The organism is Micromonospora sp. NPDC004551 (genome assembly GCF_040609975.1).
Classification (GTDB): domain Bacteria; phylum Actinomycetota; class Actinomycetes; order Mycobacteriales; family Micromonosporaceae; genus Micromonospora.
This window is the reverse complement of the sequence record NZ_JBEXLM010000029.1, coordinates 1-85712: the sequence shown is the minus strand read 5'-3', so window position 1 is coordinate 85712 and position 85712 is coordinate 1. Positions and strand designations below refer to the sequence as shown.

General features: G+C 73.1%; 76 protein-coding genes. 50 read left to right on the top strand and 26 right to left on the bottom strand.

Annotated features, from left to right (window positions below; all coding sequences use genetic code 11):
* Positions 1 to 130 precede the first annotated feature (130 nt).
* A complete protein-coding gene (locus ABZW14_RS27475) occupies positions 131 to 424 on the bottom strand; it encodes a ferredoxin (RefSeq protein WP_355351754.1) in 294 nt (97 codons plus the stop codon).
* A 177-nt stretch (positions 425 to 601) separates the two neighbouring features.
* Here ABZW14_RS27475 and arc point away from each other — a divergent pair, with 177 nt between their 5' ends.
* From arc to prcA, 6 genes are all read left to right on the top strand, one after another.
* Positions 602 to 2383 carry a proteasome ATPase gene (gene arc / locus ABZW14_RS27470; RefSeq protein ID WP_355351752.1) on the top strand — a complete coding sequence of 594 codons (1782 nt, stop codon included), beginning with the start codon at positions 602 to 604 and terminating at the stop codon, positions 2381 to 2383.
* Between the two features lie 180 nt (positions 2384 to 2563).
* Positions 2564 to 4081 carry a depupylase/deamidase Dop gene (dop, locus tag ABZW14_RS27465; protein ID WP_355351750.1) on the top strand — a complete coding sequence of 506 codons (1518 nt, stop codon included), beginning with the start codon at positions 2564 to 2566 and terminating at the stop codon, positions 4079 to 4081.
* A 106-nt stretch (positions 4082 to 4187) separates the two neighbouring features.
* On the top strand, positions 4188 to 4394 hold the full coding sequence (locus tag ABZW14_RS27460; protein ID WP_046562769.1) for a ubiquitin-like protein Pup: 207 nt from the start codon (positions 4188 to 4190) through the stop codon (positions 4392 to 4394).
* Positions 4395 to 4416: 22 nt separating this feature from the next.
* A complete protein-coding gene (locus tag ABZW14_RS27455) occupies positions 4417 to 5103 on the top strand; it encodes an endonuclease domain-containing protein (protein WP_355351748.1) in 687 nt (228 codons plus the stop codon).
* Entirely contained in the window at positions 5022 to 5861 is an 840-nt protein-coding gene (prcB, locus tag ABZW14_RS27450) for a proteasome subunit beta (protein ID WP_355351746.1), read from the top strand. Before ABZW14_RS27455 ends, prcB begins: the two co-directional genes overlap by 82 nt.
* Before the next feature lie 59 nt (positions 5862 to 5920).
* Positions 5921 to 6757 carry a proteasome subunit alpha gene (gene prcA / locus ABZW14_RS27445; RefSeq protein WP_355351744.1) on the top strand — a complete coding sequence of 279 codons (837 nt, stop codon included), beginning with the start codon at positions 5921 to 5923 and terminating at the stop codon, positions 6755 to 6757.
* Positions 6758 to 6821: 64 nt separating this feature from the next.
* On the opposite strand, the gene rfbB is transcribed toward prcA, so the two are convergent.
* Complete coding sequence (gene rfbB, locus ABZW14_RS27440; RefSeq protein ID WP_355351742.1) at positions 6822 to 7799, bottom strand: dTDP-glucose 4,6-dehydratase; 978 nt, start codon at positions 7797 to 7799, stop codon at positions 6822 to 6824.
* Between the two features lie 118 nt (positions 7800 to 7917).
* On the opposite strand from rfbB, the gene pafA reads away from it, so the two are divergent.
* The 3 genes from pafA to ABZW14_RS27425 all read left to right on the top strand — a co-directional run bounded on the left by pafA (position 7918) and on the right by ABZW14_RS27425 (position 10226).
* The gene (gene pafA / locus ABZW14_RS27435; RefSeq protein ID WP_073836760.1) at positions 7918 to 9276 is read left to right on the top strand and encodes a Pup--protein ligase; all 1359 of its coding nucleotides are present in this window, start codon (positions 7918 to 7920) and stop codon (positions 9274 to 9276) included.
* A gap of 64 nt (positions 9277 to 9340) precedes the next feature.
* Positions 9341 to 9562: a hypothetical protein gene (locus ABZW14_RS27430; protein ID WP_355351740.1), complete on the top strand. Its 222-nt coding sequence runs from the start codon at positions 9341 to 9343 to the stop codon at positions 9560 to 9562.
* A 115-nt stretch (positions 9563 to 9677) separates the two neighbouring features.
* Entirely contained in the window at positions 9678 to 10226 is a 549-nt protein-coding gene (locus ABZW14_RS27425; protein ID WP_355351758.1) for a carboxymuconolactone decarboxylase family protein, read from the top strand.
* A gap of 12 nt (positions 10227 to 10238) precedes the next feature.
* On the opposite strand, the gene ABZW14_RS27420 is transcribed toward ABZW14_RS27425, so the two are convergent.
* Both ABZW14_RS27420 and ABZW14_RS27415 read right to left on the bottom strand, forming a co-directional pair.
* Positions 10239 to 11324 (bottom strand): DUF3866 family protein, encoded by a 1086-nt coding sequence (locus ABZW14_RS27420; RefSeq protein WP_355351738.1) that lies wholly within the window; start codon positions 11322 to 11324, stop codon positions 10239 to 10241.
* A 59-nt stretch (positions 11325 to 11383) separates the two neighbouring features.
* The gene (locus tag ABZW14_RS27415) at positions 11384 to 12391 is read right to left on the bottom strand and encodes a cation diffusion facilitator family transporter (RefSeq protein WP_355351736.1); all 1008 of its coding nucleotides are present in this window, start codon (positions 12389 to 12391) and stop codon (positions 11384 to 11386) included.
* A 150-nt stretch (positions 12392 to 12541) separates the two neighbouring features.
* Between ABZW14_RS27415 and ABZW14_RS27410 the strand changes: the two genes are divergently transcribed.
* The 6 genes from ABZW14_RS27410 (at position 12542) to ABZW14_RS27385 (ending at position 16810) form a co-directional block, all read left to right on the top strand.
* Positions 12542 to 13540 carry a WYL domain-containing protein gene (locus ABZW14_RS27410; protein ID WP_355351734.1) on the top strand — a complete coding sequence of 333 codons (999 nt, stop codon included), beginning with the start codon at positions 12542 to 12544 and terminating at the stop codon, positions 13538 to 13540.
* On the top strand, positions 13537 to 14544 hold the full coding sequence (locus ABZW14_RS27405) for a YafY family protein (RefSeq protein ID WP_355351732.1): 1008 nt from the start codon (positions 13537 to 13539) through the stop codon (positions 14542 to 14544). The genes ABZW14_RS27410 and ABZW14_RS27405 overlap by 4 nt, the downstream gene beginning before the upstream one ends.
* A 10-nt stretch (positions 14545 to 14554) precedes the next feature.
* On the top strand, positions 14555 to 14803 hold the full coding sequence (locus ABZW14_RS27400; protein WP_355351730.1) for a hypothetical protein: 249 nt from the start codon (positions 14555 to 14557) through the stop codon (positions 14801 to 14803).
* A 215-nt stretch (positions 14804 to 15018) separates the two neighbouring features.
* Entirely contained in the window at positions 15019 to 15303 is a 285-nt protein-coding gene (gene tatA, locus ABZW14_RS27395) for a Sec-independent protein translocase subunit TatA (protein ID WP_091308730.1), read from the top strand.
* A gap of 20 nt (positions 15304 to 15323) precedes the next feature.
* A complete protein-coding gene (gene tatC, locus ABZW14_RS27390) occupies positions 15324 to 16277 on the top strand; it encodes a twin-arginine translocase subunit TatC (RefSeq protein ID WP_355351729.1) in 954 nt (317 codons plus the stop codon).
* Positions 16278 to 16423: 146 nt separating this feature from the next.
* Positions 16424 to 16810 carry a hypothetical protein gene (locus tag ABZW14_RS27385; RefSeq protein ID WP_355351727.1) on the top strand — a complete coding sequence of 129 codons (387 nt, stop codon included), beginning with the start codon at positions 16424 to 16426 and terminating at the stop codon, positions 16808 to 16810.
* Between the two features lie 63 nt (positions 16811 to 16873).
* Here the strand turns inward: ABZW14_RS27385 and ABZW14_RS27380 are convergent, their stop codons facing one another.
* Positions 16874 to 17758 carry an ABC transporter substrate-binding protein gene (locus ABZW14_RS27380; RefSeq protein ID WP_355351725.1) on the bottom strand — a complete coding sequence of 295 codons (885 nt, stop codon included), beginning with the start codon at positions 17756 to 17758 and terminating at the stop codon, positions 16874 to 16876.
* Between the two features lie 164 nt (positions 17759 to 17922).
* Here ABZW14_RS27380 and ABZW14_RS27375 point away from each other — a divergent pair, with 164 nt between their 5' ends.
* The 5 genes from ABZW14_RS27375 (at position 17923) to ABZW14_RS27355 (ending at position 23395) form a co-directional block, all read left to right on the top strand.
* Positions 17923 to 18300 (top strand): SCP2 sterol-binding domain-containing protein, encoded by a 378-nt coding sequence (locus ABZW14_RS27375; protein WP_355351723.1) that lies wholly within the window; start codon positions 17923 to 17925, stop codon positions 18298 to 18300.
* Entirely contained in the window at positions 18297 to 20348 is a 2052-nt protein-coding gene (locus ABZW14_RS27370; protein WP_355351721.1) for a glycogen debranching N-terminal domain-containing protein, read from the top strand. Before ABZW14_RS27375 ends, ABZW14_RS27370 begins: the two co-directional genes overlap by 4 nt.
* Before the next feature lie 169 nt (positions 20349 to 20517).
* On the top strand, positions 20518 to 21216 hold the full coding sequence (locus ABZW14_RS27365; protein WP_355351719.1) for a hypothetical protein: 699 nt from the start codon (positions 20518 to 20520) through the stop codon (positions 21214 to 21216).
* A gap of 137 nt (positions 21217 to 21353) precedes the next feature.
* The gene (locus tag ABZW14_RS27360) at positions 21354 to 22397 is read left to right on the top strand and encodes a zinc-dependent alcohol dehydrogenase family protein (protein ID WP_355351717.1); all 1044 of its coding nucleotides are present in this window, start codon (positions 21354 to 21356) and stop codon (positions 22395 to 22397) included.
* A 71-nt stretch (positions 22398 to 22468) separates the two neighbouring features.
* Positions 22469 to 23395, top strand: coding sequence for a diacylglycerol kinase (locus tag ABZW14_RS27355; protein WP_355351715.1), 927 nt, complete (start codon positions 22469 to 22471; stop codon positions 23393 to 23395).
* On the opposite strand, the gene ABZW14_RS27350 is transcribed toward ABZW14_RS27355, so the two are convergent.
* Positions 23358 to 24323, bottom strand: a complete 966-nt coding sequence (locus ABZW14_RS27350; protein WP_355351713.1) for an EamA family transporter — start codon at positions 24321 to 24323, stop codon at positions 23358 to 23360. The two genes, ABZW14_RS27355 and ABZW14_RS27350, sit on opposite strands and share 38 nt — an antisense overlap.
* Before the next feature lie 76 nt (positions 24324 to 24399).
* Entirely contained in the window at positions 24400 to 25164 is a 765-nt protein-coding gene (locus ABZW14_RS27345) for an HAD-IA family hydrolase (protein ID WP_355351711.1), read from the bottom strand.
* Positions 25165 to 25250: 86 nt separating this feature from the next.
* Between ABZW14_RS27345 and ABZW14_RS27340 the strand changes: the two genes are divergently transcribed.
* Complete coding sequence (locus tag ABZW14_RS27340; RefSeq protein WP_355351709.1) at positions 25251 to 28052, top strand: DEAD/DEAH box helicase; 2802 nt, start codon at positions 25251 to 25253, stop codon at positions 28050 to 28052.
* Positions 28053 to 28088: 36 nt separating this feature from the next.
* Here the strand turns inward: ABZW14_RS27340 and ABZW14_RS27335 are convergent, their stop codons facing one another.
* On the bottom strand, positions 28089 to 29012 hold the full coding sequence (locus ABZW14_RS27335) for a 5'-3' exonuclease (RefSeq protein WP_355351707.1): 924 nt from the start codon (positions 29010 to 29012) through the stop codon (positions 28089 to 28091).
* An 88-nt stretch (positions 29013 to 29100) separates the two neighbouring features.
* Between ABZW14_RS27335 and ABZW14_RS27330 the strand changes: the two genes are divergently transcribed.
* Genes ABZW14_RS27330 through ABZW14_RS27320 form a run of 3 tightly spaced genes read left to right on the top strand, consistent with a single transcriptional unit; the run spans position 29101 to position 31570 of the window.
* Positions 29101 to 29562 carry a MarR family transcriptional regulator gene (locus ABZW14_RS27330; RefSeq protein WP_355351705.1) on the top strand — a complete coding sequence of 154 codons (462 nt, stop codon included), beginning with the start codon at positions 29101 to 29103 and terminating at the stop codon, positions 29560 to 29562.
* Positions 29563 to 29580: 18 nt separating this feature from the next.
* A complete protein-coding gene (locus ABZW14_RS27325; RefSeq protein WP_355351703.1) occupies positions 29581 to 30438 on the top strand; it encodes a haloalkane dehalogenase in 858 nt (285 codons plus the stop codon).
* A gap of 58 nt (positions 30439 to 30496) precedes the next feature.
* Positions 30497 to 31570 (top strand): DUF4037 domain-containing protein, encoded by a 1074-nt coding sequence (locus ABZW14_RS27320; protein ID WP_355351701.1) that lies wholly within the window; start codon positions 30497 to 30499, stop codon positions 31568 to 31570.
* A 12-nt stretch (positions 31571 to 31582) separates the two neighbouring features.
* Here the strand turns inward: ABZW14_RS27320 and ABZW14_RS27315 are convergent, their stop codons facing one another.
* The gene (locus tag ABZW14_RS27315) at positions 31583 to 32845 is read right to left on the bottom strand and encodes an MFS transporter (protein ID WP_355351699.1); all 1263 of its coding nucleotides are present in this window, start codon (positions 32843 to 32845) and stop codon (positions 31583 to 31585) included.
* Between the two features lie 86 nt (positions 32846 to 32931).
* On the opposite strand from ABZW14_RS27315, the gene ABZW14_RS27310 reads away from it, so the two are divergent.
* Positions 32932 to 33840: a winged helix-turn-helix transcriptional regulator gene (locus tag ABZW14_RS27310; protein ID WP_355351697.1), complete on the top strand. Its 909-nt coding sequence runs from the start codon at positions 32932 to 32934 to the stop codon at positions 33838 to 33840.
* 15 nt (positions 33841 to 33855) lie between these two features.
* Here the strand turns inward: ABZW14_RS27310 and ABZW14_RS27305 are convergent, their stop codons facing one another.
* Positions 33856 to 34572: a TetR/AcrR family transcriptional regulator C-terminal domain-containing protein gene (locus tag ABZW14_RS27305; protein WP_355351695.1), complete on the bottom strand. Its 717-nt coding sequence runs from the start codon at positions 34570 to 34572 to the stop codon at positions 33856 to 33858.
* A 102-nt stretch (positions 34573 to 34674) separates the two neighbouring features.
* Here ABZW14_RS27305 and ABZW14_RS27300 point away from each other — a divergent pair, with 102 nt between their 5' ends.
* A complete protein-coding gene (locus ABZW14_RS27300; RefSeq protein ID WP_355351693.1) occupies positions 34675 to 35658 on the top strand; it encodes an NAD(P)-dependent alcohol dehydrogenase in 984 nt (327 codons plus the stop codon).
* Here the strand turns inward: ABZW14_RS27300 and ABZW14_RS27295 are convergent.
* Complete coding sequence (locus tag ABZW14_RS27295) at positions 35655 to 36218, bottom strand: GNAT family protein (protein ID WP_355351691.1); 564 nt, start codon at positions 36216 to 36218, stop codon at positions 35655 to 35657. The two genes, ABZW14_RS27300 and ABZW14_RS27295, sit on opposite strands and share 4 nt — an antisense overlap.
* A 47-nt stretch (positions 36219 to 36265) precedes the next feature.
* On the opposite strand from ABZW14_RS27295, the gene ABZW14_RS27290 reads away from it, so the two are divergent.
* The 4 genes from ABZW14_RS27290 (at position 36266) to ABZW14_RS27275 (ending at position 40691) form a co-directional block, all read left to right on the top strand.
* Positions 36266 to 36856, top strand: coding sequence for a TetR/AcrR family transcriptional regulator (locus ABZW14_RS27290; protein ID WP_355351690.1), 591 nt, complete (start codon positions 36266 to 36268; stop codon positions 36854 to 36856).
* A gap of 240 nt (positions 36857 to 37096) precedes the next feature.
* Positions 37097 to 39682: a discoidin domain-containing protein gene (locus ABZW14_RS27285; protein WP_355351688.1), complete on the top strand. Its 2586-nt coding sequence runs from the start codon at positions 37097 to 37099 to the stop codon at positions 39680 to 39682.
* Positions 39683 to 39790: 108 nt separating this feature from the next.
* Positions 39791 to 39913, top strand: coding sequence for a 50S ribosomal protein L36 (locus ABZW14_RS27280; protein WP_091265774.1), 123 nt, complete (start codon positions 39791 to 39793; stop codon positions 39911 to 39913).
* A gap of 4 nt (positions 39914 to 39917) precedes the next feature.
* Positions 39918 to 40691: an SDR family oxidoreductase gene (locus ABZW14_RS27275; RefSeq protein ID WP_355351686.1), complete on the top strand. Its 774-nt coding sequence runs from the start codon at positions 39918 to 39920 to the stop codon at positions 40689 to 40691.
* Here ABZW14_RS27275 and ABZW14_RS27270 read toward each other — a convergent pair.
* The 4 genes from ABZW14_RS27270 to ABZW14_RS27255 form a co-directional block, all read right to left on the bottom strand.
* Positions 40651 to 41409, bottom strand: a complete 759-nt coding sequence (locus ABZW14_RS27270; RefSeq protein WP_355351684.1) for a glycosyltransferase family 2 protein — start codon at positions 41407 to 41409, stop codon at positions 40651 to 40653. The genes ABZW14_RS27275 and ABZW14_RS27270 overlap by 41 nt on opposite strands.
* A 62-nt stretch (positions 41410 to 41471) precedes the next feature.
* Complete coding sequence (locus ABZW14_RS27265; protein ID WP_355351682.1) at positions 41472 to 42137, bottom strand: YdcF family protein; 666 nt, start codon at positions 42135 to 42137, stop codon at positions 41472 to 41474.
* A 93-nt stretch (positions 42138 to 42230) separates the two neighbouring features.
* The gene (locus tag ABZW14_RS27260; RefSeq protein ID WP_355351680.1) at positions 42231 to 42506 is read right to left on the bottom strand and encodes a DUF4873 domain-containing protein; all 276 of its coding nucleotides are present in this window, start codon (positions 42504 to 42506) and stop codon (positions 42231 to 42233) included.
* A complete protein-coding gene (locus ABZW14_RS27255; RefSeq protein WP_355351678.1) occupies positions 42503 to 43219 on the bottom strand; it encodes a TetR/AcrR family transcriptional regulator in 717 nt (238 codons plus the stop codon). Before ABZW14_RS27255 ends, ABZW14_RS27260 begins: the two co-directional genes overlap by 4 nt.
* Before the next feature lie 49 nt (positions 43220 to 43268).
* Here ABZW14_RS27255 and ABZW14_RS27250 point away from each other — a divergent pair, with 49 nt between their 5' ends.
* Positions 43269 to 44171: a diiron oxygenase gene (locus ABZW14_RS27250; protein ID WP_355351676.1), complete on the top strand. Its 903-nt coding sequence runs from the start codon at positions 43269 to 43271 to the stop codon at positions 44169 to 44171.
* Positions 44172 to 44215: 44 nt separating this feature from the next.
* Here ABZW14_RS27250 and ABZW14_RS27245 read toward each other — a convergent pair whose 3' ends face one another.
* The 4 genes from ABZW14_RS27245 to ABZW14_RS27230 form a co-directional block, all read right to left on the bottom strand.
* Complete coding sequence (locus ABZW14_RS27245; RefSeq protein ID WP_355351674.1) at positions 44216 to 45661, bottom strand: cellulase family glycosylhydrolase; 1446 nt, start codon at positions 45659 to 45661, stop codon at positions 44216 to 44218.
* Between the two features lie 130 nt (positions 45662 to 45791).
* Entirely contained in the window at positions 45792 to 46076 is a 285-nt protein-coding gene (locus tag ABZW14_RS27240) for a BON domain-containing protein (protein ID WP_355351756.1), read from the bottom strand.
* Positions 46076 to 46669 carry an STAS domain-containing protein gene (locus tag ABZW14_RS27235; protein WP_355351672.1) on the bottom strand — a complete coding sequence of 198 codons (594 nt, stop codon included), beginning with the start codon at positions 46667 to 46669 and terminating at the stop codon, positions 46076 to 46078. The genes ABZW14_RS27240 and ABZW14_RS27235 overlap by 1 nt, the downstream gene beginning before the upstream one ends.
* Positions 46666 to 46980 carry a hypothetical protein gene (locus tag ABZW14_RS27230; RefSeq protein ID WP_355351670.1) on the bottom strand — a complete coding sequence of 105 codons (315 nt, stop codon included), beginning with the start codon at positions 46978 to 46980 and terminating at the stop codon, positions 46666 to 46668. Before ABZW14_RS27230 ends, ABZW14_RS27235 begins: the two co-directional genes overlap by 4 nt.
* Positions 46981 to 47137: 157 nt before the next feature.
* Between ABZW14_RS27230 and ABZW14_RS27225 the strand changes: the two genes are divergently transcribed.
* The 5 genes from ABZW14_RS27225 (at position 47138) to ABZW14_RS27205 (ending at position 55414) form a co-directional block, all read left to right on the top strand.
* Entirely contained in the window at positions 47138 to 47812 is a 675-nt protein-coding gene (locus tag ABZW14_RS27225; protein WP_355351668.1) for a response regulator transcription factor, read from the top strand.
* A complete protein-coding gene (locus ABZW14_RS27220) occupies positions 47809 to 49158 on the top strand; it encodes a HAMP domain-containing sensor histidine kinase (protein WP_355351666.1) in 1350 nt (449 codons plus the stop codon). The genes ABZW14_RS27225 and ABZW14_RS27220 overlap by 4 nt, the downstream gene beginning before the upstream one ends.
* On the top strand, positions 49155 to 49715 hold the full coding sequence (locus ABZW14_RS27215; protein WP_355351664.1) for a GerMN domain-containing protein: 561 nt from the start codon (positions 49155 to 49157) through the stop codon (positions 49713 to 49715). The genes ABZW14_RS27220 and ABZW14_RS27215 overlap by 4 nt, the downstream gene beginning before the upstream one ends.
* A gap of 155 nt (positions 49716 to 49870) precedes the next feature.
* Positions 49871 to 50683: a SigB/SigF/SigG family RNA polymerase sigma factor gene (locus tag ABZW14_RS27210; protein WP_355351662.1), complete on the top strand. Its 813-nt coding sequence runs from the start codon at positions 49871 to 49873 to the stop codon at positions 50681 to 50683.
* A gap of 222 nt (positions 50684 to 50905) precedes the next feature.
* Positions 50906 to 55414, top strand: a complete 4509-nt coding sequence (locus ABZW14_RS27205) for a HAMP domain-containing protein (protein ID WP_355351660.1) — start codon at positions 50906 to 50908, stop codon at positions 55412 to 55414.
* A 361-nt stretch (positions 55415 to 55775) separates the two neighbouring features.
* Here the strand turns inward: ABZW14_RS27205 and ABZW14_RS27200 are convergent, their stop codons facing one another.
* Positions 55776 to 57812, bottom strand: coding sequence for a glycosyl hydrolase family 28-related protein (locus tag ABZW14_RS27200; RefSeq protein ID WP_355351658.1), 2037 nt, complete (start codon positions 57810 to 57812; stop codon positions 55776 to 55778).
* A 251-nt stretch (positions 57813 to 58063) separates the two neighbouring features.
* Here ABZW14_RS27200 and ABZW14_RS27195 point away from each other — a divergent pair, with 251 nt between their 5' ends.
* From ABZW14_RS27195 to ABZW14_RS27165, 7 genes are all read left to right on the top strand, one after another.
* On the top strand, positions 58064 to 59065 hold the full coding sequence (locus ABZW14_RS27195) for a LacI family DNA-binding transcriptional regulator (protein WP_355351656.1): 1002 nt from the start codon (positions 58064 to 58066) through the stop codon (positions 59063 to 59065).
* Positions 59066 to 59411: 346 nt separating this feature from the next.
* Entirely contained in the window at positions 59412 to 60791 is a 1380-nt protein-coding gene (locus ABZW14_RS27190; protein ID WP_355351654.1) for an extracellular solute-binding protein, read from the top strand.
* 79 nt (positions 60792 to 60870) lie between these two features.
* The gene (locus ABZW14_RS27185) at positions 60871 to 61827 is read left to right on the top strand and encodes a sugar ABC transporter permease (RefSeq protein ID WP_355351652.1); all 957 of its coding nucleotides are present in this window, start codon (positions 60871 to 60873) and stop codon (positions 61825 to 61827) included.
* Between the two features lie 12 nt (positions 61828 to 61839).
* Positions 61840 to 62727, top strand: a complete 888-nt coding sequence (locus tag ABZW14_RS27180; protein ID WP_355351650.1) for a carbohydrate ABC transporter permease — start codon at positions 61840 to 61842, stop codon at positions 62725 to 62727.
* A 145-nt stretch (positions 62728 to 62872) separates the two neighbouring features.
* Positions 62873 to 64459 (top strand): glycoside hydrolase family 13 protein, encoded by a 1587-nt coding sequence (locus tag ABZW14_RS27175; RefSeq protein WP_355351648.1) that lies wholly within the window; start codon positions 62873 to 62875, stop codon positions 64457 to 64459.
* Between the two features lie 126 nt (positions 64460 to 64585).
* Positions 64586 to 67453 carry a discoidin domain-containing protein gene (locus ABZW14_RS27170; RefSeq protein ID WP_355351646.1) on the top strand — a complete coding sequence of 956 codons (2868 nt, stop codon included), beginning with the start codon at positions 64586 to 64588 and terminating at the stop codon, positions 67451 to 67453.
* 92 nt (positions 67454 to 67545) lie between these two features.
* A complete protein-coding gene (locus ABZW14_RS27165) occupies positions 67546 to 71826 on the top strand; it encodes a discoidin domain-containing protein (protein ID WP_355351644.1) in 4281 nt (1426 codons plus the stop codon).
* 109 nt (positions 71827 to 71935) lie between these two features.
* Here ABZW14_RS27165 and ABZW14_RS27160 read toward each other — a convergent pair whose 3' ends face one another.
* The 4 genes from ABZW14_RS27160 to ABZW14_RS27145 all read right to left on the bottom strand — a co-directional run bounded on the left by ABZW14_RS27160 (position 71936) and on the right by ABZW14_RS27145 (position 75410).
* Positions 71936 to 73000, bottom strand: coding sequence for an SRPBCC domain-containing protein (locus tag ABZW14_RS27160; protein ID WP_355351642.1), 1065 nt, complete (start codon positions 72998 to 73000; stop codon positions 71936 to 71938).
* Positions 73001 to 73045: 45 nt separating this feature from the next.
* Complete coding sequence (locus ABZW14_RS27155; protein WP_355351640.1) at positions 73046 to 74377, bottom strand: low temperature requirement protein A; 1332 nt, start codon at positions 74375 to 74377, stop codon at positions 73046 to 73048.
* Positions 74378 to 74447: 70 nt separating this feature from the next.
* A complete protein-coding gene (locus ABZW14_RS27150; RefSeq protein WP_355351638.1) occupies positions 74448 to 74789 on the bottom strand; it encodes an MmcQ/YjbR family DNA-binding protein in 342 nt (113 codons plus the stop codon).
* Positions 74790 to 74819: 30 nt separating this feature from the next.
* Positions 74820 to 75410 carry a TetR family transcriptional regulator gene (locus tag ABZW14_RS27145; RefSeq protein ID WP_355351636.1) on the bottom strand — a complete coding sequence of 197 codons (591 nt, stop codon included), beginning with the start codon at positions 75408 to 75410 and terminating at the stop codon, positions 74820 to 74822.
* Between the two features lie 102 nt (positions 75411 to 75512).
* On the opposite strand from ABZW14_RS27145, the gene ABZW14_RS27140 reads away from it, so the two are divergent.
* The 3 genes from ABZW14_RS27140 (at position 75513) to ABZW14_RS27130 (ending at position 78602) form a co-directional block, all read left to right on the top strand.
* Entirely contained in the window at positions 75513 to 75983 is a 471-nt protein-coding gene (locus ABZW14_RS27140) for a MarR family transcriptional regulator (protein WP_355351634.1), read from the top strand.
* Positions 75980 to 77620 carry an MDR family MFS transporter gene (locus ABZW14_RS27135; RefSeq protein WP_355351632.1) on the top strand — a complete coding sequence of 547 codons (1641 nt, stop codon included), beginning with the start codon at positions 75980 to 75982 and terminating at the stop codon, positions 77618 to 77620. Before ABZW14_RS27140 ends, ABZW14_RS27135 begins: the two co-directional genes overlap by 4 nt.
* A 97-nt stretch (positions 77621 to 77717) precedes the next feature.
* Positions 77718 to 78602, top strand: a complete 885-nt coding sequence (locus tag ABZW14_RS27130) for a phosphatase PAP2 family protein (RefSeq protein ID WP_355351630.1) — start codon at positions 77718 to 77720, stop codon at positions 78600 to 78602.
* 12 nt (positions 78603 to 78614) lie between these two features.
* On the opposite strand, the gene ABZW14_RS27125 is transcribed toward ABZW14_RS27130, so the two are convergent.
* Complete coding sequence (locus ABZW14_RS27125; protein WP_355351628.1) at positions 78615 to 80693, bottom strand: cellulose binding domain-containing protein; 2079 nt, start codon at positions 80691 to 80693, stop codon at positions 78615 to 78617.
* A 242-nt stretch (positions 80694 to 80935) separates the two neighbouring features.
* On the opposite strand from ABZW14_RS27125, the gene ABZW14_RS27120 reads away from it, so the two are divergent.
* Together ABZW14_RS27120 and ABZW14_RS27115 are read left to right on the top strand one after the other, a co-directional pair.
* Positions 80936 to 81679 (top strand): lytic polysaccharide monooxygenase, encoded by a 744-nt coding sequence (locus ABZW14_RS27120; RefSeq protein ID WP_355351626.1) that lies wholly within the window; start codon positions 80936 to 80938, stop codon positions 81677 to 81679.
* Between the two features lie 71 nt (positions 81680 to 81750).
* Positions 81751 to 82314 (top strand): DUF305 domain-containing protein, encoded by a 564-nt coding sequence (locus ABZW14_RS27115; protein ID WP_355351624.1) that lies wholly within the window; start codon positions 81751 to 81753, stop codon positions 82312 to 82314.
* A gap of 12 nt (positions 82315 to 82326) precedes the next feature.
* On the opposite strand, the gene ABZW14_RS27110 is transcribed toward ABZW14_RS27115, so the two are convergent.
* A complete protein-coding gene (locus tag ABZW14_RS27110; RefSeq protein WP_355351622.1) occupies positions 82327 to 82827 on the bottom strand; it encodes an anthrone oxygenase family protein in 501 nt (166 codons plus the stop codon).
* A gap of 81 nt (positions 82828 to 82908) precedes the next feature.
* Between ABZW14_RS27110 and ABZW14_RS27105 the strand changes: the two genes are divergently transcribed.
* Together ABZW14_RS27105 and ABZW14_RS27100 are read left to right on the top strand one after the other, a co-directional pair.
* Positions 82909 to 83841, top strand: a complete 933-nt coding sequence (locus ABZW14_RS27105) for an AraC family transcriptional regulator (protein ID WP_355351621.1) — start codon at positions 82909 to 82911, stop codon at positions 83839 to 83841.
* A gap of 163 nt (positions 83842 to 84004) precedes the next feature.
* On the top strand, positions 84005 to 85588 hold the full coding sequence (locus ABZW14_RS27100; protein WP_355351619.1) for a DHA2 family efflux MFS transporter permease subunit: 1584 nt from the start codon (positions 84005 to 84007) through the stop codon (positions 85586 to 85588).
* Positions 85589 to 85712 lie beyond the last annotated feature (124 nt).

Genomic DNA, 85712 nt, shown 5'->3' with positions numbered 1-85712 from the left:
CCTTCCCCCCCTCTTTTCTTTTGTTGGGTGGTCGTGCGGGGGGGGGGGGGCGGGGGGGGGGGGCCATCGAAGAGAAAAAGACCCGCGGGGGGCGGGCCCCCCGGCCCCCCCCCCGCGGCGATCTGTCGGGTCAGTCCTCGGCCTCCGGGCCGGCCACCTCGGCGCCGTCGGAGGCGCGCACCACGTGGATGCACTCGCCCGGGCACTCCTTCGCCGAGTCGATCACCTCGAGGCGCAGGTGCTCCGGCACGTCGACCCGGGCGCCGGCCGCCTGCCGCAGCTCGCCGTCGGGCCCCTTGACGTATGCCAGGCCGTCGACGTCGAACTCGAAGACCTCCGGCGCGTACTGCACGCACAGCCCGTCACCCGTGCACAGGTCCTGATCCACCCAGACCTGCAGCTGGTCCGTCGCGACGTCGGTCACGAAGCACCCCCCATGTTCTCCCGTCCCACGCTCCGACGGTACCCGAACGCCCGTACCCGCCCGTCGACCAGCCCTTGGCGATCAAGCTTCGGTGACGAGCGCGTTGCGGAGGACCGAATCGGGCTCATAGCGGCTAGTGTTAGCTCAGAACGTTCAAGCCCCCCGGGGAGGTGGGACGTGGCACGCAGCGACGACGCGGACTCGCGCGCCGCACGGTGGGAGAAGGAGGCCCACGATCTCTCCACGCAGGTCGCGTTCCTTCAAGAGGAACTCGCTCTGGTGCGGCGCAAGTTGACCGAAAGCCCCCGACACGTCCGGCAGCTCGAGGAGCGGCTGGCGGCCACCCAGGCGCAGTTGGCGCGGCTGACCGAGAACAACGAACGGCTCGTGAGCACCCTCAAGGAGGCTCGCGCGCAGATCGTGACGCTCAAGGAGGAGATCGACCGCCTCGCCCAGCCGCCGAGCGGCTACGGCGTCTTCCTGGCGAAACACGACGACGGCACGGTGGACGTCTTCACCGGCGGGCGCAAGCTCCGGGTGGCCGTCTCGCCCTCGCTCGACGTCGAGGAGCTGCGCCGGGGCCAGGAGGTCCTGCTCAACGACGCGCTCAACATCGTCGACGCGTTCGGCTACGAGCGGGTCGGCGAGGTCGTGATGCTCAAGGAGGTGCTCGCCGGGCCGGAGGGCGCGCCGGGTGACCGGGCGCTGGTGGTCTCGCACTCCGACGAGGAGCGCATCGTGCACCTCGCCGAGACCCTGATCGGCACGCCGATCCGGGCCGGCGACTCGCTCATGATCGAGCCCCGCTCGGCCTACGCCTACGAGCGGATCCCGAAGAGCGAGGTCGAGGAGCTCGTCCTGGAGGAGGTGCCCGACGTCGACTACTCCGACATCGGTGGCCTGCACTCCCAGATCGAGCAGATCCGCGACGCGGTGGAGCTGCCCTTCCTGCACGCTGACCTGTTCCGCGAGCACCAGCTCCGGCCGCCGAAGGGCATCCTGCTCTACGGCCCGCCCGGCTGCGGCAAGACGCTGATCGCCAAGGCGGTGGCCAACTCGCTGGCCAAGAAGATCGCCGAGCGGCGGGGCGAGGAGAAGCACACCAGCTTCTTCCTCAACATCAAGGGCCCCGAGCTGCTCAACAAGTACGTCGGCGAGACCGAGCGGCACATCCGGCTGATCTTCCAGCGGGCGCGGGAGAAGGCCGGTGAGGGCACGCCGGTGATCGTGTTCTTCGACGAGATGGACTCCGTGTTCCGCACCCGCGGCTCGGGCGTCTCCTCGGACGTGGAGAACACCATCGTCCCGCAGCTGCTCAGCGAGATCGACGGCGTGGAGGGCCTGGAGAACGTCATCGTCATCGGCGCCTCCAACCGGGAAGACATGATCGACCCGGCGATCCTGCGCCCCGGCCGGCTCGATGTGAAGATCAAGATCGAGCGGCCGGACGCCGAGGCGGCCAAGGACATCTTCTCCAAGTACATCCTCTCCGGCCTGCCCCTGCACGCCGACGACCTGGCCGAGCACGGCGGCGACCCGCAGGCCACCGTGGCGGCGATGATCGACGCGGTCGTGCTGCGGATGTACTCGGAGACCGAGGAGAACCGCTTCCTCGAGGTCACCTACGCCAACGGCGACAAGGAAGTCCTCTACTTCAAGGACTTCAACTCCGGCGCGATGATCCAGAACATCGTCGACCGGGGCAAGAAGATGGCCATCAAGGAGTTCCTCACCTCCGGGCGCAAGGGGCTCCGGCTCCAGCACCTCCTCGACGCCTGCGTCGACGAGTTCCGCGAGAACGAGGACCTGCCCAACACGACCAACCCCGACGACTGGGCCCGCATCTCCGGCAAGAAGGGCGAACGGATCGTCTACATCCGCACGCTCGTCTCCGGCGGCAAGGGCGCCGAGGCCGGCCGGTCCATCGAGACCGCCAGCAACACCGGCCAGTACCTGTAGTCCGACGGCACGACGGAGGCCCGTGGCGCACCGCGCCGCGGGCCTCCGCGCGTCCGCGCCCAGTGCCACCGCGCGCCGCCACACCCGACGCCCCCGGGCCGCCACGCCCCCATCCCGCGTGACGGCGACTACGCTCGACGTGACGGGGGACCGGGACGGGCGAGCGGAGCGGGCAGGTCGATGAGCGTTAGACGGATCATGGGCACCGAGGTCGAGTACGGCATCTCCGTGCCCGGCCAGGCCGGGGCCAACCCGATGGTCACCTCCTCCCAGGTGGTCAACGCCTACGGGGCACGACCGGAACTCAACCGGGGCGGCCGGGCGCGCTGGGACTACGAGGAGGAGTCGCCGCTGCGCGACGCCCGCGGCTTCACCTACTCCGGGGCGGCCTACGACCCGGCCGAGGCGCTGGCCGACGAGGATCTCGGGCTGGCCAACGTCATACTCACCAACGGCGCCCGCCTCTACGTCGACCACGCGCACCCGGAATACTCCACGCCCGAGGTGACCAACCCCCTCGACGTCGTGCGCTGGGACAAGGCCGGTGAGCGGGTGATGGCCGAGGCGTCCAAGCGGGCCGCCACGATCCCGGGCACCCACCCGATCCACCTCTACAAGAACAACACCGACAACAAGGGCGCCAGCTACGGCGCCCACGAGAACTACCTGATGCGGCGGCAGACCCCGTTCGCCGACATCGTGGCGTACCTGACGCCGTTCTTCGTCACCCGGCAGATCGTCTGCGGCGCCGGCCGCGTCGGCATCGGCCAGGACGGCGGCCAGAGCGGCTTCCAGATCTCCCAGCGCGCCGACTTCTTCGAGGTCGAGGTGGGGCTGGAGACCACGCTCAAGCGGCCCATCATCAACACCCGGGACGAGCCGCACGCCGACGCCGACAAGTACCGCCGGCTGCACGTCATCATCGGCGACGCCAACCTCTCCGAGATCTCGACCTACCTGAAGGTCGGCACCACCGCGCTGATCCTCACCATGATCGAGGAGAAGGCGCTCAGCCCCGACCTGGGCATCGCCGACCCGGTCAGTGAGCTGCGCGCGGTCAGCCACGACCCGGGGCTCAAGCACCTCATGCGGCTGCGCGACGGCCGCAAGCTGACCGCGCTGGACGTGCAGTGGGCGTACCTGGAGCGGGTCCGGTCCTTCGTGGACGACCGCTACGGCAGCGACGCGGACGCGCAGACCACCGACGTGCTCGACCGCTGGGAGAGCGTGCTGGACCGGCTCGGCCGGGACGCCTTCCTCTGCGCCGACGAGCTGGACTGGGTGGCCAAGCTGCGCCTGCTGGAGGGCTACCGGGAGCGGGAGAAGCTCGGCTGGGGCTCGCACAAGCTCCAGCTGGTCGACCTCCAGTATTCCGACGTGCGGCCGGAGAAGGGCCTCTACCACCGGCTGGTGCAGCGGGGCTCGATGAAGACCCTGCTGACCGAGGAGCAGACCCGCTCGGCGATGACGGAGCCGCCGGAGGACACCCGGGCGTACTTCCGCGGTCGCTGCCTGGCCCAGTACGCCTCCGAGGTCGTCGCCGCGAGCTGGGACTCGGTCATCTTCGACGTGGGCCGGGAGTCGCTGGTCCGGGTGCCGATGATGGAGCCGGAGCGGGGCACGCGCGCCCACGTCGGGCAGCTGTTCGACCGCTGCGAGAGCGCCAAGGACCTGCTGGAGATGCTGACCGGCGGCTGAGCCGGATGCCGGAAGGCCCGTCCCGTGCCGGAACCCGGCGCGCGACGGGCTTTTCGTCGTCCGCGCGAGGTAAGTTGATCGCAGGCGATCGTGCAGGAGGCACACCATGGCGACCCAAGAAGGCGGGCAGACCCAGTCCGGCAAGTCCCACGAGGAGGTCGAGGAGGTCACCGCGCAGGCCAACCCCGAGGTTGCCGAGCGGCACGCCGAGATCACCGAGGACGTCGACGACCTGCTCGACGAGATCGACTCCGTCCTGGAGGAGAACGCCGAGGAATTTGTCAGGGGCTACGTGCAAAAAGGGGGCGAATAGGGCCTAACCGGTCGAATCGGACATGCCTCGAGCGCTTGATGATCGGGACGGCTTCCGTCGCTGTCGTGACTGTGACGAGTGGAAGCCCCTCGACGAGTTCTGCACCAACCGTCGTCGGCCCGACGGCCGTGGCAGCTACTGCAAGCCTTGCTTCAATCTTCGTTCGAAGGCCAGTTATGCCAAGCGCCTGAAGGAGAAGCACGGTCGGGAGGTCCGCGAACTGCCGGCGGTGCCGGACGGTCACCGCCGATGTCCCACGTGCGGTGAGACCAAAGAGCTCGACAACTTCCCGCGTAACCGGTCAGGCCGGGGCGGCTACGGCCGATACTGCAAGCCGTGCCACAACGAGAAGGGCAAGGAAACCAGGCTGCGCCTGTACGGCGGTAGCCGTGAGTACCACCTGCGGCGGCGGTACGGGGTCGGGCAGAAGGAGTTCGACGAGCTCCTCGCCGAGCAGGGCGGCGTATGCGCGATCTGCGGGTCCCCGGACCCGCAACATCTGGACCACGATCATCGCACCGGATGGGTGCGCGGGATACTCTGCTTCAACTGCAACGGTGGTCTTGGTCAGTTCAAGGACAGCCCCGAGAGTCTGGCCAGGGCGATCACGTACCTGAGAGGAACCACGTGGCAGCGGGTTTTGATCCATCCGGGCGTCTTCCAGATGTGTTCACCAACGCGGGGACGTCCTCGTTCACAGCGTTCCTGAGCAAGGCGGCCCCCGAGATGCTGCCCGGCCGTCGGCCGCTGCCGCCCGGCATGGCCGCCGACATGGCGCCGCACGCGACGACCATCGTGGCCATCTCGGCCGGCGGTGGCGTGGTGATGGCCGGCGACCGCCGCGCCACGATGGGCAACCTGATCGCCCAGCGGGACATCGAGAAGGTGCACCCGGCCGACGCGTACTCGCTGGTCGGCATCGCGGGCACCGCCGGCATCGGCATCGAGCTGATGCGACTGTTCCAGGTGGAGCTGGAGCACTACGAGAAGATCGAGGGCGCCATGCTCTCGCTCGACGGCAAGGCCAACCGGCTGGCCTCGATGATCCGGGGCAACCTGGGCGCCGCGATGCAGGGCCTCGCCGTGATCCCGTTGTTCGCCGGCTTCGACCTGGCCGCCGCCGATCCGGCCCGGGCCGGGCGCATCTTCAGCTTCGACGTGACCGGCGGCCCCTACGAGGAGACCGGCTACGACGCGATCGGCTCCGGCTCGCTGTTCGCCAAGTCGGCGCTGAAGAAGCGGTTCCGGGCCGGCCTGTCGATCGACGACGCGGTGCGGCTGGCCGTGGAGGCGCTCTACGACGCGGCCGACGACGACACCGCGACGGGTGGCCCCGACCTGACCCGCCGGATCTACCCGGTCGTGATGACGGCGACGGCCGAGGGCACCCGCCGGCTCACCGACGCCGAGACGGCGGCGATCGCCGAGAGCGTCGTGTCCGGCCGGATGGAGAACCCGGGCGGCTGACCCCGCTCCCACCTGAGTCAGCAGTCCCGCAGCACAACGCCCGAAGGAGAACCGCCGCCGTGGCCATGCAGTTCTACGCCTCGCCCGAGCAGATCATGCGCGACCGCTCCGAGCTGGCCCGCAAGGGCATCGCCCGGGGCCGCAGCGCGGTCGTCCTGAGCTACGAGGGCGGGGTGCTCTTCGTCGCGGAGAACCTGTCCAGCACCCTGCACAAGGTCAGTGAGATCTACGACCGGATCGGCTTCGCCGCGGTGGGCCGGTACAACGAGTTCGAGAACCTGCGCCGGGCCGGGGTGCGGATGGCCGACCTGAACGGCCTGAGCTACGACCGCCGGGACGTGACCGGGCTGGGCCTGGCGAACGCGTTCGCGCAGACGCTGGGCGCGATCTTCACGGAGCAGTCCAAGCCGTTCGAGGTGGAGATCTGCGTGGCCGAGGTGGGCGCCACGCCGGACGACGACTCGCTCTACCGGCTGACCTACGACGGCTCGGTCAACGACGAGCCGGGCCGGATGGCGATGGGCGGCCAGGCCGAGGCGATCACCGGGGTGCTGAAGAACGAGCACCGGCCGGAGATGTCGCTGGCGGAGGCGGTCCAGGCCGCGGTGAAGGCGCTGAGCAGCGTCGGCGGCGAGGGCGGCGCGGCCCGCACGATCGCGGCGAATCAGCTGGAGGTGGCGGTCCTGGACCGGCGCCGGGTGGGGCGGACGTTCCGGCGGATCACCGGGGCGGCCCTGACCGCGCTGCTCGACGGCGACGCGGGTGCGGACGCGGCACCGGCGCCGGGGCGTGCGAAGACCCCGACGGTGCCGACCGAGGAGGCGAAGAAGCCGACCACGTCGGCGGGCTCGGCGGACCTGGAGGGTCAGCAGCAGGAGGAGCAGCCGGGCGAGTGACCCGGGCCGGGTCGCCGGGATCGCCGCGGACGCGGTGCCCGGCGGCCGGCGCGTGCGGGGCCCGTCAGCGGTGCGGTTTGAGTGGCGTCCACCAGTCGCGGTTGTCGCGGTACCAGTCGACGGTCGCGGCCAGCCCGGCGTCGAGGCCGACCGTGGGGGCCCAGCCCAGCTCGCGGCGGGTGGTGGCGCAGTCCAGGGCGTACCGGCGGTCGTGGCCCTTGCGGTCGGCGACCGGGCGGACCCGTTCCCAGCCGGCGCCGCAGGCGGCGAGCAGCCGGCCGGTGAGTTCCCGGTTGGTGAGTTCGTCGCCGCTGCCCAGGTGGTAGATGCCGCCGGCCCGGCCGCGGGTCTGGGCGAGCGCGACGCCGTGGCAGTGGTCGTCGACGTGCAGCCAGTCCCGGACGTTGCCGCCGTTGCCGTAGAGGGGCACGTCGTGCCCGTCGAGCAGGTTGGTCACGAAGAGCGGGATGATCTTCTCGGGGTACTGGTAGGGCCCGTAGGTGTTGGCGCCGCGGGTGACCACGACGTCGAGGCCGTGGGTGCGATGGTAGGCCAGCGCGAGCAGGTCCGCGGCGGCCTTGCTGGCGGAGTACGGGGAGCTGGGGTCGAGCGGGGTCTGTTCGGTCCAGGTGCCGGTGGCGATGGAGCCGTACACCTCGTCGGTGGACACCTGGACGAAGCGGCGCACGCCGTGGCGCAGGGCCGCGTCGAGCAGCGTCTGGGTGCCGACCACGTTGGTGGTGACGAAGTCGGCGGCGGCGGCGATGGAGCGGTCCACGTGCGACTCGGCGGCGAAGTGCACGACGGCGTCGTGACCGGCGACGGTGGCGTCGACCAGGGCGGGGTCGCGGATGTCGCCGCGGACGACCCGCAGCCTCGGGTCGGCGCGGACCGGGTCGAGGGCGCCCTCGGTGGCGGCGTAGGTGTAGGCGTCGAGCACGGTGACGGCCGCGGGGGCGAGGTCCGGCTCGGCGCCGGTGAGCAGCCGCCGGACGTACGCCGAGCCGATGAACCCGGCGCCGCCGGTGACGAGGATTCTCACGGCTGGGACCGTACCCGGCGGTGGGATGCGCGAACGCGGGGAATGCCGGGCCCGGTGCGGATGAGACCACTGGGTTGAGCGCTGCCCATCTGGGGCCCCGGGCGGCTAATGTCACATCATGGAGCGGCGAATCTTCGGCCTCGAAACCGAGTACGGCGTCACCTGCACCTATCGCGGGCAACGCCGACTGTCCCCCGACGAGGTCGCGCGGTACCTGTTCCGGCGGGTGGTGTCGTGGGGCCGGTCGAGCAATGTCTTCCTGCGCAACGGAGCCCGCCTCTATCTGGACGTGGGCTCGCACCCGGAATACGCGACGCCGGAGTGCGACTCGGTGACCGACCTGGTGGCCCACGACCGGGCGGGGGAGCGGATCCTGGAGGGGCTGCTCGTCGACGCCGAGAAGCGGCTGCACGACGAGGGCATCGCGGGCGAGATCTACCTGTTCAAGAACAACACCGACTCGGCCGGCAACTCGTATGGCTGCCACGAGAACTACCTGGTGTCCCGGCACGGCGAGTTCGGCCGGCTGGCCGACGTGCTGATCCCGTTCCTGGTCACCCGGCAGTTGATCTGCGGCGCGGGCAAGGTGCTCCAGACGCCGCGCGGCGCGGTCTACTGCCTGTCGCAGCGGGCCGAGCACATCTGGGAGGGCGTCTCCTCGGCGACCACCCGCAGCCGGCCGATCATCAACACCCGGGACGAGCCGCACGCCGACGCCGAGCGCTACCGCCGGCTGCACGTCATCGTCGGCGACTCGAACATGAACGAGGTCACCACGCTGCTGAAGGTCGGCACGGCCGACATCGTGCTGCGGATGATCGAGGCCGGGGTGGTGATGCGGGACCTGACGCTGGAGAACCCGATCCGGGCGATCCGCGAGGTGTCCCATGACATCACCGGCCGGCGCAAGGTGCGGCTGGCCTCCGGCAAGGAGGTCTCGGCGCTGGAGATCCAGCAGGAATACCTGGCGAAGGCGACCGAGTTCGTGGAGCGCCGCGGCGGCGACCAGACCGCGAAGCGGGTGGTGGACCTGTGGGCGCGGGTGCTGCGGGCGGTGGAGACCGGTGACCTGGACCCGGTGGCCCGCGAGATCGACTGGGTGACGAAGCTGCGGCTGATCGAGCGCTACCAGCGCAAGCACGACCTGCCGCTGTCGCACCCGCGGGTGGCGCAGATGGACCTGGCCTACCACGACCTGCGGCGCGGCCGGGGCCTCTACGGGCTGCTGGAGCGGCGCGGGGAGGTCGACCGGGTGGCCACCGACCCGGAGATTTTCGAGGCGAAGGAGACCCCGCCGCAGACGACCCGGGCGCGGCTGCGCGGCGAGTTCATCCGGCACGCCCAGGAGAAGCGGCGGGACTTCACGGTGGACTGGGTGCACCTGAAGCTGAACGACCAGGCGCAGCGCACGGTGCTGTGCAAGGACCCGTTCCGGGCGTACGACGAGCGGGTGGAGCGGCTGATCGCGAGCATGTGACCCGGGGCTGGGCGGCCGGTGCGGGGGCGCCGGCCGCCGGGCCCACGGGTACGCTGGCGTCGCGATGAACACTTCCGAACCCGCCGGCCGCCCCGGCCGCGAGACGCCCACCGGCCGCGACGGCGGCACCGAGAAGCTCAACTGGATCGAGCGGCGCCGGGAGAAGATCCGCGCCGAGGTCGAGCGCAACCGCCGCGGCGAGTTCACGGTGCCGACCTGGGTGCTGGCGGCGGCGCTCGTGGTGATCGTCGGTGCCTGGCTGGCGTTGATCTTCCTGGCCGGCTGACGCGGCGGAACGGCAACGGGGGAGTTGCCCGCGGCCCGGCCGCCCGGGAGAGTTGTCACATCGACCGGATTCGACCTGCCGGCTCCGGCCGGCGCGGACGCGGGAGGGTGACGTCATCGCACACATCGACCTGGGGTTGGACGAGAAGGCGCATCCGGGCATCAACGGGCCCATGCTGTTCCGCCCGGAGACCGCGAAGCCGCTCAACCAGTTGGCGGAGGCGCTGCTGCGCGCCCCGCACCCGACGCTGACGCCCGGCGAGCGGGAGCTGGTCGCGGCGTACGTCTCCGGTCTCAACGACTGCAACTTCTGCTGCTCGTCGCACTCGGCGTTCGCGGCCGCCCAGCTGCCCACCGGGATGCAACTGGTGGACCAGGTGCGCGCGGATGTGGCCACCGCGCCGGTCAGCGCCAAGCTGCGGGCCCTGCTGCGGATCGCCGCGGCCGTGCAGCGCAGCGGCCGGGACGTCACCACCGAACTGGTCGACGGGGCCCGCGCGGCGGGCGCCACCGACCTGGAGATCCACGACACCGTGCTGATCGCCGCCGCGTTCTGCATGTTCAACCGCTACGTCGACGGGCTGGGCACCTGGGCGCCGCAGGATCCCGAGGCGTACGCACGAGCCGCCGACCACATCGTCGCGAACGGCTACGGCGCCAGCTGACCGCGGCGGGGCTCAGCCGAGCAGGCGGGCCGCGTGCCGGCCGGCGGCGGCCGCGGCCAGGAAGTAGGCGTGGTCGCCGTCGAGCCCGCGCCCCATGGTCGACAGGCCGACCGGGCTGGCCCGCAGCGCCGCGTCCAGCCCGTCGGTGGGCACGGTGACGACCCGGTGCCGCGCCGCGAGCGGGGCCAGCGCAGGGGCCACCTCGGCCGCGAGAGCCGGGTCCAGGCCGTCCGGCACCACCAGATCCGCGGAGGCCAGGGCGACCCGGCCGTACGCGGTGAGGCTGTGGTGGGAGACGCCACGGTGCCGGGGGCGGGGGTCGGCGTCGGAGATGCGCAGCGAGCCGACCGGCCGCCCGCCCAGCGTGGCGACCGCGTTGACCGCCTCCCCGACGGCCACGCCCGAGAAGCCCCACCGGGTGCCGGTGCCGAGGTTGCCGGGGCCCTGGGCGACGATCGCGACGTCGGCGCCGAGCACGTGGCGCGCGGCGAGCAGGCCGCTGTGCAGGGTGCTCGCCTCCAGGTCGCCGCCGAACGCCTGGCCCACGCTGACCGTGCCGGCGAGGTGGCCGGCGAGCCCGGCGAGGGTGCGGGAGAACCAGGCCGGCAGGGCCCCGCCGTCGGTGAGCAGGTAGGCGATCCGGGCGGCCGGGGCGTCGGCGTGGACGCCGGCCAGGATCGCCGGCAGGGCGGAGTGCAGGTCGGCGGTGACCACCGGCATTCCGTCGACCGACTCGGCGGCGGCCAGCCGCGCGTGGTGCGGGGAGGCCTCCTCGTCGACGCCGAGCAGGATCGGCTGCAGCGGGGTGTAGCGGGCCTTGACCAGGTGCCCCGCCGCGCGGGTGTCGGCGGCCTGAGGCGGGTCGGCGGGCAGCCGGTCGGGCAGGGCGACGACGAGGGCGTAGCCGCCGGTGCCGAGACCCATCAGCAGGGCGCCGGCGTTGAGCAGGACCCGGTCGCCGGGCTCCGGGTCACCGACCAGCGCCGGGTAGGCCAGGGCGCGCATCCGGCCGCCGTCGGGCAGGTCGACGTCGAGTTCCGTGGCGCCGGCCCACCGTCGCCGTACCGCCGTGACCGTGCCGGACCGCCATCGCACCATGCCGGGCACGGTATCGGCCGGTGCCGGGCCGGGGTGCGGCCGGGTCGGCGGCCCGCCGGTCAGGGCACCCCGCCCGGCTCCTGGTCCACCGCCCGCTCGTCCTCGTCCTGGGTGGTCCGGGCCCGGTGCCCGCCGCCGCGGCGCTTCGACCGGGTCGGGTCGAGGAAGACGTACCCGATCTCCGGGAACTTGTCGGTGAGCCGCCGCTCGGCCTCGTCGGCGGCGGCCTCGATGTCGGCGCCGGTGGCGTCGTCCTCGAAGTCGACCTTGGCGGCGACCAGGATGTCCTCCGGGCCGAGGAACATGGTCATGAGGGTGTCGACCCGGTCCACGGCGGGCAGGCCGGCCAGCTCGTGCTCGATCTGGCGGTGCACCCGGTCGGACACCGCCCGGCCGACCAGCAGCGAGATGTTGCTGCGGGCCAGGATGCCGGCGACCACCAGCAGGAGGACGCCGATGAGGATCGAGGCCACGCCGTCGTAGAGTTCCTCGCCGGTGGCGTGCGACAGCGTGAGGCCGGCGGCGGCGAGCAGCAGGCCGATCAGGGCGGCGCTGTCCTCCAGGAACACCGCCTTGACCGTGGTGTCGGCGGTCAGCCGCAGGTAGCGGTGCGGGCTGGCCCGCCAGCGGCGGCTCTCCCGGCGGACCTGCCGCACCGCCCGGGCCAGCGAGACCGACTCGATCGCGAAGGAGACGGCCAGGACGATGTAGGAGGCCAGGTAGTCGCCGGTGTGCTCGTGCACGAGGATGGTGGTGACGCCGTGGGTGATGGCGAAGCCGGCGCCGACAACGAAGGTGAACAGCGCGGCGAGGAACGCCCAGACGTAGCTCTCCTTGCCGTACCCGAAGGGGTGCCGGGTGTCGGCGGGGCGCGCCCCGCGACGCAACGCCAGGTAGAGCAGCACCTCGGTGGTGGTGTCGGCGACCGAGTGGGCGGCCTCGGAGAGCATCGCCGCGGAGCCGGACAGCAGGCCCGCGACCAGCTTGGCGACCGCGATGGCGAGGTTCGCCGCGCCGGCCACGACGACCGTGCCGACGCTCTCGCTCTTGACCTCCGCCTCCGCCATGCGCTCACCCTATGGCCGGCACCGGCCCGCCGCGCGGCGAGCGGCGCGGGGCCGGGAGGTGTGGTGCGGATCGCCCGTCCGGCGGGACTCCCGCGCGCCGCGCCCGCGCGGGTGCGCGCTGCGGACGCGCGGGCTGCTAGCGTTTCCCACGTGTCCCGGACCCGTACCGAACGCCTGGTCAACCTGGTGATCTGCCTGCTGTCCACGCGACGGTTCCTGACCGCCGCGCAGATCGCCGCGACCGTGCCCGGCTACGAGCACGATCCGGAGGACGCCAAGGACCACGAGGCGTTCCAGCGCAAGTTCGAGCGGGACAAGGCCGAGCTGCGGGAACTCGGGGTGCCGCTGGAGACCGGCACGGCCAGCGTGTTCGACGCCGAGCCGGGCTACCGGATCGCGCCCCGGGAGTACGCGCTGCCCGACATCCCCCTCGAACCGGACGAGGCCGCGGCCGTGGGCATCGCGGCACGGCTGTGGCAGCACGCCGGCCTGGCCGCCGCCGCCTCGTCGGGGCTGGCCAAGCTGCGGGCGGCCGGCATCGACGTGGACCCGCAGGCCACGCTGGGCCTGGAGCCGATGGTCACGGTCGACCCGGCCTTCGCGCCGCTGACCGCCGCCGCGCGCGACCGGCGCGAGGTCAACTTCGACTACCGGGTGCCCGACCGGGACGCCCCGACCCGCCGCCGGCTCCAGCCGTGGGGCGTGGTCTGCTGGCGTGGCCGCTGGTACGTGGTCGGCCACGACCTGGACCGGGCGGCGACCCGCTGCTTCCGGCTCTCCCGGGTGGTGGGCGCGGTCCGGGTCACCGGCGAGCCCGCGGCCTACGAGCCGCCCGCCGGGGTGGACCTGATCAGCCACGTGGCCCGCTGGTCCGGGCCGGTGGAGCGCACCGGCCGGGCCACCGTGCTGGTCGCACCCGGCCGTGCGGCGGGGCTGCGCCGCTGGGCGGTGGAGACCCACGCCGGGCCGGACGGCGACCGGCTGGTCCTGCCCTACGCCGATGCCGACTACCTGGCCGGCCAGGTGGTGGGCTACGGCCCGGAGGTGCGGGTGCTGGAGCCGCCGGAGGTCCGCGAGGCGGTCATCCAGCGGCTGAAGGAGATCGCGGTGCGGCACGACGACCTGGCCGTGGCCGGGGGAGCCCGGTGACCCGCCCGGCGGCCCGCGGTGGCCGCACCTCGGCGGACCGGCTGGCCCGGCTGCTCAACCTGGTGCCCTACCTGCTGGCCCGTCCCGGCATCGAGATCGCCGAGGCGGCGCACGACCTCGGGGTGACCGAGAAGCAGCTCCGCGAGGACCTGGAGCTGCTCTGGGTGTGCGGGCTGCCCGGTTACGGCCCCGGTGACCTGATCGACATGGCGTTCGACGGTGACCGGGTGACCATCACCTACGACGCCGGCATCGACCGCCCGCTGCGGCTCACCCCGGACGAGGCCCTGGCCCTGGTGGTGGCGCTGCGGATGCTCGCCGAGACGCCGGGCGTGGCCAACCGGGAGGCGGTCGAGCGGGCCCTCGCCAAGATCGAGAGCGCCGCCGGTGACCTGGCCGGCGCCCCGGTCGAGGTGCGGCTGCCCGGCGACACGGCCCGGGTACGCGAGCTGCGCGCCGCCGTGGAGCGCGGCCGGGCGCTGCGGATCACCTACTACACCGCGGCCCGGGACGAGACCACCGAACGCACCATCGACCCGCTGCGGATGCTCATGGTCGGCGGCCGGGCCTACGTGGAGGCGTGGTGCCGCCGGGCCGAGGCCGTCCGGCTGTTCCGCGCCGACCGGATCGACGCGGTCACCGAGCTGGCGGAGCAGGCCGTGGTCCCGCCGCAGGCCCGCCCGCACGACCTCAGCGACGGGGTGTTCCGCCCCTCGCCGGACCTGCCGCTGATCACGCTGCGGATCGGGCGGGGCGAGCGGTGGATCACCGAGTACTACCCGTGCGAGCGGGTCGAGGCCGACGGCGAGCAGTGGCTGGTGTCGCTGCGGGTCACCGACCTGGGCTGGGCGCGCCGGTTCGTGCTCGGGCTCGGGCCCGACGTGACGGTGGTCGCGCCGACCGAGCTGGCCGAGCAGGTGCGGGCCCAGGCGGTCGCCGCGCTCGACGCGTACGCCACCCCGGTCGATCGCGCCGACCCGGCGGTGGCCGGCGCCACCCAGTAGGCTGACCGCCGTGGTGACGTGGATCGTGCTCGGGGTCGTGGTGTTCGCGCTGATCGTGCTGGCCCTGGCGGTCCGGCCGGTGCTGGCACGCCTGCCCCGGCTGCGCCGCGCGGCGCTGGCCCTGCAACGGCGCCAGACCGAGGCGGAGTCGCTGCGGTCGGCCGCCGAGGAACTCCAGGCGCGGGCCGAGACGCTCCAGGAACGGGTGGGCGTCGCGCAGGAACGCATCGCGTTGATCAAGGCCAGCCGCGGGAAGTGATCGACGGCGGTCGGTCCGCTGTTCGCTAGCTGCGCGTTCGCGGCCGGATCCGCGCACGATTGCGCCCCCATGGGTGGTTGACGGGACACTCCGGGTTGGCCGAGACTTCACCGACCAGGCCCGCAACCGGGGGCCCGGCAGGGTGGCAACGGCCTTCGACGCACGTACGATGGGCTCCGACCACCCTCACCGACACAGAGCGACTGGAGCTTCCCATGGGTGCCCTCAAGCCGTGGCACATCGCCGTACTCGTGGTCGTGCTGATCCTGCTCTTCGGCGCGAAGCGGCTCCCCGACGCGGCCCGCTCGCTGGGCCGTTCGCTGCGGATCATCAAGGCCGAGACCAAGAGCCTGCACGACGACGACCGTGACCTGGCCGAGAAGGCCGACGCGCAGTCCGGCTACCAGCCGCTCCCGCCGCAGCAGCAGCAGTTCGCGCAGCCGCAGCAGCAGCCGGTCGCCCCGCCGGTCGACCCGGTGCAGCGCGTCCGCGAGAACTGATCCGAGAGGGCCCCACCACCGTGGCCTTCGGGTTGAAGAAGCGCGGCCCGAGCACGTTCGAGCGGGCCGCCGACGGCTCGATGACGCTCATCGAGCACTTCCGCGAGCTGCGCACCAGGCTGTTTCGCGCCTCGCTGGCGATCCTGGTCGGCTTCGGGTTCGGCGTCTGGCTGTCCGGCCGGGTCCTGCACGTGCTGCAGATGCCCTACTGCAACCTGCCGAAGGCGCGGCTCGCCAACGGCGACTGCAACTTCGTGCAGCTCGGCCCGGCCGACCTGTTCCTGTTGCAGATGAAGGTCGCCCTGTGGGTCGGCCTGATCATCGCGGCGCCGGTCTGGCTCTACCAACTCTGGGCGTTCATCGCGCCGGGCCTGCACCGGCACGAGCGGCGGTACGCCTACTTCTTCACCGCCCTGGCCGCGCCGCTGTTCGCAGCCGGCGCGGTGCTGGCGTTCTTCGTCACGTCCAAGGGCCTGGAGTTCCTGCTCAACGTCTCCGGTGGCGGCGACGTCACCACGACGCTGGACATCACCCGCTACATCGGCTTCGTCACGAACCTGATCCTGCTGTTCGGGGTGGCGTTCGAGTTCCCGCTGATCGTGCTGATGCTCAACTTCGTCGGGCTGGCCAGCGCGAAGCGCCTGCTGGGCTGGTGGCGGGTGGCGATCTTCGTGTTCTTCGCGTTCTCCGCGGTGGTCACGCCGACGCCGGACCCGTTCGGCATGACCGCGCTGGCGATCTGCCTTGCCGCGCTCTACTTCGGCGCGGTCGGGGTGGCCTTCATCAACGACCGGCGGAAGGGGCGGGGCCGGGAGCTCTACGCGGACGTCGCCGACGACGAGGTGTCGCCGCTGGACCTGTCCGTCGAGCCGGTCGGGGCCGCCGGCGGGGTCGAGGCGGCCACCCCGGTCGGTGCGCCCGAGCCGATCGCCGCGCCGACGCCGATCGAACGCCGCTACGACGACATGACCTGACCGGTTCCACCCGAGCACCGACGCGAACGCCGTCCCCGCCCCGGGGGCGGCGTTCGCGCATGTCCACGTCGACACTCGGCCCGCCACGGCCGAGGGTGGCGAGTCCGATACACCGGCCGGCCCGGTGGCTCGGCATACTGGCGGCCGTGACCGACAACGACCGGAACGGCCTGCCCTCCGCGCTGCGCTTCCTGACCGAACTGGTCGCCTGGGTCGCCACCCCGTGGGCCCTCGCCCGGCACTCCGTGGTGCTGGCGGTCGCCTCGGTGGTGCTGCTGATCGGCCTGCCCACCCTGTTCGCCACCCCCGGCGACAAGCGGCACGCGATCGTTCCGGTGCCCGGGCCGGTCACCATCGCGCTGGTGCTGCTGCAACTGGTCGCTGCGGCGCTCGGGGCCTGGGCGGCCTGGCCACAGCCGGTCGCGGTCGCGGTGACGCTGCTGGCGGTGGCCACGGTGGTGACCGAGCTGCCCCGCTGGCGCCGGCTCGCCCCGCTGGGCCGCGACGGCCGGCCGGCCCGCCGCGCCGCCTGACCCGCCGAGGCCGGAGGCCGCGAGACGCCGCCGGCGCGCGGAGTGGGCGCGCAGCCGGTCCGGTCAGGCGACCCGGCGGCCGGCGTCCGGCGGTGGGGCCGGCACGGCGCCGGGGTGCAGGATCGCCGCGATCGCCTCGGCGCCGTCGACCAGCCGCGGGCCGGCACGCACGACGAGCCCGTCCGCGTCGAGCGCCCAGACCTCCGCGCCGGGGAAGTGCGCGGCCACCCCGGCGGCCTGCGCGGCGGCCCCGTCCAGGCCGAAGCCGCACGGCGCGACCAGCACCACCTCGGGCCGGGCGGCCCGCACCGCCGCCCAGGTGGTCGGCGTGGAGCGGGCCCCGGGGTGGGTCGCCACCGGCTCGCCGCCGGCGGCCTCGACCAGGTCGGGGATCCAGTGCCCGGCGCCGAACGGCGGGTCCACCCACTCCACCACGGCGACCCGCCGCCGGGGCCGGCCGGCCACCGCCGCGCGAACCGCCGCGAGCCGCGCCCGCAACCCGTCCACCAGGGCCTCCGCCCGGTCCGGCACCCGGGCCGCCGTGCCCACCGCCAGGATCGTGCCCAGCACGTCCGCCAGGGTGTACGGGTCGAGCGACAACACCTCCGCGCGGCAGCCGAGGTGTTCCACGGCGTCCGCCACCCGGCCGGACGGCAGGGCGCAGACCCGGCACAGGTCCTGCGTGAGGATCAGGTCCGGGTCCAGCCCGGCCAGCGCCCCGGCGTGCAGGGTGTAGAGGTCCGCGCCGGCGGCGAGCTGGCCCTTGACGTAGGCGTCGATCTCACCGGGGCCCATGCCGCGGGTGTCCCGGCCACCCACCACGACCGTGGTACCGGCCCGGTACGCGGGCGGGACCGCGCACTCGAACGTGACCCCGACCAGGTCGTCGCCGAGCCCCAGGGCGTAGACGATCTCGGTGGCCGAGGGAAGCAGCGAGACCAGGCGCATCCCGCCATCCTGCCCGCCGCCGCAGTTCCCCCGATCCCCGGGCCCGCGCTGGGGCGCGGCGTTAGTCTGGGGCGGCGCCCGAGGCGGTGTGGACGCGCCCGTCGTGGCGGCCCGCCGAGCATCGGTGCCGGCGGCGCGACGGCCCTCTTCGGGGAGGCGGTGCGGTGTCCGATCCGATCGAGGCGTTCTTCGCGCAGCTCGTCCGGCAGGCACCCGAGCGGCTGCTGCGCCGCACCGCCGGCACGATCCGGTTCGATCTGGAGGGGCCCGACGGGCTCGACGTCTGGCACCTGACCATCGACCACGGCCGGATCGCGGTGGACCGCCAGGCGCGGCACGCCGACACGGTGATCCGGACCCGGCGGGACTTCTTCCTCCGGATGGCCCGTGGGGAGGCCAAGCCGCTCACCGCCTGGCTGCGCAACGACATCACCGCCGAGGGGCACTTCCGGTTCGTGGTGCTGCTGGAGCGGCTCTTCCCGGCGCCGCCCGGGGCGCGGCGGCCGCAGGCCCTCACCGGCGAGCGCGGGGAGCGCGGATGAACCCCAACCTGGTCCGCGTGCTGGACGGTAACGTCTTCGTGCTGAGCGAGGACAACGGCGACATCGAGGCGACCCCGGCCAACCCGGTCGGCTTCTTCGACTTCGACACCCGGTTCCTGTCGGTCTGGCGCCTCACCCTCAACGGCGAGCGGTTGACGGCGCTCTCCACCGTCGAGCGGGATCACCTCAACCTGCGGTTCTTCCTGGTGCCGGGCGCCCCGACCCACTACGTGGACGCCAAGTCGTCGGTGATCCGGGAGCGCATGATCACGGGAGGCGCGTTCGAGGAGCGCCTGACCGTGTTCAACCACCACCACGCGCCGGACGAGTTCACCGTCCGGCTCGACGTGGGCAGCGACTTCGCGCCGATCCTGGGCGTCGCCGGCGACCGCACGCCGCCGGGGCGGCTCTACCAACGGTGCGAGGAGCGCGGGCTGTGCCTCGGCTACCAGCGGGAGAGGTTCCAGCGGGAGACGGTGGTGACCAGCAGCGAACCGGTGGAGGTGGACGAGCACGGTCTCACCTGGACGGTGTGGCTGGCGCCCAAGCAGTCCTGGACGGTGAGCCTGCGGGTGCGATCGCTGGTGCTGCGCCCGGACGGCGTGGACGTCCGGGAGCGGTTGGAACGGCGGCCCCGTGCCCGCGCCGAAGAGCGGCAGCAGGACCTGGCCGGGTGGCTGTCCCGGGCGCCGCAGCTCAGTTGCGACTGGGAGGCGCTGACCGAGACGTACCGGCGCAGCCTCGTCGACCTGGCGGCGCTGCGGTACTCGCCGCTGACCCTGCCCGACCAGGTGATGCCCGCCGCCGGGCTGCCCTGGTCGGCGACCATCACCGGCCGGGACAGCATCCTGACCAGCTTCATGGCGCTGCCCGTCGCGTCCGAGCTGGCGTCGGCGACGGTGCGGATGCTCGGCATCGACCAGGGCGCCGTGCTCGACGACTTCCGCGACGAGGAACCCGGCAAGATCCTCCGCGAGTTCCGCTACGGGGAGATGGTGGCCTTCGAGGAGCGGCCGGATTCCCCGTACTACGGCAGCGCCGACGCCACCCCGCTCTACGTGATCCTGCTGGACGAGTACGAGCAGTGGACCGGCGACGTCGACCTGGTGCGCGAGTTCGAGGACGAGGCCCGGGCGGCGCTGTGCTGGATCGACGAGTACGGTGACCTGCTCGGGGACGGCTACGTCCGGTACCTGCGGCGCAACGAGCGTTCCGGGGTCGCGAACCAGGGCTGGAAGGACTCGCCGGAGGCGATCTGCTTCGCCGACGGACGGCTGCCCGACCCGCCGCTGGCCACGTGCGAACTCCAGGGGTACGCGTACGACGCGAAAATGCGCGGCGCGCGGATGGCCCGGGAGTTCTGGGGTGACCCGGCGTACGCCGACCGGCTGGAACGGGAGGCGGCGGCGCTGCGGGAGCGCTTCGACCGGGACTTCTGGGTCGCCGACCGGGGCTACTACGCGCTGGCCCTGGACCGCGACGGCCGGCAGGTCGACGCGCTGGCGTCCAACATGGGCCACCTGTTGTGGAGTGGCATCGTCCCGGCGGAGCGGGCCGCGCAGGTGGCCGCCCACCTGGTCGGGCCGCGGCTCTTCTCCGGTTGGGGGATCCGCACCCTGGCCACCGGGCAGGAGCGCTACAACCCACTCGGTTACCACGTCGGCGCGGTGTGGCCGTTCGACAACGCGTTGATCACCTGGGGCCTGCGCCGGTACGGCTTCACCGATGAGGCGGGGCGGGTCGCCGAGGCCATCGTGGACGCCTCCACGTACTTCGAGGGCCGGCTGCCCGAGGCGTTCGCCGGCTATCCCCGCGAGCTGACCGAGTATCCGGTGCGCTACCCGACCGCGAACGACCCGCAGGCGATGGCGACGGCCGCCCCGTTCCTGCTGCTGCGCGCCCTGCTCGGCCTGGAGACGGTCGGCGAGCATCTCCTCATGACGCCGCGAGTGCCGGCCCGGTTCGGGCGGGTGGAACTGCTCGACGTGCCGGGCCGGTGGGGCCGGCGGGACGTGATCGGCAGCGGACTGGCCCACGCCGAACACTGACCCACCTCAGCGCCGGAACCCCGAACGCGGCGAGCCGACCACTGCCCTTGCCAGGACGTCCGGCGTGCTTAGACTCTCCTGACTCCGCCGAAGCCCCCCGGGCGGTGTGCCGGGGCGGTTGTCGACGTCCGTCCTGGTCAGCGCGCCTGACCTCCGCCCCGGAGAGCCGATGAAGAGCCGTACCGCCGCCGTCGTGGTCGCGATCTGCGCCACCGCCGCCCTCACCGCCTGCGGTGACGACGACCCCGCCCCCACGGGCGTTGAGGTCCCGGTGACCGCCACCGACACCAGTTGCGAGGTCGCCACCACCCTCTTCAACCCCGGCGCGGTCACCTTCGCCGTGACCAACCGGGGGCAGCAGGCCACCGGGGTGTACCTGTACGGCCGTTCGGGCACCGACTTCACGAAGGTGGTCGCCGAGGCGGCCGACGTCGCGCCGGGGAAGACCGGCGACTTGCGCGCCACCCTCGCCACCGGCCTGTACGAGGTCGCCTGCAAGCCCGGCCGGCAGGGCGACGGCCTGCGGACGCGGATCACCGTCTCCGACGACGGCGCCGTGGCCAGCGCCGCGGCCGAGACGGCGTACGACCGGGAGGTCGCCGTCGAGCTGACGGCGGACGGGATCACCGGCGCCGAAGGGCTGATCGCCGAGCCCGGCGAGAAGATCGCGCTGCGTGTGACGAACAAGGCCACCGGTGCCCGGACGGTGTCCGTGCTCGACCCGAAGGGCAAGCGGGCCGCCGAGGTCAAGGTGGAGCCGAACGCCAAGGCGGAGGCGATCGTGGCGCTCGGCGGCGCGGGTAACTGGAAGCTGAGCGTCAAGGGCGACGGCGCTCCCACGGTGACCAGACGGTTCGTCGTCCGCTGACCGGTGAGCCCCGCCACCCGGTGGGGAAGCGGGTTCGCGGCGTGCCCCGGGCGGTCTAGTGTTCGCCCGGGGCCGTCCGCCCCGCCGCCGGCCGCACGGCCCGGCCGCTCGCCCCGCTCACCGGGAGGACCCCGCTCATGCGCGCCACCGTGATCCACGGCCCGAACGACATCCGGGTCGAGGAGGTGCCCGACGCCACCGTCCAGAACCCCACCGACGCCGTCGTCCGCACCGTGCTCGCCTGCATCTGCGGCAGCGACCTGTGGGCGTACCGCGGGGTGGCGCGGCGGCAGCCGGGTCAGCGCATCGGGCACGAGTTCCTCGGCGTGGTCGAGGCCGTCGGCGCCGAGGTCGGCTCGGTCCGGGTCGGCGACCTGGTGGTGGCGCCGTTCGTCTGGTCCGACGGCACCTGCGACTTCTGCCGCGAAGGGCTGCACACCTCCTGCCCGCACGGCGGTTTCTGGGGTTCCGTCGGCTCCGACGGCGGCCAGGGCGAGGCCGTCCGGGTCCCGTACGCCGACGGCACCCTCGTGAAGCTGCCCGCCGAGGCGGCCGGCGACCAGCGGCTGCTCACCGCGCTGCTGGCGCTGTCCGACGTGCTGGCCACCGGTCACCACGCCGCGCTCGCCGCCCGGGTCCGGCCCGGCGCCACCGTCGCCGTGGTCGGTGACGGCGCGGTCGGGCTCTGCGGGGTGCTCGCCGCCAAGCGGCTCGGCGCGGAGCAGATCATCGCGCTGGGCCGGCACACCGCCCGCACCGACATCGCCCGGTCCTTCGGGGCCACCGACGTGGTCGCCGAGCGCGGCGAGGCGGCGATCGCCGCGGTGCGGGAGCTGACCAAGGGGTACGGCGCGCACGCCGTGCTGGAGGCGGTCGGCACCGAGGAATCGATGCGGACCGCGATCTCCATCGCCCGCGACGGCGGCGCGGTCGGCTACGTCGGCGTCCCGCACGGCGGCAGCGCCGGGGTGGACATCCAGCAGATGTTCGACCGCAACGTGGCCCTGGCCGGCGGTGTCGCGCCGGCCCGGGCGTACATCCCCGAGCTGCTGGCCGACGTGCTGGACGGCACCATCGACCCGTCCCCGGTCTTCGACCGGTCGGTGACCCTCGACGGGGTGCCGGAGGGCTACCGGGCCATGGACGAGCGGACCGCGCTGAAGGTGCGCATCACCTTCTGAGCCGTCACGTGCCGCCGCCGCTCGCCGGTGTGGGTGTCACCCCTGGTGAGCGGCGTGGCTCGTGCCGTACGGTGCTCGCCGTGACCGCGCACGATCTTGTCCCGCCCGGCCCGGTGGCCGTGCTCGCCAACCCGACCGCCGGCCGGGGGCGGCACCGTGGCCTGCTGCCCCGGCTGCTGGAGCGGCTGGGCGGCGCCGGCCGGCCGATCGAGCTGCTGCGGGCGGATACCCCGGAGGAGGCCGAGGCGGCGTGCCACGCCGCGGTCGCCGGCGGTGCCGGCGCGCTGGTCGCCGTGGGCGGCGACGGCACCGTGCACCGGGCGCTGCAGGCGGTCGCCGGCACTTCGGTGCCGTTCGGCCCGGTGCCCGCCGGCACCGGCAACGACTTCGCCACGGACACCGGCTTCCCGGCCGACCCCCTCGCCGCCGTCGAGGTGATCGCCGACGCGCTGCGCGCCGGCCGCACCCACCCGGTCGACCTGGCCCGGCTGAGCACCGACGGCGGCGGTGACCGTTGGTACGGGGCCGTGCTGGCCGCCGGCTTCGACGCGATCGTCAACGAGCGGGCCAACCGGATGCGCTGGCCGCGCGGCCCGCGCCGCTACGACCTGGCCATCCTGGTCGAGCTGGCCCGGCTGCGGCCGCGTCGCTACCGGCTGCGCCTCGACGGCGTGGCGCACGAGGTGGACGCCGTGCTGGTGGCGGTCGGCAACGCGGCCAGCTACGGCGGCGGCATGCGGATCTGCCCCGACGCGGACCCGCACGACGGCCTGCTGGACGTGGTGGTGGGCGGGCGCTTCGACCGGCGCACCCTGATGCGGGTCAAGCCCCGGATCTACCAGGGCACCCACGTCACGCACCCGCTGGTGCGCAGCTACCGGGCCCGGACGGTCGAGCTGGACGCCGAGGGCATCACCACGTACGTCGACGGCGAGCGCGCGTTCGACCTCCCGGTGCGGGTCAGCGCGGTGCCGGCGGCGGTGCGGCTGCTGCGCTGACCAGCGCGCCGCCGTCGGCGTCCGGGCCGGCCGGCGGTGGCGTGGCGGCCGGGGTGCCGGCCCGTACCGCGCCGATGCTCGCGGCGATCACCAGGGCGATGGCGAGCACCTCCACCGGGTGCAGCGCCTGGTCGAGCACCAGCCACCCGGCCAGCGCGGCGATGGCCGGCCCGAGGCTCATGAGCACGGCGAAGGTCGACGTGGGCAGCCGCCGCAGCGCCAGCAGCTCCAGGGTGTACGGCAGCACCGAGGCGAGCAGGGCCAGCCCGGTGCCGAGCCCGAGCACCGCCGGGTGCCACAGCCGGCCGCCCGAACCGACCAGCCCGATCGGCAGGGTGACGAGTGCGGCCACCGCGAGCGCCAGGGCCAGCCCGTCGGCGCGGGGGAAGCGCCCACCCACCCGGGCCGAGCAGACGATGTACGCCGCCCACAACGCGCCCGCGACCAGTGCCAGCGCGGCGCCGACCGGGTCGAGCCGGTCGAAGCCGCCGTGGCCGAGCAGGGCCACCCCGGCCAGCGCCAGCCCGGCCCAGCACCAGGCGGCCAGCCGCCGTGCGGTGATCACGGACAGCGCCAGCGGCCCGAGCACCTCCAGGGTCACGGCCGGTCCGAGCGGGATCCGCCCGATCGCCTGGTAGAAGATCGAGTTCATGCCGGCCAGGGCCAGCCCGAAGGCGACCACGGCCGCCCAGCCACCCCAGCCGTGCCCGCGCAGCCGGGGGCGGCACACGGCCAGCATCAGCAGCGCGCCGATCGTCAACCGCAGGGTGACCGCGCCCGCCACCCCGGTACGCGGGAACAGCAGCGCGGCCACCGCCGAGCCGAACTGCACCGACAGCGCCCCGCCGAGCACCAGCCCGACCGCGCCGAGCCGGCCGCCGGAGAGCCGTCCGGTGACCCGGGGACGAAAGGAGCGGTCGGACGTCATGGCGTTACGCTAGCGCCGCTGGTCAGCCGGGGTGCCGCCGGGCCGCCCGGCGTCCCGGCGCACCGAGCCGGTCCGGTCAGGCCCGCAGCGCCAGGTCGAGCACGGCGCCCAGCCCGTTCGCCCGGCCCGGGTCGGCGCAGGGCAGCACCAGCACGGCGCACCCGGCGGCCACGGCCCCCGCGTCGGCGCGGGTGTCGCCCACCATGAGCGTGCGCTCCGGGTCCACGCCGAGCATGCCGCACGCCCGCAGGAAGATTCCCGGGTCCGGCTTGCAGCGCCCCACCTCGTACGACAGGGCCCAGGCGTCGACCAGCCCGTCCAGCTTCCAGGCGGCGAACAGCGGCCGGAGGTCGAAGCCGATGTTGCTCACCACCGCCACCTTCACCCCGGCCTCCCGGAGGGCGCCCAGCACCGGCTCGGTGTCCGGGTACGGCACCCAGCCCTCGGGGACCAGCACCCGCTCGTAGAGCGCGTCGGCGAACCCGTCGATGCCGGTGTCCACCGTCTCGGCCAGCCCCGTGTACGCGCCCCGGTGGGCGTGCGGGTAGAGATCCCGGTCCGCCCAGAGTTCGGCCAGCCGGGGCGGCACCCGGGCCGGCAGCGGCCCGCCCGCCCGGCCGGCGGTGAGCAGCCGGTCGGCCAGCGCGGTGGCGCGCACCCGGTCCAGCTCGACCCCGCAGGCCGCCGCGGCGGCGAGCACCCAGTCGCGGGGCTCCTCCACCTGCGCGAGCGTGCCGTGGAAGTCGAAGAGCACCGCCTCCACGGGCCGACGGGACGGGCTCGGGCGGACGGCGTCGTCGGCGCCGCGCGAGACTCGGGGCGGTTCGGCATGATCCGGCACGTCGTGCACCCTACCGACCCGCTCCGACCCACCTGCCGGACGGCCTTGACCGGTGGCCGTCGTGCGCACCGATTAATCTTGGGGACATGTCGAGCCCCGCCGAGCGGTACGCCGCGGCGCGCCGCCGCGCCGCGCAGGCCTCCGCCTTCCCGGCCCTGGACGAATTCGCCCGCGACCTGGGGTTCGACCTCGACGACTTCCAGCGGGAGGCGTGCGAGTCCCTGGAACGGGGCAGCGGCGTGCTGGTCTGCGCGCCCACCGGGGCCGGTAAGACCGTGGTGGGCGAGTTCGCCGTACACCTGGCGCTGCGCGGCACGCCCGGGAAGCCGGCGGCAGCCGACGGCGGCGCGGGGCCGACCACCCGGCGCAAGTGCTTCTACACCACGCCGATCAAGGCGCTGTCCAACCAGAAGTACCACGACCTGGTCGACCGCTACGGCGCCGAGCAGGTCGGCCTGCTCACCGGCGACAACGCGATCAACGGCGACGCGCCCGTGGTGGTGATGACCACCGAGGTGCTGCGCAACATGCTCTACGCCGGCTCGGCCACCCTCGAGGGCCTGGCCTACGTGGTGATGGACGAGGTGCACTACCTCGCCGACCGGTTCCGCGGCGGCGTCTGGGAAGAGGTGATCATCCACCTGCCCGCCTCGGTCACGCTCGTCTCGCTCTCCGCCACCGTCTCCAACGCCGAGGAGTTCGCCGACTGGCTGGTCACCGTGCGCGGGGAGACCGCCGTGGTGGTCAGCGAGCACCGCCCGGTGCCGCTCTGGCAGCACATGCTGGTCGGCAAGCGGATGTTCGACCTGTTCCACGACGCCGACGCGGCCCGCAAGCACGACGTCCACCCCGAGCTGCTGCGCTACACCCGGGACACGGTGCGCCGGCTGGAACTGGGAGAGGGGCGCAGCGCCGGACCCGGGGCCGGCCGGCGCGGGCCCCGCTGGCGCGGCCCGATGCGACCCGACATCGTCGAGCGGCTGGACCGGGAGAACCTGCTCCCGGCGATCCTGTTCATCTTCAGCCGGGCCGGCTGCCAGGCGGCCGTGCAGCAGTGCCTCGCCGCCGGGCTGCGCCTCACCTCGCCCGACGAGCGCGCCGAGATCCGCCAGGTGGTCGAGTCGCGGATCACCGCCATCCCCGGCGAGGACCTGACCGTGCTGGGCTACTGGGAGTGGCTCGACGGGCTGGAGCGCGGGCTCGCCTCCCACCACGCCGGCATGCTGCCCGCGTTCAAGGAGGTCGTCGAGGAGCTGTTCGTGCGCGGCCTGGTCAAGGCGGTCTTCGCCACCGAGACGCTCGCCCTGGGCATCAACATGCCGGCCCGCTGCGTGGTGCTGGAGCGCCTGGTCAAGTTCAACGGCGAGGCGCACGTCGACCTCACCCCGGGCGAATACACGCAGCTCACCGGGCGGGCCGGCCGGCGCGGCATCGACATCGAGGGCCACGCCGTGGTGGTCTGGTCGCCGGAGACCGACCCCCGGCACGTCGCCGGCCTCGCCTCCACCCGCACCTACCCGCTGCGGTCCAGCTTCCGGCCCTCCTACAACATGGCCGTCAACCTGGTCGGCACCGTCGGCGCGGAGCCGGCCCGGGCCCTGCTGGAGTCCTCCTTCGCGCAGTTCCAGGCCGACCGGTCGGTGGTCGGCCTGGCCCGGCAGGTGCAGCGCAACACCGAGACCATCGAGGCGTACGGCGCCGAGGCCGCCTGCCACCAGGGCGACTTCGACGAGTACTTCGCCCTGCGGGTGGCCATCGCCGACCGGGAGCGCGCCATCGCCCGGCAGGGCCAGACCCAGCGCAAGGCGGCGGCCGTCGCCTCGCTGGAGCGGCTGCGGGTGGGCGACGTGATCCGGGTGCCGTCGGGCCGGCGGGCCGGTCTGGCGGTGGTGCTCGATCCGGCCACCGGCGGCTTCGGCGAGCCCCGCCCGCTGGTGCTCACCCAGGACCGGTGGGCCGGCCGGGTCAGCCCCGGCGACTTCACCACCCCGGCCGAGGTGCTGGCCCGGATCCGGGTGCCGAAGCACTTCAACCACCGTTCGCCGGCGGCGCGCCGGGACCTGGCCGCCGAGGTCAGCGGCACGGGCCTCGATCGGCACGGCGGCCGGCGGGGCGGGCGCTCCCGGCAGGCGGTCGGCGAGGACCACCGCCTCAGCCAGCTCCGCACCGAGCTGCGCCGGCACCCCTGCCACGCCTGCCCCGACCGGGAGGAACACGCCCGCTGGGCCGAGCGGCGGCGGCGCCTGGAGCGCGACACCGAGGAGCTGCGCCAGCGGGTGGCCGGCCGGACCGGTTCGCTGGCCCGCACCTTCGACCGGATCGTCGCGCTGCTGACCGCGCGCGGCTACCTCTCCGCCGACGGCGAGGTCACCGACGCCGGCCGGATGCTGGGCCGGATCTGGACCGAGGCCGACCTGCTGGTCGCCGAGTGCCTGCGCCGCCGGGTGTGGGACGGGCTGTCCCCGGCGGAGCTGGCCGCCGCCGTCTCGGTGGTGGTCTTCGAAGCCCGCCGGGACGTCGACGAGCGGGCCTCGCTACCGCGCGGCGCGGTCGTCGACGCGGTCGACGAGACGATGAAGTTGTGGGGCGACATCGAGGCGGACGAGGCCGCCCGCGGCCTGGCGGTCACCCGCGAGCCGGACCTCGGCTTCGCCTGGCCGATCTACCGCTGGGCGCGGGGCGAGGCCCTCGCCAAGGTGCTCGCCAGCGGGCACCAGATCGACGGCGAGATGCCGGCCGGCGACTTCGTCCGCTGGGCCCGCCAGGTGGTCGACCTGCTCGGCCAGCTCGCCGACTCCGGCGGCGCCTCCGCCGAGCTGCGCTCCACCGCCCGGCAGGCGATCGCGGCGGTCAACCGGGGCGTGCTGGCCTACCACGCCAGCGCCTGATCCGGCCGGGCACGGCGCGGCCCGGCCGGAACCCGGTCACGACCGGGGCGTCGCGAGCGCGTCCACGAGGCGCCGGCACGAGCCGGCGAGGTTCCACCGCTGCGCCAGATCGAGCAGCCGGTCGGAATCCACCGGCGCCGTGGGCAACGCCGTGGCCAGGTCCGGCAGCGGTACGTCGAGGGCGACCCGGACCACCTTCGGCGCGACGGCCAGGTAGTCCCGGGCCGCGTTGAGCTTGGTGCGCAGCCCGGGGGCGAAGCCGGAGCCCGGGTCGTCGAGCGCGGCGAGGATGCCGGGCAGGCCGTCGTAGCGCTCGATGAGGCGGGCCGCGGTCTTCTCGCCCACCCCGGGCACGCCGGGCAGGCCGTCGCTCGGGTCGCCGCGCAGCGCCGCGAAGTCGGCGTAGCGGTCGGCGGGGACGCCGTAGCGGGCGCGGACCGCGGCGTCGTCGCAGTCGTCGAGCTTGGCCACGCCGCGGCCGACGTAGAGCAGGCGTACCGGCCGGGTGTCGTCGACGAGCTGGAACAGGTCGCGGTCGCCGGAGACCACCTCCACCGGGCCGGGCTGGGTCACCGAGAGGGTGCCGAGCACGTCGTCGGCCTCGTAACCGGTGGCGCCGACGGAGGTGATGCCGAACGCGTCGAGAACCTCCAGGATCATCGGCACCTGCGGGGAGAGGGTGTCCGGGACCACCTCGCCGCCCTGCGGTGCGACCCGGTGCGCCTTGTACGACGGCAGGAGCTCCACCCGCCACGCGGGTCGCCAGTCGTGGTCGAGCGCGCAGACCATCCGGTCGGGCCGCCGGGTGCGCACCAGTTGGGCCAGCATGTCGAGGAAGCCGCGGACGGCGTTGACCGGCTGGCCGTCGGCCGTCTTCGCCGCCGACTCGGGGATGCCGAAGTAGGCGCGGAAGTAGAGGCTCGGGGAGTCGATCAGCAGGATCGGGGGTCGGTGTGCCACGCCGACAGCCTGGCACAGCCGACCGACGAGGTGGGGGACGCGGCGAAAACACTAGCCATGTACATCATGTACATGTACTCTTTCTGGCATGGCGGAAACACCGACCGGGCCCAGCCCCGGCCACCTGGTCTGGCGGCTGGCGATGCGCTGGCGGGTGGCGGTCGACCGGGCGCTCGCCCCACTCGGCCTCACCCACGCCCACTACGTGCTGCTCTCCTCGCTGCACGGGATGCGCCGCGCCGGCCTGCACCCGAGCCAACGCGAGCTGGCCGATCACACCGGCCTGGAATCGCTCTACGTGTCGAAGCTGGCCCGCGCCCTGGAGGCCGACGGGCTGATCCGGCGCGAGCGCGACACGGCTGACACCCGCGCCGTCCGGCTCACCCTCACCGACCGGGGTTCCGAGGTGGTCCGCCCCGCCATCGACACCGTCCAGGCCCTGCTCGGCCGGCTGCTCGCCCCGCTCGGCGGCCGGGACGACCCCCGTACCTCACGGCTCGTCCACGACCTGACCGCGCTGCTGAACACCCCGCTCGACCCACCCGACTGAACGAAGGAGCGCCGGGACATGCCCGAGACGCAGGTACTCGACTCGACCATCCACCACGAGGAGACCGGCGCCGGGCCGGCGATCGTCTTCCTCCACGGCAACCCCGGCTCGTCGCACACCTGGCGCACGGTGCTGCCCGGGATCGGCCCGGGTCGGCTGCTCGCGCCCGACCTGATCGGCATGGGCCGCTCCGGCAAGCCCGACTCGCCGTACCGCTTCGCCGACCACGCCCGCTACCTCGACGCCTGGTTCGACGTCCTCGGCCTGGACCGGGTCGTCCTGGTCGGCCACGACTGGGGCGGGGCGCTCGCCTTTGACTGGGCGGCCCGGCACCCCGAGCGGGTCCGCGGCGTGGCGTTCCTGGAAACCATGGTGAAGCCGATGGCGTGGAGCGACCTCTCGCCGCAGGCCAGGGCCCGCTCTGAGGCGATCCGCACGCCCGGCGTCGGCGAGCAGCTCGTGCTCGACCAGGACCTGCTCGTCCGGCAGGCGTTCACCGGCGGGGTGCTCCAGCCGGTCGGCGAGGAGGATCTGAAGACCTACCTCGCGCCGTACCCGACGCCGGAGAGCCGGCGTCCGCTGCTGGCCTGGGCGCGCCAGATGCCGCTCGGCGGCGAGCCGGCCGAGCTGGTCGCCCGGATCGAGGCGTACGACCGGTGGCTGGCCGCCAGCGACGACGTGCCGAAGCTGCTGCTGACCTTCGAGGGCTCACCGACCCTGCTGATCACCCCAGAGCTGGCCGACTGGTGCGCGCGGAACGTGGCGGCCCTGGAGACGGTCGCCTGCGGGCCGGCCGGGCACCACGCACCGGAGGACCGCCCCGCCGAGATCGCCGCCGCCATCTCCGCCTGGGCGGACCGCCACCGCCTCCGCTGACCGGGGTCGCGGCCGAAACCGGGCGGCGCGGGCGGCGTGCGGTGCGCAGACTGGCGGGGTGACGTTCGTACCCGGGCTGACCCTGGCGCACCGGTTCCACGACGAGGTGGTCGCTCCGCTGCTGGGCCGCCGGCTGCCCGGCCTGCGCTACGCGGCCGGGCTGCTCGACGGCGGCTCGGAGCTGCTCGGCCTGGACACGCCCCGGTCGACCGACCACGACTGGGGCCCGCGCACCCAGCTCTTCGTCGCCACGACGGCCGAGGTGGCGCCGGTGCGGGCGGTCCTCGACGCGGAGCTGCCCACCGAGTTCCTCGGCTGGCCGACCCGGTTCACCGGCGGCCCGACGGTCCGGCTCGGCGTGGCCCGCCCGGACGGCGAGCGGCACGGGGTGAGCGTCGACGAGCTGGGGGAGTGGCTGCGCGACCGGCTGGGCGGGGACCCGCAGGCCGGGATGACGGTGGCGGACTGGCTGGCCGCGCCCACGCAGCGGCTCGCCGAGCTGACCGGCGGGGCGGTGTTCCACGACGGGCTGGACGGGGCGCTCACCGCCGCCCGGGCCCGGCTGGCGTGGTATCCGGACGACGTGTGGCGGCACGTGCTGGCGGCCGGGTGGCAGCGGGTCGGCCAAGCCGAGCACCTGGCCGGCCGCTGCGCCGAGGTCGGCGACGAGCTGGGCAGCCGGGTGGTGGCCGCCGGGCTGGCCCGTGACCTGATGCGCCTCGGCCTGCTGGCGCACCGCCGCTGGCCCCCGTACGCGAAATGGCTCGGCACGGTCTTCGCGGCGCTGCCGGCCGCGGCGCCGGTGGTGGACGCGCTGACCGTCGCCCTCGGCTCCGGCGGGTGGCCCCGGCGGCAGGCCGGGCTGGTCGCGGCGCTGGAGACGGTGGCGGTCTGGACCAATGACACCGGGCTGGCCGCGCCGGTCGACCCGGCCGCGCGGCCGTTCTACGACCGGCCATTCCTCGTCCTGCACGCCGAGCGGTTCACCGCCGCGCTGCGCGCCGCGATCACCGACCCGGAGCTGCGGGCACGCCCGCCGGTGGGTGCGGTGGACCAGTACCTGGACAACGTCGACGTGCTCACCCGCCCGGCGCGGGCCCGCCGGGTCGCCGCCGCCGTTCTGCCGGACTGAGTGCGGGCGCGGTCAGCGGGCGGCGACGGTCTCCGGGGCGACGGGCTCGTCGATCCGCAGGTCGGTCAGGTCGCGCAGGCGGCGGACCGGGGACAGCAGCAGGGCCAGGGGCGCCAGCACGGTGGCGGCGGCGAAGCAGAACAGGGTGAGCCGGGCGCCGGCGAGCCCGGCGAGCGCGCCGGCGAGCAGGCCGCCGACCGGGATGGCGCCCCACGAGACGAAGCGGACCGTGGCCATCACCCGGGAGAGCAGGTCGGGCGGGCTGGCGGTCTGCCGGTACGTGCGGGTGGTCACGCTGAGCACCACCACGCCGCCCGCGAAGGCCACGTTGCCGGCCGCGAACGCCAGATACGCTGGCCAGCCGGCGCCCAGCGGCACCACGAAGGCGCCGCCGACCGCCACCACACAGGCGGCCAGCAGCGACCGGGCGGTGCCCCACCGTCCGGTGATCCACGGGGTCAGGGTCGCGCCGATCAGCGACCCGACCCCCTCGACGGCGAGCAGCACACCGACCAGCGCGGCCGGCGCGTGCAGCTCCCGGACCAGGTAGAGCGGGTAGACGGCGAGCTGCGCCCCGCAGACGAAGTTGACGGCGGTGGCCGTCCACATGGTCGGTCCCATCACGGGGTGGCGGGTGACGTACCGCCAGCCCTCACCGATCATGGCGCGGACCGGGGGCCACCGGTCCGGGACGTCGACCCGGCGGGCGGGCAGCGACCGGAGCAGCGCGGCGGAGACGAGGTAGCTGGCGGCGTCGACCAGCACGGCCGGCACCGCGCCGAGGGTCTGCACCGCCACGCCGCCCAGGGAGGGGCCGCTGAGCTGGGTGGCCGCGTGGGTGGCCGAGGTGAGGCTGTTGCGGGCGTGCAGCTGGTCGCGGCCCACGATGGCCGGCAGGAAGGTGGAGTTGGCGACGTCGAACAGCACGTTGGCGAAGCTGACCACCAGCGCCACGACGACCAGCTGGGCGACCGTGAGCCGGCCCCACCACCAGGCGAGCGGCACCGAGGCCACCGCGGCGGCCCGGGCCAGGTCGGCCCCGATCTGCGCGCCGCGCAGCGGCAGCCGCTGCACGATCACCCCGGCGGGCAGCCCGATGACCAGCCAGGCGACGTAACCGGCGGCGGCCACCAGGCCCATCTCGAACGCGGACGCGTCCAGCACGGTCAGCGCGGTGAGCGGCAACGCGACCGCGCCGACCGCCGACCCCACCGAGCTGGTGGTGCCGGCGGTCCACCAGCGCCAGAACACCCCGGCTCCCTGCCCGACGGACATGCCGCCACCCCCCCCCCGACTGAGCCAGTGAGTTCCAATCTGAAACGGACTATAGTCGAGGCGTCGGACCGAGCGGGAGGTGGGACGTGAGACGGGCGGACCTCGGCGACGCCGACTGCGGCATCGCGCAGGCGCTCGGCGTGCTGGGCGACTGGTGGACGGTGCTGATCGTGCGCGAGATCGCCGGCGGCGTCACCCGGTTCGACGGGCTCCAGCGCGAGCTGGGCGTCAGCCGGCGGGCGCTCACCGAGCGGCTCGGCGGCCTGGTCGCGCACGGCGTGCTGCGCCGCGAGCCCTACTCGGCCCACCCACCGCGCCACGACTACCTGCTCACGGCCAAGGGGGAGGCCCTGCTGCCGGTGCTGGTCGCCCTCCAGGACTGGGGCACCCGGCACGTGATGGGCGACGGCGCGCTGACCGCGACCGCCGGCACGGACTCGGCCGAGGCGCGCCGGGCGCACCGGCTGGTCGGCCGCCGTGTACCCCCCATGAGCCTGCCCCGGCACGACGGCGGCACGGAGTCACCGGCGGTCCCCGGGCGGTGGACCGTGCTCTACCTCTTCCCGGGGGCCTTCGCGCCGGGCGCCCCGGCCCTGCCGCCGGGCTGGGGCGAGATCCCCGGCGCCGCCGGGTGCACGCTGGAGTCCCGGACGTACGCCGACCGGCACCCGCTGTTCCACGCGGCCGGGGCCGAGGTGCGGGGGGTGAGCACCCAGCGCCCGGACCAGCTCGCCGCCTTCGTGGCGCACGCGCGGCTGCCGTACCCGCTGCTGTCCGACGAGGACGGCCGGCTCGCCGCGGGCCTGCTGCTACCGACCTTCCGGGCCGGCGGCGTGGTCCGCTTCAAGCGGCTCACGCTGCTGCTCGACCCGGAGGCGGTGGTGCGGGCGGTGCAGTTCCCGGTCACCGACCCGGCCGGGTCGGTCGACGAGATGCTCGCCGAGGTGCGCCGCCGTACCTCCGCCGAGGCGGTCCGGGCGCCCGGCCGGTCCTGACGCCCGGCGGCGGTCTCAGCCGGATCGGCGGGGTGACGTCCAGCCCTGCCGGTGCAGCCGTTCGATGCCGTCCAGCAGCAGATCCAGCGCGAACTCGAACTCGAACTGGTCGTCACAGCCCTGCCCCACGACCGAATCGTCGTCGTGGGACGCCGCCATGGCGATCTCCGCGACGTGCGGGAATCTCGCTGCGACCTCCGGTGGGAGGTCCGTCGGCGGCTCCGGGTCGGACGAGCCGGACCGGCCGGCACGCCGGTTGGCGTCGAACAGCTCCTGGCTGAAGCCCAGGATCCGGCTGCCCATCGCGTGCATCACGTGGTGCGCGAGGTCGACGGAGAACCCGCCGGCCCGGAACGTGCCGATCATCGAGTCGAGGTAGGCCAGGACGGCCGGCGTCGCCGTGTTCCGCGATTCGATGGCGAGCGGCGCCCAGGGGTGGCGCAGCAACGCCTCCCGCGCCGAGAGGATGCGCCGGCGGATCGTGGGCTTCCAGTCGGCGCCGGGCACGGGCGGGTCGATCTCGCCGACCACCACGTCGATCATGCCGGCGAGCAGTTCGTCCTTGTTGGCCACGTGCTTGTAGAGGGCCATCGGCACGACGTCGAGGTCCTGGGCGAGGTTGCGCATGCTGAGCGAATCGATCCCGGCCTCGTCGGCGAGCGCGACGGCGGCGCGCAGGACCCGGTCCCTGCTCAGGGGCGCTCGGCGCAGCGTGTCAGCCTGCTCAGCCATCTCGATCCTCGTCTTCGCGGCGGCGGTTGAACCATAACGCCCTTGACGGGTGTACGCCGTACACCTACCGTAGGTGTACGGCGTACACCTGAGGAGGGCAAGATGAAGGCGATCGTCCAGGACCGGTACGGCCCCCCGGAGACACTCACCCTCGCGGAGGTGGACACGCCGGTGCCCGCCCCCGGCGAGGTGCTCGTGCGGGTCGAGGCCGCCGCGCTCAACGCCTACGACTGGCACACCATGCGCGGCGACCCGCGGCTCGCGCGGTTGTCGATGGGCCGGTCCCGCCCCCGGGCCCGCATCCGGGGACGGGACTTCGCCGGCCGGGTCGAGGCCGTCGGCGCCCACGTCCGGCAGGTGCGCCCCGGCGACGCCGTCTTCGGCGACCTCGGCGAGGCCAACGGCGCGTTCGCCGAATACGTGTGCGTGCCCGAGACCCAGGTAGCGGCGAAGCCGGCGAATCTGACCCCGCAGCAGGCGGCCGCCCTGCCGCTGGCCGGCAGCACCGCGCTCATGGGCCTGCGCGACGTCGCGCGGGTCGAACCCGGCCACCGGGTGCTCGTCAACGGCGCCTCCGGCGGCGTCGGCACCCTGGCGGTCCAACTGGCCATGGCGTTCGGCGCGACCGTGACCGGTGTGTGCAGCACCCGCAACGTGGACCTGGTCCGCTCGCTCGGCGCCGACCACGTGGTGGACTACACCCGCGACGACTTCGCCCGCGACACCCGCCGGTACGACGTCGTGTTCGACCTGGTCGGCAACCGCTCGCTCACCGCGCTCCGGCGGGTGCTGACCCCGACCGGCACGTTGGTGCTCTCCGGGGGCGGCGTGTACCGCGGCGGCAGCCTCGTCGGACCGGTCTGGCTCATCGCGCGGGGGCGGCTGCTGGCGCCCCTCGTCCGGCAGCGCATCGTCACCCTCGCGACGGCGCCCAGCCGGCCGCACCTCGACACGCTCCGCGCCCATGCCGAGGCCGGCCGCCTCACCCCGGTGATCGACCGGACCTACCCGCTCCACGAGGTGCCCCAGGCCATGCGGTACCTCGAAGGCGAGCACGCGCGGGCGAAGGTCGTCATCACCGTCTAGGCGCCGGCTCCCGGCATCCCGGGCCGCCACTCGGCGGCCAGCAGCGACCAGACCTCCATGTCGATCCGTTCGCCGAGGAAGGGGAACGCGGCGCGCAGCACGCCCTCACGGGTCATGCCCAGCCGCCGCGCCACCGCCCGGCTGCGGGTGTTGTGCGGCACGGTCCGCCACTCCACCCGGGCCAGGCCGCGGTCGCCGAGCGCCCAGTCGATCATCTGCTGGGCGGCCCGGGTCACCAGGCCGTGTCCCTCGGCCTCCGGCGCGAGCCAGACCCCGATCTCGCAGACGCCTGACGCGGCGTCGAAGGTGCGGAACAGGGTGCCGCCGACCAGCTTGCCGTCCAGCCGGATGGCGTGGATGGAGCCGGCGTCGCGGGCCTGCGCGTCGGCGTAGCGCTGGAGGAACGCGCGGGCGGTGTCGGTGTCGGTGATCGTGTGCGCCCACGGCAGCCAGGGCGCCAGGTGGGCGCGGGCGCGCGCCACGAAGTCGGCGAACTCCGCCGCCTGCCACGGGGCGAGCGGGTGCAGGGTGGCGCGGTCGGTGAGGGGAAGAGAGAACACGGTGCTCCCAGGGTGCGTACCGAACGTTTGTTATGTACTCTAGCTCCATGCCCGCACGAGGTGACCACGAGGCCCGCCGCGCCGACGTCTCGGCGGCGGTCTGGCAGGTGCTGGCCGACCGCGGCTTCGGTGGCCTGACCCTGCGCGCGGTCGCCGCCGAGATGGGCGTCTCCACCGGGCTGCTGACCCACTACTTCCCGAGCAAGCGGGCCCTCGTGCGGCACGCCGTCGATGTGGCCGAGCGGCACACCGACGCGCGTGACCGGCACGCCGCGGCGGGGGAGGGCCGGCCCGCGCTGCGCGCCGCCCTGCTCGACGTGCTGCCGCTGACCGACGAGGCGACGGTGATGAGCCGCGTCTGGGTCAGCTACTGGGACGGCGCCCTCGCCGACGAGGAGTTCGCCACCGACCAGCGCCAGCGCTACGACCGGTGGCGGGCGCGGCTGCGGTCCCACGTGGAGGCCGCGCTGCGTTCGGCGCCCGCCGGGCCGGACGCCGACGCCGACGACCTGGCGGCCACCTGCGCGGCCTTCGCGCACGGCCTGGTCGTCCAGGCGCTCTTCGACCCGGCGGCCTTCCCGGCCCGCCGGCAGGTGGCGCTGCTCGACCGCTTCCTCGACGGCCTGTTCCCGGCCTGACCCGCTCCCTGCGCGGTCGCCTGAGGCCCGGCCGGCGGCCGCCGGGAGGGTACCTCCCGGCGGCCGCCCCGCAGTTAGTTCCGGACTTTTCACAAGGCGCGAAAAAAGGGCCGCCCGGGCCGGTGAGGAATTGACATGCGCCACTGTCCGGCGGAAGGGTCCAGCGGAACGGCGCCCGCAACATGCCGGTAACCCGTTCGTCGATCCGCTGCCCCCACCACCCCCGCCACGGAGACGCCCATGTCACCCGTCCCGCCGCACCTCAGCCCACCCCGCCCCCCGCTACGCCGGCTGCTCGCCGTGCTGGCCGCGCTGCTCGCCACCGTGGCACTGGTGGCCCCGCCGTCCCCGGTCCGGGCGGCCGACCCGCTGCTCTCCCAGGGCCGGCCCACCACCGCCTCCTCGGTGGAGAACGCCGGAACGCCGGCCAGCAACGCCACCGACGGCAACACCGGCACCCGATGGTCCAGCGCCTTCGGCGATCCCCAGTGGATCCAGGTCGACCTGGGCACCGCCGCCACCATCTCCCGGGTCACCCTCGTCTGGGAGGCCGCCTACGCGCGGGCGTACCAGATCCAGACCTCGACCGACGGCGCCACCTGGACCACCGTCTTCAGCACGGCGGCCGGCGACGGCGGCACCGACGACCTCACGGTCAGCGGCACCGGCCGCTACGTGCGGATGAACGGCACCGCCCGGGCCACCGCCTACGGCTACTCGCTGTGGGAGTTCCAGGTCTACGGCGCCACCGGCGGCGACACGGGCTGCGACACCGCGACCAACGCCGCGCAGGGCCGGCCGGCCACCGCCTCGTCCACCGAGAACGCCGGCACGCCCGCGTCAGCGGCGGTGGACGGCAGCGCCACCACCCGCTGGGCCAGCGCCGCCAGCGATCCCCAGTGGCTCCAGGTCGACCTCGGCAGCGTCCGCACCCTCTGCCGGGTCGTGCTGAGCTGGGAGGCCGCCTACGGGCGGGCGTACCAGATCCAGACCTCGACCGACGGCGCCGCCTGGACCACCGTGTACGCCACCACCACCGGGGACGGCGGAACCGACACGCTCACCGTCAGCGGCTCGGGCCGCTACGTGCGCATGTACGGCACGGTCCGGGCCACCGGCTGGGGATACTCGCTCTGGGAGCTCACCGTGAACACCGCCGGCGGCGGCACCATCCCGGGCGGCGGGTCGCTCGGGCCGAACGTCCTCACCTTCGACCCGTCGATGTCGAGCGCCAGCATCCAGAGCCAGCTCGACACGGTCTTCCGCACCCAGGAGTCGAACCAGTTCGGCACCCAGCGGTACGCCCTCATGTTCAAGCCCGGCGACTACTCCGGCATCAACGCGCAGATCGGCTTCTACACCTCGATCATGGGGCTCGGCCGGAACCCCGGCGACGTCCGGATTCACGGTGACGTGACGGTCGACGCCGGCTGGTTCAACGGCAACGCCACCCAGAACTTCTGGCGGTCGGCGTCCAACATGCAGGTGTTCCCCTCCGCCGGGTTCACCCGGTGGGCCGTCTCGCAGGCCGCGCCGTTCCGCCGGATGGACATCCAGGGCGACCTCAACCTCGCCCCGAACGGCTACGGCTGGGCCAGTGGCGGCTACATCGCGGACAGCCGGGTCACCGGCGTGGTCCAGCCGTACTCCCAGCAGCAGTGGTACACCCGGGACAGCAACGTGGGCGGCTACCTCAACGCCGTGTGGAACGTGACCAGCTCCGGCGTGGTCGGCGCGCCGGCCACCAGCTTCCCCAACCCGGCGTACACCACCGTGGCGCAGACCCCGGTCAGCCGCGACATCCCGTACCTCTACCTCGACGGCAGCGGCAACTACCAGGTCTTCGTCCCGTCGACCCGGACCAACGCCAGCGGCGCGTCCTGGCTGGGCGGCGCCACGCCGGGCACGTCGGTGCCGCTGAGCCAGTTCTACGTCGCCAAGCCGGGTGACTCGGCCGCCACCATCAACGCGGCCCTGGCACAGGGCCTGAACCTGCTCTTCACGCCGGGCATCTACCCGGTCAGCCAGACCATCACGGTCAACCGGCCGGGCACCGTGGTGCTCGGCATCGGCTACCCGACGCTGATCCCGCAGAACGGCGTCATCCCCATGACCGTGGCCGACGTCGACGGCGTCCGGCTGGCCGGGCTCCTCTTCGACGCCGGCCCGACCAACTCACCGGTGCTGCTCCAGGTCGGCACGGCCGGCTCGACCGTGAGCCATGCCGCCAACCCGACCTCCATCCAGGACGTCTTCTTCCGCATCGGCGGCGCCGGGGCGGGCAAGGCCACCACCAGCCTGGTGGTGAACCAGAACGACGCGCTGATCGACCACATCTGGGCGTGGCGCGGCGACCACGGCACCGGCATCGGCTGGACCGTGAACACCGCCGACACGGGCCTGATCGTCAACGGGAACAACGTCACGGCGCTCGGCCTCTTCGTCGAGCACTACCAGAAGTACGAGGTGATCTGGAACGGCAACAACGGGCGGACGATCTTCTTCCAGAACGAGTTGCCGTACGACCCGCCGAGCGCGTCGGCCTGGATGAACGGCTCCCGGGTCGGCTACGCCGCGTTCAAGGTGGCCGACGCCGTCACCTCGTTCGAGGGTTGGGGGATGGGCAGCTACTGCTACTTCAACGTCGATCCGACCATCGCGGCATACCACGGCTTCGAGGCGCCGAACAGGGCCGGCGTGCGGTTCCACAGCCTGCTCACCGTCTCGCTCGGCGGCAACGGGTCGATCACCCACGTCATCAACGACACCGGTGGCACCGCGCAGGGCACGAACACCGTCCCCGTGAACGTGGTCAGCTACCCGTGACCGGACCGGGGGCGGCGGGGGAACCTGCCGCCCCCGGCTCCCGCGCATGACCGTGGCCCCGGCGGGTACGCGAGCCGGAACGGAAGCCACCGGGAACGGAGGAGCGGGATGAAGGTCCGGAGCTCCCTGCGCGCGCTCAAGCGCAAGGCCAACTCGATCGTGGTACGCCGTCGCGGCAAGGTGTTCGTGCTCAACAAGGCGGATCCCCGGCAGAAGGCCCGACAGGGCTGACCGGATGGCCGACATCCTCATCACCGGGGCCGGTAGCGGCCTCGGCCGGGGCGCGGCGCTGGGCCTGGCCCGGGCCGGCCACCACGTGGTCGCCGGCGCCGAGATCTGGCCCCAGGTGCGCGACCTGCGCGCCGAGGCCGAGCGCGCCGGTGTGACCCTCGACGCGATCAAGCTGGACGTGACGGACCCGGGCGACCGCGCCGCCGCCCGGCGGCACCGGGCCGACATCCTGGTGCTCAACGCCGGCGTCCAGGAGGCGGGGGCGGTGGTGGAGATCCCGATGGACCGGGTCCGCCGGTCCTTCGAGGTGAACGTCTTCGGGCACCTGCACCTCGCCAGGGACCTGGTGCCGCCGATGCTTCAGCGGGGCGCGGGCAAGGTCGTCTGGGTGTCCTCCGCGGTCGGCATCCGCACCCGGCCGTTCATCGGCGTCTACGCGGCCACGAAACACGCCATCGAGGCGCTCGCCTGGGCCATGAAGGGCGAGCTGGAACCGCGCGGCGTCCGGGTCGCCGTGATCAACCCGGGGCCCTACCGGACCGGCTACAACGACACGGGGGTCGAGGCCATGTCCCAGTGGTGGGACGCCTCGACCGCCCTGCTGGACCGGCCGGATTTCGCCGACTACCTGGAGCACCAGCGCGACCCGCAGGAGATGATCGAGGAGATGGTCCGGGTGATCCCGGCCGAGCGGCATCCGTTCCGGACGGCGTACCCGGATCAGCTCGGGGAGCAGCTCAGGGAGTTCGAGTCGCAGGTCTGGGACGCGACGACGTGACCTCGGTCGCCTCCTCGGCGCGCCGCCGAGGGGACAGCAGCCGGGCGGCGGCGAACCGCACCAACGGCCGGTAGATCCGGGCCGAGTCGGCCAGCGAGGAGAAGTGCGACGAGGAGTTGCCGGCCTGGTAGCGGGTGGCGATCGGCACCTGCGCGACCGGCAGTCCGGCCCGGGCGGCGAACAGGAGCACGTTCATCTCGTACTCGAACCGCTCACCGGGAACGGTACCGAGCCATTCGAGCAGCCCGGCCGGGTACGCCCGCAACCCCGTCTGGGTGTCCCGCACCCGGCGGCCGGTGGCGAGGTGGAACGCGGCCCGGGTCATGGCGTTGCCGAAGCGGCTGCGCAGCGGGACCTCGCCGTCGAACCGGCGCACACCCAGCGTTGGGGCGCCGGTGTCGCGCATCCGGTCGGCCACCCGGACGACGTCGGGGATGAGGTGCTGCCCGTCGGCGTCCACGCACACCACGTCGCGGCCCGGGAGGTGGCCCGCGACGTACCGGAAGCCGGTCTTCAGCACGATGCCCTTGCCCCGGTTGACCCGGCGCCGCAGGACGGTGGCGCCCCGGTCGCGGGCCGCCGCGAGCACCCCGGCCGCCGTCGGGCCGCTGCCGTCGTCGACGACCACCATGTGCGCCGCGGGCAGCGCGGCGGCCACGTCGTCGACGAGCCGCGGCAGGTCGTCCCCGGGTCGGTACACCGGCACCAGCACGATCACGAAACCTCCCGGGTGGACCCGTCGCCGCCGGCCCGTCCGTCGGGGCCGATCGACGGTCGTCCTTACCCGTGGCGCCCGCCCGCGAATCCGCGTCGTCGCGGGAACAGGCCCGCGACGTGCTGCGCCGCGCGGGCCAGGCCGCGTTCCCGCCGCAGCAGCGCCTCCGGGGTACGCAGGCCGAGGTAGCACAGGCGGCTGACCGCCCGGTTGGCCCGCTCGCGGCCGGCGGGCACCGGGGCGGGCCCGGTCACCGGCACGTCCAGCAGCGCCGCGCCGGACAGCCCGAGCACCTTGCCGGCCAGGAACCGGATCCGGGGCAGGTGCCACGGGTGGGAGACCAGCCCGAGCGGCCGGGCCGGGGTGTGTGCCGGCCCGGCGAGCAGTCCGTCCTGGACGGTGTGCGCCAGGTTCTGCAGGGTGGTCCGGGACCGCGTCTCGGCGTGCAGCGCGGCGTACCGGTCGAGCCCGGCGGCGCGGGCCTGGGCCAGCATCAGCTCGCCCTCCCGGCACCCGGCGGGCGGGCCCGGCGCCCCGGAGGGGCCGTGCGGCCAGCCGCCGGTGAACACCACCCGCGCCCCGGCGGCCCGCCGGAACTCGGCGGCGTGCGCCCGGACGTATCCGATGGCGGCCTCGACGCGGGCGGCGCTCTCCGCGGTGAGCCGATAGCCGTCGTCGCCCGCCACCACCCCGCGCCCGAACACCAGCAGCACGGTCGCGGTCGGCGTCATCCGACCCACGGTACGCGAGCCGCGGCTCGTCCCCGTCCGCGTCGCGCGCCTGCCGGTCGGTCCTCGTCGGTGCCGGGCGACCGGCGTCGCCGGTCAGTCCTCGTCGGCGTCCGGCGGCCAGGGTGGCTCGCCGACGCCGGTGATCCGTACCCCACCCCACGGGTCGGCCTCGGCGAGCCGCCCCCGGGCGACCCGCTCGCCGACCCGGACGTCGACGTCGCGCCGGCCGGCGCGGAGCAGCCGCAGCATGCGTGGCTCGGGTTCGATCCGGCCCGCCCAGTGGTAGCGCCCGTCGACCGGCTCCCAGCGGCCGCTGGCGTGCAGCCGGACCGTGGTGCCGGCGATCTCCGCCGGGCCCCGCCAGGTCACCGCTCGATCCGCTCGTGCGGGCGGGTCAGTTCGTGGGGCAGGTCGGCGGCGCGCCGGACGCCCTCGATGCCGCTCCAGAGCAGGGTGGTCAGGTAGTCGGTGAGGGCGGCCCGCCGGATCGGCTGGCCGTGCGTGGCCCACCAGTCGCCGACCGCCTGCACGAAGCCGACCAGCCCGTACGCCCAGGGCTCCGCGGGGCCGGCGTCGAGCCCGAGGGCACGCAGCCGATCGCCGATGACCCGGGCCAGCCCGGCGGCGACCTGCCGGCTGGTGCCGGCCACCACCTGCTGGATGCCGGGATGGCCGGCCTCGTGCAGCAGGAACCGGTAGAGCGTCGGCTCGGACTCGATGACGCTCAGGTACGCGTCGATGGTCGCCTCGACCAGCGCGCGCTCCTCGCGGACCCGCTCGACGGCCGGGGCCACGGCGTCGACGACCCGGGCCGCCACCACCTCGCTGACGGCCAGCCAGAGCTGCGCCTTGTCGGCGAAGTAGCGGTAGAGCACCGGCTTGCTGACCCCGGCCGCGGCGGCCACCTGGTCCATGTCGACGGTCGGCCCGTGCCGCAGCAGTGCCTGCACGGCCGCCCCGATCAGCTCCTGCCGCCTGTGTTCGCGGTGGCCGGCCCAGCGGTCCCGCCGGCCGGTGGACCGGCCCGCGGACGGCTCCGGCGTGGGCCCCGGGCCATTGACATCCGTGGAGGTGCGTCGCATGCTACCACTCGTAACAGTTACCCGAAGTTACGTCAACTGTGGAGGGGTCATGGAGGGGACGCCGGCCGGATTCCCGCGCGAGGCGGTGGCCACCCGCCTGCTCGCCGCCTCCGTACGCACGAGCTACGACCCCGCCGTCGACATCGACTGGTCGGCGCCGCCCGTCCCGGGGGCCTACTGGATGCCGCCGCAGCGCAGCAGCCTCTACGGCACGGCGCTGTGGGAGGGGCTGAGCGAGGAACAGCGGATCGAGCTGACCAAGCACGAGGTGGCCAGCGCGGCGAGCGCCGGGCTGTGGTTCGAGACGATCCTCATGCAGATGCTCATCCGGCACTACTACGACGCCGACCCGACCACCCGGCACGCCCAGTACGCGCTCACCGAGGTCGCCGACGAGTGCCGGCACTCCATCATGTTCGGCCGGCTCATCGAGGCCACCGGCTGCCCGGTCTACCGGGCCGACCCGTTCGATCACCTGCTCGGGCGCTGGCTCAAGGCCACCGCCACCGGCCCGCAGATGTACGCGGCGATCCTCATCGCCGAGGAGATCCTCGACGCGTTCCAGCGGGAGGTGATGGCCGACGAGTCGCTCCAGCCGCTGATCCGGATGGTGTCCCGGATCCACGTGGTCGAGGAGGCCCGGCACGTGCGCTTCGCCCGGGACGAGCTGACCCGTCAGGTCGACGCGGCGGGCCCGGTGGCGCTGGCGTACGCGCGGCTGGTCATCGGGCGGGCCGCGTATTCGATCACCCGCCGGCTGGTCAACCCGCGGGCGTACGCGGCGGTCGGCATCCCGCCGGCGGTCGGGCTGGCCGCGGCCCGGGCCAACCCGCACTGGCGGGCCACCCTGCGGTGGTCGGCCCAGCGCATCGCCGACCACCTGTCCGGGCTGGGGCTGATCGCCGGTCCGGGCCGGCTGCTCTGGCGCCGCGCCGGGCTGCTCGGGGACTGACCGACGGCGGCCCGCCCGGGGAGGGCCGCCGCCGGTCGCGCCGGTCAGGAGGTGGGGAAGTTGTCCGGGGTGCGGATGCGGTTGCGCATGAAGTTCCCGGAGTCGGTGAGCACGGCGGTGCCGGCGTAGCTGCCGCCCGCGCAGGTGCCCGGCCGGAACGCCGCGCTGCCCTCGCTCGCGTCGGAGTACGTCCAGTTGGCGTAGCTGATCTTCAGCCGGTCCAGCAGGTCCAGCCACGCCGTGCTGCTGGCCGTGTCGACCGCGCCGTCGCCGGTGTAGGTCACCGTGCCGAACTCGGTGACGAACAGCGGCAGCCGGGCGGCGGCGCGCTGCACCTCGTTGCGGTAGTTGTCCTTGTGGGACGCCGCGTAGAAGTGGAACGTGTACATGATGTTGTCGGCCCGTACCGGGTTGTTGACGATCTCGTCGGAGTTGCCGCCCTCCGAGACGCCCAGCGACGACCAGCCCCGGGTGCCCACGATGATCACGGCGTCCGGGTCGTTCGCCCGGATCACCGGGATGACCTGCTCGGCGTAGTTCCGGATGGTCGACCAGCTCACGCCGTTCGGCTCGTTGGTGATCTCGTAGACCACGTTGTTCCTGGCGGCGTTACGGGCGGAGACCGCGGCGAAGAAGGTCTTCGCCCGGTCCAGGTTGTACATCGGGTCACCCGGCGTCAGCGTGTGGAAGTCGATGAGCGCGTACAGGCCGCGTGCGGCCGCCTTGTCCACGAGGGTGTTGACCTGGTTGGTGAACCCGGTCGGGTTGGTCTCGTAGCCCTGCTCCTGCACGTACATCGAGATGCGGAACAGGTCGGCCTGCCAGTCGTTGGCCAGCGCGTCGAGCGAGGCGTCGTTGTAGCAGTTGGCGAACCACTGCAACCCGTGGGAGCTCATGCCGCGCAGCTGGATCGGGCGGCCGTACCGGTTGCAGAGGTTGACCCCGCAGACCCGGAGCTGGCCGTTGATCGCCACGGGAGTGGTGCCGGTGGGCGGGGGCGTGGTCGGCGGCGGCGTCGGTGGCGCGGTGGTGGGCGGGGGAGTGGTGGTCGGCGGCGTCGTGGTCCCGCCGGTGCAGGCCGTGCCGTTGAGGGTGAACGCGGTGGGAGCCGGGTTGGTGCCGGTCCAGGAGCCGTTGAAGCCGACGGTGGTGCTCGCGCCGGTGCCGAGGGATCCGTTGTAGTCCATGCTTCGCGCGGTGACCGCGCTGCCGCTCTGCTGCCAGGTCGCCGACCAGCCCTGGGTGACGCGCTGCCCCGCGTCCGGGAAGCTGAAGCCCAGGGTCCAGCCGTTCACCGGGTCGCCCAGGTTCTTCACGGTGACCGTGGCGGTGAAGCCGCCCTGCCAGGAGTTGGTGGTGTAGGTGACGGCACAGCCGGTCGCCGCCATGGCGTTCGTCGACGGCAGGACGGCCGTCGCGGCCAGGGCCAGCGCGCCGACGGCGCCGCCCACGAGGACGTGCCGCCGGGACGGGCGGGGGATCGAGAACATGCGGGATCGTCCGATCTGGTGGGTGTACGTGGACGGTGCCCGTCGTGAACTCGCCCGGAAAGTCCCGACGCGGCAGCTACGGGAGCGCTCCCACGCCGAGGGTAGAGGCGGATGCCGATCTATGCAACGGTCAGCGACCGCGCCGCCGCCCGGAGCGCAGCCGGATCGCGTTGCAGACGTCGAACACCCCGGACACGTCCCAGGCCAGCTCGCCGGCGGCCCGGCGGGTCTCCGGGTCGGCCACCACCCCGGCGAGGATCACCACCTGGTTCTGCACCGTGACGGTGATCTGCTGCCGCCGGGTGGTCCAGTCGATGCTCAACCGCTGCGCCACCAGCGCGGCGAGCCGCACGTCCGCGCTGTCGGCCGGCGGCCCGTCCTCGGCGAACGGGAAGTCGGGGAACGGCCAGGAAATCACGAGCTGCGGGCCCCTTCCGCTCGTTCGCGGTTGTCCACCGTCCCGGTCCGGCGGTGGGGCGCCGCTGCGACCGGCTCGCCCAGCGCCCGGGCACGGCTGTCGAAGACCGCGAAGACGCCGTCCAGCCGCATGGTGTGCAGCACCGTGCGCACGAACCGGGACGGCGCCACCAGGCACAGCCGCCGGCCGTCCCGCCGGGTCTCCTGCCGGGCCCGGACCAGCAGCCCGAGCCCGGCCGAGTCGATCACCTCGACCGCGGCGAGGTCGACAAGCACCCGGTCGCCCACCGTGACGGCCTCGGCCAGCGCCCGGCGTACCGGCTCGGCGGGGTCGGCCTCGGCGAGGGCCGGAGCACCGGCGACCTCGTCCAGGTCGTCGACGCCTAGGCCCCCGTCGTCCAGGGTCGCCCGGGCGCTGCACCGCGGGCAGTGGTGCGGCCCGGAGGCGAACGGCGAGCCGACCCAGCCGTTCTCGAACACCAGCGTCCAGACCACCTCGGCGTCCGGCAGGGTGCAGCCGGTGCCGGTGACGCTGTCACCGCAGTTGTCGCAGATGAGCAGCATCAGGTGCTCCGCGGGTACGACCGTCACGATCCCTCCTCCCGCCGCGCGCCCGGTCGGGGCGGCGGTTCCTCCCCGGGCGCGGGGCGCCCGGCGGCCAGCACCGCGAGGACGACCGCGGCCGCGGCGAAGCCGGACTCCACGACCAGCGGCCACACCGCCGGCCTGCCGGGCGCGGTGTCCACGAGGCCCACGACGATCGCGCCGAGCAGCGCGGCGGCCACCCCGAGCGCGAGGGTCAGCCAGACCGGCGCGGCCGTGCGTCCCGGCACCACCAGGCGACCCACCGCGCCGACGGCGAGGCCGACGACGAGCGCACCGACCAGCGTGCTGCCGTCCACGGTTCCTCCCTCGCCGGCATGGGGTGTCCGGTTTCCGGCTCCCACCCTGCGCAAGGACCGTGGAGGGTCTCCCGCGGTTGTGTGACAGTTCCATGACAAAAACCGGGAACGGCGGACGCGGTTGGGCGACCCGGGGGCGGGCCGTCATGATGCGCATATGACGGCCGTACTGGTGATCGAGGACGACGACCGTATCCGGCTCGCACTGCTGCTCGCCCTGGAGGAGGAGGGCTATTCCGCGATCGGGGCGGCGACCGCGGAGGAGGGGCTGCGCCGGCAGCGCGAGGCCCCGGCCGACCACGTGCTGGTGGACCTCATGCTCCCCGGCCTCGACGGGTTCGAGTGCATCCGCCGGCTGCGCCGCGACGACGACGTCCCGATCGTGGTGGTCAGCGCCCGCGACGACACCCACGACATCGTCGCCGCGCTGGAGGCCGGGGCCGACGACTACGTGGTCAAGCCGGTGGCGATCAAAGAGCTGTCGGCCCGGCTGCGGGCCCTGCGCCGGCGTGGCCGGGTCCTCGCCGACGCCGTCCCCGCCCAGGTCTTCGGTGAGCTGGAGATCAGCGCCGAGGCCGGCGAGGTGCGCCGCGCGGGCCGGCCCGTCGCGGTGACCCGCACCGAGTTCCGGCTGCTCTGCGAGCTGGCCGAGCACGCCGGCCGGGTGCTGTCCCGGCAGCAGTTGCTGCGCCGGGTCTGGGGCTACGAGACCGGCGACGAGCGGCTGGTCGACGTGCACGTGGGGCGGCTGCGGCAGAAGATCGAGCCGGACCCGGCGAACCCCCGGCACCTGGTCACCCTCCGCGGCCTCGGCTACAAGCTCCAGCGATGACCCGCCTCGGACTGCGCGCCCGGGTCACCGCCGCGTTCGCCGTCGGCGCGTTGCTGCTCGCCTTGGTGATGGCCCTCTTCTCCTACGACCTGACGCGCCGCTCGCTGCTCGACGAGCGGGAGCGCGCCGCCGTCCGGGCCGCGTACTACGACGCCGCCGTGGTCCGGTCCGGGCTGGACACGGGCACCCCGGACGTGGTGGCGGTCCTGCGCTCGCTGGACACCGGCAGCAGCCGCCGCCCGCTGCTGCACCTGCGCGACGGCTGGTACGCCCGTACCGCCGACGTCGGGGCCGGCTCCGTCCCGGTGGAGCTGCAACGCCTCGTCGCCGCCGGCCAGCCCGCGGTGCAGCGGGTGCGCCTGGACGGGCAGCCGACCCTGCTGGTGGGCGTCCCGCTCGCCGGTGAGCTGGGCTACTACGAGCTGACCTCGCTGCGCGAGGTCGAGGGCACCTTCCAGGTGGTCGGGCTGGCCCTGACCGCGGTGGCCATCATGGTCGCCGGAGCCGGCGCCGCCCTCGGCTGGTATGCGACCCGGCACAGCGTGCGGCCGCTCACCGCGGTCGCCGACGCCGCCGAGCGGATCGCCGCCGGCGACTTCGCCACCCGGCTCGACCCCACCACGGACCCGGACCTCACCCGGCTCTCCACCTCGTTCAACCACATGGTCGACCAGCTGGTGCGCCGGATCGAGCGGGACCGCCGATTCGCCGCCGACGTCAGTCACGAGCTGCGCTCCCCGTTGCAGACCCTGGCCGCGGCCGCGAGCGTGCTGACCCGTCGCCAGGCGCACCAGGACGCGCGGACCGCGACGGCGGCGGGGCTGGTCGCCGACGAGGTGACCCGGTTCCAGCGCCTGGTGGACGACCTGATCCAGCTGGCCCGCACCGAGCAGCCCGCGCACCGTGACGAGGTCGACGTGGCCGAGCTGGCCCGCGCCGCCTGCCGGGAACGGGCGCTGCCGCAGAGCCTCGTCGAGGTGGCCGCCGGCACCCCGGCCCGGTGGCGGGTCGACCGGCGCCGGGTCGAGCAGATCCTGCTGAACCTGCTCGACAACGCCGTGCGCTACGGCGGCGGCCCGGTCGCCGTACGCCTCGGGATGCGCGACGGTATCGGCGTGCTGGAGGTCGACGACGAGGGGCCGGGCGTGCCGGAGGCGGACCGGGAGGTCATCTTCGACCGCTTCGTCCGGGGCCGGGCCGCGCACGCCCGGGCCGGGACCGACGGCACCGGCCTCGGCCTGGCCCTGGTGGCCCAGCACGCCGCCGCGCACGGCGGTCATGCGGCCGTGGTGGACCGGGACCGGGGCGCGCGGTTCCGGGTCGAACTGCCGGGGGCCGGCCGATGACCCGGCGGCTGCTTCCCGTGCTGCTCGCCGCCGTGCTGCTCGGCGGCTGCGGGGTACCGGTGGACGACGAGCCCCGGCCGGTGCAGCCGCCCCCCGGCGGCTTCCCGACCCCGGCGGGCACGGCGACGGCCGAACCGGACGGGCGGGTGGACGAGCCGCTCTGCTTCGTCCGGGGCGACGGGCTGGCGGTGGTCACCCGCCGGGTCGACGGCCTGCCCGACGTGGACGCCCACCTGCAACATCTGCTGGCCGGGCCGGACGGCGCGGAGCGGGACGGCGGGCTCGCCACCGCGCTGCCGGGCACCGTCGCGGTGGCGGGGGCCACCCTGGCCGGCGCCGTGGCCACCGTCGACGTTCGGCAGGCCGGCGAGGAGACCGGCCGCAACGACGAGGTCCTCGCCTTCGGGCAGATCGTCTGCACGCTGACCCAGCGCCCCGACGTCGACAGCGTCGCGTTCCGCCGGGACGGGCAGCCGCTGGAGGTGCCCCGGGCCGACGGCAACGTGTCCTCGCTGCCGCTCACCGCCGCCGACTACCGGCCACTGCTGCACCGCTGACCGACCCGCAGTGGCGGCTGCCACACATGTTTGTCCGCTTCTGAGGCAAATCTCCATCGTCCGTTCGGTTGATTAGCGGGCAGACTTTGGTCTAGGGTGACTGGCACGACCGGTGCTCAGGAGGCACCCGTTCTCCTCAGGACAGGAAGGGCAGCATGACCACGACGACCATCGCCCCGACGACCACCGGCGAGGTGCATCGCACCGCGGTGACCGGCGAGGAGACCCGCGCCAGCGAGCTGATCGCCGCCCTGGCCGAGCTGCCCGAGGGCCACCCGCAGCGGCCGGCCCTGCGCAACCAGGTCATCGAGGCGTGGCTGCCGCTGGCCAACCACCTCGCCGCCCGCTACAGCGGCCGCGGCGAGCCGGCCGGCGACCTGGCCCAGACGGCGGCCCTCGGCCTGATCAAGGCGGTGGACCGGTTCGACGCCTCCCGGGGCGTGGACTTCGCCGGCTTCGCCATCCCGACCATCCTCGGTGAGATCAAGCGGCACTTCCGCGACCGCACCTGGAACATCCGGGTCCCGCGCCGCCTCCAGGAGCTGCGGCTGCGCATCTCCGAGGCCAACAGCACCCTGACCCAGACCCTCAACCGGGCCCCGACGGTCGCCGACATCGCCAGCCACCTCGACGTCACCGAGGAAGAGGTGCTCGAGGGACTGGAAGGCGCCCGCGCCTACAACGCCGTCTCGCTCTCCACCCCGATCGGCGACGGAGACAGCGCCACCGAGCTGGGGGACACCCTCGGCACCGAGGACAGCGAATACGAACTGGCCGACCTGCGCGCCTCGCTCGGCCCGGCGCTCGCCACCCTCGACGAGCGCGAGCAGAAGATCCTCACTCTGCGCTTCTACGGCAACCTGACCCAGAGCGAGATCGCCGCCCGGGTCGGCGTGTCCCAGATGCACGTGTCCCGGCTGCTCGCCCGCGCGCTGACCAAGCTGCGCGGCCAGCTCGCCGAGGCCTGATCCGCCCCGGGCGGCACGCCCGCCCGGCCGTACACCACCCGGTTCATCGCGAGCGCGCTGCCGCGCCCCGGGCCCCGCACCGCCACCGACTCCCCTCGGTGGCGGTGCGTTTTTCCCGTCAACCGCCTCGCCCGCCAAGCGGGCCGGGGCGGCTGTGTGCATACTTGCGCGGTTGCAATCGTTGCCCGGGCGGTCCGCCCGGCTGTCACAGAGGCGGTAGTGGTGGTCGACCAGGCGATCCCGCGGCGACGCGAAACAACCCCGGCGGCCGGCGGCCCGGTGGCCGATCCGGGCCTCCGCCAGCTGCTGGCCGGTCTCACCGCGGTCCGGGACGGCGACTTCGGCACCCGGCTGCCGGAGGACGCCGACGGGCTGCTCGGCGAGATCGCCACCGTCTTCAACGGCATGGTCGACCAGCTCTCGCTGTTCACCTCCGAGGTCACCCGGGTGGCCCGGGAGGTCGGCACCGAGGGGCAGCTCGGCGGCCAGGCCGACGTGCCCGGCGTGTCCGGCACCTGGAAGGACCTGACGGACTCGGTCAACGCCATGGCCGGCAACCTGACCGACCAGGTGCGCGACATCGCCGAGGTGGCCACGGCGGTGGCCCGGGGTGACCTGTCGCAGAAGATCACCGTCGACGTGCGCGGCGAGATCCTGGAGCTGAAGGTCACCATCAACACGATGGTGGACCAGCTCTCGTCGTTCGCCGACGAGGTGACCCGGGTGGCCCGGGAGGTGGGCAGCGAGGGCCGGCTCGGCGGTCAGGCCGAGGTACCGGGCGTCGCCGGCACCTGGCGCGACCTGACCGACTCGGTGAACTTCATGGCCGGCAACCTGACCAGCCAGGTGCGCAACATCGCCCAGGTGACCACGGCGGTGGCCCGGGGTGACCTGTCGCAGAAGATCACCGTCGACGCCCGGGGCGAGATCCTGGAGCTCAAGAGCACCATCAACACGATGGTGGACCAGCTGTCCTCGTTCGCCGACGAGGTGACCCGGGTGGCCCGGGAGGTGGGCACCGACGGCCGGCTCGGCGGTCAGGCCCAGGTCAGCGGCGTCGCCGGCACGTGGCGCGACCTGACCGACTCGGTGAACTCGATGGCGGTCAACCTCACCGACCAGGTGCGCAGCATCGCCCAGGTGGCCACGGCGGTGGCCCGGGGTGACCTGTCGCAGAAGATCACCGTCACCGCGCACGGCGAGATCCTGGAACTGAAGAACACCATCAACACGATGGTGGACCAGCTGTCCTCGTTCGCCGACGAGGTGACCCGGGTGGCCCGGGAGGTCGGCACCGAGGGTCGCCTCGGCGGCCAGGCCGACGTCAAGGGCGTCTCGGGCACCTGGAAGGACCTCACCGAGTCGGTGAACGTCATGGCGGACAATCTCACCGCACAGGTCCGCAGCATCGCCGAGGTCACCACCGCGGTCGCCAAGGGCGACCTGACACAGAAGATCCGGGTGGACGCCCGGGGCGAGATCCTCGCCCTGAAGGAGACCATCAACACGATGGTCGACCAGCTCTCCGCCTTCGCCGACGAGGTGACCCGGGTGGCCCGCGAGGTCGGCACCGAGGGCCGGCTCGGTGGCCAGGCCCGGGTCTCCAACGTGGCCGGCACCTGGAAGGACCTGACCGACAACGTCAACGAGATGGCGAACAACCTGACCAACCAGGTGCGCTCCATCGCGCTGGTCGCCACCGCCGTCGCCCAGGGCGACCTGAGCCGGCAGATCACCGTCGAGGCCAAGGGTGAGGTCGCCGTGCTCGCCCAGACCATCAACACGATGGTCGGCACGCTCAGCGCGTTCGCCGACGAGGTGACCCGGGTGGCCCGCGAGGTGGGCACCGAGGGGCAGCTGGGCGGTCAGGCCCGGGTGCCCAACGTGGCCGGCACCTGGAAGGACCTGACCGACAACGTCAACTCCATGGCGAACAACCTCACCGGCCAGGTGCGCAACATCGCCCAGGTGACCACCGCGGTGGCGCAGGGCGACCTGACCAAGAAGATCGACGTGGACGCCCGCGGCGAGATCCTGGAACTCAAGACCACCATCAACACGATGGTCGACCAGCTCTCCAGCTTCGCGGCCGAGGTGACCCGGGTGGCCCGGGAGGTCGGCAGCGAGGGCCGCCTCGGCGGCCAGGCGGAGGTGGAGGGCGTCTCCGGCACCTGGAAGCGGCTCACCGAGAACGTCAACGAGCTGGCCGGGAACCTGACCCGGCAGGTGCGGGCCATCGCCGAGGTGACCAGTGCGGTCGCCACCGGCGACCTGACCCGCTCGATCACGGTCGACGCCTCCGGCGAGGTCGCCGAGCTGAAGGACAACATCAACTCCATGGTGGAGTCGCTGCGCGAGACCACCCGGACCAACCAGGAACAGGACTGGCTCAAGACCAACCTGGCTCGCATCTCCGGGCTCATGCAGGGCCACCGGGACCTGGAGGTGGTCGCCGGGCTGGTGATGAACGAGCTGGCCCCGCTGGTCTCCGCGCAGCTCGGCACGTTCCTGCTGGTCGACGAGACCGCCGACGGGCCCGGCCTGCGGGTGGTGGGCGGCTACGGCCACGACGCCACCCGCCGCCGCTACGCGCTGGGCGACTCGCTGGTCGGGCAGGCCGCGCTCAGCAAGCGGGCCATCGTGGTGGACGCCGTGCCGGCCGACTACGTCACCGTGTCGTCCAGCCTCGGCGCGGCCGTGCCGCTGCACCTCGTGGTGCTGCCGATCCTCTTCGAAGACCAGGTCCTCGGCGTCATCGAGCTGGCCGGCATGGGCCGGTTCACCGAGATCCAGCGCGACTTCCTCGACCAGCTCACCGAGACCATCGGCGTCAACGTCAACACCATCGTCGCCAACGCCCGCACCGACGTGCTGCTGACCGAGTCGCAGCGGCTCGCCGCCGAGCTGCAGGCCCGCTCGGAGGAGCTGCAGGCGCGCTCCGAGGAACTCCAGAGCTCCAACGCCGAGCTGGAGGAGAAGGCCGCCCTGCTCGCCCGGCAGAACCACGACATCGAGACGAAGAACTCCGAGATCGAGCAGGCCCGCCAGGAGCTGGAGACCCGCGCCCAGCAGCTCGCGCTGGCCTCGAAGTACAAGTCGGAGTTCCTCGCCAACATGAGCCACGAGCTGCGTACGCCGCTGAACTCGCTGCTCATCCTCGCGCAGCTGCTGGCCCAGAACCCCAACCGCAACCTGACCCCGAAGCAGGTCGAGTACGCCACCGTCATCCACTCGGCCGGGGCCGACCTGCTCCAGCTCATCAACGACATCCTCGACCTGTCCAAGGTCGAGGCCGGGAAGATGGACATCAACCCGGAGACGTTCGAGCTGTCCACCCTGCGCGACTACGTCGACGCCACGTTCCGCCCCCTCACCACGCCGCGCGGGCTGGAACTGGACCTGGTCACCGGCCCCGACGTGCCGGCCCGGCTGCACACCGACGAGCAGCGGCTGCGGCAGGTGCTGCGCAACCTGGTCTCCAACGCGGTCAAGTTCACCGAGAAGGGCCGCGTGCAGCTGCGCATCGAGCGGGCCCGCCCGGACGAGCTGCCGGCCGACATGCCGGCCGCGGAGACGGTCATCGCGTTCCGGGTCGTCGACACCGGCATCGGCATCGCCGAGCAGCACCTGACCGCCATCTTCGACGCGTTCCAGCAGGCCGACGGCACCACCAGCCGGCGGTACGGCGGCACCGGCCTGGGCCTGTCCATCAGCCGGGAGATCGCCCGGCTGCTCGGCGGGCAGATCACCGCGGAGAGCGTCCTCGGTCAGGGCAGCACCTTCACCCTCTACCTGCCCGCCACGGTCACCGCGCCACTGCCCGACAACGACGCGGGCCTCCCGATCGCGGCCATGGCGGCTCCCGTCGAGTCGGAGGCCCAGCGCTGGGTCGAGCAGCAGCAGCGGCGGGTGCTGGTGCTCGAAGCGCACGAGAAAGGGTTGCTCACCCTGCTGGTGCGCGGGGTGGCCGCGGAGACCGGCGGTCCGGTCGAGGTGTCGACGGCGGTCGACGTCGAGGGAGCCGTGGACACGCTCGCCCGGCACCGGCACCACCTGCTCGTGGTGCAGCTCGACCCGGCCGACGAGCACGGCACCGCGCTGCTCAGGGCGCTGCACGAGCACCCCGACCTGCGTGGCCTGCCGGTGCTCGCGTACCACGGGCAGCCGCTCGCGGGCGGCCAGGAGACGCTGCTCCAGGGCCTGGCCGCGGACCGCCCGCTGGAGATCCTCGGCAGCCTCGACGAGCTGCGGGAGCGGATCGTGCTGCACCTGACGGCGGACGCCCCCGAGCGGGTGCCGTCGTTCACGGGCCCGGCCGCCGACCGCAGCGCGGTCAGCGACCCGGTGGTCCGGGAGCTGTCCGGCCGCAAGGTGCTCGTGGTGGACGACGACGCCCGCAACGTCTTCGCCCTGACCAACATCCTCGAACTACACGGCATGGACGTGGTCTACGCGGAGAACGGACGCAAGGGCATCGAGACGCTGATGCGGCACGACGACATCGACCTGGTGCTGATGGACGTGATGATGCCCGAGATGGACGGGTACGCGGCCACCGCCGCGATCCGCGCCATGCCTCGCTACGCGGACCTGCCGATCATCGCGGTGACCGCGAAGGCGATGCGCGGGGACCGGGAGAAGAGCATCTCCTCGGGCGCCAGCGACTACGTGACCAAGCCCGTCGACGCGGAGGACCTGCTCACCTGCATCCACCGCTGGCTGACCAGCTGACCCCCATGCGCTAGCAGCGGGATTCGTGCGGAACCATCTCGTTCACCGTCTGGGTCAGCGGATCGCCGTGGCGACCGCCGTCGGCCAGCTCGGCGGTGTCGACCGTGGCCGAGAACATCAGGACATGCTCACGAACACGGAGAGGGGAGCCGGGAAGCCGTCGGCGGTGTCGTCAGCGTTTTCCCGGAAACCTCTCGGGGGCTCGCCGACCGTGACTGACTCCACCACGGGGGGGTCCCCCCTCCGCGAGGATCTCCCACACCGTGCGGGAATCCGTCTCGCCCTCCCGCGGGGTCATTCGTCGGCCAGGCCCTCGGCCCGGCGGGTGGTCACCCGCTGGGCCGCTGTCGGAGGGGTCAGGTCACCACGGGGTGGGGGGCGGCGGCGGGACTACCGGTGGGCGGTCGTTGCAGGTGATGGTGTTCGGGAGCAGCCAGGGGGCGAGCCAGCCGCCGTCGTTGCCGCCGAGGTCGGTGAGGCCGAACTCCGACCCGGCCGGGGTGAAGTGGAACGAGCCGCAGTTGTTCACGCCGACCGCGCCGACGTTGCGCGCGTCCACGTCGGCGAAGGAGGCGGAGCCGGCGGTGCGGGCGCTCACCACCGAGGTGCCGGTGCCGTCGACGCGGATGTCCCGGAAGTGGACGTTGGTGATGGACACCGTGTCCTTCACGGGCCAGTCGCTGACCAGCATGATCGCGTTGTAGGTGTTGTCGAGGTAGCTGTCGCCGACCACCTGGATGTCGGCGTCGATGCTGCGGTCCAGCGCGTAGAACCAGATGGCGCCGAGGCCGATGTTCCAGTTCAGGTCGTAGGTGCCGGCCCGGACCGTCGTGTTGCCGGTGATCCGGAGTTGACCGGCGAACGGCTCGGCGCCGAACCGGGAGCCGATCTGGATGGCGCTGCCCTCGCGGACGGGGTCGGCGATCAGGTTGTGCGAGACCGTGAGGTCGGCGCCGCCGTAGAGGGCGATGCCGTTGGCCAGGACGGGGGACTGCACGGTGTTGTGGTCGAAGGTGTTGCCGGCGTTGGCGGTCCCCTCGGACCACATGGCCAGCGCGTCGTCGCCGGTGTTGCGGATGAAGCTGTTCGAGATCGAGGAGTGGGTGACGCCGGTGTGGAAGTTGAGGCCGTCGGCGATCTGGTCGGCGATGACCGTGTCGGTGACCCGCAGGCCGGTCATCGGGCCGTCGAACCACAGGCCGACCTTGGTGTGGTGCAGGTAGAGACCGTCGACGGTGGAGTGGTTGAGCGCTCCGCCGATGGCGTTCACCTGGTCGGTGTCGATGCGTTCCCGCACGTCGCCCTCGATGGCGAAGCCGGAGAGGTGGACGTCGCTGCTGCCGCCGTCGGCGGCGTCGCGGCCGTAGAAGCCGACGCCGGTGTGCACCGAGCCGTCGGGGGCCGGGGTGTCGAGGGCGACCTCGCGGCCCTTCACGACGGTGTACCAGCTGCCGGCGCCCGCGATCGTCACGTCGTCCACGGTGATGTGCCGGTTCACCTGGTACGTGCCCGGCGGCAGGTAGAGCGTCCGGTCCACCCGGCGGGCGTACGCGACGGCCCGGTCGAACGCGGCGGAGGACTCCCGGCGCCCGGTCGGGTCGGCGCCGAAGGCCAGCACGTTCACCGCGTGGGGCAGCACCCGGGGCGGAGCGATGAGGTGCGCGTCGAGCAGGTCGATCACCGTCCACGCCGCGGCCGTGCCCGTCGGCGCGGTCAGCCGGACCACCTCGCCGGCCCGGTGGGTGCGGCCCAGCAGCAGGCGCTGCTCGTCGTAGAAGTGGTGCGGCCGGAACGGCTTGGTGATGGTGGGCGCGGGCGTGGTGGCCGCCGGCACGCACGCGCACTCGGTGATCCACCAGTCCGGGTGCAGCAGGTCGGCGTCGGGGTCGTTGGTGAACGGGTACTGGTTGTAGAGCCAGGCGTACTGGGAGGTGAGCGTCATGGTGCGGGCCGCTCCGTGTCCCACCGTGACGCGCAGCGGCGCGGTGATCCCGCCGCCGCGCGGCGCGTCCGGGATGCTGTACCGGACGGTGATCGCGTTGGTGGCCCTCGGGAGGGTGAACTCGACATACTGGCCGGGGGAGAGGCGGACCGCCCGCCGCCCGGACGCCTCGCCGGCCAGGGTGTAGGCGGCGCGGTCCGGGCCGATGACGGTGCCGTTGGTCCGGGCGTGCTCGGCTTCCTGCTCGACGAAGTCCACGGTGGCGCCCCGGTCGGCGACCAGCGCCGGGTCGAGCCCGGCCCGGGTGACCACGGGGGTCGGGCCGGCGGGGCCGGCGGCCAGGGCGGCGCTGCCGGACGGTACGGCCAGCGCGACGGCGACGGCTGCCGCCGCGAGGATCCGGGCGATCGGCACGGCCGGGTGCAGGCCCGCCGCGCCTTCCACGCTCCGCTGCATCGGACTACCCACTTTCACCGGGGGACGGGGGAGACGGTGGTGGCGTCGGCGCGGCTGAGCGCATACGCCGTGAAAGGTGCCCCATGTTATTCCTGGGGTTTGTCGATATTCAAGCGCCTGTTTGTTCGAATCTTGCGGCCCTAGGCGACGACCGCGAGACCGGCTCCGGCGGCGACCGGGGACCCGGACCGGGCAAGGCCGCCGCCGGGCCTTGTTCATTTCTTGCAAGAACTCGACGTACTATTGCCGCCGTGACGAAACGCTTGACGGAGGTGGCCCGCAAGGCGGGCGTCAGCGAGGCCACCGTGAGCCGGGTGCTCAACGGGCGCGGGGGCGTGTCCGAGGCGACCCGGACCGCGGTGCTGACCGCGCTCGACGTGCTCGGCTACGAGCGCCCGACCAAACTGCGCGGCGAGCGGGCCCGGCTGGTCGGCCTGGTTCTGCCCGAGCTCCAGAACCCGATCTTCCCGGCGCTGGCCGAGGTGGTGACCGGCTCGCTCGCGCAGCGGGGCTTCACCCCCGCGCTCTGTGCCCGCACGATCGGCGGGGTCTCCGAGTCGGACTACGTCGAGATGCTCCTCGACCACCAGGTCTCCGGCGTGATCTTCGCGGGTGGGTCGTACGCCCTCGCGGACGCCACGCACGAGCACTACCGCCGGCTGACCGACCGGGGCCTGCCCGTGGTGCTGGTCAACGCCGGCGTCGACGAGCTGGGCTTCCCCCGGGTGTCCACCGACGACGCGGTGGCGGTCGAGCAGGCGCACGGGCACCTGCGCTCGCTCGGGCACGACCGCATCGGGATGGTGCTCGGCCCGGAGGGGCACGTGCCGTCCCGGCGCAAGCTGGCCGCGATGATCCAGGCCGCGGGCTGGGCCGACGACACCGCCTTCGTCGAGCGCTCCAGCTTCTCGATGGAGGGGGCGCGGGTCGCGGCGGCCAAGCTGATCGAGCGGGGCGTCACCGGCATCATCTGTGCCAGCGACGTGCTGGCCCTCGGCACCATCCGGGCGGCGCGGCGGCTCGGCTGCGCGGTGCCGGCCGACGTGTCCGTGGTGGGCTTCGACGACTCCGCGTTCATGACCTGCACCGACCCACCGCTGACCACCGTGCGGCAGCCGATCGAGACCATGGGGCAGGCCGCGGTGGATCTGCTGGTCACCCAGATCGAGGGGGCCGGTGTGCTGCGCGACGAGCTGCTGTTCGAGCCGGAGTTGGTGGTGCGCGGCTCCACCGCGCCCGCTCCCCGCCGCTGACCATCCCTCCGGGCCCCGCGCCGGCGTCCGGTCCCGAACCGCCTTTCTGACCTCCTGACGACGCTCCGGCCGTCGACCGCTGCCCTGCGGTCGGCGGCCGTTTCATCGTTGCCCCGGCTTCGGGACCGAAAGGGACGAAAGCCGGAACCGGGACGCCAGGCGCTGGGCTGTCGGTATTTGCCGTCACAAAGTCGTGTCCTTTCACATCACGATCGAAACCTTGCCGCAATGAGTCGTGCTCGCTACAGTGACTCCACTCACAGCCGGGCCTCGGTGCCGGGCAGTGGCGATCGCGGCAGATCAAGCGAAGTCCATGGATGCACCCGTTCCCCGAAGGGATGGACAGATGTCCGTACCGCAGTACCGGAAGGCTGCGGCGATAGCGCTCGTGGCCGGCCTGGGGCTCAGCCTCGCGGCATGCTCCACGAAGAGCGACGACGCGGCGAAGGACGCCAGCGGCAAGGTCACCATCACCGTCGACTGTCAGCCGGTCGGCGCCCAGAAGGAGCTGCTGAAGAACTGGAACGACGACGTCGTCGAGTTCCAGCGGCAGAACCCGAACATCATCATCAAGAGCGTCAGCGTCGGCGAGCAGTGCAACAACCCGCCGGACTTCACCGCCCGCCTCGCCGGCGGCACGGTGACCGACGTGTTCTACGGGTACATGACCGATCTCCAGCAGGTGCTCGACTCCGGCCAGGCCATGGACATCACGGAGTACGCCAACAAGGACACGGTCCCGACCTGGGACAGCGTCGACCCGGCGCTCAAGGAGGTCTTCACCGACGGCGGCAAGCTCTACGCCGTCCCCGTGAAGAACTACTCGATGGGCCTGGTCTACAACAAGGTCCTGTTCCAGCGGGCGGGCCTCGACGTGAACAACCCGCCGAAGACCTGGGCCGAGGTCCGGGCCGCGGCCAAGAAGATCTCGGCGCTGGGCAACGGCATCGCCGGCTACTCGGAGTACAGCGCGGGCAACACCGGCGGCTGGCACTTCACCTCCCTGCTCTACTCGCAGGGCGGTCGGGTGCTCACCGAGGACGGCAAGAAGGCCGACTTCAACAACGCCATGGGCAAGCAGGTCCTGCAGAACCTCAAGGACATGCGGTACGGCGACAACAGCATGGGCAGCCGCCAGCTCCTGCAGTGGGGTGACCTGCTGACCAACGCGGGCGCGGGCAAGGTCGGGATGTTCATCGGCGCCCCGGACGCCACCCAGGCGATCGTCAGCCAGTTCCAGGGCAAGTTCCAGGACTGGGCGATGGCCCCGCTGCCCGGCCAGGACGGGCCGGCGAAGGGGACGCTCGGAGGCGGCGAGGGCTACTTCTTCAAGAAGGGCCTCACGCCCGAGCAGGTCAAGGCCGGTCTGAAGTGGATCGCCTACCAGAAGCTGACGCCGGGCAAGGGCCAGTTCGACTACGTCCGGGCCAAGCCGCAGAACTACCCGGTGGGCCTGCCCCAGCCGCTGCTGTTCGCCAACGGCAGCGACGCGCAGAAGCAGGAACTGGAACTGCGCAAGGCGAACGCGAACGTCGACACCGCGAACTTCGCGATCTTCGAGGCGAACCCGGTTCCGATCAAGGGTGAACCCCGCAACGCGCAGGCGGTCTACGCGGTGCTCGACGCGGCGATGTCCGGGGTGCTGACGAACCCGAACGCGAACATCGACGCGCTGCTCAAGACGGCCGAGGACAAGGTCAACCAGTTGCTGGCGGCCGGCAGCTGAGCCGACGGGGGTGGGGGCCGCGCGCCGGCTCCCACCCTCCGCCCGCAGCGTCCGTCACCCCACTTCCGCAGGAGACGCCTTGGCGATCACCACCGTCCCGGGTACCACCAGACCACCGGGCCGACCCGAATTGCCGTACCCGTCGAGCCGTCGGCGGACGGGCCTCGGCCGCAAGGTACGGGACAACCTCACCGGGCACGCGTTTCTGATCGGGGCCCTGATCTGCTTCGCCGTCTTCTCCTGGTACCCGATGGTCCGCGGCGTCGTGATGAGCTTCCAGCGCACCCGCCGTGGCGAGACCACCTGGGTGGGCTGGGACAACTACGCCCGCATCATCGACGACCCGAGCTTCTGGACCGCCTGGAAGAACACCTTCTACTTCACGGTCCTGGCGCTCGTCCTCGGGTACGCGGTGCCGTTCTTCGTGGCGATCCTGCTCAACGAGTTCCGCCACGCCAAGGGCTACCTGCGGATCCTGGTCTACCTGCCGGTGATGCTGCCGCCGGCCTCGGCGCTGTTCCTCTTCAAGTTCTACGCCTACGACCCCAGCGAGGCGGGGCTGTTCAACGCGATCCTCACCGCGCTGCACCTGCCGACGTCGGAGTGGATGCAGTCACCCGGGATGACCATGCCGGCCATGGTGCTCGCGTCGACCTGGATGAACATGGGCAGCGCGGTGCTGATCTACCTGGCGGCGCTGCAGAACATCCCCGGCGAACTCTACGAGGCCGCCGAACTCGACGGCGCCGGGATCTGGCGGCGGATCCGGCACGTGACCATCCCGCAGACCCGGCTCATCCTCGCGCTCCTCGCGATGCTCCAGATCGTCGCCACCATGCAGCTGTTCATCGAGCCGCTGATCCTCGCCAACGGGGCGGGCACGGGGGATTCGGCGACCTCGGTCGCGTACCTCATCTACCAGCACGGGTTCTTCCAGAACGATCTCAACGGCGCCGCGGCGCTCGGCGTGATCATGCTCGTCGTGCTGGCCGGCTTCTCCGCCGTCTACGTGCGGCTGACCGCGAAACAGGACTAGGACGGACGAGGAATGGCACAGGACTCCGGGACCCGGACCCTCATCTCCCAGGCCCAGCTCGATCGGGGACGCGGCCGGATCATCTACTGGACGCTGCTCGTCGTCGTCGTGGTGGGGTTCACGCTCGTCTTCATCGGGCCGCTCTATTGGATGGTCACCGGCGCGCTCAAGTCCGGGCAGGAGATCGCGCAGACCCCGCCGTCGATGTTCCCGAAGGACCCGCAGCCGCAGAACTACGTCGACGCGTGGACCAACCTGGATCTCGCCAAGCTGTTGTTCAACACGTTCTACTACGCGACCGGGGCGGTGCTGTTCCAACTCGTCCTGGACACCGCGGCGGCGTACTCGCTGTCGAAGCTCCGGCCGGTCTTCGGCAACGCGATCCTCGGCCTGATGCTGGCGACGCTCATGATCCCGGCGATGGTCCTCATCGTCCCGCAGTACGTGACGGTGATCGACCTGCCGATCCTGCACCTCAACCTGCTCGACTCGCCGTTCGCCATCTGGCTTCCCCTGGTCGCGAACGCGTTCAACATCTTCCTGCTGAAACGGTTCTTCGACTCGATCCCCGAGGATCTGATGGCGGCGGCCTTCGTGGACGGGGCGACCCCGCTGCGCACGCTCTGGTCGATCATCCTGCCGATGTCGCGCCCCATCCTCGGCGTGGTCGCGATCTTCGCGGTGACCGCGGTCTGGAAGGACTTCCTCTGGCCGAAGCTGGTCATGCCGTCGCCGGAGACTCGGACGGTCAGCGTCGGCATCTACGCCTTCTCCGGCGGCACCCCCATGAACGTGGTGATCGCGGCCTCGGTCATCGCCGCGATCCCGACCGTCATCATCTTCCTGATCTTCCAACGCAACATCATGTCCGGCCTCACCACCGGCAGCCTCAAGGGCTGACCCCGCCGGACACCGGCGACATCTCCCGCGGCGACCGACGACCGTTCGCCCGACACATCCAGGTCCGGCGAACCCGCCGACGTACCGACGCAGAAAGCAGGTGCTCGTGTCCACAGCAGACAGTGGTCCGTGGTGGCGTGGAGCGGTGATCTACCAGGTGTACCCGCGGAGCTTCGCCGACGGTGGCGGCGACGGCATCGGCGATCTCGCCGGCATCCGGTCCCGGCTCCACTACCTGTCCGAGCTCGGCGTCGACGCGATCTGGTTCAGCCCCTGGTATCCCTCCCCGATGGCCGACGCCGGCTACGACGTGGCCGACTACCGGGACATCGACCCGGTGTTCGGCACCCTCGCCGAGGCCGAGGCGCTGATCGGCGAGGCACACGAACTGGGCATCCGGATCATCGTCGACGTGGTGCCCAACCACTGCTCCGACGCGCACCCCTGGTTCCAGGCGGCCCTCGCCGGCGGGCCGGACGCTCCGGAGCGGGAGCTGTTCTGGTTCCGCCCCGGTCGCGGCCCGAACGGCGACGAGCGGCCCACCGACTGGGTCGGCGAGTTCGGCGGCCCCACCTGGACCCGGACCGTCAACCCGGACGGCACCCCCGGCGACTGGTACCTGCACCTGTTCGCCCCCGAGCAGCCGGACTTCAACTGGGACCACCCGCGGGTGCGCGCCGAGTTCGAGGACATCCTGCGGTTCTGGTTCGACCGCGGGGTCGACGGCATCCGGATCGACTCGGCCGGGCTGCTGGTCAAGGACGGCACGCTGCCCGAGACGCGGCCCGACCGGCCGCACCCCTTCCGCGACCTCGACGGGGTGCACGAGATCTACCGGAGCTGGCGGCGGGTCGCCGACTCCTACCCGGGCGACCGGGCCCTCATCGGCGAGGTGTGGCTGCCGGACCGGCAGCGGTTCGCCAACTACCTGCGCCCGGACGAGCTGCACGCGGCCTTCAACTTCGACTTCCTGGGCTGCGCCTGGGACGCGTCGGCGCTGCGGGAGAGCATCGACGGGACGCTCCACGCGCACGCGCCGGTCGCCGCCCCGGCCACCTGGGTGCTCTCCAACCACGACGTCACCCGGCACGTCACCCGCTACGGCCGCGCGGACACCCGGTTCAGCTTCGCGGCCAAGCGTGAGGGCATCCCCACCGACCTGGAGCTGGGCACCCGCCGGGCCCGGGCCGCCGCGCTGCTCTCCCTGGCGCTGCCCGGCGCCGCGTACGTGTACCAGGGGGAGGAGCTGGGGCTCTGGGAGGTCGAGGACATCCCGTTCGAGCTGCGCCAGGACCCGATGTGGGAACGCTCCGGGCGGGTCGACCCCGGCCGCGACGGTTGCCGGGTGCCGCTGCCGTGGACCGGGGACGCGCCGCCGTTCGGGTTCAGCCCCGACGGCGCCGCGGCCGGGCCCTGGCTGCCGCAGCCGGCCGACTGGAAGGACCGCACGGTCCGCGCCCAGACCGGCGACCCGCACTCGATGCTGGAGCTCTACCGGGCGGCCATCGCGATCCGCCGGTCCGAGGCCGCGCTCGGCGACGGCGCGCTCACCTGGCTACCCGCCCCCGACCGGGTGCTCGCGTTCGCCCGGGAGCCCGGCTTCACCTGCCTGGTCAACCTCTCCGCCACCGCCGTGCCGCTGCCCGCGCACGAGGCGTTGCTGCTGGCCAGCGGACCGCTCGACGACGACCGGCTGCCGCCCGACACCGCGGTCTGGCTGCGCACCGGCTGACCCGTCCCCGGCGCCGGCGGCCCGGCCGCCGGCGCCGCCCGCCGCGCCACCCGACCAGGAAGGAGGGGAGGAACCACCGCACCGCACGGGGGACCTGGCCATCCGACGAAAGGGAGCGCACCCCTCATGGCCGATCACACCACCCCGCACCATCCCCGCCGCAGCCGGCTCCGCGCGGGGCTCGCCGTCCTCGCCGGCGCCGCGCTGGCCGCCACCTCCGTCACCGTCGTGGCGCTCACCACCACCGCCACCCCGGCCCGGGCCGCCGGGCTGTCCCCGTTCGACATCGCCGGTCGCGGCGCCACCGTGCCCTTCGTGGAACAGGAGGCGGAGAACGCCGTCCATACCGGCACCCGGATCGGCCCCGACCGGCACTACGGCACCCTGCCGTCGGAGGCCTCCGGCCGGGAGGCGGTCACCCTCGACGCCGTCGGCGAGTACGTCGAGTTCACCCTCACGGCACCGGCCAACGCGGTCACCTTCCGGTACAGCCTGCCGGACAACGCCGCCGGCACCGGCCGGGACGCCAGCATCGACCTGCGCGCCGGCGGCGCCCTGGTCAAGTCCGTCCCGGTCACCTCCCGGTACGGCTGGTACTACGGCGGCTACCCGTTCAACAACAACCCGGGCGACACCAACCCGCACCACTTCTACGACGAGACCCGCACCCTGTTCGGCACCACGTACCCGGCCGGCACGAAGATCCGCCTCCAGGTCCCCTCGACCGCACAGTCGCCCACGTTCACCATCGACCTGGCCGACTTCGAGCTGGTCGGCGGGCAGATCGCCAAGCCCGCCGGAGTGCTGGACGTGGTCACCGACTTCGGCGCCGACCCGAGCGGCGCCACCGACTCGACGGCGAAGTTCCAGGCCGCGGTCGACGCCGGCAAGGCGCAGGGGAAGGCCGTCTGGATCCCCGCCGGCACCTTCACCCTCTGGGACCACGTGGTGGTCGACGGGGTGACCCTGCGCGGCGCCGGACCCTGGTACTCGGTGCTCGGCGGCCGGCACCCCACCGACCGCAAGCGGGCCGCCGGCATCTACGGCAAGTACGTTCCCGGTGGCGGCTACGGCGGTGAGATCCGCCCACACGAGGCCGGCGGGCCCAGCCGCAACGTGACCCTGCGGGACTTCGCCATCATCGGCGACATCCGCGAGCGGGTCGACGAGGACCAGGTCAACGCCCTCGGCGGGGCGATGTCGAACTCGGTGGTGGACAACCTCTGGTTGCAGCACACCAAGGTCGGCGCCTGGATGGACGGCCCCATGGACAACTTCACCATCCGCAACAGCCGGATCCTCGACCAGACCGCCGACGGGGTGAACTTCCACTGGGGTGTCACCAACTCCACGGTGACCAACACCTTCGTCCGCAACACCGGCGACGACGGCCTCGCCATGTGGGCGCAGAACGTGCCGAACGTCAACAACTCCTTCACCTTCAACACCGTCGGCGTCACGATCCTGGCCAACAACCTGGTCACCTACGGCGGCCGGGACATCCGGATCACCGACAACGTCACCGCCGACTCGGTCACCAACGGCGGCGGCATCCACGTGGCCAACCGCTATCCCGGCGTGAACGGCCCGACCGCGGTGGCCGGCACGATCACCCTCGCCCGCAACACCCTGATCCGCAACGGCAACTCCGACTACAACTGGCGCTTCGGCGTCGGCGCACTCTGGTTCTCGGCGCTCAACGAGCCCATCCAGGGCGCCACCATCACCGTCACCGACACCGACATCCTGGACAGCTCCTACGCCGCCCTGCACTGGATCGAGGGGCAGACCAGCGGGATCAGCCTGAACAACGTGCGCATCGACGGCGCGGGGACCTTCGCGCTCCAGGTGCAGGCGCCCAGCCAGGTCAGCTTCACCAACGTCCGGGCCACCGGCATCGCCCAGGCCAACCCCATGTACAACTGCGTCGGCAGCGGCTTCCAGATCACCCAGGGCACCGGCAACTCCGGCTGGTACTCGGCGAACCCGTACTGCGGGCCGTGGCCCGAGCCGCAGTGGGGCAACGGGCCGTCCACGCCGCCCACCCCGACCCCGACCAACCCGACGCCGAGCCCCACCCCGACCACCTCCCCGCCGCCGTCGGGCGGCAACCTCGCGCTCGGCCGCCCGGCCACCGCCTCCAGCAGCACCCAGACGTACGCGGCGGCGAACGCCGTGGACGGCAACGCCGGCACGTACTGGGAGAGCGCCAACAACGCCTTCCCGCAGACGCTGAGCGTGGACCTCGGCGCCGCGCGTACCGTCGACCGGGTCGTGCTCAAGCTGCCGGCCGGCTGGGAGCGGCGTACGCAGACGCTGTCCGTGCTCGGCTCGACCGACGGGTCGACCTGGACCACGCTGAAGGCGTCGGCCGGCTACACCTTCGACCCGGCCACCGGCAACACCGTGACGATCCCGCTGGCGTCGGGGGAGCGGCGGCACCTGCGGCTCAGCGTCACCGGCAACACCGGCTGGCCGGCGGGCCAGGCCGCCGAGTTCGAGGTCTACGGCGGCACGGGCACCACACCGCCGCCGACCACCACGCCGCCCCCGACCACCACCCCGCCGCCGCCGAGCGGCAACCTGGCCGCCGGGCGGCCGGTCACCGAGACCAGCCACGCCGACGTGTACGGCGCGGCCAACACGGTCGACGGCAACGCCGGCACCTACTGGGAGAGCGCCAACAACGCCTTCCCGCAGTCGGTCACCGTGGACCTCGGCGCCACGTACCCGGTGTCCCGGATCGTGCTGAAGCTGCCACCGTCGTCGGCCTGGCAGACCCGCACCCAGACGCTGTCGGTGCTCGGCTCGACCGACGGGTCGACCTGGACCACGGTGAAGGCGTCGGCCGGCTACACCTTCGACCCGGCCACCGGCAACACCGCCACCATCACGTTCCCGTCCGCCGGGCGCCGGCACCTGCGGCTGACCTTCACCGGCAACACCGGCTGGCCGGCCGGCCAGCTCGGCGAGTTCGAGGTGTACGCCACCTGACCGCCCCGGGGTCCCCGCGGCGCGGCGGGGACCCCGTCCACCCCCCACCACACCCACCTCTCCACGTCCCCGGAAGAAGGTGTCCCTCCACCATGTCCAGATTCCGTACCCGGCTGGTCGCGGTGCTCGCCGCGGTCGCGCTGGCCGTCACGGCCCCGCCCCCGTCCCCGGCCGCCGCGGCCGGCGGCCCCAACCTCGCCCTCGGCCGCACCGCCACGGCCAGCAGCGTCAACGGCCCCTACGCCGCCGGCAACCTCACCGACGGCAACGCCGGCAGCTACTGGGAGAGCGCCGGCACGTTCCCGCAGTGGGCCCAGGTCGACCTCGGCTCCGCCCAGTCCGTCGACCAGGTCGTGCTGAAGCTCCCCGCCGGCTGGGAGTCCCGCACCGAGACGCTGTCGGTGCAGGGCAGCACGGACGGCAGCACCTTCACCACCCTGCTCGCCTCGGCCGGGCGTACGTTCAGCCCGGGCAGCGGCAACACGGTCGCGCTGAGCTTCCCGGCCACCAGCACCCGCCACGTCCGGATCACCGTCACCGCCAACACCGGCTGGGCCGCCGCGCAGCTCGCCGAGCTGGAGGTGTACGGGGCGGCGAGCGCCTCCACGAACCTGGCCCTGGGCCGCACCATGGCCGAGAGCAGCCACTCCGACGTCTACGGCGCGGGCAACGCCAACGACGGCAACCCGGCCACCTACTGGGAGAGCGCCAACAACGCGTTCCCGCAGTGGCTCCGGGTCGACCTCGGCGCCGCCGTGGCGGTCAACAAGGTGGTGCTCAAGCTCCCCGCCGGCTGGCCGGCGCGCACCCAGACGCTGACCGTGCAGAGCAGCACCGACGGGTCCACCTTCGGCACCCTCGCCGGCTCCGCCGGGTACGCGTTCGACCCGGGCAGCGGCAACACGGTCACCGTCACCTTCGGCACGGCCACCACCCGCTACGTGCGGCTGCTGTTCACCGCCAACACCGGCTGGCCCGCCGGGCAGCTCGCCGAGCTGGAGGTCTACGGCCCGGCCACCGGCGACACCCAGGCGCCGAGCGCCCCCGGCAACCTGGCCCTCACCGAGCCCGCCGCCGACCAGGTCCGGCTCACGTGGACGGCGTCGACCGACAACGTCGGGGTCACCGGCTACGACGTGTACGCCAACGGCACGCTGCGCACCAGCGTCAGCGGGTCGACCCTGACGTACACCGACACCCAGCCGGCCGGCGTCACCGTCTCCTACTACGTCCGGGCCCGCGACGCGGCCGGCAACCAGTCGGGCAGCAGCAACACCGTCACCCGCACCGGCAACACGGGGGACACCACGGCGCCGACCGCGCCGGGCAACCTGGCGTACACCCAGCCGGCGGCCGGGCAGATCAGGCTGACCTGGACGGCGTCGACCGACAACGTCGGGGTCACCGGCTACGACGTCTACGCCAACAACGCGCTGCGCGGCAGCGTCAACGGCTCGACGTTGACCTACACCGACAGCCAGCCGGACAGCGCCACGGTCTCCTACTACGTCCGGGCCCGGGACGCCGCCGGGAACGTCTCGGCGACCTCCAACACGGTCACCCGCACCGGCAGCACCCCGGGCGGCACCAACCTGGCCGTCGGCAAGCCGATCACCGCCTCCTCGGTGGTGCACGTGTTCAACGCGGTCAACGCCAACGACGGCGACGTGACGACCTACTGGGAGGGCGCGCCGGGGGCGTACCCGAGCACGCTGACCGTCGCGCTCGGCGCCAACGCCAGCATCAGCGCGATCGTGGTCAAGCTCAACCCGGACCCGGTCTGGGGGCCGCGCACGCAGACCTTCCAGGTGCTCGGCCGGGAGCAGTCCGCGTCCGGCTTCACCTCGGTGGTCGGCTCGGCGACGTACTCGTTCAGCCCGACCAGCAGCAACACGGTGACCATCCCGGTCAGCGCCACCGCCGCGGACGTCCGGCTCCAGTTCACCGCCAACTCCGGCTCCTCCAACGGGCAGGTCGCGGAGTTCCAGGTGATCGGCACCCCGGCGCCGAACCCGGACCTCACGGTCACCGCCCTGTCCGCGGCGCCGTCCGCGCCGGTGGAGACCGACGCGGTCACCCTCTCCGCCACCGTCCGCAACGCCGGCACCGCCCCGGCCGCCGCCTCCGCGGTGACCTTCTCCCTGGGTACGACGAAGGTCGGCACCGCGGCCGTCGGCGCGCTCGCGGCCGGCGCCTCGGCGACCGTCACCCTCAACATCGGCGCCCGTGACGCCGGCACCTACGAGGTGACCGCCACGGCCGACGAGGCGAACACGGTCATCGAGCAGAACGAGTCGAACAACAGCCGGACGGCCTCGCTCACGGTCAGCCCGGTGCCCAGCTCCGACCTGGTCGCCGGGGCGGTGAGCTGGTCGCCCGGCACGCCGAGCGCCGGCGCCACGGTGAACTTCTCGGTGTCGATCCGCAACCAGGGCACGGTCGCCTCGGCCGCCGGGGCGCACGGCATCACCCTCACCGTGCTCAGCGACACCGGCGCGGTGGTGCGCACGCTGACCGGCTCGTACAGCGGCACCCTGGCGGCCGGGGCGACCAGCCCGGCGGTCGCCCTGGGCAGCTGGACGGCGGCGAACGGGAAGTACACCGTCCGGGTCGTGCTCGCCACCGACGCCAACGAGCTGCCGGTCAAGCAGCAGAACAACACCAGCGACCGGCCGCTGTTCGTCGGCCGGGGCGCGAACGTCCCGTACGACATGTACGAGGCCGAGGACGGCCGGATCGGCGGCGGGGCGCAGGTGCTCGGGCCGAACCGGACCATCGGCGACCTGGCCGGCGAGGCCTCCGGCCGGCGGGCGGTCACCCTGAACACCACCGGCGCGTACGTCGAGTGGACGACCCGGTCGGCCACCAACACCCTGGTCACCCGCTTCTCCATCCCGGACGCGCCGGGCGGGGGCGGGATCGACTCGACGTTGAACATCTACGTCAACGGGGTGCTGCACAAGCCCATCAACCTGACCTCGAAGCACATCTGGCTCTACGGGGCCGAGGCGGGCCCCAGCGACTCGCCGGGCGCCGGAGCACCCCGCCACCTGTACGACGAGGCCAACGTGATGCTGAACTCCACGGTCCCGGCCGGCGCCACCATCCGGCTCCAAAAGGACCCGGCCAACAGCACCACGTACGCCATCGACTTCGTCAACACCGAGCTGGTGTCGCCGCGGGCCAATCCGGACCCGGCCCGCTACAAGGTGCCGAACGGCTTCAGCCACGCCGACGTGCAGAACGCCCTGGACGCCGTCCGGATGGACACCACCGGCACCCTGGTCGGTGTCTACCTGCCGCCCGGCACGTACGACACCGCCCAGAAGTTCCAGGTGTACGGCAAGGCGGTCCGGGTGGTCGGCGCGGGCATGTGGTACACCCGCTTCCAGACGCCCACCAACCAGCAGAACACCGACGCCGGTTTCCGGGTCGAGTCCTCGGCCAGCGGGTCGACGTTCGCCCACCTGGCGTTCTTCGGCAACTACACCAACCGGATCGACGGTCCGGGCAAGGTGTGGGGCGAGCTGAAGGACGTCGACAACATGACGCTGGACAGCGTCTGGGTCGAGCACACCGTGTGCGCGTACTGGGGGGTGAGCGTCAGCGGGCTGACCATCCGGGACAGCCGGTTCCGCGACACCTTCGCCGACGCGGTGAACATGACCAACGCCAGCACGAACAACCTGGTCACCAATTCGGAGGGCCGCTCCAACGGCGACGACGCCTTCGCGCTGTTCTCCGCGACCGACCAGGGCGGCGCGGGCGGCAACCACGGCAACGTGTTCGAGAACCTGACCGCCACGCTGACGTGGCGGGCGGCCGGGGTGGCGGTGTACGGCGGCTACGACAACGTCTTCCGCAACCTGTACATCGCCGACATGCTGACGTACTCGGGTATCACGATCAGCTCGCTGGACTTCGGCTACCCGTTCGTCGGGTTCGGCGCCAGCCCGCCCACCCAGTTCCAGAACGTCTCGCTGATCCGGGCGGGCGGGCACTTCTGGGGGCAGCAGACGTTCCCGGCCATGTGGCTGTTCTCCGCCTCCAAGGAGTTCCGGGGCATCCGGATCTCCGATGTGGACATCGTCGACCCGACGTACTCCGGGATCATGTTCCAGACCAAGTACACCGGCGGACAGCCGGAGAACCCGGTCACCGACACGGTCCTGACCAACGTGTCCATCTCCGGGGCGCGGCGCAGCGGTGACGCGTTCGACGCCAAGTCCGGCTTCGGCATCTGGGTCAACGAGATGCCCGAGCCGGGGCAGGGCCCGGCGGTCGGCTCCGCCACCTTCACCAACCTCCGGTTGACCGACAACTACCAGGACATCAGGAACACGACCAGCACCTTCACCATCACCCGGAACTGACCCTCGGGTCAGCGGCGCCGCCGGGAGGGTCACTCCTCCCGGCGGCGGGCACGTCAACCGGCGCGGCTGGGTACAGGACGGCTGGTTCTGCTGACGCGGCCCGGCCCGATCAGAGCCCGCTGCAGGCCGCGCCGTCCACCGAGCAGCCCTCCGGCTTCGTGGCCGTCAGGTCGGGGTCCCGCACGTCGAACCGGATGGTGACCGAGCCGCCCGCCGGCAGCGCCGCCCCGGTGAAGGTGACCACGGCCCCGTCCTGCTTCACCTCGGCCCCGTTGACGCTGCCGACCGTGGCGTCGTCGCCCAGCGTCACGGTCACCGCCCAGTCCGGCCGCGCCGCCGGGCCGGGGTTGCTCAGCAGCACCTGGCCCCGGTAGCCGAAGACCCGGTCGGAGACCGTCTCGTAGCTCGCCGCCAGCGGTGCGGCACGCGAAGGGCTGGGGCTGGTCGTCCGGGTGGGGGAGGCCGACGCGGTCGCCTCCGGCGTGACGCTGCGGCGGGTGGCCGACGGCGTGGGCCGCGACGGGCTGGCCTGCGGCGACGTGCTGCTCGCGGAGGACACCGCCGGCGGCGACGACGGTGTCGACACCGGCTGCGCGGCCGGCGCGGTCGGCGCGGGCCGGCCGGCCCACACCGTCACCCCGGCAGCCACGCCGAGCACCGCGAGCGCCCCGGCCAGCAGCAGAGCCCGCCGCCGGCCGGTCCGGCCGCGCGCCGCACCGGGCGGGATCACCGGCAGCTCGGCGGTCAGCCCGCCCTCGGCGCGACGTAGGTCGATCTCCTGGAACGCCAGCCAGTCGAGGATCGCCGGGAGCCGTCCGGTCACCGCCCGCTCGTGCTGCTCGGCGCGCTGGTCGGCGTCCCAGTCGCCCTCCTCCAGCACCTCGCGCACGGAGAGCCGCGAACCGTGGCCGATGGGGGTCAGGTCGCAGGCCAGCCGGGTGCTCCGGTCCGCCTCGCGGCAGCGCAGCACCAGCCGTTCCGGCGCGCGCAGCTCGACCACCTCCACCTCGGTGTCGGCGTCGTACCCGGGCAGTCCCGCGGTCCGCAGCAGCGTCCGGTCGCCCAGCGACTCGCTGCCGGCGAACCACTTGGCGAGCAGCGCCTGTTCCGTCAGCGCACGCCAGATCCGTGCCGGCGGGTGGGACAGGTCGACCTCGGTGGCGATCTCGATCACGCGGAGACTCTAAGGGTCGCGTCCCACCCTGGCGAGCGGGGCCGGTCAGCCCGCGGGCGAGCCCGAGCCGCCGTCGTGCCAGCGGGCCCGGAAGGCTGCCTCGCCCGCCTCCTGGCTGGCCTTCTCCTCGTGGATCGTTCGCCGCAGCGCGGCGCGGGCGTCCGCCATCGTCACCAGTTCGTAGGCGACGAGCGCCACGCAGATCGCGGTGAGCAGGCCGAGGGCGCCCAGCGCGGGGAGGTGCCGGGCGACCGGCAGGCCGACGGCGAGCGCGGCGAGGGCGCCGATCCGGCTCCAGGACACGGTCTGCAGGGTGCGCGCCTGGAACGCCATGTCGGCGGCGAGATAGATCATCACTCCGGCGAAGAGCAGCGGCACGGCCGGTCCGTGGGCCCGTTCCGCCACTCCGCCGGCCGGGTCGGTGATCGTCCGCACCAGTTCCTCCGCTCCGATCGCGAACAGGATCACCCCGGCGATCATGGGCAGGTAGAGATAGGCGTACGCGTCCCGGGCCATCGCCACGCGCGGGCGGCCCTCGGCGGCGTGCAGGGCGATCCGGGCGGCCGGGCCGATCATGTCGAAGTGCGCCCACCAGAGCGCCGCCGTGAACAGGATGCCGCAGATCGCCGCCGGGATGGCCGGCCAGGTGACCGGCTTGCCGAGCAGGTTGCCGCCGACGCCGACCGAGATGACCGACTCGCCCAGTGCGATGATCAGGATCAGGTCGTAGCGCTCGGTCCAGTGCTCGGCGGAGGTGATCTGCCAGCCCTCGGTGCCGCCCACCAGGCCGCTGGCGTACTGGATGACCACCACGGCGATCCAGAGCCCATCGCGCAGCCACAGCCCGAGGTCGGGGTCTGCCACGCGCTGCGGGAGCAGCGCCGCGACCAGCAGCAGGCAGGTGGTGATCAGGACCTCGGGGACGAACTGCCAGACCTTGCGCCGGGCCGGGGGGTCGCCCCGGGTGGCGTACTCGTACAGCGACAGGTGCACGGCACGGATCACCACGTAGCTGACGGTGACCAGCATCGGCCCGGCGCTGCCCTGCTGGAGGCTGCCGAAGGTCTGCGGCAGGGCCAGCGCGAAGGTGAACAGGGCAATCATGCCGATCACCATGAGCACCGGGAGGAAGCCCTCACCCAGCCGGAGCCGCGTGGCCACGGCGCTGTGCACCACCCAGCACCACCAGAGCACGGCGAGGACCAGCATGGCGTGCAGCAGTTCCCGCCCGGTCACGTTCGCGGCGGTGGCCCGGGTGATGATGAAGAAGGACACCACGAAGACGAGGTCGAAGAAGATCTCGAACTTGTCCACCCGGGCGGCGGGGGCGATCCGCACGGCGGGACCCAGCCCCTTGCCCCACCCGTCGCGGCCCATCGCCCGAGTCTGTCAGCGGCGGCCCGGGCGGCGGGCCGGAATCGACCGCCGTGCCCGGCCCGGTCGCCGTTCAGCCGCCCAGGCGCTGGCGGGCCAGGAACTTCGGCACCACCATCCGCCAGGCCTCGCACACCAGCTCGGTCATCTGGGCGTGGTCGAGCCGTTGCAGGTGGCAGCAGACCCAGTTGAACCGCAGGTCGGAGGGACGGGGCAGGAAGAACAGCCCAGGGTCGGCCGCGATGAGGCCGTCCCGCTGTTCCTTCGGGTAGCCGAAGCCCATGCTCCGCTCGTCGCGGCTGAAGGCGACGTAGACGATCGCCCCGACCCGGAATTTGACCCGGTCGTGGATCAGGTGCTCGCTCGTGCGGGGCAGCGTGCGGGCCAGGGCGCGGACGTCGTCGACGGTCACCACGCCACGGACGCTAGCCCCACCCTGTGACAGTCAGCCGGACGCGGGGGCGGCGTGGGCGAGCGCGGCCCGCAGCGTGTCGGCCAGTGGGTGGTCCGGCTGCTCGATCCACTGCTGGACGGCGACCCGCAGGGTGGCCAGGAGGGTCGCGGCGAGGATCCGGGCGCGCAGCGCCACGTCGGGGCCGCTGAGCCGGCCGGCGATCTCCCCGGCGAGCTCCCGTTCGATCGCCGTGTACGCGGCCACCTGGTGCGCCACCAGACCCGGGTTGCCGTGCAGCCGGCGGCGCCGGTCGAGCCAGGACTCGGCGGTCTCGTCGTACATCTCGTCGGCCTGCCGCAGCGTGGCCCGGCTCAGCGCCACCCACGGCGCCAGGTCGGCCGGCTGCTCGGCGATCAGGTCCAGCAGCCGGCGCAGCCGCATCGTGTCGCCGTGGAAGAGCGCCTCCTCCTTGCTGGAGAAGTAGTTGGAGAACGTGCGCCGGGACACGTTGGCGGCGTCGGCGATCGCCTCGACGGTGACCCGGTCGGGTCCCTGCTCGGCGGCGAGCCGCAGTGCCGCCTCGTGCAGGGCGAGGCGGGTCGCCGCCTTCTTCCGCTCGCGCAGCCCGGTGGCCTCCTCCATGGCTCCCCAGCGTACGTGATCCGTTTCTCAATGAGCAAACTTGCCTACTGCGCAAGATTCGCGAATGATTGCTTGGGGCAACCAAGGCAGGGGAGGGGAAGAGTGGACGCCACGAGCCGAGAACTCGTCGCCCGGTTGCAGGACCTGTTGACCGGCGTACGGCTGCTCAAGCAGCGGCGCGCCGACGACCGGCCGGCCGCGCCACCCGGCCTGGTGGGCCTGCTCCGGCACATCGACCAGAACGGCACCACGGGCTGCCACGCCCGGGACCTGGCGGAGCGGAGCCGGCTCGACCCGTCGACGGTCAGCCGGGCGGTCGCCGCCCTGGTCGCCGACGGCCTGGTCGACCGGCGCGCCGACCCGGAGGACCGGCGGGCCAGCCACCTGACGCTCACCCCGGCCGGCCGGGCCGCCATGACCGAGGCCTACGACTGGTACGGCGGGGTGCTCGCCCGGGCGCTCGCCGACTGGACCCCCGACGAGGTGGCGGCCCTGTCCGCCGGACTCGGCCGCCTCACCCGCGACCTCGAGGTCGCCCTCAACCGACACGACAACCTGGAGGACGCGCGATGAGCGCACCCACCGCCACGGCGGACGCCGCGCCCATGAACCGGCGGCAGACGCTGGAAGCCCTCAGCGGCCTGCTGCTGGTGCTCTTCGTGGCCATGCTGAGCGGCACGGTCGTCTCGACCGCCCTACCGAAGATCATCGGAGCCCTGAACGGCTCGCAGACCCAGTACACCTGGGTGGTCACCGCCACCCTGCTCACCGCCACGGCGACCACCCCGATCTGGGGCAAGCTCTCCGACCTGTTCAACAAGAAGCTGCTGATCCAGGTCGCCATCGTGGTCTTCCTGGCGGGCTCGGTCGCGGCCGGCTTCGCGCACTCCGCCGGCCAGCTCATCGCCGCCCGCGCCTTCCAGGGCATCGGCGTCGGCGGTCTCCAGGCCCTGGTCCAGGTCGCCATCGCGGCGATGATCCCGCCCCGCGAGCGCGGGCGCTACAACGGCTACCTCGGCGGCGTGATGGCCCTCGCCACGGTCGGCGGCCCGCTGCTGGGCGGCCTCATCGTGGACACCTCCTGGCTCGGCTGGCGCTGGTGCTTCTTCGTCGGCGTGCCGGTCGCGATCATCGCGCTGTTCCTGCTCCAGGTCACCCTGCACCTGCCCACCACGCGCCGCGACAACGTGAAGATCGACTACCTGGGCGCCACGCTGATCGCCGCCGGCGTCAGCCTGCTGCTGATCTGGATCTCGTTCGTCGACGACTCGTTCGCCTGGCTGTCCTGGCAGACCGGCGCGATGGTCGGCGGTTCGGTGCTGCTGCTCGCCCTGGCCGTCCTGGTCGAGTCGCGGGCCGCCGAGCCGGTCGTGCCGCTGGAGATCGTCCGCGAGCGCACCACCGCGCTGGCCATCCTCGGCAGCCTCGCGGTCGGCATGGCGATGTTCGGCGGCGCGGTCTTCCTCGGCCAGTACTTCCAGATCGGCCGCGGCTACAGCCCGACCGAGGCCGGCCTGCTCACCATCCCGATGATGGCCGGCGTGCTGCTCTCCTCGATCGTCGCCGGCCGGCTGATCACCGCCTCCGGGAAGATCAAGCCGTACATCGTCGCCGGATCGATCATCCTGGTCATCGGCTTCGCCCTGCTCGGCACCATCGACCACGAGACCTCGCTCGTCCTGGTCGGCGCCGCCATGTTCATCGTCGGCGTGGGCGTCGGCATGACCATGCAGAACCTGGTGCTCGCGGTGCAGAACACGGTGGCGCTCAAGGACATCGGCGCGGCCAGCTCGAGCGTGGCGTTCTTCCGCTCGCTCGGCGGCACCATCGGCGTGTCGGTGCTCGGTGCGGTCCTGGCCCGCCAGGTGACCGACCGGATCACCCACGACCTGACCGCGCTCGGGATCCCCGCCTCGGGCGGCAGCGGCGGCAGCACGCTGAACCTCGCGGCCCTGCCCGCGCCGGTGCAGCAGATTGTGCGGGCCGCCTACGGTGACGCGACCGGGCACATCTTCCTGATCTCGGCCGCCATCGCCGTCGTCGGGATCCTGGCCGCGCTGCTCCTCAAGCCGGTCACCCTGCGGTCCAGCCTGGACCTGCCCGACACCGCCCGCTCGGTCGCCGTCGCGGCCGACGCGGTCGACGGGGCGCCCGCCTTCGACGAGGTGGCCGTCGACGTCACGGGGCCGGGCGAACGCGCCCGCCGCTGACGCACCGTCGTCCCAGGGCCGTCGCCGATTCCGGCGGCGGCCCTGGCCCGTGCCCACCCGGGCCGGCGTACGCCGGTCCTGACCGAATCGAGGCGCTGTGGACATCACGCAGCCCGCACCACCGCCGGTGGCCGGCGAGACGCGGCCGGCCGGTGCGGTGCGCCGGGCGGTCCGTGAACTGGCCCTCGTCGCCGTGCTGTTCCTCGCGTACAAGGCGGGTCGGCTGGCGGTGGCCGGGCGGTCGGCCACCGCCCGGTCGAACGGGGAACGGATCTGGTGGCTGGAACGGCTGCTCCACCTGCCGAACGAGGCCGCCGTGCAGGCGCCCCTGCTCGTCCACGAACTGCCGGTGCGGCTGGCCAACTGCTACTACGCGTACGTGCACTTCCCGGCCACCGCGCTCTGCCTGATCTGGCTCTACCTCCGCCATCCCGTGCACTACCGATGGCTGCGCCGGGCGCTGGCCGCGCTCACCGCGGCGGCGCTGGCCCTGCACGTCCTCGTCCCGCTCGCCCCGCCCCGGATGACGGCGCTCACCGGCCTCGTGGACACCGGCAGCCGCTACGGCCCCGCCGTCTACGGCCCGCCCGAGGCCGACACCCTGAGCAACCAGTACGCCGCCATGCCCTCCCTGCACGTCGGCTGGGCGGTGGCCGTCGCCGTCGCGCTGGTCACGGTCACCGCCGGGCGGTGGCGGTGGCTCTGGCTGGCCCACCCCCTGCTCACCCTGCTCGTGGTGGTCGGCACCGGCAACCACTACTGGCTCGACGGGGTGGTCGCGGTGGTGCTCCTCGGGCTGATCCTGGCGGTGCTGCCCCGGCCGGGTGTGCCGCGCCGGCCACCGGATCCGCCGGCGCCGGCCGCGCGGCTGCGCCCGCACGTGGTCCCGCCCCCGCGCCGGCCGGGCGGCGCGGGCCGCCGACGGAGCCCGCGGACCCCGTCGGCGGCCGACGGCCGGCTCAGGCCACCCCGGCGGGGCTGACCCGCCGCTGGTCTACCCGGTGACGGTGCACACGGTGCCGTTCAGCCGGAACGCGCCGGGCGGCACGTTCGGCCCGCTGTACGCGCCGACGAAGCCGGCGCTGGCGCTGCCCCCACCGGCGGCGAGCCGGCGGTTGTCGGCGGTGCTGGTCACCCGGACCTGCGTGCCCACCTGCGACCAGTTGGCGCTCCAGCCGCTGCTCACCTGCTGCCACGGGGTGGGCCAGGTCCAGGTCAGCGTCCAGCCGTCGAGCGTGCTCGGGCCGGTGTTCACGACGTCGACGGTCGCGACGTAGCCGTTGCCCCAGTCGGTGTCCGGGTGGAAGCGGACCGCGCAGGTGCTGGCGGCCGGGCTGCCGGTGGCGAAGGTGAGCGGCGGGGAGGACCAGGAGACCCGGCCCGCGGTGTCCCGGGCGAGCACGTTGACCGTGTACCGGGCGCCCGGTTCGAGGTTGCCGACCGTGAGCGAGGTGCCGGCGGTCTCGCCGAGCTGCTCGCTGACCGCCCCGTGCTGCCGGTACACCTCGTACTTGGCGATGGGCGCGCCGCCCGGCGCGGCCGGCGGCCAGGAGAGGGTGGCCGTCCGGTCGGTCACCGCGCCGGGGGTGGGCCGTCCCGGCGCGCCGGGACGGGAGCCGGCCGCGCCGGCCGGGCGCAGCACGAGCGTGGTCAGCGAGTACGGCGGCAGCGTCCGGCTGGTCGCGTCGCCGGACCGGCCAGTGGTTACACCGCCCGCACCGTTGGTCAGCGTGTGCACGGTCGGCGCCTCGTCCGCGGGGGTGAAGCCGGCGTAGTCGATCGCCACCGGGTGGGCGGTGTCCGGGTCCTTGTTCAGCAGCAGGACGGCCAGGCTGCCGTCGGGCCGGCGGGCCGCGTGTGCGGTGACCAGGGGCTGGTCGGTGCCGGCGCGGACGAGCTGGTCACCCGCCCGGGCGAAGAGGTTCATCATGGACAGCCCGTGGTACGGCGCGAACGGCGTGTTGAACGGCGGCTCGCAGACCGACCCGTCGGCCGTGCACCCGCCGCTGGACAGCATCCCGAAGTCGCCGTAGTCGGTCTGCCCGGCGACCTCCGAGACCGTGCCGATCCCGTTGTGCACGTTCCACCACTGCACGGTGAAGACGCCCTGCTCCAGCAGCCCGCTGTAGGCGTCGGCCAGGAACAGCGCGCCCGGCTGGGTGTTCTGGCCGGCGCCGACGTTCAGCTCGGTGAAGCTGATCCCGATCCGGCCGGAGTCCGGGCCGGCGTGGCGGGCGATCTGCCGGCGCAGCAGCCAGGCGGCGTCGGGGAGGTGGGCGGTCCGGGCCAGGGACTCGGCGGCGGTGCCGCCCGGGTACCAGTGCACGTCCACGAAGTCGATCTTCGGGCCGGCGAGGGAGAGCACGGTCTGGTTCCAGGGGCCGGGGTCGGCGCCGGCGGTCAGCGCGTCCGGCCAGTTCGCCGGCATGGTCAGCACCGCGCCGACCTTGATGCTCGGGTCGACCGCCTTCATGGCGTCGGCGTACTCGACGACCAGGCGGGCGTACTGGCTGGCGCTCTTGTCCGGGTGGTCGTCGGCCTCCCAGGCCGAGCCGTAGTGGCCGTTGCCGTAGTTCTCGTTGCCGACCGTCCACCACTTCGCGCCGTAGCCCTTGGTGACGTTGGCGTACCGCACCCAGTCGGCGGCCTCGGCCGGGGTGCCGGTGCCGTAGTTCGCGATGATCATCGGCTGGGCGCCGACCCGCCGGGCCGCCGCCATGAAGGTGTCGAAGTCGGTGTTCGGGGCGACGTACCCGCCGGGCGCGGTGTGGGTCCGCCAGTGGTAGATGTCGGCGTACGAGCCGCCGGGGTAGCGCAGCATCTTCACGCCGGCCGCCCGGAGCAGGTCCGAGGTCCCGGTGCTGCCGAGCTGCTGGTCCCAGATGGCGTGGTTGAGGCCGAGCGCGGTGTCCGGCACGGTGGCCAGCCCGGCGCGGGCGTTCACCGTCACCGTCACGGGTTCGGCCGCCGCGCCGGCGGCGGGGTGGTCGAGGACGACGGGCACGGTGACGGAGAGCAGCAGGCTCGCCGCGTACGCCGCGAGGCGGTGGAGGGTGGACGGGGTTCTGCTCATGCGGGGTCCTTCGGGGATCGGGCGATCGTCTGTCCTGCGTCGCCCTCCCGGTGTCCGGGTGCCCTGGAACGACGATCGGCCCCGCGCTGAGCCATCGACGTACCAGAATCCCATGGTGGTGCCGGGGTGCTCAAGCGGGCCTGCGTGCGAGGCTTAATTTATAGACAGGAGTCTTTACTGTTAACAAGGTTTAATTTATGTTCATTGGCATCTCCTCCCACCGCCCCGAAGGAGTTGCCGCCATGCGTCGAAGAATCACCCTGCCCCTGCTCACCACGGGCGCCGTGACCGCCACCCTGGCGGTCGCCGCCCCCGCACAGGCACACGGCTACGTGTCCTCGCCCCCCAGCCGCCAGGCGCTCTGCGCCCAGAACCGGGTGCCGGACTGCGGCCAGATCAAGTACGAGCCGCAGAGCGTCGAGGGGCCCAAGGGCCTCAAGAGCTGCCACGCCGGCATCGCCCAGTTCGCCGTGCTCAACGACGACAGCCGCGGCTGGCCCGCCACCTCCGTTGGCAGCACGGTCACGTTCACCTGGGTCAACACGGCCCGGCACGCCACGTCCAACTGGGAGTACTGGATCGGCAACACCCGGGTCGCGGTCGTCGACGGCGGGGGCCGCCAGCCCGACGCCACCGTGTCGCACACCGTCAACCTCGGTGGCTTCTCCGGCCGGCAGAAGCTCCTCGCCGTCTGGAACATCGCCGACACGGCGAACGCCTTCTACTCCTGCGTCGACCTCCAGATCGGCGGGGGCGGCGGCAACCCCACCCCGTCGCCGACGCCCACCCCGTCGCCGACGACCCCGCGTCCCACGCCCACCCCGACCAGCTCGCCGGCCCCGGGCGGCACCTGGACCGCCGGGCGTGCCTACCAGGTGGGGGACACGGTCACGTACAACGGCCTGACCTACCGCTGCCGCCAGGCGCACACCGCGATCCCGGGGTGGGAACCGCCGAACGTGCCGGCGCTGTGGCTCCAGCTCTGACCGATCGGGTGCGGCCACGCTCCGCGTGCGCCGCACCCGGCACCCGCCGGAACGCCGATCGGAGGACCGCGATGCGCCGCCCGCTCGCCGCCGCCCTGCTGGCCGTGCTGCTGGTCGCCGGCGGCTGCACCGGCCAGCCGGCGCCGACCGCCGCCACCCGTCCAGGGCCGGCCGCCGAGACGGCGACCAGCGGCATCGACGCGCTCTTCCTGGCCATGATGGTGGCGCACACCGAGCAGACCCTGGAGATCGTCGGCCTCGGGCTGGACCGCGCCACCGATCCCGAGATCCGCACGTTGATCGACGCCGTCCGGGTCACCGAGACCGACGAGCTGGCCACCATGCGCCGCTGGCTGCGCGAGGCCGGACCGTCCGCCGTGGCGGCCGCCGAGCGGCACGACCACTCCGGGCACAGCGACGCCGCCGCCGGGTTGGCCCGGCTGCGCTCCGCGTCGCCCGGCGAGGCCGACCGGGTGCTGCTCGACGTCCTCGCCACCCACCAGCGGACCGCGGCCAAGCTGGCCGGCGCTCAGGTCCAGGCCGGAACCAGCGCCCGGGTACGCGACCTCGCCGGCCGGATCGAACGGTCCCGCACCGCCGAGGTCGCGTTGCTGACGAAGCTGCGCGCCCGCTGACCCGCACGCCGGTCAGCCCGGCAGCGACCGGGCGACCAGCAGTGCCCAGCCGAGGCAGCCCAGGGCCGCGGTGTTGAGCACCGCCCGCACCACGTTCCAGCGCACCCAGGCGCTCTCGAAGGCCGCCCGCAGCTCCGCCGGGTCGGCCAGCCTCGCGGCACCCGCCTCCAGCCGGTCGTTGAGCGGCACGTTCACCGCCGCGGTCACCGCGAGCACCAGCACGTAGAGCAGCAGGGCGGCGATCAGCCAGGGCAGCGGCCCGCGCCGCCCGGCGGGCAGGTGCAGCAGGACTGCCGCGATGGTGCAGACCAGCGCGCCGCCGAAGCAGAGCGCGAACCAGCCGTTGAGGATGGCCTGGTTGATCGAGCGCATGGCGGCGACGAACGCCCGGTCGTCCACCCGGGCCAGACCCGGCATCACCGCGTACGCGAAGGCCGCGAAGAGCCCCGCCATCAGACCCGTGGTCACGGTGGCCAGCAGCAGCACGCCGGCCCGGATGCTCGAAGCGATCATGAGGACCATTGGACACCGGGGGCGCTGGACGCTCCATGGCCGAAGCGCCCCGAACCATACGCGAGCGTCTACGCTCACCGGGTGGACGTGCTCGCCGACGTGCTGCGCGGGCTGCGGGCCCGGGACGCCTTCCTGCTCCGTACCGTGATGGACCCGCCCTGGTCGATCCTGGTGCGCGACGCCGCCCCGCTGAGCGTCACCACCGTGGTCCGGGGCGACGCCTGGGTGGTGCCCGACGGCGGCGCGCCGACGCTGCTGCGCCCCGGGGACGTGGCCGTGCTGCGCGGGCCCGACCCGTACACGGTGGCCGACCATCCGGACACCCCGCCGCAGGTGGTGATCCACCCGGGGCAGCGCTGCACCACCCTCGGCGGGCAGGAGCTGACCGAGACCATGGCGCTGGGCCTGCGCACCTGGGGCACCCGGCCGGACGGCGCGACCGCCCTGCTCACCGGCACGTACGCCACCAGCGGCGCGGTCGGCGCCGGGCTGCTCGCGGCCCTGCCACCCCTGGTGGTGCTGACCGCCGCCGACGGCGACCTGCCGGCCGTCGCGCTGCTCGCCGCCGAACTGGACCGGGACGGTCCCGGACAGGAGGCGATGCTGGACCGGCTGCTCGACCTGCTCGTCATCGGGGTGCTGCGCACCTGGCTGACCCGCCCCGGCGCGCAGCCGCCCGGCTGGTACCGCGCCTACGCCGACCCGGTCGTCGGCCACGCCGTCCGGCTGGTCCAGCACGACCCGGCCCGGGCCTGGACGGTGGCCGGCCTCGCTGCCGCCACCGGCACCTCCCGGGCCGCCTTCGCCCGCCGGTTCACCGAATTGGTGGGCGAGCCGCCCATGACCTTCGTCACCAACTGGCGCCTCACGCTCGCCGCCGACCTGCTGAGCGACACCGGGCTGACTCTCACCGCGGTGGCCCGCAGAGTCGGCTACAGCAGCCCTTTCGCACTCAGCACGGCCTTCAAGCGGGTCCGTGGCGTCAATCCACGCGACCACCGCGCCACGGCCTGAGCCCTTACCGCGTCGCCGGTGATCCCGGTAAACCGGCCGCGCGATGTCGCAACCCATGGCTACGCTTCCTGCCGGACGCCGCCCCACCGCACGTCACCCCGCGCCCCGACGGGCGCGCGGCGCCGCCACCGCCCCCGACCGGACCCGAACCAGGAGACTGTTTGTGACCCAGCAACCTGTCGCGACATCGAACAAACTCGACGCCGCGGTCCTCAAGGTGGCCGGCGTCGTCGTGCTCGGTGCGATCATGTCGATCCTCGACGTGACGGTCGTCAGCGTGGCGCTGCCGACGTTCCAGAACGAGTTCGACGCCTCCTACGCCCGCGTGGCGTGGACGATGACCGGCTACACCCTCGCGCTTGCCACGGTGATCCCGCTCAGCGGGTGGGCCGCCGACCGGTTCGGCACCAAACGCCTCTACATGGTGGCGCTCGCGCTGTTCACCATCGGCTCCGGGCTGTGCGCCACCGCCGACTCGATCGGCGAGCTCATCGGCTACCGCGTGCTCCAGGGCCTCGGCGGCGGCATGCTCATGCCGCTCGGCATGACGATCATGACCCGGGCCGCCGGCCCGCACCGGATCGGCCGGCTGATGGCCGTCCTCGGCATCCCGATGCTGCTCGGCCCGATCGGTGGCCCGATCCTCGGCGGCTGGCTGATCGACACCGCCAGCTGGCACTGGATCTTCCTGATCAACCTGCCGATCGGCCTGGTCGCCCTGATCTACGCCCAGCTCGCCCTGCCGAAGGACAACCCGGAGCCCTCGGAGTCGTTCGACTTCCTCGGCATGCTGATGCTCTCGCCGGGCCTGGCGCTCTTCCTCTACGGCGTCTCCTCGCTGCCGGAGGCCGGCACGATCCGCGACAACAGCGTCTGGCTGCCCATGCTGGTCGGCGCCGTGCTCGTGGTGGCCTTCGTGTTCTACTCGTTCCGGCCCCGGCACCCGCTGCTCGACCTGCGGCTGTTCCGCAACCGCAACCTGACCATCGCCGCGGTGACCCTGTTCGTCTTCATCATCGCGTTCATGGGCGCGGGCCTGCTGTTCCCGAGCTACTTCCTGCAGATCCGCGGTGAGTCGACGCTGACCGCGGGCCTGCTCATGGCGCCGCAGGGCATCGGCGCAATGCTGACCATGCCGATCGCCGGCATGCTGGCCGACAAGGTGCCGGTCGGCCGCACGGTGCCGTTCGCGCTGGTGCTCATCGCCGCCGGGTTCTTCACCTTCACCCAGGTGGACCCGCACACGTCCTACTGGCTGCTCTGCGGCTCGCTGTTCGTGATGGGCCTCGGCATGGGCGGCACCATGATGCCGATCATGACCTCGGCGCTGAAGACCCTGCACGCGGCCGAGGTGGCCCGCGGCTCGACGCTGGTCAACATCCTTCAACAGATCGGCGGCTCGGTCGGTGCCGCGGTGATGTCGGTGATCCTCACCAGCCGGCTGAACGGCTCCGAGGTGATCCCCGGCGTGACCGACCCGAGCGGCAACCCGGTCTCCCAGGCCGACCTGGCCATCGGTTCGCAGCTGCGGCCGGAGCTGCTCCAGCAGTTCCCGGTGCCGCCGTCGCTGATCGAGCGCGGCCTCGACTTCGCGGCCAGCTCCTTCGCGACGACCTTCTGGGTGGGCTTCGGGCTGGTGCTGCTCACCTTCATCCCGGCGGCGTTGCTGCCGCGCCGGCGTGAGCCGTCGCACCTGCTCGACGGCGGCGCGGGCGAGGAGCAGCGGACGCCGGTGCCGATCCACTGACCCGCCGGTCGGGTCGCCGGGGCCTCGCCCCGCCGACCCGACCCCGGTCCGGCTCGCGGTCGCGGGGCAGATCGGAAGAGGACACGACTGAAAAACAGTCACAAATCCGGTGATCTCGGATTAC

Coding starts and splice junctions, on each gene's coding strand:
- ABZW14_RS27180 (WP_355351650.1), top strand. CDS start 61,840: ATGGCACAGGACTCCGGGACCCGGACCCTCATCTCCCAGGCCCAGCTC.
- ABZW14_RS27225 (WP_355351668.1), top strand. CDS start 47,138: ATGACGGCCGTACTGGTGATCGAGGACGACGACCGTATCCGGCTCGCA.
- ABZW14_RS27460 (WP_046562769.1), top strand. CDS start 4,188: ATGGCGACCCAAGAAGGCGGGCAGACCCAGTCCGGCAAGTCCCACGAG.
- ABZW14_RS27285 (WP_355351688.1), top strand. CDS start 37,097: ATGTCACCCGTCCCGCCGCACCTCAGCCCACCCCGCCCCCCGCTACGC.
- ABZW14_RS27420 (WP_355351738.1), bottom strand. CDS start 11,324: ATGGTGCGATGGCGGTCCGGCACGGTCACGGCGGTACGGCGACGGTGG.
- ABZW14_RS27115 (WP_355351624.1), top strand. CDS start 81,751: ATGCGCCGCCCGCTCGCCGCCGCCCTGCTGGCCGTGCTGCTGGTCGCC.
- ABZW14_RS27330 (WP_355351705.1), top strand. CDS start 29,101: ATGGCGGAAACACCGACCGGGCCCAGCCCCGGCCACCTGGTCTGGCGG.
- ABZW14_RS27350 (WP_355351713.1), bottom strand. CDS start 24,323: ATGACGTCCGACCGCTCCTTTCGTCCCCGGGTCACCGGACGGCTCTCC.
- pafA (WP_073836760.1), top strand. CDS start 7,918: ATGGAGCGGCGAATCTTCGGCCTCGAAACCGAGTACGGCGTCACCTGC.
- ABZW14_RS27430 (WP_355351740.1), top strand. CDS start 9,341: ATGAACACTTCCGAACCCGCCGGCCGCCCCGGCCGCGAGACGCCCACC.
- ABZW14_RS27290 (WP_355351690.1), top strand. CDS start 36,266: ATGCCCGCACGAGGTGACCACGAGGCCCGCCGCGCCGACGTCTCGGCG.
- ABZW14_RS27200 (WP_355351658.1), bottom strand. CDS start 57,812: ATGCAGCGGAGCGTGGAAGGCGCGGCGGGCCTGCACCCGGCCGTGCCG.
- ABZW14_RS27145 (WP_355351636.1), bottom strand. CDS start 75,410: ATGGAGGAGGCCACCGGGCTGCGCGAGCGGAAGAAGGCGGCGACCCGC.
- ABZW14_RS27300 (WP_355351693.1), top strand. CDS start 34,675: ATGAAGGCGATCGTCCAGGACCGGTACGGCCCCCCGGAGACACTCACC.
- ABZW14_RS27380 (WP_355351725.1), bottom strand. CDS start 17,758: ATGCGCCTGGTCTCGCTGCTTCCCTCGGCCACCGAGATCGTCTACGCC.
- dop (WP_355351750.1), top strand. CDS start 2,564: ATGAGCGTTAGACGGATCATGGGCACCGAGGTCGAGTACGGCATCTCC.
- ABZW14_RS27220 (WP_355351666.1), top strand. CDS start 47,809: ATGACCCGCCTCGGACTGCGCGCCCGGGTCACCGCCGCGTTCGCCGTC.
- ABZW14_RS27120 (WP_355351626.1), top strand. CDS start 80,936: ATGCGTCGAAGAATCACCCTGCCCCTGCTCACCACGGGCGCCGTGACC.
- ABZW14_RS27275 (WP_355351686.1), top strand. CDS start 39,918: ATGGCCGACATCCTCATCACCGGGGCCGGTAGCGGCCTCGGCCGGGGC.
- ABZW14_RS27155 (WP_355351640.1), bottom strand. CDS start 74,377: ATGGGCCGCGACGGGTGGGGCAAGGGGCTGGGTCCCGCCGTGCGGATC.
- ABZW14_RS27190 (WP_355351654.1), top strand. CDS start 59,412: ATGTCCGTACCGCAGTACCGGAAGGCTGCGGCGATAGCGCTCGTGGCC.
- ABZW14_RS27305 (WP_355351695.1), bottom strand. CDS start 34,572: ATGGCTGAGCAGGCTGACACGCTGCGCCGAGCGCCCCTGAGCAGGGAC.
- ABZW14_RS27215 (WP_355351664.1), top strand. CDS start 49,155: ATGACCCGGCGGCTGCTTCCCGTGCTGCTCGCCGCCGTGCTGCTCGGC.
- ABZW14_RS27165 (WP_355351644.1), top strand. CDS start 67,546: ATGTCCAGATTCCGTACCCGGCTGGTCGCGGTGCTCGCCGCGGTCGCG.
- tatA (WP_091308730.1), top strand. CDS start 15,019: ATGGGTGCCCTCAAGCCGTGGCACATCGCCGTACTCGTGGTCGTGCTG.
- ABZW14_RS27210 (WP_355351662.1), top strand. CDS start 49,871: ATGACCACGACGACCATCGCCCCGACGACCACCGGCGAGGTGCATCGC.
- ABZW14_RS27110 (WP_355351622.1), bottom strand. CDS start 82,827: ATGATCGCTTCGAGCATCCGGGCCGGCGTGCTGCTGCTGGCCACCGTG.
- ABZW14_RS27135 (WP_355351632.1), top strand. CDS start 75,980: ATGAGCGCACCCACCGCCACGGCGGACGCCGCGCCCATGAACCGGCGG.
- ABZW14_RS27255 (WP_355351678.1), bottom strand. CDS start 43,219: ATGCGACGCACCTCCACGGATGTCAATGGCCCGGGGCCCACGCCGGAG.
- ABZW14_RS27170 (WP_355351646.1), top strand. CDS start 64,586: ATGGCCGATCACACCACCCCGCACCATCCCCGCCGCAGCCGGCTCCGC.
- ABZW14_RS27250 (WP_355351676.1), top strand. CDS start 43,269: ATGGAGGGGACGCCGGCCGGATTCCCGCGCGAGGCGGTGGCCACCCGC.
- ABZW14_RS27370 (WP_355351721.1), top strand. CDS start 18,297: ATGAACCCCAACCTGGTCCGCGTGCTGGACGGTAACGTCTTCGTGCTG.
- ABZW14_RS27125 (WP_355351628.1), bottom strand. CDS start 80,693: ATGAGCAGAACCCCGTCCACCCTCCACCGCCTCGCGGCGTACGCGGCG.
- ABZW14_RS27315 (WP_355351699.1), bottom strand. CDS start 32,845: ATGTCCGTCGGGCAGGGAGCCGGGGTGTTCTGGCGCTGGTGGACCGCC.
- ABZW14_RS27365 (WP_355351719.1), top strand. CDS start 20,518: ATGAAGAGCCGTACCGCCGCCGTCGTGGTCGCGATCTGCGCCACCGCC.
- ABZW14_RS27455 (WP_355351748.1), top strand. CDS start 4,417: ATGCCTCGAGCGCTTGATGATCGGGACGGCTTCCGTCGCTGTCGTGAC.
- ABZW14_RS27360 (WP_355351717.1), top strand. CDS start 21,354: ATGCGCGCCACCGTGATCCACGGCCCGAACGACATCCGGGTCGAGGAG.
- ABZW14_RS27280 (WP_091265774.1), top strand. CDS start 39,791: ATGAAGGTCCGGAGCTCCCTGCGCGCGCTCAAGCGCAAGGCCAACTCG.
- ABZW14_RS27265 (WP_355351682.1), bottom strand. CDS start 42,137: ATGACGCCGACCGCGACCGTGCTGCTGGTGTTCGGGCGCGGGGTGGTG.
- ABZW14_RS27340 (WP_355351709.1), top strand. CDS start 25,251: ATGTCGAGCCCCGCCGAGCGGTACGCCGCGGCGCGCCGCCGCGCCGCG.
- ABZW14_RS27325 (WP_355351703.1), top strand. CDS start 29,581: ATGCCCGAGACGCAGGTACTCGACTCGACCATCCACCACGAGGAGACC.
- ABZW14_RS27245 (WP_355351674.1), bottom strand. CDS start 45,661: ATGTTCTCGATCCCCCGCCCGTCCCGGCGGCACGTCCTCGTGGGCGGC.
- ABZW14_RS27415 (WP_355351736.1), bottom strand. CDS start 12,391: ATGGCGGAGGCGGAGGTCAAGAGCGAGAGCGTCGGCACGGTCGTCGTG.